At 63.0% G+C, this 112,238-nt stretch carries 106 protein-coding genes and 2 riboswitches (1 of these 108 running past the window's edge); of the genes, 52 read left to right on the forward strand and 54 right to left on the reverse strand.

Annotated features, from left to right (window positions below):
* Window positions 1–703: 703 nt before the first annotated feature.
* The 3 genes from BLT42_RS07195 to BLT42_RS07205 form a co-directional block, all read right to left on the reverse strand.
* On the reverse strand, window positions 704–1,378 hold the full coding sequence (locus tag BLT42_RS07195) for a DsbA family oxidoreductase (protein ID WP_091769072.1): 675 nt from the start codon (window positions 1,376–1,378) through the stop codon (window positions 704–706).
* 370 nt (window positions 1,379–1,748) lie between these two features.
* On the reverse strand, window positions 1,749–2,618 hold the full coding sequence (locus tag BLT42_RS07200; RefSeq protein ID WP_143024075.1) for a hypothetical protein: 870 nt from the start codon (window positions 2,616–2,618) through the stop codon (window positions 1,749–1,751).
* Window positions 2,619–2,673: 55 nt separating this feature from the next.
* Window positions 2,674–4,179 (reverse strand): UbiD family decarboxylase, encoded by a 1,506-nt coding sequence (locus BLT42_RS07205; RefSeq protein ID WP_091769374.1) that lies wholly within the window; start codon window positions 4,177–4,179, stop codon window positions 2,674–2,676.
* 262 nt (window positions 4,180–4,441) lie between these two features.
* Here BLT42_RS07205 and BLT42_RS07210 point away from each other — a divergent pair, with 262 nt between their 5' ends.
* Window positions 4,442–4,885, forward strand: coding sequence for a BLUF domain-containing protein (locus BLT42_RS07210; RefSeq protein WP_091769077.1), 444 nt, complete (start codon window positions 4,442–4,444; stop codon window positions 4,883–4,885).
* On the opposite strand, the gene BLT42_RS07215 is transcribed toward BLT42_RS07210, so the two are convergent.
* The 5 genes from BLT42_RS07215 to ubiA all read right to left on the reverse strand — a co-directional run bounded on the left by BLT42_RS07215 (window position 4,882) and on the right by ubiA (window position 9,217).
* Window positions 4,882–6,255, reverse strand: coding sequence for a serine hydrolase domain-containing protein (locus BLT42_RS07215; RefSeq protein WP_091769080.1), 1,374 nt, complete (start codon window positions 6,253–6,255; stop codon window positions 4,882–4,884). The genes BLT42_RS07210 and BLT42_RS07215 overlap by 4 nt on opposite strands.
* Before the next feature lie 34 nt (window positions 6,256–6,289).
* Entirely contained in the window at window positions 6,290–7,060 is a 771-nt protein-coding gene (locus BLT42_RS07220) for an enoyl-CoA hydratase (RefSeq protein ID WP_091769083.1), read from the reverse strand.
* Between the two features lie 96 nt (window positions 7,061–7,156).
* Window positions 7,157–7,588: a MarR family winged helix-turn-helix transcriptional regulator gene (locus BLT42_RS07225; protein ID WP_091769086.1), complete on the reverse strand. Its 432-nt coding sequence runs from the start codon at window positions 7,586–7,588 to the stop codon at window positions 7,157–7,159.
* Window positions 7,589–7,630: 42 nt separating this feature from the next.
* A complete protein-coding gene (locus BLT42_RS07230; RefSeq protein WP_091769377.1) occupies window positions 7,631–8,281 on the reverse strand; it encodes a class I SAM-dependent methyltransferase in 651 nt (216 codons plus the stop codon).
* A 9-nt stretch (window positions 8,282–8,290) separates the two neighbouring features.
* Window positions 8,291–9,217, reverse strand: coding sequence for a 4-hydroxybenzoate octaprenyltransferase (ubiA, locus tag BLT42_RS07235; protein WP_091769089.1), 927 nt, complete (start codon window positions 9,215–9,217; stop codon window positions 8,291–8,293).
* Between the two features lie 79 nt (window positions 9,218–9,296).
* Between ubiA and BLT42_RS07240 the strand changes: the two genes are divergently transcribed.
* The 3 genes from BLT42_RS07240 to BLT42_RS07250 all read left to right on the forward strand — a co-directional run bounded on the left by BLT42_RS07240 (window position 9,297) and on the right by BLT42_RS07250 (window position 13,494).
* A complete protein-coding gene (locus BLT42_RS07240) occupies window positions 9,297–10,061 on the forward strand; it encodes a 16S rRNA (uracil(1498)-N(3))-methyltransferase (RefSeq protein ID WP_091769379.1) in 765 nt (254 codons plus the stop codon).
* 111 nt (window positions 10,062–10,172) lie between these two features.
* Window positions 10,173–11,549 carry a glutamate--cysteine ligase gene (locus tag BLT42_RS07245; RefSeq protein WP_091769094.1) on the forward strand — a complete coding sequence of 459 codons (1,377 nt, stop codon included), beginning with the start codon at window positions 10,173–10,175 and terminating at the stop codon, window positions 11,547–11,549.
* Window positions 11,550–11,685: 136 nt separating this feature from the next.
* Window positions 11,686–13,494 (forward strand): peptide MFS transporter, encoded by a 1,809-nt coding sequence (locus tag BLT42_RS07250; protein ID WP_233342374.1) that lies wholly within the window; start codon window positions 11,686–11,688, stop codon window positions 13,492–13,494.
* A gap of 75 nt (window positions 13,495–13,569) precedes the next feature.
* Here the strand turns inward: BLT42_RS07250 and BLT42_RS07255 are convergent, their stop codons facing one another.
* The 3 genes from BLT42_RS07255 to tldD all read right to left on the reverse strand — a co-directional run bounded on the left by BLT42_RS07255 (window position 13,570) and on the right by tldD (window position 18,481).
* Window positions 13,570–14,559 (reverse strand): aspartyl protease family protein, encoded by a 990-nt coding sequence (locus tag BLT42_RS07255; protein WP_176780289.1) that lies wholly within the window; start codon window positions 14,557–14,559, stop codon window positions 13,570–13,572.
* 232 nt (window positions 14,560–14,791) lie between these two features.
* On the reverse strand, window positions 14,792–16,909 hold the full coding sequence (locus tag BLT42_RS07260) for a TonB-dependent receptor plug domain-containing protein (protein WP_176780290.1): 2,118 nt from the start codon (window positions 16,907–16,909) through the stop codon (window positions 14,792–14,794).
* A gap of 159 nt (window positions 16,910–17,068) precedes the next feature.
* On the reverse strand, window positions 17,069–18,481 hold the full coding sequence (gene tldD / locus BLT42_RS07265) for a metalloprotease TldD (protein ID WP_091769103.1): 1,413 nt from the start codon (window positions 18,479–18,481) through the stop codon (window positions 17,069–17,071).
* Between the two features lie 395 nt (window positions 18,482–18,876).
* Here tldD and coxB point away from each other — a divergent pair, with 395 nt between their 5' ends.
* From coxB to BLT42_RS07315, 10 genes are all read left to right on the forward strand, one after another.
* Window positions 18,877–19,713, forward strand: coding sequence for a cytochrome c oxidase subunit II (gene coxB / locus BLT42_RS07270; protein WP_091769106.1), 837 nt, complete (start codon window positions 18,877–18,879; stop codon window positions 19,711–19,713).
* A gap of 14 nt (window positions 19,714–19,727) precedes the next feature.
* Complete coding sequence (gene ctaD, locus BLT42_RS07275) at window positions 19,728–21,356, forward strand: cytochrome c oxidase subunit I (RefSeq protein WP_091769110.1); 1,629 nt, start codon at window positions 19,728–19,730, stop codon at window positions 21,354–21,356.
* Window positions 21,357–21,364: 8 nt separating this feature from the next.
* Complete coding sequence (locus BLT42_RS07280) at window positions 21,365–22,357, forward strand: heme o synthase (protein ID WP_091769113.1); 993 nt, start codon at window positions 21,365–21,367, stop codon at window positions 22,355–22,357.
* Window positions 22,354–22,611 (forward strand): hypothetical protein, encoded by a 258-nt coding sequence (locus tag BLT42_RS15220; protein WP_091769116.1) that lies wholly within the window; start codon window positions 22,354–22,356, stop codon window positions 22,609–22,611. Before BLT42_RS07280 ends, BLT42_RS15220 begins: the two co-directional genes overlap by 4 nt.
* Entirely contained in the window at window positions 22,608–23,171 is a 564-nt protein-coding gene (locus tag BLT42_RS07290; protein WP_091769119.1) for a cytochrome c oxidase assembly protein, read from the forward strand. Before BLT42_RS15220 ends, BLT42_RS07290 begins: the two co-directional genes overlap by 4 nt.
* A gap of 70 nt (window positions 23,172–23,241) precedes the next feature.
* Window positions 23,242–24,081: a cytochrome c oxidase subunit 3 gene (locus BLT42_RS07295; protein WP_091769122.1), complete on the forward strand. Its 840-nt coding sequence runs from the start codon at window positions 23,242–23,244 to the stop codon at window positions 24,079–24,081.
* 77 nt (window positions 24,082–24,158) lie between these two features.
* Complete coding sequence (locus BLT42_RS07300; protein WP_233342375.1) at window positions 24,159–24,455, forward strand: DUF983 domain-containing protein; 297 nt, start codon at window positions 24,159–24,161, stop codon at window positions 24,453–24,455.
* A gap of 48 nt (window positions 24,456–24,503) precedes the next feature.
* The gene (locus BLT42_RS07305) at window positions 24,504–25,187 is read left to right on the forward strand and encodes an SURF1 family protein (protein ID WP_091769128.1); all 684 of its coding nucleotides are present in this window, start codon (window positions 24,504–24,506) and stop codon (window positions 25,185–25,187) included.
* Window positions 25,188–25,238: 51 nt separating this feature from the next.
* A complete protein-coding gene (locus BLT42_RS07310) occupies window positions 25,239–25,817 on the forward strand; it encodes a GNAT family N-acetyltransferase (RefSeq protein WP_091769131.1) in 579 nt (192 codons plus the stop codon).
* Window positions 25,814–26,950, forward strand: coding sequence for an EAL domain-containing protein (locus BLT42_RS07315; RefSeq protein WP_091769134.1), 1,137 nt, complete (start codon window positions 25,814–25,816; stop codon window positions 26,948–26,950). The genes BLT42_RS07310 and BLT42_RS07315 overlap by 4 nt, the downstream gene beginning before the upstream one ends.
* 4 nt (window positions 26,951–26,954) lie before the next feature.
* On the opposite strand, the gene BLT42_RS07320 is transcribed toward BLT42_RS07315, so the two are convergent.
* Window positions 26,955–27,542 (reverse strand): YqgE/AlgH family protein, encoded by a 588-nt coding sequence (locus tag BLT42_RS07320; protein WP_091769137.1) that lies wholly within the window; start codon window positions 27,540–27,542, stop codon window positions 26,955–26,957.
* Window positions 27,543–27,641: 99 nt separating this feature from the next.
* Between BLT42_RS07320 and BLT42_RS07325 the strand changes: the two genes are divergently transcribed.
* The 4 genes from BLT42_RS07325 (at window position 27,642) to BLT42_RS07340 (ending at window position 33,068) form a co-directional block, all read left to right on the forward strand.
* Window positions 27,642–28,124, forward strand: a complete 483-nt coding sequence (locus tag BLT42_RS07325; RefSeq protein WP_091769141.1) for a peroxiredoxin — start codon at window positions 27,642–27,644, stop codon at window positions 28,122–28,124.
* Window positions 28,125–28,187: 63 nt separating this feature from the next.
* On the forward strand, window positions 28,188–29,120 hold the full coding sequence (locus tag BLT42_RS07330) for an SPFH domain-containing protein (RefSeq protein WP_091769143.1): 933 nt from the start codon (window positions 28,188–28,190) through the stop codon (window positions 29,118–29,120).
* Window positions 29,121–29,147: 27 nt separating this feature from the next.
* Window positions 29,148–29,612 (forward strand): NfeD family protein, encoded by a 465-nt coding sequence (locus BLT42_RS07335; RefSeq protein WP_091769146.1) that lies wholly within the window; start codon window positions 29,148–29,150, stop codon window positions 29,610–29,612.
* Between the two features lie 99 nt (window positions 29,613–29,711).
* Window positions 29,712–33,068 (forward strand): PAS domain-containing protein, encoded by a 3,357-nt coding sequence (locus BLT42_RS07340; protein ID WP_091769149.1) that lies wholly within the window; start codon window positions 29,712–29,714, stop codon window positions 33,066–33,068.
* 12 nt (window positions 33,069–33,080) lie between these two features.
* Here the strand turns inward: BLT42_RS07340 and rnhA are convergent, their stop codons facing one another.
* Genes rnhA through ispH form a run of 3 tightly spaced genes read right to left on the reverse strand, consistent with a single transcriptional unit; the run spans window position 33,081 to window position 34,904 of the window.
* Window positions 33,081–33,530, reverse strand: a complete 450-nt coding sequence (gene rnhA / locus BLT42_RS07345; RefSeq protein ID WP_091769152.1) for a ribonuclease HI — start codon at window positions 33,528–33,530, stop codon at window positions 33,081–33,083.
* Window positions 33,527–33,952, reverse strand: coding sequence for a DUF1801 domain-containing protein (locus BLT42_RS07350; protein WP_091769155.1), 426 nt, complete (start codon window positions 33,950–33,952; stop codon window positions 33,527–33,529). The genes rnhA and BLT42_RS07350 overlap by 4 nt, the downstream gene beginning before the upstream one ends.
* 4 nt (window positions 33,953–33,956) lie before the next feature.
* Window positions 33,957–34,904, reverse strand: a complete 948-nt coding sequence (ispH, locus tag BLT42_RS07355; RefSeq protein WP_091769158.1) for a 4-hydroxy-3-methylbut-2-enyl diphosphate reductase — start codon at window positions 34,902–34,904, stop codon at window positions 33,957–33,959.
* A 233-nt stretch (window positions 34,905–35,137) separates the two neighbouring features.
* Here ispH and BLT42_RS07360 point away from each other — a divergent pair, with 233 nt between their 5' ends.
* The 8 genes from BLT42_RS07360 (at window position 35,138) to BLT42_RS07395 (ending at window position 43,384) form a co-directional block, all read left to right on the forward strand.
* A complete protein-coding gene (locus tag BLT42_RS07360) occupies window positions 35,138–35,590 on the forward strand; it encodes a hypothetical protein (RefSeq protein ID WP_233342376.1) in 453 nt (150 codons plus the stop codon).
* Window positions 35,591–35,594: 4 nt separating this feature from the next.
* Window positions 35,595–37,358, forward strand: a complete 1,764-nt coding sequence (gene argS, locus BLT42_RS07365) for an arginine--tRNA ligase (protein WP_091769164.1) — start codon at window positions 35,595–35,597, stop codon at window positions 37,356–37,358.
* 67 nt (window positions 37,359–37,425) lie between these two features.
* On the forward strand, window positions 37,426–37,827 hold the full coding sequence (locus tag BLT42_RS07370) for a hypothetical protein (RefSeq protein ID WP_091769167.1): 402 nt from the start codon (window positions 37,426–37,428) through the stop codon (window positions 37,825–37,827).
* Between the two features lie 107 nt (window positions 37,828–37,934).
* Window positions 37,935–38,024: riboswitch (glycine riboswitch) on the forward strand.
* 3 nt (window positions 38,025–38,027) lie between these two features.
* Window positions 38,028–38,130, forward strand: a riboswitch (glycine riboswitch).
* A 62-nt stretch (window positions 38,131–38,192) separates the two neighbouring features.
* On the forward strand, window positions 38,193–39,290 hold the full coding sequence (gcvT, locus tag BLT42_RS07375; protein ID WP_091769170.1) for a glycine cleavage system aminomethyltransferase GcvT: 1,098 nt from the start codon (window positions 38,193–38,195) through the stop codon (window positions 39,288–39,290).
* Between the two features lie 40 nt (window positions 39,291–39,330).
* Window positions 39,331–39,696 (forward strand): glycine cleavage system protein GcvH, encoded by a 366-nt coding sequence (gene gcvH / locus BLT42_RS07380; RefSeq protein ID WP_091769173.1) that lies wholly within the window; start codon window positions 39,331–39,333, stop codon window positions 39,694–39,696.
* A gap of 10 nt (window positions 39,697–39,706) precedes the next feature.
* Window positions 39,707–41,050, forward strand: a complete 1,344-nt coding sequence (gene gcvPA, locus BLT42_RS07385; RefSeq protein WP_091769176.1) for an aminomethyl-transferring glycine dehydrogenase subunit GcvPA — start codon at window positions 39,707–39,709, stop codon at window positions 41,048–41,050.
* A complete protein-coding gene (gene gcvPB, locus BLT42_RS07390) occupies window positions 41,050–42,639 on the forward strand; it encodes an aminomethyl-transferring glycine dehydrogenase subunit GcvPB (protein WP_091769179.1) in 1,590 nt (529 codons plus the stop codon). The genes gcvPA and gcvPB overlap by 1 nt, the downstream gene beginning before the upstream one ends.
* Before the next feature lie 451 nt (window positions 42,640–43,090).
* A complete protein-coding gene (locus tag BLT42_RS07395) occupies window positions 43,091–43,384 on the forward strand; it encodes a hypothetical protein (RefSeq protein WP_091769182.1) in 294 nt (97 codons plus the stop codon).
* A gap of 87 nt (window positions 43,385–43,471) precedes the next feature.
* On the opposite strand, the gene BLT42_RS07400 is transcribed toward BLT42_RS07395, so the two are convergent.
* The 9 genes from BLT42_RS07400 to BLT42_RS07440 all read right to left on the reverse strand — a co-directional run bounded on the left by BLT42_RS07400 (window position 43,472) and on the right by BLT42_RS07440 (window position 51,768).
* Entirely contained in the window at window positions 43,472–43,975 is a 504-nt protein-coding gene (locus tag BLT42_RS07400) for a F0F1 ATP synthase subunit B family protein (RefSeq protein WP_091769185.1), read from the reverse strand.
* Between the two features lie 12 nt (window positions 43,976–43,987).
* Window positions 43,988–44,587 carry a F0F1 ATP synthase subunit B family protein gene (locus BLT42_RS07405; RefSeq protein ID WP_091769188.1) on the reverse strand — a complete coding sequence of 200 codons (600 nt, stop codon included), beginning with the start codon at window positions 44,585–44,587 and terminating at the stop codon, window positions 43,988–43,990.
* Between the two features lie 43 nt (window positions 44,588–44,630).
* Entirely contained in the window at window positions 44,631–44,855 is a 225-nt protein-coding gene (locus tag BLT42_RS07410) for a F0F1 ATP synthase subunit C (protein ID WP_091769191.1), read from the reverse strand.
* A 48-nt stretch (window positions 44,856–44,903) separates the two neighbouring features.
* Window positions 44,904–45,665 (reverse strand): F0F1 ATP synthase subunit A, encoded by a 762-nt coding sequence (locus tag BLT42_RS07415; RefSeq protein ID WP_091769193.1) that lies wholly within the window; start codon window positions 45,663–45,665, stop codon window positions 44,904–44,906.
* Window positions 45,666–46,055, reverse strand: coding sequence for an AtpZ/AtpI family protein (locus tag BLT42_RS07420; protein WP_091769196.1), 390 nt, complete (start codon window positions 46,053–46,055; stop codon window positions 45,666–45,668).
* A gap of 117 nt (window positions 46,056–46,172) precedes the next feature.
* The gene (smc, locus tag BLT42_RS07425; protein ID WP_091769199.1) at window positions 46,173–49,619 is read right to left on the reverse strand and encodes a chromosome segregation protein SMC; all 3,447 of its coding nucleotides are present in this window, start codon (window positions 49,617–49,619) and stop codon (window positions 46,173–46,175) included.
* A 69-nt stretch (window positions 49,620–49,688) separates the two neighbouring features.
* Complete coding sequence (locus BLT42_RS07430) at window positions 49,689–50,438, reverse strand: DsbA family protein (RefSeq protein WP_091769202.1); 750 nt, start codon at window positions 50,436–50,438, stop codon at window positions 49,689–49,691.
* 4 nt (window positions 50,439–50,442) lie between these two features.
* Entirely contained in the window at window positions 50,443–51,216 is a 774-nt protein-coding gene (locus BLT42_RS07435; protein ID WP_091769204.1) for a thioredoxin domain-containing protein, read from the reverse strand.
* Window positions 51,217–51,234: 18 nt separating this feature from the next.
* On the reverse strand, window positions 51,235–51,768 hold the full coding sequence (locus BLT42_RS07440; protein ID WP_091769206.1) for a DciA family protein: 534 nt from the start codon (window positions 51,766–51,768) through the stop codon (window positions 51,235–51,237).
* A 47-nt stretch (window positions 51,769–51,815) separates the two neighbouring features.
* On the opposite strand from BLT42_RS07440, the gene mutY reads away from it, so the two are divergent.
* Window positions 51,816–52,880: an A/G-specific adenine glycosylase gene (gene mutY, locus BLT42_RS07445; protein WP_091769209.1), complete on the forward strand. Its 1,065-nt coding sequence runs from the start codon at window positions 51,816–51,818 to the stop codon at window positions 52,878–52,880.
* 13 nt (window positions 52,881–52,893) lie between these two features.
* Here the strand turns inward: mutY and BLT42_RS07450 are convergent, their stop codons facing one another.
* From BLT42_RS07450 to BLT42_RS07465, 4 genes are all read right to left on the reverse strand, one after another.
* A complete protein-coding gene (locus BLT42_RS07450) occupies window positions 52,894–53,973 on the reverse strand; it encodes a site-specific DNA-methyltransferase (protein ID WP_091769211.1) in 1,080 nt (359 codons plus the stop codon).
* Window positions 53,974–54,097: 124 nt separating this feature from the next.
* Window positions 54,098–54,697 carry a ribonuclease HII gene (locus tag BLT42_RS07455; RefSeq protein ID WP_091769384.1) on the reverse strand — a complete coding sequence of 200 codons (600 nt, stop codon included), beginning with the start codon at window positions 54,695–54,697 and terminating at the stop codon, window positions 54,098–54,100.
* Between the two features lie 62 nt (window positions 54,698–54,759).
* Entirely contained in the window at window positions 54,760–55,866 is a 1,107-nt protein-coding gene (locus BLT42_RS07460) for a PA0069 family radical SAM protein (RefSeq protein ID WP_091769214.1), read from the reverse strand.
* 104 nt (window positions 55,867–55,970) lie between these two features.
* Complete coding sequence (locus BLT42_RS07465) at window positions 55,971–56,798, reverse strand: uracil-DNA glycosylase (RefSeq protein ID WP_233342377.1); 828 nt, start codon at window positions 56,796–56,798, stop codon at window positions 55,971–55,973.
* 165 nt (window positions 56,799–56,963) lie between these two features.
* Between BLT42_RS07465 and BLT42_RS07470 the strand changes: the two genes are divergently transcribed.
* The 4 genes from BLT42_RS07470 to BLT42_RS07485 are packed head-to-tail and all read left to right on the forward strand — an operon-like array spanning window position 56,964 to window position 62,254.
* Window positions 56,964–58,637, forward strand: coding sequence for an electron transfer flavoprotein-ubiquinone oxidoreductase (locus BLT42_RS07470; RefSeq protein WP_091769218.1), 1,674 nt, complete (start codon window positions 56,964–56,966; stop codon window positions 58,635–58,637).
* A gap of 53 nt (window positions 58,638–58,690) precedes the next feature.
* Window positions 58,691–60,382 carry a tetratricopeptide repeat protein gene (locus BLT42_RS07475; protein WP_091769222.1) on the forward strand — a complete coding sequence of 564 codons (1,692 nt, stop codon included), beginning with the start codon at window positions 58,691–58,693 and terminating at the stop codon, window positions 60,380–60,382.
* Window positions 60,379–61,251, forward strand: coding sequence for a 4-(cytidine 5'-diphospho)-2-C-methyl-D-erythritol kinase (locus tag BLT42_RS07480; RefSeq protein ID WP_233342378.1), 873 nt, complete (start codon window positions 60,379–60,381; stop codon window positions 61,249–61,251). The genes BLT42_RS07475 and BLT42_RS07480 overlap by 4 nt, the downstream gene beginning before the upstream one ends.
* Window positions 61,244–62,254 (forward strand): glycosyltransferase family 4 protein, encoded by a 1,011-nt coding sequence (locus BLT42_RS07485; protein WP_176780292.1) that lies wholly within the window; start codon window positions 61,244–61,246, stop codon window positions 62,252–62,254. Before BLT42_RS07480 ends, BLT42_RS07485 begins: the two co-directional genes overlap by 8 nt.
* An 8-nt stretch (window positions 62,255–62,262) precedes the next feature.
* Here BLT42_RS07485 and BLT42_RS07490 read toward each other — a convergent pair whose 3' ends face one another.
* On the reverse strand, window positions 62,263–63,258 hold the full coding sequence (locus BLT42_RS07490; RefSeq protein ID WP_091769227.1) for a polyprenyl synthetase family protein: 996 nt from the start codon (window positions 63,256–63,258) through the stop codon (window positions 62,263–62,265).
* Window positions 63,259–63,404: 146 nt separating this feature from the next.
* Between BLT42_RS07490 and BLT42_RS07495 the strand changes: the two genes are divergently transcribed.
* Together BLT42_RS07495 and BLT42_RS07500 are read left to right on the forward strand one after the other, a co-directional pair.
* Window positions 63,405–63,620 (forward strand): putative signal transducing protein, encoded by a 216-nt coding sequence (locus BLT42_RS07495; protein WP_091769230.1) that lies wholly within the window; start codon window positions 63,405–63,407, stop codon window positions 63,618–63,620.
* Window positions 63,617–64,351, forward strand: coding sequence for a tRNA1(Val) (adenine(37)-N6)-methyltransferase (locus BLT42_RS07500; RefSeq protein ID WP_091769233.1), 735 nt, complete (start codon window positions 63,617–63,619; stop codon window positions 64,349–64,351). The genes BLT42_RS07495 and BLT42_RS07500 overlap by 4 nt, the downstream gene beginning before the upstream one ends.
* On the opposite strand, the gene BLT42_RS07505 is transcribed toward BLT42_RS07500, so the two are convergent.
* Window positions 64,348–64,797 carry a VOC family protein gene (locus tag BLT42_RS07505; protein WP_091769236.1) on the reverse strand — a complete coding sequence of 150 codons (450 nt, stop codon included), beginning with the start codon at window positions 64,795–64,797 and terminating at the stop codon, window positions 64,348–64,350. The two genes, BLT42_RS07500 and BLT42_RS07505, sit on opposite strands and share 4 nt — an antisense overlap.
* A gap of 303 nt (window positions 64,798–65,100) precedes the next feature.
* Here BLT42_RS07505 and BLT42_RS07510 point away from each other — a divergent pair, with 303 nt between their 5' ends.
* From BLT42_RS07510 to BLT42_RS07555, 10 genes are all read left to right on the forward strand, one after another.
* Entirely contained in the window at window positions 65,101–66,003 is a 903-nt protein-coding gene (locus BLT42_RS07510; RefSeq protein ID WP_091769390.1) for a glycine--tRNA ligase subunit alpha, read from the forward strand.
* Entirely contained in the window at window positions 66,003–66,461 is a 459-nt protein-coding gene (locus BLT42_RS07515; protein WP_091769239.1) for a GFA family protein, read from the forward strand. Before BLT42_RS07510 ends, BLT42_RS07515 begins: the two co-directional genes overlap by 1 nt.
* Before the next feature lie 14 nt (window positions 66,462–66,475).
* Window positions 66,476–68,923, forward strand: a complete 2,448-nt coding sequence (glyS, locus tag BLT42_RS15225) for a glycine--tRNA ligase subunit beta (protein WP_091769242.1) — start codon at window positions 66,476–66,478, stop codon at window positions 68,921–68,923.
* Between the two features lie 28 nt (window positions 68,924–68,951).
* Entirely contained in the window at window positions 68,952–71,624 is a 2,673-nt protein-coding gene (gene ppdK / locus BLT42_RS07525) for a pyruvate, phosphate dikinase (RefSeq protein WP_091769244.1), read from the forward strand.
* Between the two features lie 204 nt (window positions 71,625–71,828).
* A complete protein-coding gene (locus tag BLT42_RS07530) occupies window positions 71,829–72,596 on the forward strand; it encodes a cell wall hydrolase (RefSeq protein WP_091769247.1) in 768 nt (255 codons plus the stop codon).
* A 202-nt stretch (window positions 72,597–72,798) separates the two neighbouring features.
* Complete coding sequence (locus tag BLT42_RS07535) at window positions 72,799–73,680, forward strand: hypothetical protein (protein WP_091769250.1); 882 nt, start codon at window positions 72,799–72,801, stop codon at window positions 73,678–73,680.
* Window positions 73,681–74,084: 404 nt separating this feature from the next.
* Complete coding sequence (locus BLT42_RS07540; protein ID WP_091769253.1) at window positions 74,085–74,597, forward strand: curlin-associated protein; 513 nt, start codon at window positions 74,085–74,087, stop codon at window positions 74,595–74,597.
* A 100-nt stretch (window positions 74,598–74,697) separates the two neighbouring features.
* Window positions 74,698–75,096 carry a curli-like amyloid fiber formation chaperone CsgH gene (gene csgH, locus BLT42_RS07545; RefSeq protein WP_091769256.1) on the forward strand — a complete coding sequence of 133 codons (399 nt, stop codon included), beginning with the start codon at window positions 74,698–74,700 and terminating at the stop codon, window positions 75,094–75,096.
* 148 nt (window positions 75,097–75,244) lie between these two features.
* Window positions 75,245–75,751, forward strand: a complete 507-nt coding sequence (locus BLT42_RS07550) for a DUF1993 family protein (RefSeq protein ID WP_091769259.1) — start codon at window positions 75,245–75,247, stop codon at window positions 75,749–75,751.
* Between the two features lie 154 nt (window positions 75,752–75,905).
* Entirely contained in the window at window positions 75,906–76,553 is a 648-nt protein-coding gene (locus BLT42_RS07555) for an LON peptidase substrate-binding domain-containing protein (protein ID WP_176780293.1), read from the forward strand.
* Between the two features lie 7 nt (window positions 76,554–76,560).
* On the opposite strand, the gene BLT42_RS07560 is transcribed toward BLT42_RS07555, so the two are convergent.
* The 7 genes from BLT42_RS07560 to uvrB form a co-directional block, all read right to left on the reverse strand.
* Window positions 76,561–76,941, reverse strand: a complete 381-nt coding sequence (locus BLT42_RS07560; RefSeq protein WP_091769265.1) for a hypothetical protein — start codon at window positions 76,939–76,941, stop codon at window positions 76,561–76,563.
* Window positions 76,942–77,213: 272 nt separating this feature from the next.
* Window positions 77,214–77,513: a hypothetical protein gene (locus BLT42_RS07565; protein ID WP_143024078.1), complete on the reverse strand. Its 300-nt coding sequence runs from the start codon at window positions 77,511–77,513 to the stop codon at window positions 77,214–77,216.
* Window positions 77,514–77,848: 335 nt separating this feature from the next.
* Window positions 77,849–78,703, reverse strand: coding sequence for a NaeI family type II restriction endonuclease (locus BLT42_RS07570; protein WP_091769270.1), 855 nt, complete (start codon window positions 78,701–78,703; stop codon window positions 77,849–77,851).
* A 57-nt stretch (window positions 78,704–78,760) separates the two neighbouring features.
* Complete coding sequence (locus tag BLT42_RS07575) at window positions 78,761–79,723, reverse strand: DNA cytosine methyltransferase (protein ID WP_091769393.1); 963 nt, start codon at window positions 79,721–79,723, stop codon at window positions 78,761–78,763.
* A 182-nt stretch (window positions 79,724–79,905) separates the two neighbouring features.
* The gene (locus BLT42_RS07580) at window positions 79,906–81,075 is read right to left on the reverse strand and encodes a PP_RS20740 family protein (protein ID WP_143024079.1); all 1,170 of its coding nucleotides are present in this window, start codon (window positions 81,073–81,075) and stop codon (window positions 79,906–79,908) included.
* The gene (locus tag BLT42_RS07585) at window positions 81,072–83,057 is read right to left on the reverse strand and encodes an ATP-binding protein (protein WP_091769276.1); all 1,986 of its coding nucleotides are present in this window, start codon (window positions 83,055–83,057) and stop codon (window positions 81,072–81,074) included. The genes BLT42_RS07580 and BLT42_RS07585 overlap by 4 nt, the downstream gene beginning before the upstream one ends.
* A 113-nt stretch (window positions 83,058–83,170) precedes the next feature.
* Complete coding sequence (gene uvrB / locus BLT42_RS07590) at window positions 83,171–85,336, reverse strand: excinuclease ABC subunit UvrB (RefSeq protein ID WP_091769278.1); 2,166 nt, start codon at window positions 85,334–85,336, stop codon at window positions 83,171–83,173.
* Window positions 85,337–85,490: 154 nt separating this feature from the next.
* Here uvrB and BLT42_RS07595 point away from each other — a divergent pair, with 154 nt between their 5' ends.
* Window positions 85,491–85,925, forward strand: coding sequence for a response regulator (locus BLT42_RS07595; protein WP_091769281.1), 435 nt, complete (start codon window positions 85,491–85,493; stop codon window positions 85,923–85,925).
* A gap of 55 nt (window positions 85,926–85,980) precedes the next feature.
* Window positions 85,981–86,436: a response regulator gene (locus BLT42_RS07600; protein ID WP_091769283.1), complete on the forward strand. Its 456-nt coding sequence runs from the start codon at window positions 85,981–85,983 to the stop codon at window positions 86,434–86,436.
* A 25-nt stretch (window positions 86,437–86,461) separates the two neighbouring features.
* Here BLT42_RS07600 and BLT42_RS07605 read toward each other — a convergent pair whose 3' ends face one another.
* Window positions 86,462–86,854, reverse strand: coding sequence for a DUF3775 domain-containing protein (locus tag BLT42_RS07605; RefSeq protein ID WP_091769286.1), 393 nt, complete (start codon window positions 86,852–86,854; stop codon window positions 86,462–86,464).
* A gap of 267 nt (window positions 86,855–87,121) precedes the next feature.
* Here BLT42_RS07605 and BLT42_RS07610 point away from each other — a divergent pair, with 267 nt between their 5' ends.
* Window positions 87,122–87,631: a response regulator gene (locus tag BLT42_RS07610; RefSeq protein ID WP_091769288.1), complete on the forward strand. Its 510-nt coding sequence runs from the start codon at window positions 87,122–87,124 to the stop codon at window positions 87,629–87,631.
* Between the two features lie 9 nt (window positions 87,632–87,640).
* Here the strand turns inward: BLT42_RS07610 and BLT42_RS07615 are convergent, their stop codons facing one another.
* From BLT42_RS07615 to BLT42_RS07625, 3 genes are read right to left on the reverse strand one after another with little or no spacing between them, the layout of a single operon-like run.
* Window positions 87,641–87,979, reverse strand: a complete 339-nt coding sequence (locus tag BLT42_RS07615; RefSeq protein WP_143024080.1) for a hypothetical protein — start codon at window positions 87,977–87,979, stop codon at window positions 87,641–87,643.
* Window positions 87,980–88,031: 52 nt separating this feature from the next.
* Window positions 88,032–89,063, reverse strand: a complete 1,032-nt coding sequence (locus tag BLT42_RS07620; RefSeq protein ID WP_091769294.1) for a threonine aldolase family protein — start codon at window positions 89,061–89,063, stop codon at window positions 88,032–88,034.
* A gap of 33 nt (window positions 89,064–89,096) precedes the next feature.
* Complete coding sequence (locus tag BLT42_RS07625) at window positions 89,097–89,861, reverse strand: hypothetical protein (RefSeq protein ID WP_091769298.1); 765 nt, start codon at window positions 89,859–89,861, stop codon at window positions 89,097–89,099.
* 205 nt (window positions 89,862–90,066) lie between these two features.
* Here BLT42_RS07625 and BLT42_RS07630 point away from each other — a divergent pair, with 205 nt between their 5' ends.
* Window positions 90,067–90,507: a hypothetical protein gene (locus tag BLT42_RS07630; protein WP_091769301.1), complete on the forward strand. Its 441-nt coding sequence runs from the start codon at window positions 90,067–90,069 to the stop codon at window positions 90,505–90,507.
* A gap of 300 nt (window positions 90,508–90,807) precedes the next feature.
* Here the strand turns inward: BLT42_RS07630 and BLT42_RS07635 are convergent, their stop codons facing one another.
* On the reverse strand, window positions 90,808–91,377 hold the full coding sequence (locus tag BLT42_RS07635; protein ID WP_143024081.1) for a class GN sortase: 570 nt from the start codon (window positions 91,375–91,377) through the stop codon (window positions 90,808–90,810).
* Window positions 91,374–93,626, reverse strand: a complete 2,253-nt coding sequence (locus tag BLT42_RS07640; RefSeq protein ID WP_091769306.1) for a marine proteobacterial sortase target protein — start codon at window positions 93,624–93,626, stop codon at window positions 91,374–91,376. Before BLT42_RS07640 ends, BLT42_RS07635 begins: the two co-directional genes overlap by 4 nt.
* 305 nt (window positions 93,627–93,931) lie before the next feature.
* Here BLT42_RS07640 and BLT42_RS07645 point away from each other — a divergent pair, with 305 nt between their 5' ends.
* Together BLT42_RS07645 and BLT42_RS07650 are read left to right on the forward strand one after the other, a co-directional pair.
* A complete protein-coding gene (locus BLT42_RS07645; RefSeq protein WP_091769309.1) occupies window positions 93,932–95,143 on the forward strand; it encodes a pyridoxal phosphate-dependent aminotransferase in 1,212 nt (403 codons plus the stop codon).
* Between the two features lie 111 nt (window positions 95,144–95,254).
* Entirely contained in the window at window positions 95,255–95,722 is a 468-nt protein-coding gene (locus tag BLT42_RS07650) for a Dps family protein (protein WP_143024082.1), read from the forward strand.
* A 419-nt stretch (window positions 95,723–96,141) separates the two neighbouring features.
* Here BLT42_RS07650 and BLT42_RS07655 read toward each other — a convergent pair whose 3' ends face one another.
* The 5 genes from BLT42_RS07655 to BLT42_RS07675 all read right to left on the reverse strand — a co-directional run bounded on the left by BLT42_RS07655 (window position 96,142) and on the right by BLT42_RS07675 (window position 100,950).
* Entirely contained in the window at window positions 96,142–97,035 is an 894-nt protein-coding gene (locus BLT42_RS07655) for a LysR family transcriptional regulator (protein WP_091769398.1), read from the reverse strand.
* 114 nt (window positions 97,036–97,149) lie between these two features.
* Window positions 97,150–98,334 carry a DUF547 domain-containing protein gene (locus tag BLT42_RS07660; protein WP_091769312.1) on the reverse strand — a complete coding sequence of 395 codons (1,185 nt, stop codon included), beginning with the start codon at window positions 98,332–98,334 and terminating at the stop codon, window positions 97,150–97,152.
* 106 nt (window positions 98,335–98,440) lie between these two features.
* Window positions 98,441–99,385 carry a thioredoxin-disulfide reductase gene (gene trxB / locus BLT42_RS07665; protein WP_091769315.1) on the reverse strand — a complete coding sequence of 315 codons (945 nt, stop codon included), beginning with the start codon at window positions 99,383–99,385 and terminating at the stop codon, window positions 98,441–98,443.
* A 102-nt stretch (window positions 99,386–99,487) separates the two neighbouring features.
* Window positions 99,488–99,976: a protein tyrosine phosphatase family protein gene (locus tag BLT42_RS07670; protein ID WP_091769318.1), complete on the reverse strand. Its 489-nt coding sequence runs from the start codon at window positions 99,974–99,976 to the stop codon at window positions 99,488–99,490.
* A complete protein-coding gene (locus BLT42_RS07675) occupies window positions 99,973–100,950 on the reverse strand; it encodes a mitochondrial fission ELM1 family protein (RefSeq protein WP_091769321.1) in 978 nt (325 codons plus the stop codon). The genes BLT42_RS07670 and BLT42_RS07675 overlap by 4 nt, the downstream gene beginning before the upstream one ends.
* Window positions 100,951–101,067: 117 nt before the next feature.
* On the opposite strand from BLT42_RS07675, the gene BLT42_RS07680 reads away from it, so the two are divergent.
* From BLT42_RS07680 to BLT42_RS07690, 3 genes are all read left to right on the forward strand, one after another.
* On the forward strand, window positions 101,068–101,481 hold the full coding sequence (locus BLT42_RS07680; protein ID WP_091769324.1) for a BlaI/MecI/CopY family transcriptional regulator: 414 nt from the start codon (window positions 101,068–101,070) through the stop codon (window positions 101,479–101,481).
* Window positions 101,478–103,187 carry a M23/M56 family metallopeptidase gene (locus BLT42_RS07685; RefSeq protein WP_091769326.1) on the forward strand — a complete coding sequence of 570 codons (1,710 nt, stop codon included), beginning with the start codon at window positions 101,478–101,480 and terminating at the stop codon, window positions 103,185–103,187. Before BLT42_RS07680 ends, BLT42_RS07685 begins: the two co-directional genes overlap by 4 nt.
* Before the next feature lie 122 nt (window positions 103,188–103,309).
* Entirely contained in the window at window positions 103,310–103,882 is a 573-nt protein-coding gene (locus BLT42_RS07690) for a murein hydrolase activator EnvC family protein (protein ID WP_091769328.1), read from the forward strand.
* Between the two features lie 74 nt (window positions 103,883–103,956).
* Here the strand turns inward: BLT42_RS07690 and greA are convergent, their stop codons facing one another.
* The 6 genes from greA to carA form a co-directional block, all read right to left on the reverse strand.
* Window positions 103,957–104,430, reverse strand: coding sequence for a transcription elongation factor GreA (gene greA, locus BLT42_RS07695; RefSeq protein WP_091769330.1), 474 nt, complete (start codon window positions 104,428–104,430; stop codon window positions 103,957–103,959).
* A gap of 54 nt (window positions 104,431–104,484) precedes the next feature.
* Complete coding sequence (gene carB / locus BLT42_RS07700; RefSeq protein WP_091769333.1) at window positions 104,485–107,742, reverse strand: carbamoyl-phosphate synthase large subunit; 3,258 nt, start codon at window positions 107,740–107,742, stop codon at window positions 104,485–104,487.
* A gap of 231 nt (window positions 107,743–107,973) precedes the next feature.
* Window positions 107,974–108,708: a hypothetical protein gene (locus BLT42_RS07705; protein WP_091769335.1), complete on the reverse strand. Its 735-nt coding sequence runs from the start codon at window positions 108,706–108,708 to the stop codon at window positions 107,974–107,976.
* Window positions 108,692–109,360: a glycine zipper domain-containing protein gene (locus BLT42_RS07710; RefSeq protein ID WP_091769336.1), complete on the reverse strand. Its 669-nt coding sequence runs from the start codon at window positions 109,358–109,360 to the stop codon at window positions 108,692–108,694. The genes BLT42_RS07705 and BLT42_RS07710 overlap by 17 nt, the downstream gene beginning before the upstream one ends.
* A 100-nt stretch (window positions 109,361–109,460) precedes the next feature.
* Window positions 109,461–110,975: a peptide ABC transporter substrate-binding protein gene (locus BLT42_RS07715; RefSeq protein WP_176780294.1), complete on the reverse strand. Its 1,515-nt coding sequence runs from the start codon at window positions 110,973–110,975 to the stop codon at window positions 109,461–109,463.
* A gap of 269 nt (window positions 110,976–111,244) precedes the next feature.
* On the reverse strand, window positions 111,245–112,238 hold the 3' portion of the coding sequence (gene carA, locus BLT42_RS07720; RefSeq protein WP_091769342.1) for a glutamine-hydrolyzing carbamoyl-phosphate synthase small subunit. It continues 179 nt past the right edge of the window; 994 of the gene's 1,173 nt are visible here — the last part of the coding sequence; its start codon lies off the right edge, out of view; its stop codon occupies window positions 111,245–111,247.

Raw genomic sequence — 112,238 nt, forward strand, 5'->3', positions numbered from 1 at the left:
GAGCGGCTGGAGGTTTGCGGGGTTCCTCCCGGAGTGGGAGGGTGCGGGACGCCGGCGAATGCCGGTAACCGGTAATTTTATTAGCGTGACATTCGTGACGTCCCGCACGTGCAGTTTTCCCGTGGCGTCTCCACCGCCGTTTCCAATCCAAAAAGGTATTCGGGTCGGTCGTTTAGTGCCGTCAGACCTTAATGGACGCCCTGCCAGTGCTCAGGTTGTCACCCCTTCGCCCGGACAGGCTGCACGCTCCCGTTCGCCGCGACTGACTGAGCTCGTGCCTCCCGTGCGACCGGAACGGGTTGAGCATAAGCGCAGGCTGCGGGGGTGGGGATAATTTGGGTCATAGATCGTCATCCCAGCGAAGGCTGGGACCCGGTTCGTAGAGCAAAAAGGGTCGGAAACAGGCGCCAAATCAATGAGATGTCGGCGCGCGAATCTGGGTCCCAGCCTTCGCTGGGATGAGGATGATTTGTATGCTTGGTGCTGGATAAGCCAGGTCAGCGCCGAATAATCACCCGCACCAAACGCCCCACCCCACCGTCATCCTCACCAGCTCCGACCGCTTCGCGGCTACCTCTTCCATCAAGGAAGAGGAGGGCGATAATCGAAGCCGGTCAGATCAAACTCCCTCCTCTTCCTTGATGGAAGAGGAGCGCCGGACTTCAGTCCGGGGCGGAGCTGGTGACGGCCTCGCGATTTCGTTTCAGCACCAGCTCGCCTGATCGGTTGGCGGATTGCGCAGCAATTCGAGCACATTGGCTTCGATCAGCCGGTAGCCGACATTGCCGAACAGGCGCTGGCGGCCTTCATTCATGACGAAGGTCGGGCTGCCCTTGATGCCGTGATCATTGCAGATCTGGTAATCGCGCAGCAGGGCGGTGATCGCTTCGGAGGAGCACAGCTTCTCCTCGATGCGGGCGCGCGCAACGCCGAATTCATCGGCAAATTCGCACTGGATCTCATAGCTGGATATGTCGCGCCCGTGCTGGAAGAAGGCGCAGCGCAGCGCCCAGGCGGCCCTGGTCGACGCGCGATCCGTCCAGGCCAGTGCCTCGCCATCCTCGGCTTCGATCAGTTCAATCGCCTTGATGAAGAGATGCGCGCTGGCCGAAGAGCGCGGCCGCGCATCGAGCCAGACGCGTGGGTGTAGCTCGACATGGGGAAATGGCGTCGTCACCTCGCGCAAATGCGCATTGAACCCGTCAAACCCCTTGCCGCCCTCAATCTTGCCCCAGGCATCGGCAAACACGGAACAGAAATGCGTCTCGATCTCGATTTTGGTACCGAAATCGCTCGCCAGCTGGTCCAGCCGCCGCTGCCCGATCCAGGCCCAGACGCAGAGGAGGTCGGAATAATAGGTGATCTTGATCGGGGGCATGGCGGGGCTCCTCAACGGGGATGCGGCCGTTTTGCCCTATGCCGGGAGCGATGGCGATGCGGCATTTGTGGTGTGTGCCGGGCTGATAACGGTTTTTGTGTTCGGCGAGGAGGGGGCGCGGCGGCGAGGGACAGGTACCTCGGGTACCTGTCCCCAGGGAGGACTCCCGTTTTCCCCGGGACGCGTACCAGAGGTACACGTCCCTCTACGTCCGCGGGGCTCCTCAACGGGGATGCGGCCATTTTGCCCTATGCCGGGTGCGATGGCGATGCGGCATTTGTGGTGTGTGTTGTCGACACTCCGTTTCTCCCCCCCCGGAATCCGTGAGCCGCTACAGTGCGAGCTGACGACCGCAACGGACTAGAATTGGCTACTCGATGAGCATGTCTTGGATGCTGTCGGGGGAGGTGTGCTTTATTGAAATCACTTGGATGATTTCGTGTTTCTCATCAATCGTGACTCCATTTTCTTTGAAAATCGTACTCTCGGCGACACAATCCAACATGTCCCCCGGCCGTAACACAATCTCGCCAGCGTGAAATCGGCTGAGCCACTGTCGATCCCGGACAGCCGCGAAAATTGGGCGGCGACCTAGTCTGAACTCCCATTGGGAACGACCAATTAGATCGGGTTTCTTTATCACGAGGCGCCACTGGGATCGCACCTGTTCGGTGTCGGGAGCGACGGATGGATCCGGCTCACCAGCCCGTTGGTCAAAATCTACAGAAGGAACTATCGGAAGCTGCCCCCCGTCCCGGACAGCAATTAATTTGGCTGTGCCTTCGATTTGTCTGGCCGTTGTCGCAAGCCGCCTAACCTGGGTGCCAAAATTCGGAACAAAATCATCAGGCAGACCATCGACGAGCCGAGCGGAAAGGGGGGCGGCTACTTTCTCAGCATCGGCCAGAAGGTCGCGCTTCGAATACCCTTCTTCAGAGAGAAATTTCAATGCGAGCCATTTGAATTCGACCAAAGCCTCACGCCAAATTGCAGACAACCCTTTGTCGCGGATGGCATCGTCATTGGTGCTCGATAGAGCGTTTTTGAGAAAAAGCCTTATTGAGCCTTGCTCGACGCGGTCAATCGTCAAAGTCAACGCCAACGGTCCGTTTAGCGTCCCTGATATGTATGCGTCCAAATGCTCAAATGAGGCGGTCACCGAAGTGAGCGCAGACAATACATTTGTGGCCGATGCCGATGTGGGATCGAATTCGATCCTCAATTCAAAATCAGATTCCATACAGCGATATTAGGAACGGAGTGGTGAAGTGCAAGTTTTAGTTGAACGGTATCGCCTAGGCTTCCAACCCCAACTCCCCCCACATCGCGTCCACCCGCGCCTTCGTCGTCTCATCCATATCCAGCTTCTCGCCCCACTCGCGGCTCGTCTCATGGCCCATCTTGTTGGTCGCATCGAGCCCGATCTTGCTGCCGAGCCCTGAGACCGGCGAGGCAAAATCCAGATAGTCGATCGGGGTGTTTTCGACGGTGACGATGTCGCGGGCCGGGTCCATGCGGGTGGAGACGGCCCACATCACGTCTTTCCAGTCGCGCGGATCGATATCCTCGTCCACGACGATGATCCATTTGGTGTACATGAACTGGCGCAGGAAGGACCAGGCGCCCATCATCACGCGCTTGGCATGGCCGGCATAGGCCTTCTTCATCTTGATGACGGCGATGCGGTAGGAGCAGCCCTCGGGCGGCAGCCAGAAGTCGAGGATTTCCGGATATTGCTGCTGCAGCAGCGGGATGAAGACCTCATTGAGGGCTTCGCCGAGCACGGAGGGCTCGTCCGGCGGACGGCCGGTATAGGTCGACAGATAGATCGGATCCTGGCGCATGGTGATGGCGCTGATCCGGAAGACCGGGAAATGCTCGACGGAATTATAATAGCCGGTGTGGTCGCCATAGGGGCCTTCCGGGCCATACTCGTCGAGCATGACATGGCCCTCGAGCACGATCTCGGCTTCGGCGGGGACTTTCAGCGGCACGGTCTTGCAGTCGACCAGCTCGACCTTCTGCCCGCGCAGGATTCCGGCGAACTGGTATTCCGACAGCGTGTCGGGGATCGGGGTGACGGCGGCGAGTATGGTGCCGGGATCGGCGCCGAGCACGACGGCGCAGGGCAGGGGATCAGGTTTCTTGTCTTTCCAGCGCTGGAAATGCTGCGCCCCGCCGCGATGCTTGAGCCAGCGCATCAGCGTCTTGTCCTTGCCCAGCTTCTGCATGCGGTAAATGCCGAGATTGAAGTCGTCCTGCTTGTCGTTCGACGGGCCCTTGGTGACGACCAGCGGCCAGGTGATCAGCGGGGCCGGCTCACCCGGCCAGCAGGTCTGGATCGGCAGGCGGTCGAGATCGATCTCGTCGCCGGTCAGTACGATGTCCTGGCAGGGGGCGCGCTTCACCGTCTTTGGCCGCATCGACATCACCGTCTTGGCCAGCGGCAGCATGTCCATCGCGTCCTTGAGCCCGCGCGGCGGTTCCGGCTGGCGCAGGAAGGCGAGCAGCTCGCCCACTTCGCGCAACTCGCCGGCCGTCGAGCGCGGCTGGCCGCCCAGCGTCACCGCCTGGGCGACGCGGCGCACCGTGCCGAACAGATTGACCAGAACCGGCATCCCGCTTTTGACGCCGTGCTCATTGACGACATTCTCGAACAGCAGGGCCGGTCCGCCGGCATGCAGGGTGCGCTTGTGGATTTCGGTGATTTCCAGATCGGTCGAGACCTGTGTCGTGATGCGGACCAGATCGCCGTCACGCTCGAGCTGGTCGATGAAGTCGCGCAGGGATTTATAGGCCATGTCGGGGTCTCGCTTGCACCGGGCCTCGAAACTGCAACTTCGCTGCGCAAAATGCCAGTGTGCGATGCGTCGCAACACCAGCCGCACAAAACGGAAAAAACCGAACAGGGCCGCGCATTTGCCCGCCGGCATGCCCCGCCATTGCCCGGTTTCTCTCTGTTTTTAATGGTGTTTGACTGAAATTGTCGATTTTCCGGAGACAAAGCGTTCAAGGCTTGTCGCTACTCAGCGGCGAACGGAATTCATACAGGCAAAAAACACGATGTTGCACAGGGCAGTGATGGTCTCGAAGGCCCGGGTTGATCTCGGTGTGGGCGCGCTTAACGGCGATCTGGGCTCGCTGCTGGCCTGTTGCATGAAAGCGAGTACGGATCGCCATATGACGGGCGGTCTGATCTGGGATTCTGGCTGGTTCATGGAAGTGCTGGAGGGGCGCCGTGATGCCCTGGAAGACTTCTGGCAGCACATCATCAAGGATCCGCGCCACGCCGACCCGCAACGTCTCGAATTCGTGCCCTTGTTGAAACGCAGCTATGAGACCTGGTCGGTCGCCACACCGCGCCGCGGCCCGGCCAATCATTCCCTGCTTCGAAACCTCCGCAGTAATGTCCCGACCGCCGGTGAGGTGCGGACTCACGTCCGCACCGTCATCGCCACAGGTCTGGTTGCGGAATCGCCGCCCCTGGTCTGCGCCGTCCGAGCCTAGCCGGCCGTTGTGCCGGCGGGGGGTTGCAGCGCGGCGACGACTTCGCGTGCCAGCCGGCCTGAGCGCGAACTGACACCGATCGTGGCGCCAAAGCGGACAATCACCAGCTGCTGTTCGGGCATGACATAGCCCCACTGGCCCTGGAAACCGCTCATCATGATGGTTTCCGGCGGCAGGCCGGTTGCTTCGGTCGGCAGCCAGAAGCCCATGCCATAGCCACCCCCCGAATTCGGGGTCGGTTCGGCGACGATGGAATACCAGTCTTCCGGCAGGATGCGTGTGCCATTGGCGACGCCGTTGTCGAGATAGAGCTGGCACAGGCGCGCCCAGTCCTGGGCCGTGGCATACATGTAGGACGAGCCCTGGAAGACCCCGTTCTCGCCCGGCTCCATGATCGCGGAATAGATGTCCAGCGGCTCGAAAATGCGCGCCCGCAAGGCGGCGACCTGTTCGGGCAGGCTGTCACCGAGCCGGCGCTGCAGCGCGTCGGAGGCCAGGATGGTATTGCCGCTCATATATTGCCAATGCTCGCCGGGCGCGTGGAGGCGCTGCCGCGTGGCGGCGAAATGCGGCATGTCCCACTGGGTGAAGAGCATCTGCGAATTGGGGTCGGTGCCGTTATTGAGCTCGGCAATCGCCAGCCCGCCGGTCATGCGCAGCAGGGCCTCGATCGTGATCGCGTCAAGGCGTGGATCGCCGACCGCGGCCAGGGCCGGGATTTCGCCCTCGGCCCTGATATCAAGCGCGCCGTCCTGGGCCAGGCTGCCGGCCAGTGTCGCGATCACGCTCTTGGTCATCGACCAGCCGTGAAAGCGGGTCTCGGCGCTGGCGCCGGGGGCGTAGTGTTCGGCCACGAGGCGGCCCTGATGCAGGATGGCGACACCCAGCGTATGGCTCCCGTCCGCCTGCGTCCCGTCAAAGGCGCTCGCCATCGCCGCGTCGAGCGCTGCGGTGTCGAACCAGGCATCGCGGTGGGCGGTGTCGAGCGGCATCGGCTGGAAATCGCGGGCGACCGGAACCGTCAATGCCGGGTCAAAGCCATGGCCGCCATGCACCAGCGTACAGCCGAGTCCGTCACGCCAGACGGCGCGCTGGGTCCAGAACAGGCCGAGCAGGGAGGCGCTGACCTCGCGATTCTCCTCATCCATCGAATAGCTCAGCGCGCCGGCGGCATCGCCGAGCAAGGGGTCGAGATAGAGCGATCTGGCCTGGTCGGGCTCGAGGCCGGAGACCCAGGTCAGCGAGCACATCTGCTTGGCGACAATACCGGTCGCGGAAGGCAGGTAGATCTGGCCGATGGGTGACAGGTTGAGCGCCACCACGGCCGCTGTCAGGACTGCGCCGCCGGCGCCGAGTATGATGCGTAACATGTCTGCTCTCCCCCAAATCCCCGATGCGTTCAGTCTAGCCGAATTTCGAGAAATCCGGCTTGCGGCGTTCCATGAAGGCGGTCGCCGCTTCGGAGAATTCTTCCGAGCGCAGCAATTCGGCGAACATGCCGCCTTCCAGGGTGATGCGGTCCTGGATGCCCTCGGACGGACGCCGCATCAATTCCTTGGCGGCACGCAACGATCCCGGTGCCTTGGCGGCGAGATTGGCGGCGCTGGCGCGGGCCAGGGCCTCGACATCATCGGCGACATCATTGATCAGCCCGTGGCGGGCGGCCTTGTCGGCATCCCAGGTCGAGCCGAGCAGCAGGAGGTCAGCGGCGATGACATGACCGAACATGCGCGGCATCACCTGGCTGGAACCGTATTCCGGTGCCAGGGCGAGATCGACGAAGGGGGTCTTGAAGCTGGCGCGCGGCGAGGCATAGACGAGGTCGCAATGCATCAGCATCGTCACGCCAATCCCGATGGCGAGACCATCGACGGCGGCGATCACGGGCTTTTTCGCGTGCAGCAGGGCGCGCATGAAATGCTCGACCGGCGGGGTTTCACCGCCGCCGACATGCGGCGGCGCCTGCATGAAATCGACCAGATCATTGCCGGCGGTGAAGATGCCGCCGGCACCGGCGATGATGAAAACCCGGATAGCCGGGTCGGCATCGCCGCTCTCCAGCGCTTCGGCTGCAGCCGTATACATCGGCCGTGTCAGGGCGTTTTTCTTCTCGGGGCGGTTGAAGCGTATCGTGCGGATACCCGCGGCATCCTCGACCAGAACCAGCTCGCTCATCGCAGTCTCCCATTTGATTTTGGCGCAGCCTAGAGCATTGCGCCGCCGCTTGGCCAACGCTTTTGCGCTTACCTATACGTCAAGCAGGTCAGGCAATCAGGCTTCTGTGGCGAGCCGGGTGAGGACGCGGTGCAGTGTGTCGCTATCGTCTTCGCCGAGCCGGGTTTCCAGCTCGGTATTGAGGCCACGCAGACTGATGTCGGCGGCATCGCCCAGGGCGCGGCCCTTCTCGGTCAGCGAAACCACGGCAGAGCGGCCATCGGTCTTGGAGGCCGTCTTCCTGACCAGGCCGAGCGCTTCCATACGGCTGACCAGACCCGTCACGGCAGGCGGGTTGAGTGATAAAGTGTCGCCGATCTCGCCCATGCGACGTTCGCCGCGACGCGCCAGCAGGAAGAGCACGGCGGCCTGGGCCGAGGTGACGCCGGCCTCGGCCTTGAGGCGCGCATCGGCATCCCGGTTGAGACGCCGGGCGGCGATTTCGATCAGGAGGAAGAGCCGCCGGTCAACGGCGCGGATACGAGCCATGGAATTGAAACTGAATTGATTCTGGCCGGCAGGGGAGGGCCATCACCGGAATTTCCAGACCTTGGCATAACGCACTTCCCGGTCTTCCAGATCGCGGGTCACCGGGACGGTATATTCGGCCAGCTTGTCCAGCCGGTCCTGGGGCAGGAAGGAGCGTCCGGGATCGCCGATCAAGACAGTGGCGCCGCGCCGTGCCAGGTCCTGCAACCAGCCACCGATCAGCCGCGCCGGAGCGTCCTCATAGAAGACATCGCCGGCGAGCACGACATCCCAGCCCTCATCTGTGCCGACCAGGTCGCCGAGCCGGGTTTCCAGCGTGACGGCATTGGCGGCGGCATTGGCCTCGATGGCGGCGATGGCGAATGTGTCGAGTTCGCAGGCCAGGACTGACGCAGCGCCGGCCTGCATCGCGGCAATGCCTGAGACCGCGCCGCCGGCGGCAAAGTCGAGCACGCGCTGGCCGGTCACGATTTGCGGATTGTCGAGGCAATAACGCGCCAGCGCCTGGCCACCGGCCCAGGCGAAGGCCCAGAAGGGCGGCGGCAGGCCCATCGCGCCCAGAGCCTCTTCGGTCTGTTCCCAGATCGCCACGGTCTCGACCGCCAGGTGGAGCTGGATTTCCGGGACCAGGGGCGGCGCCATCAGGGCCGTATGGGCACGAACGAAGGCGACGGGGTCGAGGCTCTCGCTCATCGGGTCCATTCAGAGCAGGGCGGCGAGGGCGAAGGTCGCGACCAGCAAAAGCCCGGCCGTCCGGTTGGACTTGAAGATCGCCAGGCATTGGTCGCCATTCTCGATATCGAGCAGACGGACCTGGTTGAACAGGTGCGCTGTATAGAGCGTGTAAGGGATCACCACCCAGGGCGTTGCCGCACTGAGCCAGATCGCGAGGCCGACGAGCACGGCATTGACACCGTAGAAGCCGGCGACCCAGAGCTGCGAATTATCGCCGAACAGGCGGGCGGTGGATTTGACCCCGACCAGGGCGTCATCTTCGACATCCTGGTGCGCATAGATGGTGTCATAGCCGAGCGTCCAGCACACCGCCGCGGCATAGAGGACCAGCACGGTGAAATCGATCTGCCCCGTCGCAGCGATATAGGCGACGGGAATACCCCAGTTGAAGGTCAGGCCCAGCCAGGCCTGCGGCCACCAGGTGATGCGCTTCATGAAAGGGTAGGCCGCCACCAGCAGCAGGGCGGCGAGCCCGACCCCGATCGCCGGTAGCGGGAATTGCACGAGCACGAGCAGACCGACGGCCGCCTGGGCGGCGACGAAGAGCCAGGCCTGTTTCAGTGTCACCGTCGCGGCCGGCAGGGGCCGGTTGGCGGTGCGGGCAATGCGGGCATCGAGATCGCGGTCGACGATATCATTATAGGTGCAGCCGGCGCCGCGCATTGCCACCGCGCCGATCGCGAACAGCACCGCATACCAGAGATCGATCCAGCCCAGCCCCTGGCCGATCCGCGCCAGCATCAGGCCGTGCCAGCAAGGCAGGCCGAGCAGCCAGAAGCCGATCGGACGGTCATAGCGCGCCAGGCGCAGATAGGGGCGCAGCGCCGCCGGCGCTGTATCTACCCAACTGCTTGGAAGGGAGTCTGCGACTCGCCGATCGAAATTCAATTGCATCCGCAAAGGTGTGACAAAGCCGGACGGCCAATTCAAGGCAGGCTTGACGGCAAGACGCAGTGCCGCCAAAGCCAAGGGCATGTCGACCGATCCACGCCTCTTCCTCGATTCGCCCTTCGCTGCCGCAGCCCGTCTCGCCCTGAGCCGGGAGGATACGCATTACATCCTCAATGTGATGCGGCGCGGCGAGGGCGATGGTGTGCGCCTGTTCAATGGCCGTGATGGCGAATGGACGGCCCGGATCGCGGACCCGCATCGCAAGGGCGCCATCCTCGAACTGGTCGCCCAGACCCGGGCGCAAACCAGCGTGCCGGATCTGTGGCTGCTCTTTGCACCGGTCAAACGGCAGAAGACCGATCTGATTGTCGAGAAGGCCACCGAGCTGGGTGTGCGCGAAATCCATCCCGTCACCACGCGCCGCACCCAGGCCGACCGCAGCAAGCCGGAACGCTTCCACATTATCGCCAAGGAAGCGGCCGAGCAGACCGAACGCCTCGACCTGCCGGAAATCGTGCCGATTGAACGGCTTGAGCGCGTGCTCGATGGCTGGGATCCGGCGCGCATTCTGTATTATTGCGATGAGGCTGGCGATGATGATGGCGAGCCCTGGGGCGGGAATGCCGGCCGCGCCGGGCCGATGCTGGATGTATTGCGGGCCGACCCGGCAGGTCCTGCAGCCCTGATGATCGGGCCCGAGGGCGGGTTTGCGCCGGAAGAACGCACCCGTTTGCGCCAGCTCGATTTCGTTCGCGCTGTTTCGCTGGGGCCGCGCATTTTGCGTGCCGAGACAGCGGTTATCGCGGCGCTCTCCCTGTGGCAGGCTGTGCGCGGCGACTGGGGCTGATCGTCACGTCCGCGTGAAACGCAGACCCTCGCCCTTGTTCTCTGCCTCTCACCTCCATATTTGAAACCTGAATTGTTTCACGCAGATTGTTTTGCGATCGGGGGCCTTGGGATGAGCGGCACGTATAATCAGGGCGGCGAAGGTGCTCCCATCGAACATAGCGACCAGCTGGCCGCCTATCTCGCCGCCGGCTGCAAGCCGCGCGAGACCTTCCGCATCGGTACCGAGCACGAAAAATTCGGCTTCGCCCTGAAGGATCACACGCCCATTCCCTATGCCGGCGACGGGCCGAGCGTGAAGAAAATGCTCGAGGGCCTGATCCGCTTCGGCTGGGAGCGCGTCGAGGAAGACGACAAGCTGGTGGCGCTCAAGCGCGATTCCGCTTCCATCACGCTGGAGCCCGGTGGCCAGTTCGAATTATCAGGCGCGCCGCTGGAAACGGTCCACCAGACCTGCGCCGAAGTGAATCTCCACCTGACCGAAGTGCGCGAAGTCGCCGATGAAATCGGTGCCGGTTTTCTTGGCCTCGGCTTTTCGCCGAAATGGTCACTGGACGAAACGCCGATGATGCCCAAGGCCCGCTACGGGCTGATGAAGGCCTATATGCCCAAGGTCGGCACGATGGGGCATCAGATGATGTTCCGCTCCTGCACCGTCCAGACCAATCTCGACTTCTCGAGCGAAGCCGACATGATCAAGAAATTCCGCGTCTCGCTGGCGCTGCAGCCGCTGGCGACGGCGCTGTTTGCCAATTCGCCGTTCAAGGATGGCGCGCTCAACGGCTATCTCTCCTATCGCGGCCATGTCTGGACCGACACCGACAATCATCGCACCGGCATGCTGCCCTTCGTGTTCGACGAAGGCATGAGCTTTCAGCGCTATGTCGACTGGGTGCTCGATGTGCCGATGTATTTCGTCAAGCGTGGTGGTCAATATCTCGACGCGACCGGCCAGAGCTTCCGTGACTTCCTCGATGGCCGCTTGCCGGCCCTGCCGGGCGAAAAGCCGGTGATCAGCGATTGGGAAGACCATATCGGCACCATGTTCCCGGAAGTGCGCCTGAAGACTTTCCTGGAAATGCGCGGGGCCGATAGCGGCCCATGGAATACGCTCTGCGCCCTGCCGGCCTTCTGGGTCGGGCTCCTGTATGATGACACGGCGCTGGATGCCGCCTGGGATCTGGTCAAGGGCTGGAGCGCCGATCAGCGCGACGGCATGCGCCTGGCCGCCGCCGTTCACGGCATGCGCGCGGGCTATGATGGCGACCGTTCGATGCAGGATCTGGCGAAGGAAGTCCTGGCGATTTCCCGCGCCGGTCTCAATGCCCGGGCGCGCCTGAATAATTACGGCGAGAACGAAGCCCACTTCCTCGATGATCTCGACGAGATCGCCGCCTCCGGCGTAACCCGCGCGGATCAGCTGATCGAGCGTTTCAAGGGGGAGTGGAAAGCTTCGATCGAACCGGTCTTCACCGAGTGCGCCTACTAGGTTTTTGCCGCCTTCACGTAGATTTGTAATCTAGATGAATGACGCAAGCGGCAACTGAGACTTGAGCCTTCCCCTTTGCCGTGGTCAATTGCGGCAATATTTTGACCCGCATCAAGCGGGAAAAGGGGAGGTTTGCGTGACTGATACCAATGCCACGCCGTCGACGGGGTCTGCGGACACGTCATTCTTTGGTCACCCGAAAGGGTTGGCGATTCTGTTTATGACCGAGATGTGGGAGCGCTTTTCCTATTACGGGATGCGTGGCCTGCTGGTTATTTACCTGACTCAGCATTTCCTGTTCTCTGACGAACGTTCGACCCTGATCTATGGTGCCTATACGGCGCTGGTCTATGTCATGACGATCATTGGCGGCACGCTCGCTGACCGATATCTCGGGCAGCGAAAGGCGGTCACATTCGGCGCCATTCTTCTGGTCTTCGGCCATGGGATGATGGCGTTTGAAGGCGAAGGCTCGCGCGAGATCTTCACCTATGACGGCGCCGCCTACGAGTTCACGCTCGATGGCCGCGGCGGCGATGCCAATCAGCTGATCGTTTCCGAGACGGGCCAGTCCCTGATCACGTTCGAGGATGAAGGCACCCGCCTTGTCATCGCTGATCCGGACGCGGTTGGCCTGCCTGCAGAGCTGCCATTCTCCAGCGATATGACCCGTGTCGAGCAGGATCCGCTCTACGTCAATATCCTCTACTTCGCCCTGGCCCTGATCATCGCCGGCGTCGGCTTCCTGAAAGCCAATATCTCCACCATTGTCGGCGCGCTCTACGGGCTCGGCGATACACGGCGCGATTCCGGCTTCACCCTGTTCTATATGGGCATCAATATGGGCGCCTTCCTATCGTCGGTCACCGTCGGCATTATCGGGATCGTCTATGGCTGGGCCTGGGGCTTCGGCCTTGCCGGTATCGGCATGTTGCTCGGCCTGTTCACCTTCCTCTTCTTCCAGAGCTGGCTGGGTGGCCGCGCAGAGCCGCCAAATCCTGAAAAGCTCAAGGAAAAAGTGTTCGGACCGATCAATGTCGAGATGGCCTGTTATCTGGCCGGCCTGGGCATTATCGGCGTTGCCATGCTCGCCGTGATGAACCCGGAATATATGGGCGGCATTCTCGGCCCGCTGGGCGTGATCATGTTCGTCGTACTGGTCGGTTACGCGCTGCTGAAAACCAAGGGTTCGGAACAAGGCAAGATGTTTGCGGCGATCTATTTCGTGCTGGCACAGATCCCGTTCTGGGCCCTGTTCGAGCAGGCCGGTTCGTCACTGACCCTGTTCACTGATCGTCTGGTGGATCGCACCATGTTCGGTGTTTCGGTCCCGTCCCCGGTCTTCCAGGGGCTCAATGCAGCTTTCATCTTCATCTTCGCACCGCTGATTGCCTGGCTGTGGATCTGGCTCGCCAAGCGCGGCCGCAATCCATCCACACCGGTCAAGTTCGCACTGGGTGTGTTCATGGCGGGCCTGGGCTTCTACGCCCTGGTGGGTGGCATGGGTGTCAGCGGCGGGACTGGCCTGACGGCCGTCTACTTCGTCTTCCTGATCTACTGGATCCACACCATGGGTGAGCTGATGCTCTCCCCGGTCGGATTGTCGGCGGTGACCAAATTGGCACCACCAGCGGTCGTCGGCATGACGATGGGCGCCTGGTTCCTGTATTCGGGCCTGTCCAACTTCCTTGCCGGTGTCATCGCCTCATCAACGGGTGCGGAAACCATTGGCGGTCAATTGACCGACGTGGCGGCTGCCAAGGCGACCTATATCGAGATCTACTCCCAGGTCGGTATGATCGCGATGGCGATCGCCGTGGTGATGCTTTTGATCTCGCCGATCATCAAGAAGATGATGGGCGATGCCGATGGCACGATGACGCCACATCCAACCGAGACTGAAGCCGGTGGTCAATCGATGGATCGCTCGTCCGGCGCCCCGTAGGGACTGGATCGGCACAAGACAAAGAAGGCCGCGGAGCGATTTGCTCCGCGGCCTTTTTTCTGCCTGGGACGGGGATTAGCGCCGGCCGCGCCGGTTGTCCGGTGCCTCGGCCTGTGCGCGGCCATTATCGCAGGCATCACGCGTTTCCGCGGCGCTGATCTCGAATACACCGGCTTCGCGGTCAACGGTGATGGTCGCGAATTGCAGGACGTCCATGCCGATCACCATGGCCGGCATCCGGCCCCAGTCGAGCGCCTCGAAAATATCGAGATCGGCCTGCAGGGCGGTGACTGAATTGAGACACAGACCGCCCAGCTGCAGATTGCGCAGCACAACAGGCAGGGCCTCGGCCACCAGCTCGTTTTGCAGCCGGCCTTCGACACCATTGATATTATAGGTGACGCCGCCGCTATGGTGCTGAATCTGGTTGCGCAGCCGCTCATTGACCAGCGTCCGCGCGCTGCCGGAATCGATCAGGACCCGCACGCCACGCATGCCGCGCCTGAGTTCGGCCTGACCGATCAGGAGGCTTTGCGGAGAGACCCATCCATCGGCATGGTCCGGCGGGGCGCTGTCGAGCGTCAGCGTCGCTTCGGAGAAATTGACCCTGTATCGGTGTGCAGGCAGGGCGTCGGCACCCAGCAGGCCCGCGACCGGGTGCGGCTGGCTGCGGTCGACCGGGATCACGACGCTGTTGAGGGACATCGGCGCCAGATCGGCGAAGCGCAGATCCTGCAAGGCGAAGCGTTCTGCCGAGAAGCGGGTCGTCAACGACTGGACGTCGCCATAATTCTCCCAGAGCGACTGGAAACCGAGCGCTTCGGCGACCGGTTGGGCGATCGCCGTGTGGCTCGCGCCGGTATCGAGCAGAAAAGTGTAGGGGCCGTTCGTGCCGATCTCGACATCGACCATCAAATGCCCGCTCGGTGCGCGTTCCAGTGTGACAGGATCAGCCAGGCCGGTGGCCGGGAGAAGGAGCGCGGCGGCGATGCCGGTCAGCAGAGCCTGGCGTGAGCGGCGGTCCAAGCGCGCGGGCGGCTGGGTCGGGCGTTCTTTCAATGGCATCGGCGTGTCCTCGGATCGTGAGACGGGCCAGGGCAGCAAAGCGGTCGAACTCCCGGACCCGCCGCGTGCCGTGGCCGGTCGAACAGACATACAAGTCAGCCTTCCTGTCCGGATGGGTTCACGCTAGCCGTGAACCGGGCCGCGCGCCACACTTTGCCGGCCTGGCTCGCGCAGACGTGAACAGGGCAGGCGGGCCGGGGTGGCGGCCCGCCTGTCAGGTCGAGGCCGGGGGCTAGAAGGTTCCGCGTACCCGCAGATACCAGGTCGAGCCCGAGCTCCCGGTGCGATACTCGGTGCCTGTCACAAGGCCGGCCGCCCTGGAGCCGTCGTAGAAAACCCGCTCCCGCTTGTCGCCGGTATTGAGAACGCCATCGACGCCCAGCCGGGTGGTTACGCCGCCCCACCGGGTGGTCTCGATGTAAAGATCGAGATCGCCATCGGTATTGTCATAGAGGCGGAATTCCTGGGCGCGGTAGACCTCGCCATCGGAAACCCAGTGATAATCCCAGCCCCAGGCGAGCTGCTGCGCCGGGAAAGTCTGGCGGTAATCGAGGCCGAGTTCCCATTCGCGCGTGCCGGAGAAGGCGCGGTCCTGGCCGGTCAGCGGATCCTCGACATTGGTATTATACCACTCGCCGAACACGTCGATCACGGCATTGGTCAGGCCGATCGCATCGAGTGGTGTGGTCAGATTGGCGGTGACGCGCAGATTGGTGCCGTCGCCAATATTGCCCGGCGCATCGAACACGCCGGTCGGTGTCGTGATCGGCACCCAGCCATCGAGATCCTCGATCCAGTCATAGCCGACCTGGAGCGAGAAGGAGCCGTCATCACCGAAGCGGCGTTCCCATTCGGCCTCCAGCGTCCAGGTGCGCTGGGGCACATAATCGGGATTGCCCAGGGTGGCGTTATTGTCGGCGATATCGACGGAGCTGGCGAATTTGCCGAAATCCAGCTGGTCGACATCGCGCTGCGCGGTCAGGCGCAGCCGGTTCTGGTCGTCCTGGCGCCAGTTCAGCGTCAGGCTTGGCTTGGGATAGGCGAAGGAGCGCGACTGCTCGGAATCGCCGGTCTGCACGATTTCCGAGAATTCATAGCGCAGGCCGCTTTCCAGGCTGAGCCGTTCGCTGACCGTCCAGGTATGATTGACGAAAATCTCGCTGCGCGTCTCCTCGACACGGGTATTGGCCACCGGCAGCACGACGGGCGTAACGGTCACGCCATCATCCTCGAACAGGGCCAGGCCGGTCGCGCGGGCATTGACCGCGATCTCGGCGCCAAATTCGAAAGCGTGACGCTCGTCCGGGGTCCAGGCGAGTGTCTGACGCAGGGCCGTTTCCTCGGTTTCGCCCTCGGCCTCGACGATGATGGCACCGAGAAAGCCCGACGCGGGATCATAGGTCTCATAGGCTTCCGGACCGTCATCCCAGGTCTCGCGGTCGGCGAGCGCCATTGTCTGGATGGAGAGGGTCGCGCTGAGCTCGCGGGCATAGCTCACCGAGCCGAGATAGGAATGGCCGTGATTGCCGGCCTCATTCTGCTCATAGCGCAGCGGCACATAGCCAGAGCCGGCCGGCGCGTCGATGAAGGAGACCTGGCTGTGCCGCCAGTCCCACGCATTGCCCTGGAGGTCGAAGCGAAGGCTGGACTCGGCATCGATCTGCCAGTTCAGCGAGAAGGAGGGCTCGACCTCGCGGTAATGGCGCTGGTCATTGTCGCGCTGGATTTCCACCAGGGCATCGCTGGCATCGTGCAGGGAGCGGCGGCGGTGGATCCGGTTGCCTTCCGTGCCGAAATCGAGGCCGAAGCTCAATTCAACCGGGCCTGCGACCGTGGCGTAGGAGATGATCCCGCGCGGCCCCAGCCGGCCCGATGGCGACAGCCGCAGGCGCGCGTCAAACGAGCCGGAATTGCCGGCGCCCTCGACCAGGATGATATTCACCAGCCGCGAATGGCCGCGCATATTGTATTCCGGCAGGGCTTCCTGGATCAGTTCCAGTTGCTCGACATCGGCAATCGGGATGCGTTGCAGCACCGTGTCCAGCGACAGGGATTTATTGGACGGGCGGGTGCCATTGATCAGCACATTGCCGAAACTGTCGCCCAGGCCGCGCCGGCTGGTATCGCCATCGGACAGCGAAAAGCCGGGAATACGTTGCACCATGTCCAGCGCCGTGACCGGTGAGAACGGTTCGAAATAGGCCTTGCTGAATACCGAAAGACCGCTCTGGCTGTCCACGCCGGCGCTTTCGCTGGAAGTCGTCTCGGTTTCAGCGTCCGACCATGCCGGTGCGCCGATGGCCGCGAAACAGGCTGTGCTCGCGATTGCCGTTGTCCAAATATCTCGCATATGTCCCCACAAGATGCGCCTGCCCCAAACCATGAAGCGGGGATACCAATTGACCGCAAACCCGGCCACGTAACGATTGGTAATAAAACTCACACAAATGCGCGCGGCGGCGCGTCGCGCCTGCCGTCACAGGGGCATCGCGCCAACATTGCTTTTCAGTCAGGCAGCGCCGCCCACGGTCAGTCCGGCGATTTTCAGGCTCGGCTGGCCGACCCCGACCGGCACGCCCTGGCCGCCCTTGCCGCACATGCCGACGCCTGGATCCATCGCGAAATCATCGCCGATCATGGTGATCTGGGTCAGCGCCGTCGGGCCGTCACCGATCAGGGTTGCGCCCTTGACGGGGGCCTCGATCTTGCCATTGCGGACCCGATAGGCCTCGGTGCACTGGAAGACGAATTTGCCCGATGTGATGTCGACCTGGCCGCCGCCGAAATTGACGGCGTAAATGCCGTCCGTGAGGCTGGCCACCATCTCCTCCGGCTTGTGCTGGCCGCCCAGCATATAGGTATTGGTCATCCGCGGCAGGGGTGGATAGGCGTAGGATTGGCGACGGCCATTGCCGGTCGGCGTCTGGCCCATCAGCCGCGCATTCATCCGGTCCTGCATATAACCGACCAGAATACCGTCCTCGATCAGCACGGTGCGCTCGGTCGGTGTGCCCTCATCATCAATGGTCAGCGAGCCGCGACGCTTTTCCATCGTGCCGTCATCGACAATGGTGACCCCGGCCGAGGCAACGCGCTCGCCCATCCGGCCGGCGAAGGCCGAGGAGCCCTTGCGGTTGAAATCGCCCTCCAGCCCGTGGCCGACGGCTTCGTGCAGGAGCACGGCAGGCCAGCCAGGGCCGAGCACGACATCCATGACGCCGGCGGGAATATCAATGGCGTCGAGATTGACGCGCGCAATCCGCATCGCCTCATTGGCCAGGCCTTTCCAGGCGTCCGGCGCGATCCATTGATCGAACTCAGCGCGCCCGCCGGCCCCGGCCGAGCCGGTTTCGCGGCGGCCGTCACGCTCGACCGTGACCGAGACATTGAGCCGGACGAGGGGGCGGATATCGGTTTTCATATCGCCATCGGCGCGCAGGATGGAGATCGAGCGTGTCGAGCCGGCGATCGAGGCGCTGACCTGGACCACGGACGGGTCCTTGGCGCGGCAATAGGCGTCGATCTCCTGCAGCAGGGCGGATTTGACCTCGAAGGCCGGATTGGCGACCGGATCAATCGCGTCATAGAGCTTGCGGTTTGTCCCGGCCGGTGGCGGCGCAAGAATGGCGGCGGGCCCGCGCTTCACGGCGGAGGCCGTCTCGGCGGCGCGCTTGACGGCGTCCAGTGTCGGGTCCGAGGAGTGGGCATAGCCGAAGGCTTCACCGGACACGCAGCGCAGGCCGAAGCCGCGGCTGGTGTCAAAATTGGAGGCTTTCATGCGGCCATCATCGAAGACCAGCGATTCGGAAGCCGCGGTCTCCAGAAACAATTCGCCATCATCGGCACCGGACATCGCCTCGGCGAGCACAGGCCGGACATCGTCAGCATCGAATTCGAACTGGGAGATCGGTTCGTCGGACATGATGGGCCTCACTTCTCGTTCTTCGGATAGGGTAGACATAGTTCAGCGCGTGCCCTGAGGGAATAAGCACGGGCCGGAGCAATAGCAGCGCCGCCTCGATTCGAAGCGCGCCACGCCCGGTCAGACTGAGACGATTGGACGCACGCGCGCAGCCATCACCGCCCGGAACCGCAAATCAGATAGCGATTTCATGTGGAAAGCCCGCCTATGACAGTCCTGAACCTGCCGGGTAAGCGGTTGAACGGCTTGAATTTTTCTGAAAATTGGACCAAGCCCTGCACAACGCGCTACAAAAAGTGTGCTTGGTGACCTGACAGCGTCGGTGACCACCTCTATATTCCGCCGCCATCGGTGAGGGTTTCCTCACCTTCACGCCTGACTTGTATGGGGAAGCCATGCGTTTCTTGACCGCAATTGTGCTCACTTGGATCACCGCATCCACTTCCGCCCTGGCGCTGAACGTGCCGGCGGACGGGGGATTGAATCTCCCGCGCGCCGTGACGCCGATCATGGAGCGGATCAGCGACTTCCACACCTTGCTGCTCTGGATCATCATTCCAATCACGCTCTTCGTCATGGCCCTGCTCGTCTGGTGCATGTGGCGCTACAATTCGAAGAATAATCCGGTCCCGAGCAAGAGCAGCCACAACACGCTGCTCGAAGTCGTCTGGACCGCATTGCCGGTCGTGATCCTGATCGCCATTTCGGTCTTCTCCTTCCCGCTTCTTTATTATCAAGAAGAAATTCCTGACGCCGATTTCACCATCAAGGCGACCGGAAACCAGTGGAACTGGACCTATGAGTATCCCGACCAGGGTGCGATGGAATATCTCTCCATCATGGTTCCCGAAGCGGATCTCCAGCCTGGCCAGCACCGCAATCTCTCGGTCGATTACCCGCTGGTGGTGCCAATCAACGCGGTGATCCGCCTGCAGGTGACCGCGACCGACGTGATCCACAACTTCGCGATGCCGGCCTTCGGGACCAAGATCGACGCCATTCCCGGCCGCATCAATGAGTCCTGGTTCCAGGTCACTGAGGAAGGCACTTTCTACGGTCAGTGCTCGGAATTGTGCGGTCTCGGCCATGCATTCATGCCGATCGAGGTTCGTGTCGTATCCCAGGACGTGTTCGACGCCTGGATCGCGGCTGAGCCGGGGACGGACGAATCGAATGCCGTAATTGCCGCATACGAAGCCGCGCGGGATACGCGCCTGGCGCAACTCGATTAGGAATGGGCTGAACCATGTCTGCTGACGCCGCAAATCACGACGCTCACACCCCAAGCATGTGGGACTGGAAGCGCTGGGTCTTCTCGACCAATCACAAGGACATCGGAACGATGTACCTGATCTTCGCGATTCTCGCGGGGATTATTGGTGGTGGAATGTCCGGACTGATCCGTTGGGAGCTGGCCGAGCCCGGCTTGCAGGTCTTCGACGGCATGGCGTTCGGCGGCTTCTTCGGCGATGCCCAGGGCTATAACGTCATCACGACGATGCACGGCCTGATCATGATCTTCTTCATGGTCATGCCGGCGATGATTGGCGGTTTCGGCAACTGGTTCGTGCCGCTGATGATCGGCGCGCCGGACATGGCCTTCCCGCGCATGAACAACATCTCCTTCTGGCTGCTGCCCTTCTCCTTCGCGCTGGCCCTGATGTCGATGTTCGTGCCGGGTGCGGGTGGTGCCAATGGTTTCGGCGGTGGCTGGGTGATGTATCCGCCGCTCTCGACGATGGGTCATCCGGGCCCTGCGATGGATCTCCTGATTCTGTCGCTGCACATTGCCGGTATCAGCTCCATCCTCGGTGCCATCAACTTCATCACCACGATTTTCAACATGCGCGCTCCGGGCATGACCATGCACAAGATGCCCTTGTTCGCCTGGTCGATCCTGGTCACCGTCTTCCTGCTTCTGCTCTCGCTGCCAGTCCTTGCCGGCGCCCTGACCATGCTGCTGACGGACCGCAATTTCGGTACGGCCTTCTTCGATCCCGCCGGTGGCGGCGATCCGGTCATGTACCAGCACCTGTTCTGGTTCTTCGGACACCCGGAAGTCTACATCCTGATCCTGCCCGGTTTCGGCATGGTCTCGCACATTGTCTCGACCTTCTCCAAGAAGCCGATCTTCGGCTATCTCGGCATGGCCTATGCCATGGTCTCGATCGGTGCGATCGGCTTCATCGTGTGGGCTCACCACATGTTCACCGTCGGTATGCCGGTTGATCTGAAAGCCTATTTCGTTGCGGCCACTATGGTGATCGCGGTGCCGACCGGCATCAAGATCTTCTCCTGGATCGCAACGATGTGGGGCGGTTCGATGGAATTGCGCACGCCAATGCTGTGGGCCATCGGTTTCATCTTCCTGTTCACCGTTGGTGGCGTCACCGGCGTCGTGCTGGCCAATGCCGGCATCGATGTCTCGCTTCACGACACCTATTACGTCGTCGCCCACTTCCACTATGTGCTGTCACTCGGCGCCGTGTTCGCGATCTTTGCCGGCTGGTACTACTGGTTCGAGAAGATCTGGGGCGTGAAATACAACTCCATCCTGGCCCGCCTGCAATTCGCCTTCTTCTTCGTGGGCGCCAATGTGATCTTCTTCCCGCAGCACTTCCTGGGTCTGCAGGGCATGCCGCGCCGCTATGTCGATTACGCTGACGGCTTCGCCTTCTGGAACGGCGTTTCGTCCTGGGGTTATGTGATCATGCTGGTGGGTATGGTGCTCTTCTTCGCCGTGCTGATCGAGGCGGCCCTGCGTCGTCGCAAGGCCGACGCCAATCCATGGGGCGAAGGTGCCACGACGCTGGAGTGGACCCTGTCCTCGCCACCACCTTTCCACCAGTTCAACGAGCTGCCACGGATCAAATAGGCAGCGTGTTGAACACCACCACAAATCCCGGCGATCATCGCGCAGAGGGCGGGGCCGTTTCGACGGCCTCGCCCCGCGACTATTTTGACCTGATGAAGCCGCGTGTGATGACGCTCGTCGTCTTCACCGCCTGCGCCGGTCTGGTAGCCGCACCGGTCGCCATGGATCCGGTGCTGGCAGCGATCGCAATCCTGAGCCTGGCCGTGGGCGCTGGCGCCGCCGGCGCGCTCAACATGGCCTATGACTCCGATATCGATGCGATCATGCAGCGCACCCGCAAGCGGCCCATCCCGCGCGGTGTCGTCAGCAAGGCCGATGCCTATGGGCTCGGCATTATCGCCTCCATCCTGTCGGTGATGATGATGGCGCTGGCGAGCAATTATCTTGCGGCCGGTCTGCTCGCCTTCTCGATTTTCTTCTATTCCGTCATCTATTCGATGTTTCTCAAGCGCTCGACGCCGCAGAATATCGTCATAGGCGGCGCGGCCGGGGCTTTCCCGCCGATGATTGGCTGGGTCGCCGCGACCGGCCATATCTCGCTCGATGCCTTCATCCTGTTCATGATCATCTTCCTGTGGACGCCGCCGCACACCTGGGCGCTGGCACTCTATAAATGCGGTGATTATGCCGCCGCCGGCATTCCGATGATGCCGGTTGCCAAGGGCCCGAAATCCACGCGGCTGCAAATCCTGCTCTATTCCATCGTGCTGGTTATTTTCGCCGGCGCGCCGGTCCTGACCGGACTTGGCGGTATCGCCTATGCCCTGACCTCGCTGGGTGGCGGCGCACTCTTCCTGCTGCTGGCCTGGCGCGTCTTCAATTCGCGCGCCGGTGAAGCGGGTTCGGCCGAGGAGGGCGCGCTCTATGCCGTCCGCGTCGGCGACAAGGCTGCGCGCGACCTGTTCGCCTATTCCATCGGTTACCTCACCGTCCTATTTGCCGCATTGATTATTGAGCACGGATTTGGTGCCTATATGGCGGTGCCAGGAGTGGGCGGATGACCGATACCAAGGATGAGACCCCGAAGACAGACGCGCCGGCGGCAACCCCGTCCGGACCGTCCGCGCATGCGGCATTCCAGGCCCGCGAAGGCCTGCCGACCGGGGAATTCGTCAAGCTGACGCCGGAACAGATTGCTGCGCGTCAGCGCCGCAATATTGCGATCGGTCTGAGCCTGGTGGTTTTCTGCGCCCTGGTTTTTGTCGTGACCGTCATCCGGATCGGCCAGAATTTCGCCGAGGCGGGCGCGGTATGAAAGCGCCGCTGGACAAGAATGCACGCGTAGCCCTGTTCGCCGGCGTCGCGGCTGTGACCATGGTCGGCGCCGCCTTTGCGTCGGTGCCGCTCTACAGCCTGTTCTGCCAGGTCACCGGTTATGGTGGCACAACCCAGATCGCCATCGGCGAGGCGGGCGCCGTGCTCGATCGCGAAATGACGGTCCTGTTCGATGCCAATACCGGCCGCGGCCTGCCCTGGGAGTTCGAGCCGGTTCAGCGTTCGCTGACCCTCAATGTCGGCGAGAGCGGTCTGGCCTATTATCGCGCGACCAATGTGTCCGACCGGCCTATCACCGGTGTCGCGACCTATAATGTCGCGCCGTTCAAGGCGGCGATCTACTTCTCCAAGATTGAGTGTTTCTGTTTTACGGAACAAACACTTGAGCCGGGAGAAAGTATTGATATGCCGGTCCTGTTCTTCGTCGATCCGCTGATCGCCGAAGAGCGTTTTCTGGATGATGTTCACGCCATCACCCTGTCCTATACGTTTTTTGAAACCGATGGGGCTGCGTCTTCGCCAAGCGATGCCGCGCCTTAGCATTGAACCTTTGTCCCGTCGCGGTTATCACGGCCCGACAGGACTGATTTGAAGTCGCAGGAGATTCGCGATGGCTGGGCATGCCGTAAAGCACGATTACCACTTGGTCGATCCGAGCCCGTGGCCGTTTGTCGGCTCGCTGGGTGCATTCCTTCTCGCCCTTGGCGCTGTCGGGAATATGAAGGGCCTTGTCGGTCCTGATCATCCGCTTGCCATTCTCTATGCTGATGGCGGCTGGGGCGGTCTGATCCTCGGTTTCGCCGTGGTCATCTACACGATGATCGGCTGGTGGGGCGATGTGATCAAGGAATCCAACCGCGGCGATCACACGCCAGTGGTGGATATCGGCCTGCGCTACGGCATGATCATGTTCATCGTGTCCGAAGTGATGTTCTTTGCCGCCTGGTTCTGGGTCTTCTTCGAATACGCGATCTTCCATGATGTCCGGATTGATCCGGGTCTGGCCTCCTGGCCGCCAGCCGGTATCGAAACCTTCGATCCCTGGCATATCCCGCTGATGAACACGCTGGTCCTGCTCCTGTCGGGCACCACCGTGACCTGGGCTCACCATGCCCTGCAGCATGATGATCGCAAGGGTGCCAAGCTCGGCCTCCTGCTGACCGTCATTCTCGGCCTTTGCTTCACCGCCCTGCAGGCGATCGAATACGCCGAAGCCGGCTTCTCGATTTCCGGCAATCTCTATGGTTCCGCCTTCTTCATGGCGACGGGCTTCCATGGCGCGCACGTCATTATCGGCACCATCTTCCTGGCCGTCTGCCTGTTCCGCCTGATGGCTGGCCAGATGTCCGCCAAGAAACATTTCGGCCTCGAGGCTGCGGCCTGGTACTGGCACTTCGTTGATGTGGTCTGGCTCTTCCTGTTCACCTTCGTCTACGTCGTCTACCAGTAACCGGAACTGACATGGATAAACCCTCCCCCTTCGCCGCCGGCCTCTCGGGTCGCTGTCCGAAGTGTGGGGAGGGGGCCATGTTCAAGGGCCTGCTGGCGCTCGCACCGCGTTGTGACGCGTGCGGTGCCGATTTCGAGAGCGCCGATGTCGGTGATGGTGCGGCGGTCTTCGCGCTGTTCATTGTCGGCTTTCTCGCCGTTGTTCTGTTCCTGCTGATGGCCGTCGCCTTCCGGGGCATGCCCTGGTGGGGTCATATGTTGGTCCAGGTCCCGTTTATCTTTGGCGCGTCCATTCTGTGCCTGCGTCCGCTGAAGGGACTGCTCTTCGCGCTGCAGTTCGAGCATGGCGCGCAGCAGGGCCGGCTCGACGATTAGGCCAGGCTCCGGCCCTGGCTTGCCCCCAGGGAGGTGAGGACGATCCTCATGCCATATTTCAGACCGCTCCCCGTACTGACTGTTTTCAGCGTGTTCGCGCTCGCTCTTCTGCTCACACTGGGCGTGTGGCAGATGCAGCGCATGGAGTGGAAGGCGCAGCGCATCGCCGCCTATGCCGAGCGCGGTGCGGTGACATCCTTTCGCGACGCGCTGTGCGGCGAGCATGCCGGTGCCTTCGGCCCGAGCATTACCGCGCCGGCACCGCTCGCCGGTGCGCAATTGCGCTATTACGCCCTGCGCGGTCAGCCCGGCTGGGTCCGGATCGGGCTGATGCCGGCGCCGGCCTGCGCTCCCGGCGAGCCGCAACGCTATCTTTTCGTGGAATCCGGTTTCGAGGATCTGGCCGGCAATATCATCGCCCGGCCGCAAGCCTGGCGGCTGGAACTGTTTCCCAGACCGGGAAGTTTCGCCAGCGGAAACGATCCGGATACCAATCAGTGGTATATCTTCGACCGGGACATGATGGCGCAGGCCCTCGACACGGATCCCGGCCAGGTGCTCGACGTCTGGGCGCGGGCCGATCTGGGTCTGCCCTCCAGCCTGAGCCAGACACCGCCGTCCAAGCATCTGGGCTATGCGGTGACCTGGTTCGGATTGGCGGCGGCACTGATCGGTGTGTATCTGGCTTTGCACATCGCTCGCGGGCGGTTGCGGCTAGCGGCCAGGCCGTAAGAGACGACGCGTAGACAGCCGGCAGAGAAACGGCAGGACAGGAGCAGGCGAGTGGCATTGTGGCGCGACGCGGAAATTGAAACCTCCCTGATGGCCCAGGGCATCCGCCTGAGTGCGCCTACGCTCGAGGATTACGAAAACTGGGCCAAGCTGCGCGGCGCGAGCCGCAGCCATACCGAGCCGTGGGAGCCTGCCTGGACAGTCGATGAGCTCAGCCGCAGCGCCTTCAAGCGTCGCCTCGAGCGCTACCAGATCGACCGGCAATCGGGTGCCGGCTATCCCTTCTTCGTCTTCCGCAGTCGCGACAATGTCCTGCTCGGTGCCTGCAATCTCAACAATGTCCGCCGCGGCGTCCAGCAGAGCGCCGATATCGGTTATTGGATCGGAACTCCCTATATTCGTCAGGGACATACACGTATGGCCGTGCGGCGGATCATGGCCTTCGCCTTCGATAATCTTGGCCTCCACCGGGTTGAGGCAGCCTGCCGTCCGGAGAACAGGGCCTCCCGCAAATTGCTCAAGAGCATCGGTTTCCAGTTCGAGGGTCGCGCCCGGGCTTTCCTCAATATCGCCGGCGAATGGCGCGATCATGACCGCTTCGCGCTGCTGAATACCGATCCGAGATTATGACATCGGTCGATTTCGAGAGCGGCGCCCGCGCCGCCGGCGCCGTCGCCTTTGCGATTGAGCTCGACCGCGGCGGCCAGATCCGTTTCACGGGCGCGCTCGAAGCCTTCGGATTGCAGCGGGCCACCTTCGACTGGAGCGGATTTTGCGACCGGCTCGGCCCGGCTGACCATGCCCGGCTGGATGCGGCGCTGGGCGGCGACCGGCTCGACCTGCGTATCAGGCTGATCGGCGAGACCGGCAGCGTGGCCTATGTCCGCCTGCTCGGACGCCGCGTGACCGAGCAGAGATTTGAGGGTCTGATGACTCCCGCCGGCCTGAGCGGTGAGGGCGCGCTGCGCATTCGTGAAGAGCACGCCCTGGCCAATGCCGTCGCCGCCGGCGAGGTGATCGCCTGGTATCAACCCATTATTGCCCTGGCGACGGGCCGTCTGGCGGGCTTTGAGGCGCTGGCCCGCTGGGAACGCCCGGGCGTCGGCGTGCTCGCACCGCAGGACTTCCTTGCGATGGCCGATGATCTCGACCTGCTCGACAGGATCAGCACTGAAGTGCGCGCCTCGGCGATCGCCGATCTCTCGCTGTGGCGAACGGTTTGCGAGGGTGGCAGCGAGCTTTTCGTCGCGGCCAATGCGACGGTGAGCGAACTGGTTTCGCCTTCATTCCCCGATGCCCTGCTGGAGGCCGTGCGGCAGGCGCAATTGCCGGCGGGCGCGTTCAAGCTCGAAATCGCCGAGACCGAAATCATGCGCGACCCCGATCTCGCGGCCGGTGTGATGGCGCGTCTGTCTGCAGGCGGTATCGCACTGGCGCTGGATGATTTCGGCACCGGCTATTCATCGCTGGCCCGGCTGGAAATGCTGCCCTTCGATGTCGTCAAGATTGACCGTTATTTCGTCCGCGCCATGGCCGCCAATGAGAGCGCCGGTACGGTGGTGCAATCGGTGATCCAGCTGGCACGGCATTTCGGCATGAAAATCGTCGCCGAAGGCATTGAGAGCGCCGAGAGCGGGGATGGCCTGCGGGCGATGGGTTGTGATTTTGGCCAGGGCTATCGCTATGCCGGGGCCCTGGCCCCCGATCAGGCCCTGCTCGCCGTGCGCCACGGGCTGGAGGGCCGCTTCCTGCCACCGGCCTGATGCGTCAGGCGGTGCCGGAAGCGCCGGACAAATGCTCGGGTGAGACACCCAGAACAGCCAGCGCGTTTTCCCATTTGCCCTCGATGTCGGGGCTGAAGACGAGTGCTTCATTGGCGTCGGCGACCAGCCAGGCATTGGCCGCGAGCTCGTCCTCCAGCTGGCCCGAACCCCAGCCGGCATAGCCCAGCGCCAGCATCGCGCAGCGCGGCGGCGTGCTCGACGCCATCGCATCAAGCGCGTCCTTGGTCGAGGACAGGCCGATATCGCCGGTGACGGCGAGGGTCGAATCGGCGGTCTCGAAATCATTGGTGTGCAGCACAAAACCCCTTTGGCGCTCGACCGGGCCGCCTTGCAGGACCGGACGGTCAATCGTGTCCTCGGTGGTTTCGACGCCGAGCTGTTCAAACACTTCCGGCAGGCGTAGCCCCTCGACGCGCTTGTTGAGCACGATCCCCATCGCGTGCTCGGCCGAATGGTCGCACATCAGGATCACGGACCGGTCGAAGCGCGGATCGCCAATGCCCGGCGAGGCGATCAGGAGTTTGCCGTTCAGGAAGCCGTCGGGCGGCGAATTTGAATCATCACTGCTCATAACCCCATGATGCGGGCAAAAAGGGGGATGCGTCCAGCGGCGTTCCCGCTATCTTGCCGTGCGCAACCGCGACTAATCTTATCAGCAGGAGAAACAGCCATGACCATTTCGGTGGGAGATCGCATTCCGGACGCCAGCTTCATGACCATGACGGCGAGCGGCCCGAACCGGGTAAGCACGGACGATGTATTTGGCGGCAAGACCGTCGCGCTGTTCTCGGTACCGGGCGCCTATACGCCGACCTGTTCGGCCAAGCACCTGCCGGGCTTTGTCGAGCACGCAGCCGAAATCAAGGGCAAGGGCGTCGACACTATTGCCTGCATGTCGGTCAATGATGTCTTCGTCATGAATGCCTGGGGCAAGGACCAGGGCGTCGGTGAAGACGTCATGATGCTGGCCGATGGCAATGGCGATTTCGCCAAGGCGCTCGGCCTGGAAATGGACGGCACCGGCTTTGGTATGGGCACACGCGCGCAGCGCTTCTCCCTGATCGCCAAGGATGGCGTCGTCACTGAATTGAACGTCGAGGCACCGGGTGAATTCAAGGTGTCCTCGGCCGATCACATCCTCGGCCAGCTCTAGTCTGGGCAGAGGCAAAACGGACCGGGCATTGGCCCGGTCCGAAACGGCCAAGGGAGGGCATTCATGGAACTTATCATCACCGGCGTATTGCTGATGCTGGCACTGGCGATTATCGCCTCGGTCATCAAGACCGTGCCGCAGGGCAAGGAATTCACCGTCGAACGCTTCGGGCGTTTCACGCGGACGCTCAAGCCGGGCCTCCATTTCATCATGCCCTTCATCGACGGCATCGGGTACAAGATGAATATGCGCGAGCGTGTTCTCGACGTGCCCAACCAGGATGTCATCACCAAGGATAATGCCACGGTTTCGGTCGATGCAGTGATCTTCATCCAGGTCCTGGACGCGCCGCGCGCGGCCTATGAAGTCGACAATCTCGACTTCGCGATTCTCAATCTGTGTCTGACAAATGTGCGGACCGTGATCGGCTCGATGGATCTCGACGAGACCTTGTCCAAGCGCGACGAGATCAATGCGCGTCTTCTGTCAGTGCTCGACTCCGCGACCAATCCCTGGGGCGTCAAGGCGACCCGGATCGAGATCCGCGATCTGTCGCCGCCACATGACATCACCGAAGCAATGGCGCGCCAGATGAAGGCCGAGCGCCTGAAACGGGCCGAAATTCTCGAGGCCGAGGGTGCCAAGCAGTCGGCCATCCTGCGCGCCGAGGGCGAGAAGGAAGCCGCGATCCGAGAGGCCGAAGGCCGGCGGGAAAGTGCCTTCCTGGACGCTGAGGCGCGCGAACGTGAAGCCGAGGCCGAGGCCAAGGCGACCGAACTGGTCTCCAACGCCATCGCCGCGGGCGATGTCTCGGCAATCAATTACTTCCTGGGCCAGAAATATATCGAGGCCTTTGGCAAGCTGGCGACCAGTGACCAGCAACGCACCGTGATCATCCCGGCCGAGTTCTCGAATATCCTCAGCACGATTACCGGTGTTGGCGAGCTCGGCAAGGCGGCACACGAAGCCATCCGCGAGACGACCCGCAAGACGTAAATGGCGAACTGAAAACGGAGGTCAGTGATGGATTTTTTATTATCCCTGCTTGAGCGTCTGAATCTGTGGATCTGGTGGGCCTTCGCCGGCCTGTTCCTGATCGGCGAGGTGTTGACCGGGACGACCTTTCTGCTGTGGCCGGCCGCGGCGGCCTTCCTGACCGGTTTTCTCGCGCTGGACATGCTGGGCGCGAGCTGGCCCATCCAGTTGAGCGTCTTCGCGATCCTGACGCTTGTCCTTGTGTGGGCAGGCGATCGCTGGGTGCGTCCAGCCATGAACCGCGGCGGGCAGAGCGGCCTCAATGACCGCGCCGCCCGCATGGTCGGCCAGCGCGTTGTCGTTGTCAGCGACTTCGCTGCGGGCCGCGGCCGGGTTCATTTCGATGATACCGAATGGGGCGCTCAGACCCTCGACGGATCCGACCCTGTCCGCGACAGCCAGGTGATTATCGACGAGGTCAGGGGCGTCACACTCATCGTGCACCCGGCCTGATCTGCGGGGGCCGGTTCATGCGCCGTAAACCCTGATCGTGCAGGATGGCCCGCTGGAGTGTCGCGGGGTTTTTCAACCTCGACGGAAAGCGGAGCGGGCATGGAGCGGATCGAAGAGGACAGGCGCGTCGCGGCGCTGCACGAGCTCAACCTCCTGGATACGGATCCGGAGGACGGGTTCGACTCGATCACCAAGCTGGCTGTCACCCTGACCGGCGCGTCCATGGCCGCCATTTCGCTGGTTGATCGCGACCGCCAATGGTTCAAGTCAAGCGTGGGCGTGGATGTCAGCGAGATGCCGCGCGACATCACCTTCTGCAATCATGCCATCCGCCAGGCGTCGACGCTCTATGTACCCGATGCGCGCCTGGACGAACGGTTCAAGCATAACCCGCTGGTCGCCGGCGAGCCTCATCTGCGCGGCTATGCGGGCGTGCCACTGCAGGTCGAAAGCGGTTACAGGATCGGCACGCTGTCGGTGTTTCATGATCAGCCGTTCGCGTTTGACGCCATGGTGCTGCAGCAGCTCGCGGTGCTGGCACGGGTTGTCGAGGAACAGATCCGGACACGCAGCCAGAGCGCCGAAGCACGGCGCGCCAATCAGTTGCTCGCCGGCATCGCCGCAATTCAGCGCGAATATATGACCGACGCCTCGTCGATCGATCAGGCCTTCGATCATTTGCTGGCGGCGGCGCTTGAGTTCACGGACAGCACGGCCGGCTTCATCGGCGAAATTGTCGAAGACGAAAGCGGGCGTTACCTCAAGACCCAGGCATTCAGCCATGTCGGTGCTGATGATGACGCCGGTGACGAGCGCCGGGCATCGCTGGAATTTCGCGATCCCGATACCCTGATCGGACACACGATCAAGACTGGCGAAATGGTGATCGCGAATGATCCGGCCCAGGATCAGCGCGGCCGCAATGCCGTTGAGGCCCTGTCGCCACTCCATGCCTATCTGGGCATTCCGCTCCTGGAAAAAGGCAAGCTGGTTGCCATGATCGGGATCGCCAACCGGCCTAGCGGCTATTGCGCGGATCTCGTCGCGGCGTGTGAACCGCTGTTTGTGACAGCTGGCAATCTGATCCGGGCCCGGCGAACGGAAGTGGCGCGTGACAGTGCGCTCGCCGAACTGGCCCTGAGCAAGGGGCGTTACGATCTCGCGATTGCCGGCAGCGCGTCGGGTATCTGGGAGATCGATTTTGCGGCGGGCACCATGTTCGCCTCCGAGCGCTCGCGCGAACTGGTTGGACGCTCGCCGGGCGACCCGATCGCTGGCGGCAAAGCCCACCTCCAGGGCATGAGTGAGTTTTTCGGCCGGGTGCACGAGAATGATCGCGAGCGCGTCCAGACCGCGCTGCGCGCCCATCTCCAACACCGCACACCCTACGCGCTCGAATATGACTTCCAGCACAGCGACGGGCATTATTTGCGCGTATTTGCGTGCGGACAGGCCGAGTGGGACGAGGCCGGACAAGCGACCCGGATGGCCGGTTCGATCGAGGATATTACCGAGCGCTCACATCTGATCGCCGAACGGGAAAGCACCGCGGCCCGACTCGCCGAAGTGACCAAGCTGGGTGGTATTGGCAGTTGGGAAGTCAATCTCGATGCCGACACGGTGTTGTGGGATTCGATGACCCGCAAGATCCATGAAGTCGATGATGATTATGTTCCCGATCTCGCAAGCGCGGTCGAATTCTATCCGCCGGAGGCCCGAGAAGCCCTGCAGGCCAATATTGATAGAGCCATCAAACTCGGTGAGGCCTGGGACCTGGAGCTCCCCTTCGTCACGGCCAGGGGCAACCATGCCTGGGTGCGTGCTGTCGGGCGCGCCATCGCGGTCGACGGTCACGTCGGCAAACTGGTTGGCTCCTTCCAGGACATCACCGGGCGGCGCGCGCGCGAGGAGGAGGCCAAATCCCTCTCGACCCGGCTCGCGGTCGCGCTTGACGCTTCCAATCTGGGCGTCTGGGAATATGACATACAGACACGGATAAACACCGGCGACGAGCGTATGATGACCCTGCTTGGGCTGTCCGGTGAGGTGTCCCTGACATTCGACGACTGGGCCGCCGCGATCCATCCCGACGACCGGGAGGCGATCATTGCCGGCACGCGCACGGCGATGGAAGTGGGGGCGGGCTTTTCCCACGCCTACCGCATCGTTCGTCCGGACGGCTCGATCCGGCATGTCCGTTCGCGCGGCCTGCTGTGCGAACGGCTCGATGGCAGTGCGACGGTGATCGGCGTGACCGATGACGTCACGGATGATGTCGGGCGGGCCGAGGAGCTCGATCACCAGCGCGCCCGGGCGGAGAGCGCCAGCCAGGCCAAATCGCAATTCCTGACCAATATGAGTCATGAAATCCGTACGCCGCTCAATGGCGTGCTGGGCATGTCGCAATTGCTCAGACTGACGCCGCTGTCCGATCAACAGGACCGTTATGTCAGGACGCTGCAGACGTCCGGCGAAGCCTTGCTGGATCTGGTCGAGGACATTCTCGACATATCCAAGATCGAATCCGGGACCATCCAGCTCGCGCGGGAACCCTTTGAAGTCTTGCCGGTGGTCGCATCGGTCATGGACATGGTCGAGACTGCGGCACGCCGGAAGGCGATTACAATTTGTTGCGAACAGGCACCCGGCTTGCCGGGGGTGGTTCTCGGTGACCAGAAGCGGCTGCGTCAGGTCCTGATCAATATCATCGGCAATGCCGTGAAGTTCACGAGCGAAGGCTCGGTCACCATCCAGGTCGAGCCGCAGGCCGATGACCGCATCCGGTTCTGCATCGCGGATACCGGCCCGGGCATCGCAGCCGACCAGCTGGAGCGGGTCTTCGACCGCTTCGCCCAGGTCGACGCCTCGCTGACCCGCCAGCACGGCGGTAGCGGACTTGGACTGGCAATCTGCCGCGACCTTGTCCGGCTTGCCGGCGGTGAGATCGGTGTGCGCAGCGAGCCGGGCGAGGGGGCCGAGTTCTGGTTCGAACTGCCGCTGCCTCCGGCTGAAGCCTCGGTCGTCGCCCCTGTCTCTCCTCCAGCCGAGCTGCCCCGACCCGGTGGCAGACGCACAGGGCCGGCGCGGATACTGGTCGTCGATGACGTGATGACGAATCGGCTTGTGGCCTCAGCACTGGTCGAGAATGCCGGCCACCAGGTCCGGCTTGCGGGCAATGGGCGCGAGGCGATTGATGCGCTCGACAGCGACCGGTTCGACGCGATTCTGATGGATATCCAGATGCCCGTGATGTCCGGGGATGAAGCGATCCAGTGCATCCGGGCGAGTGGCAAGCCCTATTCCACCATCCCGATCTATGCTGTGACGGCCGATGCCACCAAGGGCGCCCGCGAGCATTATCTCGAGATCGGCGCCACCGGCTATCTCTCAAAACCGCTGGACATCAAGGAAATTTCCGCCGCACTGGACGAGGTCCTGCGCGGCGCGATGCATTGATCCGACAGGCGCTCAGCGCCGGGCGGTCCGTGCTTCGCTCAGCCCCTGGCGCGCCAGTTCGTCGGCGCGCTCATTGCCTGGATCGCCGGTATGTCCGCGCACCCAGCGCCATTCAATCTTGTGGCTCTGCGCCAGCAGGTCGAGGCGTTGCCAGAGATCGACATTCTTGACCGGTTTGCGATCGGCCGTCTTCCAGCCGCGCTTTTTCCAGCCATGGATCCATTTCATGATCCCGTCGCGCAGATAGCTGCTGTCGGTGATCAGGATAATGTCGTGATGATTGGCCTTCATCGCCTCCAGCGCCTGGATCGCCGCCATCATCTCCATGCGGTTATTCGTGGTGTCAGCCTCGCCGCCGCAGATTTCCTTGCGGTGTCCATTCCATTCCAGAATCGCGCCCCAGCCGCCCGGGCCGGGATTGCCGGAACAGGCACCGTCGGTGTGGATCGTCACTGTGCTCATTTCGGATATTTCCGCGCCATATCGTCGAGTCCGGCCTGAATCAGTTCTTCGAGGACATCCAGGTCCACATCCGCCAGCTTGGTGATGTAGAGGCAGGACTTGCCCTCCTTGAACTTGCCCAGCCGGTCGAGAATGAGGGTGTAATTGGCATAGCCCGGCATGATGTAGATGACCTGGCCGGACTTGCGCGGCGAGAAGCCGGTCCGCATCGAATCGCCTTCGCGGCCGCTCTCGTATTTGTAGTGATACGTGCCGAACCCGATGATGGACGGCCCCCACATGCGGGGCTCTTCACCGCTCAGCCGGCGCATCATTTCCAGCAGGATCCGCGCATCGGCGCGGCGCACCTTGTGCTCGACCGCGGCGATAAAGGCCTCCGGTTCGATATCCGCGGCTGCTGTCGTGTTTTCGGAATCGCTCATCGGATCAGGCCACCACGCGGGGAAGTTTGAAAATCACGTCTTCATCAGTCACGCGGATATCCTTCTGGTCGACGTCATAACGCTCACGGAACGCCGCGATCAGGCCCTCGACCAGATCCTCCGGCGCCGAAGCGCCCGCGGTGATGCCGACCGTTCCGATCGGGCCGATCATGTCCCAGTCGACATCCTCGGCACTGGAAATCAGTTGCGCCCGCTGCGCGCCGGCGCGTTTGGCGACTTCGACCAGACGCACCGAATTGGACGAATTGGGCGCCCCGATCACGAACACAATGTCGCAATTGGGGGCCAGCGCCTTGACCGCCGACTGCCGATTGGTCGTGGCATAGCAGATATCTTCCTTGTGCGGCGCCTCGATCTGCGGGAAGCGCGCCTGCAAGGCCGCCACGATGGCGGATGTGTCATCGACTGACAGCGTTGTCTGGGTGACGAAGGCCAGGCGCGAGGCGTCCTGCGGTGCGAACTGCATGGCGTCCTCGACGGTCTCGATCAGCGCGATCGCCCCGTCCGGCAATTGTCCCATCGTGCCCACGACCTCGGGATGGCCGGCATGGCCGATCAGCACGATCTCGCGCCCATTGGCGTGCAGGCGCTGGGCTTCGACATGGACCTTCGACACCAGCGGGCAGGTGGCATCGACATAGATGAGATTGCGCCGGGCCGCTTCTTCGGGGACCTGTTTGGGGACGCCATGGGCGGAAAACACCACCGGCCGGTCATCGGGACACTGATCGAGCTCCTCGACGAAAACCGCGCCGAGCGCTTCGAGCCGTTCCACCACATGGCGGTTATGGACGATCTCGTGACGCACATAGACCGGCGCGCCAAAGCGCTCCAGCGCCCTTTCGACGATCTGAATCGCGCGGTCGACACCGGCGCAGAATCCCCGCGGGGCAGCCAGCAGGACAGTCAGGGGTGGGCGATTGCCGCTCATCGGGTTCAGTTCTCCATCAGCGATACCGTTGCGCACGTCTCGTACGCATCGTATGACCGTCCTAACAAAGGGGCTTGGCGCTATCCAGAGGCCGGGCGGGTATTCAAGTCAGGTAATGCACAATGCGTTCTTTTGCCATTCTCGCCGCGGCCGCCATCTTACTCAATGGCTGCCAGACCGTCAGTGATGTATTTGAGACGGAGCAGCCGAATATCGGCCCGTGCCCGTCTGCAATGTCATTGTATGATGCACACCGCATCGTCGAGCTTGAGGGCGGCGAAGTCCGCTATGAGAATGTCGGCTTTACCGGCGAAATTCTCGGCGTGCGCTCGCTGTGCAGCTATTATGGCGAACGGCCGATTATCGCCAATCTCGAGCTGGACATGGCCTTCGGCCGCGGCCCGGCCGCCCAGGGCGACACGCATGTCTATGAGTATTTCGTCGCCGTGACGCGCCGCGATGTCGGTGTCATCGAAAAAGAGGTCTTCCCGATCAATATCCGGTTCCGCGCCGGCGAGGACCGGGTTTATCTGACCGAGACCATTGAGGCGATTTCGATCCCGCGCGCCAATTCCGAAACATCGGGAATCAATTTCGAGATCCTGACCGGTTTCGAACTGACGCCGGAACAGCTCGCTTTCAATCGCAGTGGCCAACGCTTCCGCGTGGGTGCCGGCCAGGACTAATTTCATGCCTTCAATTGCCGATCAGCTCAGTGCGAAACTGGGCGACGCGTTCGCTTCTCTCCAGCTGCCGCGCGAGCTGGGCCGTGTCACGCCTGCGACCAAGTCGGGGACGGCGCCCTTCCAGTGCAATGGCGCCATGCCGGCGGCCAAGCAGGCGAAGTGCAATCCGCGCGAGCTGGCCCAGAAAATCGTCGATGCGATTGCCGGCGATGCGCTGATCGCCGCCGTCGAGATCGCCGGACCGGGCTTCATCAATCTGACCCCGGCCCAGAGCGCCTATGATGCGCGCGCCGCCGAGATCGCCGGCGATGACCGCGCCGGTGCTCCCCTGACAGACGCGCCGCGCAAGGTGATGATTGATTTTGGCGGTCCCAATGTCGCCAAGCCGATGCATGTCGGCCATTTGCGCTCCTCGGTGCTGGGTGACAGCCTGCAGCGCCTGCTGCGCTTTCGCGGCGATGATGTGGTGTCCGATATCCATCTCGGCGATTGGGGCCTGCAAATGGGGCATCTCATCACTGAGCTGCGCGAAGAACAGCCGGACCTGCCCTATTTCGACGCGGATTATTCCGGTCCCTATCCGGATACGCCGCCGGTCAATATCGATGATCTGGCTCGGCTCTATCCCCTTGCCTCGAAGAAGGCCAAGGATAATGCCGACCGTCTCGAGCTGTCGCGCACGGCCACAGCCGAGCTGCAGGCCGGACGCCCGGGCTATCGGGCATTGCTGAACCATTTCATCGCGGTCTCGATCACGGCACTGAAGCAGGATTTCGATGCGCTCGGCGTGCATTTCGACCTGTGGAAGGGCGAGAGCGATGTCGATCCGCTCATCCCGGCCATGGTCGAGGATTTCAAACAGCGCGGCATTGCCGAGCTCAGCGATGGTGCCTGGGTGATCCACATCGCCCGCGAGGATGACAAGAAGGAATTGCCACCGCTCATCCTCGTCACCTCTGGCGGCGCTTCGCTCTATGGCACGACCGATCTGGCGACGATCCTCGATCGCAAGGCGAATTTCGCGCCGGACCTGACGCTCTATGTCGTCGACAGCGCCCAGGGCAATCATTTCCAGCAAGTCTTCCGCGCCGCCGAAAAGGCCGGCCTGGTGAAGGAAGGCGCGCTCGAGCATGTCAATTTCGGTTCGGTGAACGGGACGGACGGCAAGCGGCTTCGTACCCGCGATGGCGGCACATTCCGGCTCGCCGATCTGATTGCCTCCGCCATTGAACGCGCCGATCAACGCCTCAAGGAGGCCGGTCTGGCCGCCGATGTCGGGGCCGAGGAGCACGCCCGCGTCGCCCGCATGGTCGGGTTGGCGGCGATCAAATTCGCCGATCTGCAAAATTACCGCACCACGAATTACGTGTTCGACCTGGATCGTTTCACCAGTTTTGAAGGCAAGACCGGTCCCTATCTTCTCTACGCCGCCGTCCGGGTGAAATCGCTGATGCGCAAGGCGGCGGACGCTGGTGTCAAGCCGGGCAGGATTTCGGTCCAGGCTGACGAGGAGCGCGATCTGGTGCTGGCCCTTGATGCGTTTGGATCGGCGATTGATCAGGCGATCGATAATCGCGCACCCAATGCCTTGTGTGACCACGCCTTCTCGCTGGCCCAGGCCTTCTCGAAATTCTACTCCGCCTGTCCGATCCTCGCGGCACCGGATGATGCGACGAAGGCCTCCCGCCTGGCGCTGGCCGAGGCGACGCTGAAACAACTTGAGCTCAGCCTGCAACTGCTCGGCATGGAAGCGCCAGACCGCATGTAGCGCTCCCCCGAACGGGGGAGGGTGCGAGCCCTGCGATCCGCTAGCTTGCCCGGGGTAACCGTGGAGAATGGGCATGCCCGCACCAGCGCTTTTAGCCAGCCTTCTATTTGTTCAGCCGGTCACCGCCGGGTTTAGTGAGGATCCGGCACAGGCCTCGATTTGGCTGCAGCAGGCCTGCCGCATTCAGCAGGTCGGCTATAGTGGCGGCGTGCCGGTAGACCACACTGAGTTCTGCACCTGTTTTGACCGCAATCTGCGCGAAGCGAGCACGGACGATGTCTACCGCGTTTTCGCGTTGGGCTCGCAAGGCGCCGTGCGCGAACAGGGTCTGATCGAGGATTGGGAATCAGCCCGCGACACCGCGGCGGCGGAGGCTGGTGCGATGGCACCGGAGGTGCAGGCAAGCTTCACGACGATTTTGCAAAGCTCGCTGATGGCTTGCATGAATTTCTCCTTTCAGGGCGAATAGGCCGCCGGACCGGGCATTTCACGTCTTCGCGCATTGACTCTGCGCCGGCATATTCTAAGAGTGCGCAGCAACTGACAGGCCCGTCGCGAGACGCGCCTGGCGGGCTATATCTCCTCGCGGGAGAGACCGGCGAATAGGCCGGCGCCGAAGGCGCAACCGCCCCGGAAACGCTCAGGCAGACGGACCGCGAGAGAGTCAAACGCTGGAAAGTGAGTGGGGCCACCAGGCTTTAACTCCACCGACGGAGCAAGCGTGTCTCGCAAGGGCGGGTTCGCGCGGAATCTCTCAGGTCACGGGACAGCGGGGGCGACGACTTGCCGGCGGATCACCGCAGGCAGGATCAGCGCTCTTGTCAGGACCCGTCAATGACCGAAATTCTCAATAAAACCCCACTCCACGCCCTCCATGTCGAACTTGGCGGCAAGATGGTCCCGTTCGCGGGCTATGACATGCCGGTGCAATACCCGTTGGGCATTATGGGTGAGCACAAGCAGACCCGCGAGAAGGCCGGTCTCTTCGACGTCTCCCATATGGGCCAGGCGCGCTATACCGGCGATGAGGCCGCGCTCGAGGCGCTGCTGACCTGCGATCTCGCCCTGCTCGGCGCGGGCGAACAGAAATACACGCTTCTGCTCAATGACCAGGGCGGTATCCGCGACGATCTGATGGTCTCGCGTCCGGATGGCGATGGCATTTTCCTCGTCGTCAACGCAGCGATGAAGGACCAGGATTTCGCCCATCTTGAGGCTGGCACCGCCGGCAAGGGCAAGCTGGTCCGGCTGGAGGACCGCGCGCTGCTGGCGCTGCAGGGCCCGGCCGCGAAAGATGTGATGGCGCGGCTCTGCCCCGATGCCAGCAAGCTGATCTTCATGCAGTGCGGCGCGTTCACGCTCGATGGCGTCGAGGTGTTGGTGTCGCGTTCGGGCTACACTGGCGAGGACGGGTTCGAGATCTCCATCCCGCAAGCCGATGCGGTCCGTATTGCACGGCTCCTGCTGGCCCAGGATGAGGTTGAGGCGATTGGCCTGGGGGCGCGCGATTCGCTGCGCCTGGAAGCCGGGCTCTGCCTGTATGGCCATGACATGGACACGACGCGCACGCCGGTTGAGGCCTCGCTGATCTGGGCCCTGGCCAAGACTCGCCGCGAGCGCGGTGATTTCCCTGGCGCCGCCATCATCCAGCAACAGATCGACGCCAAGACCTCACAAAAGCGGATCGGCCTGACCCTGTCCGGCGCCCCGGCCCGCGAAGGTGCCGAGATCGCGACCAAGGACGGCAAGATCGTCGGCGTCGTCACCTCGGGCGGTTTCGGGCCGACCTTCAATGGTCCGGTGGCGATGGGCTATGTCGAGCGTGATTTCATGGCCGAAGGCACCGAACTCGACCTGATCGTGCGCGGCAAGCCACGTGCGGCCACAGTGACCAAGCTTCCATTCGTCCCGCACAATTTCTTCCGGGGCTAATTCCAATCAATCCAGAACCAGCTGGAGCAGGAGACAAATCATGACCACGCGTTACACCGAAGACCATGAATGGATCACCGTTGACGGCGATGTCGCAACCGTCGGCATCACCGTCCACGCCGCCGAACAGCTCGGCGATGTCGTGTTTGTCGAATTGCCCGATACCGGCAAGACGCTGGCGAAGGGCGATGAGTTCGCCGTCGTCGAATCGGTCAAGGCCGCCTCGGAAGTCTACGCTCCGATCGATGGCGAGATCATCGCCATTAATTCGGTGCTCGACGATGCGCCGGCAACCGTCAATGAAGACGCTGCCGGTGCCGGCTGGTTCGTCAAGATCAAGATGTCGGATGCCTCCCAGCTCGACGGTCTGATGGACGAAGCCGCCTATAACGCCCACATCGCATAAGGCTGATTTCATGCGTTACCTCCCCCATATCGATTCCGACCGCAAGGCGATGCTCGAGGCGATTGGCGTCGCTTCGATCGACGATCTCTTCACCGATGTGCCCGAAGCGGCGCGCCTGAAAGGGCTGGTCGATCTGCCGCTTAAACAGGGTGAACTCGCGGTCGAGCGCGCCATGTCGGCCATGGCTTCGAAAAATATCTCGGCCGGCTCGGTGCCGTTCTTCGTGGGGGCGGGGGCCTATCGCCACCATATTCCGGCGACCGTGGATCATCTGATCCAGCGCTCCGAATTTCTCACTGCCTACACGCCCTACCAGCCGGAGATCAGTCAGGGGACCTTGCAGACCCTGTTTGAATTCCAGACCCAGGTCGCGCTTCTGACCGGCATGGATGTCGCCAACGCCTCGATGTATGACGGTTCCACCGCCTGCGCCGAAGCGGTGATGATGGCGGCGCGTGTGACCAAGCGCGACAAGGCTGTGATGGCCGGCACGGTGCATCCGCACTATGTCGAGGCGAGCAAGACGCTGGCGAAATACTCCGATGTCGAGATTGCCGTCACCCAGCCGTCGGTCGGCGGGCTGGACGAGCTGATTGCGGCGATCGACGAGACCACGGCCTGCGTCGTGGTGCAGACGCCGGATATTTTCGGTCAGCTGCATGATTTGCGTGCCATCTCCGAAATTGCCCACGCCAAGGGCGCGCTGGTGATCGCGGTCTTCACCGAAACCGTCTCGCTCGGCCTGGTCGAGGCACCCGGTGATATGGGGGCCGATATCGCGGTTGGCGAAGGCCAGTCGATTGGTGTCGGGCTGAATTTCGGCGGCCCCTATGTCGGTTTGTTTGCCTGCAAGAATGAGCGCAATTTCATCCGGCAAATGCCCGGACGTCTGGCTGGCGAAACCGTCGATGCCGATGGCCGCCGCGGCTATGTGCTCACCCTCTCAACGCGCGAGCAGCATATCCGCCGCGAGAAGGCGACGTCGAATATCTGCACTAATGCCGGTCTGTGTTCGCTGGCCTTCACCATCCATATGACCCTGCTCGGCGAAGCCGGCCTTCGTACACTGGCGCGTCTCAATCACGAGACCGCCTGCGAACTGGCCGACCGGCTCGGTTCGATCGAGGGCGTTGAAGTCCTCAATTCCAGCTTCTTCAATGAATTCACCTTGCGCCTGCCCAAACCGGCGGCCGAGGTGGTCGATGAGCTGGCCCGTATCGGCGTGCTCGGCGGCGTGCCCGCCAGCCGGCTCTATCCCGGCCAGTTCGAGGATCTCCTCCTCGTGACGGCGACGGAAACCAATACCGAGAGCGATATGATCGTGTTCGAAAAAGCCTTGCGGGGTGTCCTCTGATGGCAATGAATACTCAAGGGCGTCCGACCCGCATGGCCGAAAATGTCGCCACCGGCGGCTATGGCGATACCGTCTCCGGCTCACGCGGGCTGGAACAGGCCGAACCGCTGATCTTCGAGCGCGGTGGTGTTGAAAACACCGGCGTTGATTTCCCGGCTCCCAAGGGCAGCAAGACCCGTCTTGGCGGTCTCGAACGCACGGCACCGATTGGGCTGCCGGGTCTGTCCGAGCCGGAAACCATGCGCCATTATGTGCGCCTGAGCCGGAAGAATTACGCCATCGATCTGGGCCTCTACCCGCTCGGTTCGTGCACGATGAAGCATAATCCGCGGCTCAATGAGAAAGTCGCGCGCATGCCCGGCTTTGCCGATGTGCACCCGCTGCAGCCGGCCTCGACCGTGCAGGGCGCCTATGAAGTGATGGACGTATTGGCGCATTGGCTGCTGAAACTGACCGGCATGCCGGCCGTCGCCCTGTCGCCGAAAGCCGGCGCTCATGGCGAGTTTTGCGGCATGATGGCGATCCGCGCCCGTCTCGACGCCGATGGCGAAACCGGCCGCCGCCGGGTGCTTGTTCCAGAATCAGCCCATGGCACCAATCCGGCGACCGCTGTGCAGTGCGGCTTCACCGTCGACGAGATCCCGGCCGATGCCGGTGGCCGCGTTGATATGGCGGCACTGAAGGCCAAGCTCGGGGATGATGTCGCCGGCATCATGCTGACCAATCCCAATACCTGCGGTCTGTTCGAGCGTGACATCAGGGAGATCGCCGATCTGATCCATGGTTGCGGTGGCTATTTCTACTGCGACGGTGCCAATTTCAACGCCATTGTCGGACGTGTCCGTCCCGGCGATCTCGGCGTTGATGCGATGCATATCAATCTGCACAAGACTTTCTCGACGCCGCATGGCGGCGGTGGTCCCGGTGCCGGCCCGACCGTGTTGTCCGAAGCCCTGGCGCCATTTGCGCCACTGCCTTTGCTGATGATTGATCGCGATAATCCCAAGGGCATGGCGATCATGCACATGGCCGAGCATGAGAGCGAGCTCGACGGCAAGGATCTGCATCCGTTCGGCCGCATGGCGGCTTTCCATGGCCAGATGGGCATGTTCACCCGTGCGCTCACCTATATGATGAGCCATGGCTCGGATGGCCTCAAACAGGTCGCGGATGATGCCGTGCTCAACGCCAATTATATCCTGGCGGGCCTGAAGGGTGTGATGACGCAGGCCTTCGAGGGCCATTGCATGCATGAAGCCCTGTTCGATGACCGCTTCCTCAAGGGCACGGGCGTTACCACGCTCGATTTCGCCAAGGCGATGATCGATGAGGGTTATCATCCGATGACGATGTATTTCCCGCTCGTCGTCCACGGTGCCATGCTGATCGAGCCAACCGAGACCGAATCCAAGGGCGGCCTCGATCGTTTCATCGAAGTGATGGAATCGCTCGCCCTGGCGGCCAAGGCCGGCGAGACGGCTCGCTTCCAGGCGGCCCCGGTCCACGCCCCGCTCAAACGTCTCGATGAAACCCGCGCCGCCCGCCAGCCTGTGCTGCGCTGGACGCCCGCCGCCGACGCGGCGGAATAGTTGAATGACAGGCGCCTCCCACCGGCCCGGCCGGGGGAGGCGGCTCTCACTGGTCCGCGCCACCCATCCGGGGCCCGGATGGTCCGTGACAAATCTTTCATGCGAAATCCGGCGCACGCATCTTGTGTTTGCGCCGGTGAAGCCGCATCTGAAGAGGGCTGCGGGCCACTCGGTAAGCGGTAAATTATGAGTTCCTCTGTCCGGTTGCCGGCCGGCAGGGCGCGCTCGATCGCTGAGTGACGGGATGATTACCTGCCCTGACAGGCGGGCCCCATGAATCCGGTGCGCATATACAACAGCCGTGATGGGAGTCGCAGGCACTGCCTGATTTTCGGCTCTTTTGCCTCGCATTGGGGTCAAGTTTACGAATTAGATGTTATCTAATCAGTCCTGAGACCGGCCCCGATGCCGGCGGCATTCCGGGCAGATGGTTTATAAGGATGGTCACCACATGAACGAGGCGCTGAACGGATTGGCACGGTCGAACGCATTCGGTGCGGCGATTGTGTTCGTGATCCGCACCGTTGTTATCTCGGTCGGTGTGATCCTGATGATCCTCGCCGTGCCCGTTGCTTTTGTGACCCCGCTCATCCCGGTTGGGCTGCCGATGGGCCTGTTCGGTCTGGTCCTGGTCGCTGCGGCTTCCAAGACTGCCCACACTTTCATCACCGATGGCCTGCGCCGTTTCCCCTGGGTGTGGAAGCGCGTCCGCTTCGCCTTTGGTGAGAAGGACGCTGCCGAATAGGCCGCGTCTCCCGGTGATTTCCAGGCAAAGAAAAAGGCCCGCAGCGATCACTGCGGGCCTTTTTGCTGTCTGGGATTCCAGCCGGGTCTAGTTGAACTGGGCGCCAACCTGCTTGATGTCGGCATCCACCAGCTTGTTCAGATCCGCCTTCTTCAGCGAGGAGGTGAGCAATTGCTCGGCCGCCCTGGCGGCCAGATCGGCCGCGGCAGCCCGGACATCGGCCGCAGCAGAGGCTTCCGCCTGGGCGATACGTTGCTCGGCCAGAACCGTCCGACGCTCGAGGCGTTCGGCCATGTCCTCGCGAGCCTGCTTCTTCAGCATTTTCGCTTCATTCTTGGCCTGGGCGACAATCGCTGCAGCCTCTTCGACGGCATCCTGCTGGCGGCGCTGGAAGCTGGCGAGCAATTCCTGGGCCTCGTCACGCAGGCGGCGTGCTTCGGCGATCTCGTCGGCAATCCCCTGGGCGCGGGCGTCCAGTTGCTTGGCGACGAGGCCAGGTACGCGGACATAGATCAGCGCACCGATGACGATGAAGAATGACAGGGCGACCCAGAAGGCCGCTTCGTTTGGATGGATCCAGTCGAGTGTCATGATGTGCGTCCCCTAGCGGCCGTCACTGACGGCAGACTGGATCGACTTGTCGTCGAGTTCGGTCCCCGTCAATTGAACGATAATGGCCCGTGTGGCGTCGACAGCGATCGTTTCGACGTTTGCCAGTGCCTTGGTCCGCATGTCGGCAATGCGCGTCTCAGCGGCATCCTGACGCTTGGCGATTTCGAGATCGGCCTGGGCGGCCTCGGCGGCCATGGCCTTGTCGACCTCGGCCCGGTTGCCCAGGGCCAGGGCGTGAGCCTTGGCGCGGGCATCCGAGAGCAGGCGTTCGTATTCGGCCGACGAATCGTCAGCTTTCTGCTTGAGGTCGGCGGCCGCATCGAGATCGTCTGCGATACGGTCACGCCGTTCTTCAATGGCATTGCGGATGCGCGGAAGGACAACCTTCCACATCATCAGATAGAGCAGGGTGAAGGTGACCGCCAGCCAGAACAATTGTCCTGGCCAGGTCGAGACGTCCAGCTGCGGCAGACCACCGCTGGCATGTGCCTCGGCGGCATGTTCGACCACCGCATGAGCCGGATCGGATGAGGCTTCGCCATGCGGCTGCGCCTGGCCGACCAGCCATGTGGATTCGGAGAAATTGATCATCTTCAATGCTCTTTGAACGGCAATGGGAGCGGGTGGAGACGGATCAACCGAAGAGGATGATCATCGCCACGACGAAACCCAGAAGACCGGTGAACTCGGTCAGGGCGAAGCCGATCAGGAGGGTGGTGAACTGACCTGCGGCGGCAGACGGGTTGCGCAGTGCGCCCGAAAGATAGCTGGCGAAGATGGTACCGATACCGACGCCGGCGCCTGCGAGGGCGAGAGCTGCAATGCCTGCACCGATTTGCTTGGCTGCTTCGATTTCCATGGGATGGCTCCTGTTGAATAAGGTGTGTGGCTGGAAGGGTGAAAAACTCTAGTGAGACGGATGCAATGCATCATTGAGATAGATGCAGGTGAGAACCGCGAACACATAGGCTTGCAGGAAGGCAATCACCAGCTCAAGCGCGGTGACGGCCGTCGCGACCGCCATGGGCAGCACAGCGCCGGCAATGCCGATCGCGCCCAGGCTGGACAGGGAGAGCACGAAGCCGCCGAACAATTTGAGCAGGGTGTGACCGGCCATCATGTTGGCAAACAAACGAATGGCCAGGGAGAAAGGCCGGCTCAGGAAGGAGATGAATTCGATCGGAACGATCAGGATATACATCACCGGCGGCAGACCGGCCGGTGCGAAGAGCTTGAGGAAGCCGAAACCGTTCTTGATGAAGCCGGTGATCACGACCAGGGCGATCGAGGTCAGCCCGAGGGCGAGGGTCACGACCAGCTGGCTGGTCACCGTATAGCTGCCGGGCAGCATGCCAAGCAGGTTGGCGACCAGGATAAAGATGAAGAGCGTGAAGACATAGGGGAAGACCGCGCGGCCTTCCTCGCCCATGATCGAACGCACCATGTCGGCGACGAAGCCATAGAGGATCTCGGCGATCGACTGCGACCGTGTCGGCACCATGGCGCCGCGGCCGGTCAGAAGGATCAGGCCGAAACTGGTGACCAGCGTCGTCAGAATCATGAAGAGCGCCGAATTGGTGATCGTCAGGTCGATTCCGAACAGGGTCGGCAGCTCCAGGACGGGCTGCACGACGAATTGGTGCATCGGATCTGTTTCGAGCAGGGCCATCTAGTCTTCTTTCGTCGCGTCAGAACCCGGCATGGCGCCGGTTTCACATCCAGTCGTTTCGGCCGTGGCCGCATTCTCTGCATTCGCCGCTGCCGCCTCGCGCATGATATTGCGCAAGCCGGCCGCAAAACCCAGTATTACCCCGACCAGCATGCCCCACGGCGCGATGTCGAAAAACTTGTCCGCTGCCCAGCCCAGGGCCGTCCCGACCAATACACCACCGGCAAAGCCGCTACCGTATTTGACGCTGACACTCCAGGCATTGCTCGTCTCGGTCTCTGGTTGGGTCTTTTCGCGGTGCCGGGCGATCTTCTCGCTCAGGCGCCGGTCAAAATCCTTCAGATCCTCGCTACGGTCGGGTGTTTTCGCTCTATCGTCTCGTTCAGACATGGAAATCGATCCGCCAGCCGGGCCTCCCGGCAGGCGCGCGCAAACTAGACTCGGCCCCCTGGAGTGTCAAGCAATGGAGCTGGGGCAATAAATCTTTGAAAAAATTGCGGAAAATTGTCATTCCGCGGCAACCAGCTGTTCCGCGCCGACCAGGTCGACCGATACAAGCTGGGAAACCCCGCGTTCCGACATGGTCACACCATAGAGCCGGTCCATGCGCGACATGGTGAGCGGGTTGTGGGTGATGACGAGAAAGCGGGTATCCGTCATGCGCCGCATTTCATTGAGCATGCGGCAATAACGGTCAACATTGGCGTCGTCGAGCGGTGCATCGACCTCGTCCAGCACGCAGACCGGGGCGGGATTCGACAGGAAGACGGCGAAGATCAGCGCCGAGGCGGTCAGCGCCTGCTCGCCACCGGACATCAGCGACATCGTCTCCATCTTCTTGCCCGGCGGGCAGGCGAAGATTTCCAGCCCGGCTTCGAGCGGGTCATCATTCTCGGTCAGGCGCAGTTCGGCATGGCCACCCTCGAACAGGGTCGCAAACAGGGTGCGGAAATGGGCATCGACGACGTCGAAGGCTTCCAGCAGGCGGGCGCGGCCTTCACGTGACAACTGGTCGACCGCCTTGCGCAAGCGGTCAATCGCGGCGAGCAAATCATCGCGCTCGCGGCTCATCTCCTCGACGCGCTTGGCCAATTCCTCGGCCTCTTCATCGGCGCGCAGATTGACGGCGCCGAGCCGGTCGCGGGCCTGGCGGGCCTCGTCGAGGCGGCGCTCGACATCGCCGCTGCCAGGCGAATCAATATCCTCGTCGGTAACGCGCCGGGACAGGGCGGCGGGATCCTCGCCGGTCGCGTCCTGCAGGCGTTCTGTGGTCTCGCTCAGCCGGTCGCGCGCCGAGCCGAGCCGGGCTTCGGCGGCCGCCCGGCCTTCGCGGGCCGCCGATGCCGCATTCTCGGCGGAGCGGGCCGCGCTCTCGGCGGCCTTGAGCTGATCTTCGGTGCCGGCAGCGGCCTCGCGCGCTTCACTCGCCGTGCGGGCGGCGCTTTCGAGGCGGTCCGTCAGCGCATGCAGGCTTTGCTGCAACGTTTCGGGGCGGGCAATCGCCTGCTCCAGTGCCGCCTGGGTGTCGGAGATCTGACCGGCAATCTGTTCGATTCGCTCGGCGGCGGCCTGGCAGCGTTCCGCCCAGGCATCGCGGTCGCGGCGGGCAGCGAGGTGACGCTGGCGGCGCAATTCCGATTCGCGGCGCACGCTTTCCAGTGCCGCGCGCGCATCGGCGGCCGCGCGCCGGGCATTTTCCGCGCTCTCCCGTGCGCGCTCGAGCGCCGCATGGTCTTCGCCGGCGCGTGCCGCTGTTTCGACCACAGCCTGGGCCGCCGCCAATGCCGTCTTGCCGTCAGCCGCTTCAAGGGCGAGGCGTTCGAGCCGTTCGCCCAGCGCGTCGGCGCGCGCCGAGGCCCGGGCGGCGCTCTCGCGCAATCCGGTGATACGGGTCTGGGCGTCGCGAATGGCTCGCTCAGCCGGTGCAATGGCAGCGCGGGCGGACTGCTCCGCCTGCCGGGCGGCGGTCAGGCCCGACTGTGCCGTGTCGCGCCGTGTGGTCGCCGCAGCAAATTCGGCTTCGCTCGCGGCGAGGGCCTCGCCGACCGCATCGAGACGATTGCGTTGTTCCAGCCGGGCCACGGCCGCCGAGGGCGCGTCGGCGCGGGCGACCAGCCCGTCCCAGCGCCACAGATCGCCTTCGCGAGTGACCAGGCGCTGGCCGGGTTTGAGCTTTGCGGCTGCGGCGGCAGCTTTCTCCGGCTTGATGACACCCACCGCATCGAGCCGTGCGCGCAGGGCTGCGGGCGCCTCGACATGGTCGGAGAGCGGCACGCAGCCACCGGGCAGGGCCTCGGCGTGACAATCGGTCTTGTGCCAGTGACGCGCGGCGCTCTCATCGAGCGAGGCGTCGAGATCATCGCCCAGCGCGGCCGCCAGCGCGTGCTCATAGCCCGGGCGGGCGCGCACCGCATCGAGGGCCGGTGAGACATTCTCCTGCAGCGCGCTGGCCAGCAGGCGTTCAATCGTCGCGGCTTCGTGTGTCAGGCTGTCGCGCTCGGTGGAGAGTTCGCGCCAGGCTTCGATCGCCAGCTGTTGTTCGGCCTCGGCATCCTGACGCGCCAGCTCGGCGGTATTGAGCGCAGCCTTCGCGGTCTCGTGGGCGGTCTCGCTCGTGCGCAAGGCAGCTTCCGCGGCCTCCAGCTCGGACAGGGCCGAGGAGGCGAGCAGGGTTTCACGCTCCCGGGCCGCGGCTTCAATCTCGCGGTCGATCTGGCCGAGCCGGGCAGCCAGTCGTTCGGCATCGCGGCGGGCGCTTTCGAGCGCAGCCTGGCGTGCCGCGGCGTCGCCGGCCTTGGTGTCGAGCAAGGCTTCCTTGCTGCGGCGCTGGGTGTCGGCATCAAGCGCCGCGGCCTCGGCGCCGGCCAGGCTGGTTTTTTCGCGCGCCATTTCTGCCTCAAGCCGCTCGACTTCCTTGGCGGCCTGGTCCCGGCTGGCGGTGGCGTCGTCGACAATATGCTGTTCGCGCCCGGCGGCGGAGGCGAGCTCATCAAGCCGGGATTCCAGACTGGCGATCGTGCGCTGGACATCGGCGGCATCGCGCTCGATCCGGTCGCGCTCACGTTCAAGATTGCGCAGCGCTGCCGCCGCTTCGGCTTCTTTCAAGCGCGCCGGCTCGCGCATGGCGGCGAGAATTTCGGCCTGGATACGGGCTTCGGAGGCGGCCGCTGTGGCGGTCTCGGCGCTCTCGCGCTTGTCCACCAGTATGGCCTCGCTCTCCTCGACGAGGCTGGCAGCCGCGCGCCAGCGATTGAGCCAGACTGTGGCCTCCAGCGTCCGGATGCTGGCCGAGAGCTTGCGATAGCGGGCCGCTTGCCGGGCCTGTTTCTGCAGGGAAGCGTGGCGGCTGCCGATCTCGTCGATCACTTCCTGCAGGCGATCGAGATTGGTTTCCGCGCCGCGCAGGCGCAATTCCGCCTCATGGCGGCGGGCCCGCAAACCGGCGACCCCGGCGGCTTCCTCAAGAATTCGGCGGCGATTTTCCGGTTTGGCGGCGATCAGTTCGCTGATCTGGCCCTGGCGCACCAGGGCGGCGGAATTGGCACCGGTGCCGGCATCGGCAAACAGCAGCTGGACATCCTTGGCCCGCACTTCTTCGCCATTGATCTTGTAGGCCGAACCGGCCCCGCGCGTGATCCGGCGGCTGACATCCAGGCTGGCGGCGTCGTTGAACCGGGCCGGAGCGAGCTTGTCTGAATTGTCGACGGTAAGCAGGACTTCGGCGTGATTGCGCGCCGGGCGGTTGTCCGTGCCGGAGAAAATCACATCCTCCATGCCGCCACCGCGCAGGGATTTGGCCGACGTGGCTCCCATTACCCAGCGCAGGGCTTCAAGCAGGTTGGATTTGCCGCAACCATTGGGTCCGATCACGCCAGTCAGTCCGGGGTCAATCCGCAATTCGGTCGGATCAACGAATGATTTGAAACCGGTCAGCCGGAGCTGCGTGAACTTCACCCGACCTCCATCGCGTTATGGATTGCCGTCAGCCGGCAATCGGACCCTGCACTCTGTGTCAGCCCACCCTTAATGCGCGGAAACCGACCCGTGATCGATGCCCTCGGCGGCATCATCGAGGAAGTGAAGGATGATTCGGCGGAACGTGTCTCCGTCCAATTGAGCGGGGACCCTGTCTCCATTGATCAGAAGCGGCGTGCCGCCCCAGTGGAAAATCGCGCCTTCCGCGGTCATCGCGGTGTTCAATATCTTGCCGCCAATGATGAAGCTCGGCGTGCCGGCGATGCCGTCCTGATTGGCCTGGACTGCTACGGTATTGACCATTTCCGTCATCGCCGGATCGGCATAGCAGGCCGACAGGGCTTCGGGTGAAAGCCCGACAGCAGCGCCGATCCGGTCATAGACCGCACCGACATTGCCCTGGGCCTGGGCTGTTTCGAATATGGTGGATTGCTCGGCGAACAAGAGGTCGGTCGCGCTGAAAAACCTGTCATCCTCGGCGCAGGCGGCCAACACGATGCCAATCGCCGCGATCTGCGGCGGGCTCGTCAGCATGGGGCGGAAAATATAGCGGACCTGGCCGGTCTCGACGAATTCCGACCGGATGGTCGGCCAGGCTTCGGTCTGGAAATGCGCACAATGCGGGCAGGCATAGGAGGCGTATTCCACGATCACCAGCTCGGCATCCATCGAGCCGATGGCATTATCACCCGGCCGCTCGGCCTGGGCGGGATGCTGGGCCGAGGCAGCGGCCGTCAGCCCGCCCCATGTGCAGGTGGCCAGAACGAGGCTGCAAACAAGGCGGGCTATCGGTTTCAAGAGCTTAGTCCTCAGTGCTGGCAGGGTCGGCCGTCGCGGACGTGTCGCCCTCGAGCTGGCTCAGAAGATGGTCGATCAGGATGCGGAAAGTCTCGGCATCCACCATGCCGGGCAGAGGTTCGCCATCAATCATCACCTGGCGGCTGCCAAGGAAATAGGTGTATTCGGACGCACCGGGCGCGCGGCGTGCTTCAAGCAATTCACCATTGAACAGGAAGCGTGGCGTGCTGTTGATACCCTCGGCCAGGGCGCGTTCATGGGCCGCGACGATTTCGGCATTGATGTCCTGGTCATTGAGGCAGGCGTCGAACGCCGCTTCGCTCATCCCCATCGAACGGGCGATAGCGAGGTATTGGCTGCGCGCGCCGCCGGGTTGGCCTGCCGCCTGGAAGATAGCCCGCTGCTGCTGGAACAACAGGTCGAGCATGTCGAAATAACGCTCGGGCGCGACACAATGCGCCAGCGCAAAACCGGCGATTGCGAATTGCGGCGAGCCGGTGATCATTTCGCGGAAGACATAGCGCATGCGGCCGGTCTCGACGTAATTGGTGTCGATCATCGGCCAGACTTCCTCGTGGAAGGTGGCGCAATGGCCACAGGCGACCGAGGCATATTCAACCATGGTCAGCGAGGCATCGGCGCTGCCCATGCCGCGGTCGCTGCCACGCTCGTAAGCGGTCTGGTTGGCACCGGCCGGGTCGGTTTCGCCGCCACAGGCACTCAGGGCCAGGCTTGCAGTAAGGGCGATGGCGGAAAATACGCGTCGGGTCAGTTGCATTGCGGGTGTCCCCCTGGGTCACAAATCGGTGGCGTTGCGGCTTTTGACACTATGGCCGAAACGATCAAGCGCGGACAATAGCCGCGTCTCGAGGCTTTGCTCCACCCCCTCGCTCACTTGTGATGCGGATGGAGGCTTCGTCATCTTCGACGTGTCCGGCAAAGGCGCGCGCGTCGCGCCCTGCAAAACACGCAGGCGGGTCGGTGAACGCTCGCCGGCAAACAGGCGCACGCGCTCAAGTATGCGGCGGCTTTCCGCCTGCAGGACGGCGGCGGCGGGACCGCGGGCACGGATCACAAGCACCCGGTTACCGGCCGCATTCTGGATCGCTTCGGGCATGCACCATTCCGCCAGCCGCGCGCCGACAATTTCCGGCCAGTGCTCGACCAGCCGCTCGACCCCGACGCCAAAACGCCGGGCCAGTGGTTTGAGAATGCGCTCGGCCGCCCGTCCCGCCGGTGGTGCGGCGCGGATCGAACGGCGGCCGCGATGCGTTTCCAGGAAACGGCGCGCCTGACGTTCGAGAGTTGACGAAGGGGGTTTGGAGACCATGCTGGCATTCTCGCCTCGATAGGGCCTCGCTGCAAGTTACGGAACATATGGCCGCGCCGACGAAAATCACCGCTCTGCGCCAGGCCTTGCTCGACTGGTATGATCGCGAAGGCCGCACTTTGCCCTGGCGTCTGCGTCCGGAGGACCGGCGCGCGGGGCGGGTGGCTGATCCCTATGCGGTCTGGCTGTCGGAAATCATGCTGCAGCAGACCACTGTGCCGCATGCGACGCCCTATTGGTTCCGCTTCCTGGAATTATGGCCGACGGTCGGGGATCTGGCGGCTGCGCCGCGCGAGGATGTGATGCGCGAATGGGCCGGTCTGGGCTATTATGCCCGCGCCCGGAACCTGCATGCCTGCGCTATAGAAGTCAGCCAGCAATTGAACGGCAGGTTTCCCGCAGAGCTGCAGCCACTTCGCGCCCTGCCTGGGATAGGCGAATACACAGCCAACGCAATTCTCGCTGCCGCCTTCGACAAACCGGCCAGCGTCGTTGATGGCAATGTCGAACGCGTCCTGACCCGCTTCTACCGCATCGAAACCGCGATGCCGAAAGCCAAGCCGGAAATCCGCAAGCTCGCGGGCGAGCTGGCCGACCCTGACAGGCCTGGCGATTACGCCCAGGCGATCATGGATCTGGGCGCCACGATCTGCACGCCGCGCAGTCCCGATTGCGAGGCTTGTCCCTGGGCTTTCGCCTGCCAGGGCCGGGCCCGCGGCGATATGCTCAATTATCCGAAAAAGCTCAAGAAAATCGCCCGCCCCATCCGCCATGGCACGGCCTGGCTGGTGCGCCGCCAGGGCCGGGTCTGGTTGCGGCAACGCGCCGACACGGGCTTGCTTGGCGGCATGATGGAAGTGCCCTCAAGCGAGTGGGGCGAAGCCGGGGTGGCGGGCGATCCGCCCTTCGAGGCAGCATGGGAGGATCGCGGCGAAATCCGCCATGTTTTCACGCATTTCGAGTTGCGCCTGAGTGTCCGTGAAGCCGAAGCCGGCCCGGGCTGGGAACCTCGAGAAGGTATTTGGGCCGAAGACAATGCCCTGCAGGATCACGCCCTCCCGAGCGTGATGCACAAGGTCGTGTCACGGCGCAAACCCGCCAGCGAGCGCTAGTTTTCCACCCGAGTCAGTTTTCCAGGGTGGCCCGCACCTCGGCCCGCATCACATCGATCGGGGCCAGGCCCTGCTTGGTGCGGATATGCCAATAAGTCCAGCCATTACAAGATGGTGCGCTCTGGATCTGGGCGCCGACCTGGTGGATCGAGCCGGAGCGTTCGCCGGCAATGATCGAGCCGTCAGCCCGGACACGCGCCGTGTGGCGGCCCTTGGGGCAGTAAAGCGTATCGCCCGGCTTCACCATGCCGCGCTCGACCAGCGTGCCGAAGGGGATGCGTGTCTGGGCGCGCGGAGACTGGGTCACACACATCGCATCGCGGCTGGCCGGCTGGATTTCTGCGAGGCGGGCGCGGGCGACTTTGAGATATTCGGCATCGCGTTCAATGCCGATATAATGGCGCCCGAGCCGCTTGGCGGCAGCACCTGTGGTGCCGGTGCCGAAGAAGGGATCGAGCACGACATCGCCCGGATTCGTAGTCGAGAGCAGGACGCGGTGGAGCAGGGATTCCGGCTTTTGCGTCGGATGCGCCTTCTTGCCGTCATCGCCCTTGAGGCGTTCGCCGCCGGAACAGATCGGCAAAGACCAGTCGGAACGCATCTGCACGCCGTCATTGAGGGCTTTCATTGCCGCGTAATTGAAGGTCGGACGGCCGTCCTTGGTCTTGGCAGCCCAGATCAGGGTCTCGTGCGCATTGGTAAAGCGCGTGCCCTTGAAATTCGGCATCGGATTGGTCTTGCGCCAGATAATGTCATTGAGGACCCAGAAGCCGGCGTCCTGCAAGATCCCGCCGACGCGGAAGATATTGTGATAGCTGCCGATCACCCAGATGGCGCCATTCGGCTTGAGCACGCGGCGCGCCTGCTCCATCCACTGCCAGGTGAAGAGATCATAATCGTCGAAACCGCCGATCTGGTCCCAGTCATTATCGACCGCATCAACCTTGGAATTGTCGGGACGGTGAAGATCGCCGCCGAGCTGGAGATTATAGGGCGGATCGGCGAAGACGAGATCGACGCTGGCATCGGGAAGCGATTTCATCACTTCGACGCATTCGCCTTCCAGAATCTGATCAATCGAGGACTTCACCATAACGCACCACTCCACTCGTCTGCATGAGGGGCAGTTCTCAGCCCTTCAGGCCTAACGGGTCGTTAAGCACGAATCAAGTTATCCACATGGAGTCCGGATTTGCCCGTCGAGTCCGATTCTGCGTCTAGCGGTTTTCGAGGGCGGCGCGGACCGGCGCATAGCTGAAACGGTGAATCGGGCAAGGGCCGAGCGCGATCAGGGCGTTGCGGTGAGTGGCGCTGGGATAGCCCTTGTGCCCTTCAAATCCGTAGCCGGGAAAACGCAGCGCCGCGCGCAGCATCAAATCGTCGCGGACCGTCTTGGCAATGATCGAGGCGGCGCCAATTGCCGCTTCCGAAGCATCGCCCTTGATGATCGCCTCGGCGCTGCAGGGCAGGCCATGCGGCACACGATTGCCGTCGATCAGGATGTGGCCAGGCGTGAAGGGCAGATTGCGCACGGCCCGCGCCATGGCGGTCATGGTCGCCTGAAGAATGTTGAGCCGGTCAATTTCCTCCGGCTCGGCAATGCCGACCCCGACCCAGGCGAATTGCCGGATCTGCAGCGCCAGGCCGGCGCGTCGCTTTTCGGAGATCACTTTGGAATCGCCGAGGCCGGCGATCGGGCGGGCCGGGTCAAGGATCACGGCCGCGGCCACAACCGGGCCGGCAAGCGGGCCACGCCCGGCTTCATCGACGCCGGCAATAAGGATGCGCGGGGCAGGACGGGTAAAAAGGTCGGACATGGCAGCAGCCATAGCCATTGCCTGCCTGCACCGCAATCAGGGCCAGCAATCAAGAGCCGGACCTAGAACAGGCTCGGCTGCACCGCCGTGCCAAGCGGCCGTTCAAAACCGGCAAAGTCGGGCACGGGCCGTGCGCCATCGAGGCCGCTTCGCTTCACTGCAGCGCGGAAGCGCGCCGCGATCAGTTCGGCATAGGGCCCGGTGCCGCGGCCGCGTGTGCCCCAGCTGGCATCATAATCCTTGCCGCCGCGCATCTGGCGCAGCAGTGACAGGACGCGTGCCGCGCTGTCGGGACGTTTATCGGCGAGCCAGTCACGGAACAGGTCCTTGATCTCCAATGGCAGGCGCAAGAGCACATAGCCGGCCCGGCGGGCTCCAGCGGCCGCTGCTGTGTCCAGAAGTGCCTCTATCTCGTGATCATTGAGACCGGGTATGACCGGCGCCATCATCACCGTCACCGGAATGCCGGCCTCGCTCAGCCCTTTGATGGTTTCCAGCCGCCGGTGCGGCGCGGCGGCGCGTGGCTCCAGATCCCGGGCCAGCTTGCGGTCCAGCGTGGTCAGCGAAATCGCGCCGGAAACAAGCCCGGCGCGGGCCATCGGCGCAAGAATGTCGAGATCGCGCAGCACCAGGGCCGATTTGGTGATGAAGCTGACGGGATGTTTGTAGCGGGCGAAAACCTTGAGAATCTCCCGCGTTGTCTCCAGCTTGCGCTCCAGCGGCTGCCAGGCATCGGTATTGGCCCCGATCATGATCGGGCGCGGCCGATAGCCCGGCTTGTTGAAGGCCGCTTCCAGCAGGGCGGCAGCATCGGGCTTGGAAAAGATCACGCTCTCAAAATCGAGCCCCGGCGAATAGCCGAGAAAGGCGTGGCTCGGCCGGGCATAGCAGTAGACACAGCCATGCTCGCAACCGCGATAGGTATTGATCGACTGGTCGAAGGAAATATCTGGCGAATTATTGGTCGCGATGATCGAGCGCGAGGTGTCTTTCAGAACAATCGTCGCCAGCGTGGGCGGAGTCGCATCACCATCGCTCCAGCCATCATCGAAAGCCTCGCGGCTCGTCGCTTCGAACCGCCCGGAAAGGTTTGACCGAGCGCCTCGACCCCGGGGCGGCGGGGTCTGGATTGGGGCATTCAGGGCGTAGCCTCCTGGGCGCTCGGTCATGCGAAAGAGTATGTCTCAGGCTCAGAACAAATCAAGAACAAAAAGTGCAATAGGGCGAGTTTTCCGCGTTCGTGAGCGAGGGAGGGCGTCTCATTGGCGCGGTGTCAGCCTTCCAGCCGCTTGGCCAGCATCAGCATGTCCTGCCAGACGAAGCGTTTTTCCGTCGGGCGGCGCAGCAGGTAGGCCGGGTGGAATGTGGGCAGGGCCGGGATGGTTGTGCCGGTTGGCTCGCCGGCAGCGTCGCGCAGCCGGTAATCGGCCCACTGGCCACGCAGTTTGGTGATGCTCTCGCTGGCCCCGAGCAGTGATTGCGCAGCAATGCCGCCGCCGAGAACGAGGATGTCCGGCTTGATCAGCGCGATGTGTCGCTCGATGAAGGGCAGGCAGGTCGCGATCTCGTCCTGGGTCGGGCTGCGATTGCCCGGCGGGCGCCAATTGATGACATTGGTCAGATAGAGCTGGTCCGGTGCCAGGCCGATTGAGGCGAAGATCCGGTCGAGCAGATGCCCGGCGGGACCGACAAAGGGCTGGCCCTCCATATCCTCGTCCCGGCCCGGCGCTTCGCCGATCATCATGATTTTTGCCGCCGGATTGCCGCGCGCAAACACGGTATTGCGCGCCGTATTGCGCAGCGGGCAGCCGTGAAATCCTTCAATCGCCGTGCGCAGGGCGTCCAGCGTGTCCGCCTTGCCCGCCAGTTCGCGGGCGCTCGGGCCCTCATTGCCGGCATCGCCAAAGCCGGCAGCCTTGGCCGAGGCCGCGGTTGCGGCTGCGGGGCGGCGCTCGCTGGCGCCGGTTTCCCTGGCGCCGGTCTGGGCCGGCGCGGCCTTCGGTGTCAGGGGCGCGCGCGGCCGTACGATCGGCTCATCCAGCGGAATCCCGGCATCCTCCCACCAGGCGAGCAATGCCTTGAGAGCTTTTTCGTCCTGCACGGTAAGCGGAGAAGTGGAAATGGTCAGACCTTACGTGAACGTCAACGTCACAAAACTTCTGTCCCGGCGCGGCAAGCGCTGGAAGCGGGCGCAATCCTAAGCTATGACCGGATACCCGCAAGCCGGATATGTGTTGAATCCGAAGAGACAAGAGGTCGCCGCCCGATGACTGATACCGCAATCGAACGCGAATCCATGGATTATGACGTTGTCATCGTTGGGGGTGGGCCGGCTGGCCTGTCCGCTGCGATCCGTCTGAAACAGCTCGCGGCCGAAGCCGGGACCGAGGTCTCGATCGCCGTGCTGGAAAAGGGTGCCGAGATCGGTGCCCATATTCTCTCCGGCGCCGTGGTTGACCCGAAGGCGCTCAACGAGCTGCTGCCCGACTGGAAGAATATGGGCGCGCCGATCAATGACGCGGTGAAGGCCGATATATTCGAGATATTGGGCCATCACGGTTCGATCAGCCTGCCGACCATCTTCTTCCCGCCGCTGATGAGCAATCATGGCTGTCACATTGTCTCGCTGGGGAATGTTTGCCGCTGGCTCGGCGAGCAGGCTGAAGCCCTCGGGGTCGAGATCTATCCCGGCTTCCCGGCCGCCTCGCTGGTCGAGGAAGGCGGTGTGATCAAGGGCGTGGTCACCGGTGATTTCGGAGTCGCGCGGGATGGTTCCCACAAGGATGGCTATCAGCCCGGCATGGAATTGCGCGGCAAATACACGCTGATCGGCGAGGGCGTGCGTGGTTCGCTGGCCAAGCAGTTGATCGAACGCTTCGACCTCTCCGCCGGCAAGGAGCCGCAGAAATTCGGCATCGGCCTGAAAGAACTGTGGCGCGTGAAGCCGGAGAACCACAAGCCCGGCATGGTGAAACACACCATGGGCTGGCCGCTCGACGGCAAGACCGGCGGTGGCTCCTTCATGTATCACTATGGCGAGAACCTGGTCTCGATCGGTTTCGTCGTTCACCTCAATTACAAGAATCCCTATCTCTCGCCCTTCGAGGAATTCCAGCGTCTCAAGACGCACCCCGCGATCAGCGATATTCTCAAGGGCGGCGAACGCCTGTCCTATGGCGCCCGTGCCATCACCGAGGGTGGTTATCAATCGGTGCCGAAACTCGCCTTCCCGGGCGGCGCGCTGATTGGCTGTTCGGCCGGCTTCGTCAATGTGCCGCGCATCAAGGGCAGCCATAACGCCATGAAGACCGGCATGCTGGCTGCGGAAGCCGCCTTTGCCGCGATCCAGTCGGGCCGCGCCCATGATGAGCTCGTCGAATACCAGAGCGCCTACGAGAATTCCTGGGTCGCACGTGACCTCAAGCGCGTTCGCAATGTCAAACCGCTCTGGTCAAAATTCGGCACCCTGTTTGGCGTCATGTTTGGCGGTATCGATATGTGGTGCAACACGCTGTTTGGCGGCTGGTCACCCTTCGGCACGATGGGGCATGGCAAGAGTGATGCGGCCAGTCTCGAGCCGGCTGCGCAGCACAAGCCGATCGCCTACCCCAAACCCGATGGTGTGCTGACCTTCGACCGCCTGTCCTCGGTCTTCATCTCCAACACCAATCATGAGGAGGACCAGCCGGTTCACCTCAAGGTCGCCGATCTGGCGCTGCAGACGGCTTCGGAGCTGGAGGAATTCGCCGGCCCGTCGACCCGTTATTGCCCGGCGGGCGTCTATGAGTGGATCAAGGATGAGACCAGCGGCGAGGAGCGTTTCCAGATCAACGCCCAGAACTGCGTCCACTGCAAGACCTGCGACATCAAGGACCCGAACCAGAATATCAACTGGACGACGCCCGAGGGCGGTGGTGGCCCGATGTACGCCAATATGTAGGCCACAAGTGTTGGGCCCTTGCACGAGGGCCTGCGGAGAGCGAGCATGACGCCATGATCAAAACCTTGCGCGTCCTGCCGCTTTTTCTTGCCGTTTTCGCGATGGCATCCTGTGCCACAACGCCCGATGACGAGTCGACGGCCTACGGGGCCTTCCTGGCGGCACGTCATGCCGGGGTGAACCGGGATGCCCAGCGCGCTGCCGATTATTATGCCGAAGCGCTGCGCCTGATGCCCGGCGATGTGGTCCTGACGGATCGCGCCTATATCACGGCAATCCTGGCCGGTGAGATGGAGCGCGCCGTGCCCCTGGCGATGGCCAGTACGGCATCCGGCGATCCGAGCCGGCTGGCCGGCCTCTACCTGGTCGCCGACCAGATCCATGCCCGCCGTTACGCGCAAGCGCTCGACACGCTGCACAATGCACCCGACTACGGCCCGTTCAACACTTTCCTTGCCCAGATCTGGACCCAGTGGGCCCTGCTGGGCAGCGGGGCTGCCGATGAGGCGCTGAGCGGTGCCGAAAACCTGGCGGCGCCGGGTTTCCTCTCCCCTTTCATCCCGATCCATCGCGCCATGCTGTTCGAGGCCGCTGACCGGATTGAGGACGCAGACGGCGCCTATCAGGCGGCGGTTTTTGCCTCGCCTTTCCCGCGCATGGCGACGGAGCTCTATGGCAGTTTCCTCGAGCGGCAAGGCCGGCCCGACGATGCCACCGCACTCTACCAGGCATATCTTGAGGGCAATCCGCTCGATGCCACGATCCGCCTCGCAATTGACCGCGCCAGCACTCGCGGCCGCGCGCCACGGCGCCCGAGCGTGGCGCAATTTGCCGCCCGTTCGGCCTTCGGACCGGCGGCGAGCCTGGCGGCGCAGGCGGATATCGACCTGGCCGTCATCTATCTGCGTATGTTGCAGCGGCTCGATCCGGACGAGGCCTCAATCCGCGTCATGCTCGGCGAAACCCTGCAGCGCATCAACCTGCCCGAACTGGCCCTGGTGGAATATGCCGCGGTTCCGGCGGGTCCGTTCCGGACCTCCGCGGAGATTGACCGGATCTGGCTGATGGCGCGGCTCGGCAATCTGGACCCGGCGACCGCGTCGGCGCAGCAACTGGTTGAGCAGACCGGCGAAACCGAAGCGCGCCTGATCCTGGCCGATCTGTTGCGGGTGCAGAACCGGTGCGGCGAGGCTGCCGAACTCTATCGCGGCGTTATTGTTGATCGGCATGCGGCGGGCCAGCCCGACGACTGGCGCCATTATTATTTCCGCGCCGCCTGTCTGTATGGCGATGAGGACTGGGCGGTCGCGGAGGCGGCCTATCTTGAGGCCCTCGAAGTGGCTCCGAATGAGCCGCAAATTCTCAATGATCTTGGATATTTGTGGATTGATCACGGGGTCAATATCTCGCGCGCCTTTGACATGGTGTCACGCGCTGCCGAGCTGGAGCCGGAACAGGGCAATATCATCGACAGCCTCGGCTGGGCGCATTATCGGCTGGGCCAATACGAGGCCGCGGTCAGCGAGCTGGAGCGTGCCGCAGCGCTCGATCCGGGCAATGCGACAATCAATTACCATCTCGGCGATGCCTATTGGCAGGTCGGACGCCGGCTTGAAGCGGGTTTCCAGTGGCGCCGGACGCTCGATCTCGAGCCCGACGACACTGAGCGGGAAGGCCTCGCTGTGCGCCTGCAATCGGGTGTGCCTGCTGGCGACTCCGTTCCGATCGAGGTCGATAACCCGTGACTGGCAGCGATATCGTCGAACGCGCCGCGGCCAAGGTCAATCTGACCCTGCGGGTCGGGCGCGCGCGTGCGGACGGCTATCATCCGCTCGACAGCCTCGTCCTGTTTGCCGATTGGGGCGATGCGATCAGTGTACAGGCGGCTCCCGGACTGACGCTCACGATGTCCGGCGAGGCTTCGCGGGCCTTGGCGAGCGAGCCATCCAATCTGGTTCTGCGCGCTGCCCGGGCCTTGCAGGTCACGGCCGGACTGCAGACCGGGGCGGCGATCCATCTGGAAAAACTGATCCCGGTTTCGGCCGGTCTCGGCGGCGGTTCGGCCGATGCGGCGGCTACATTGCGGGCGCTGAACCGGCTTTGGCGATTGGACTGGCCGACCGAAAAGCTGGCGCAGCTGGCGCTTGAACTGGGGGCGGATGTGCCCGCCTGCCTGTATTCACGGCCCCTGAGAATGCGCGGAATTGGTGAATGGATTGAGATGCTTGGCGATGTTCCGCCGCTTTTCGCGGTGATCGTCAACGCCGGAATCCCGGTCTCGACTGCAGATGTTTTCAAGGCCTTCGATGCCGGTGATCCGCAGCCCCTGATCGAGTCTGCGCCCGATCTGGACGCCTTGCCTGACTGGCTTGCCGGCGAGCCCAATGATTTGCAATCGGCGGCGATTTCTGTGGCGCCGGATATCGCCCGGACGCTGGAATTGATCGCCGCGACGGGCCGGCCGAGCCTGGTGCGTATGTCCGGGTCCGGGGCCAGTTGTTTCGGGCTTTACAACAGCTTGTATGAAGCGATGCAGGCGGCTGGCCTGTTGCGGGCGGCGCTTCCGGACTGGACGATTGTGCCGGCGCGGCTGGGGGAGGGTGGTGATGCGTGAAATCCTGCCCCTGATTGCGGCCTTTGCGACGGCATTGCTGCTCGGCTGGGCGATGCGGCGGGCGGGGATTATTGACCGTCCCAATGCGCGTTCCAATCATGAGCGGCCGACACCGCGTGGTGGTGGATTGGGGATTTTGGCGGGGTTTTTCATAGCCTTGGCCCTGATGCCACAGACTTCACCGGCGAGCGGAGCGATGCTGGCGGGGTTGGCCCTGTGCGGGGGTGTTGCCGGTCTGATCGGGCTGCTCGACGATCTTTTCACCCTGTCGGAAACGCTCAAATTCATCATTCTGGCCGCCGTCAGCCTTGCCCTGGCAGGGATTGCCGGACCTGTCCTGCACCTTGCCGTAAGCCTGCCATGGATTATCGGTCTGGCTGGCACTGGCCTATGGGTGTTTACCTGCAGCAATGCCGTAAACTTCATGGATGGCTCGGACGGGCTGATTGCCGCCTGCCTGATCCCGGCCTGCCTCGTGCTCGCAACGGCTGGCGGCGGTGATATTGCGATGGCCAGCCTGGCGCTGGCCGCGGCCCTGGCCGGGTTTGCCGTCTGGAATGCGCCGCTGCTGCGGGCGCGCGGGACGCTGTTCGCCGGCGATGCCGGTGCGCTGGGGGCCTCGGTCCTGTTCGCCGGGCTGGCGCTGCGCTGGGCGGCGACGGGGCCGGACGGAACGGTGTGGCTGGCCGCGCTGCTGATCCTGCCCCTGCTCGGCGATGTCCTGTTGACGATGGCGGCGCGGGCCCGGGCCGGACGCCGCCTGTTCGCCCCGCACCGGGCGCATGCCTATCAACTTCTGATCCGGATGGGCTGGAGCCATCGGCGTGTGGCGGCCATGTGGGCCGCGCTGAGCCTGGCCTGCGGCGCGCTGGTTCTGGTCGGCGCCGCTGGGCCGGAGGGGTTGAAAATTGGCGTCTTCGTGATCGGTGTGGCCGGCTTCACGATTATCCATCGCATCGTGCGCAAGCGCGCCGCTGCGGCCGGTGAGGACATCACCCGATAAGCTGAAAATCAGTGGGCGCGGGTGACGACGAAGCTGGCCAGCGCTTCCAGGGCGAGGCGCCATTCATTGGCCGGGAAGATCGCGAGCGCCTGGCGCGCCTTGGCGGCCCGGTTATGGGCCGCTTCAATGGTCGCCTCGATGGCCTTGTGTTCGCGCATATAGGCCAGGGCGGTCTCGAAATCGCCGTCGTGCTGGTCGAGCTGACCGATCACCCGATCCCAGAAAGCGCGCTGTTCGTCATCGGCGGAGAGTATGCTCAGTGCGACGGGCAGGGTCACCTTGCCTTCGCGGAAATCATCGCCGACCGATTTGCCCAGCTTGGCCGCGGCGCCGTCATAATCAAGCGCATCATCGACCAGCTGGAAGGCGAGGCCGAGTTCGCGGCCATAGGTTTCCAGCGCCTTTTCCTCGACGATGGGCCGGGCCGCGACAATGCCGGCGACCTGGGCGGCGGCGGCGAACAGGGCGGCGGTCTTGGCGTCGATGATCTCGAGATAGGTTTCAACCGAAACGCCGGTATCCTTGACGGCGGCGAGCTGGCGCACTTCGCCTTCGGCAATCGTCGAGGCGGCGGCGGAGAGCACGCCGAGTGCTTTCATCGAGCCGGCTTCGACCATCAGGGAGAAGGAGCGCGCAAACAGGAAATCACCGACCAGTACGCTCGAGGCATTGCCCCAGACCAGATTGGCAGCAGCCTTGCCGCGCCGCATGCCGCTCTCATCGACGACATCATCATGCAGCAGGGTGGCGGTGTGGATGAATTCAACAGCGGCGGCGAGCTTGATCGGCGCCTCGTCGCGGCAGCCAATCATATTGGCCGCGGCAATCGTGATCATCGGGCGCACGCGTTTGCCGCCGGCCTCGATCAGATAACGCGCTAGTTCGGGGATCAGGGTCACATGGCTCTGCAGACGATCGAGAATCAGCGCATCGACCCGGCGCATATCGTCGAAAGCGAGCGTGGCGAGGCGCTCGGCGGCGTTAAGCTCTGCCGGTTCGGGCATGGGAGCCGTCGCTTTCACTTTCACAATGCTGTCCACGCCTGGAGTTTCCCTTGAAGCTCGTAGAAACCTGATGACAATAGAAATCCCCGCCATGCCCGGCAAGCGGCCTTGTCGGTGGCAATTCAGCACAGGAGTTCGTGCCCGATATGAAAGAGGTCCTGAGAACCAATGATCCGGTGCGGCTGTCCTACGCGCAAAGCCTGCTGAATGATGCGGGAATTGAGGGGGTTGTGCTCGATGAAGGCATGTCGACCCTGTATGGAGGCGGTCTGCCTTTCATCAAGCGGCGGCTGATGGTGGTCGATGAAGACGAGGCCGAGGCGCTGCGTTTGCTCGCCGAAGCCTTGCCGGAGGAAGAATGAACGAGACCACGCTTGATCGCCTGCTCGACGGCCGGGTGGAATTGCGCCAGTCGGCGCGGGGCTATCGCGCCGGGATGGATGCCGTCCTGCTGGCCGCCAGTCTCTGTGCGAAGCCGGGCGAATTGCTGGTTGAATTTGGCTGCGGGCCCGGTGCGGCCCTGCTGTGTGCGGCGCAGCGCATGCCGGGCAATAGTTTTCTCGGCCTGGAAATCGACCCGGACGCGGTCGAGCTGGCAACGCAGAATATCGCCGCCAACCGGCTGGGCGATCGGGTGAGGGTGCGCCAGGGCGATATCGCCGCGCCGATGGGCGCGCTGAGGGCCGCCCAGGTTTTCTTCAATCCACCCTATTTCGACGACCCCAGGGCGCTGCGCCTGCCCAAGGCGGAGAAACAACGCGCCTGGCTGGCCGGTGATGTGCCGCTGGCCGACTGGGTCGGGGCTGCGGCGCGCCTGCTTGAACCGAAAGGGCGGGTGACGCTGATCCACCGCGCCGATGCACTTGGCGATATCCTGGCCGCGCTGGCCCCGCGCTTCGGCTCGGTCGTGGTCCGCCCCATTCATCCCCGCGCCGACCGTCCGGCCAAGCGCGTGCTGGTCACGGCCCGGCTCGGCGGCAAGGCGCCGCTGGTCATTCTGCCCGCCCTGATGATGCATGATGAAGGTGAGGCCGCCCATACCGCCGAAGCCGACGCGATCATGCGCGGCGAGGCCGTGGTGACGATGGTCTAGGGCGTCTCGCCGGGCTCGACCGTGGGCTGATAGAGAATAATGCCGACGCCGCTGGGGTCGGTGAGATAGAGATAGGTCAGGCCCCAGGGGCGCGGTTCCGGCCCCTCGCTCGGCCAGAGATCGCCGATGCGCGCCTGTTCGGCATAGACATCGTCCACCGCGATCTGGATCGAGACGCCGGCGGGATCGGGCGCGCCTGCAACATCGCCCAGTTCGAGCTGGCCGCCGCCAGGGACATTGAATATCACGCCGCGATCCCCCTCATCGGACCAGGCCTCCTCGACGGGCAAGGCCAGCACCTCGCGATAGAAGGCGTCCATGGCGCCGAATTCATCCGTATCGATGCGGATCTTCAGGCCGGCCGGATTGTCGGCGCTGGCCGGCGCGGGCAGGAGCGCGCCAGCGAGGAGGAGGGTGGAGATGATGGCGGGGAGGATGGGGGACAAAATCTGGCCTTTCCGGCACGCATTCATGGTTTGAGCCGCTCCTGCGGTGTGGCGCAGGCCGGTGGTCACTGTCTCGAGCCGGCGGAAAATATACCCGGACGACCGGGACCATTCAAGCGTCGGGCGGGCGCCGCGGCCTGAGCCCCGCGCGACCTCATGCCGGGTGCGGAGGCGAGTCCCGGGCCCTCCGGGCGCGATGTTGCGTCGCAATAAAACAAGGACTCGCGCGCTTGATCCGGCGGGCTGACTTGCCTAGTGTCGGCGCGATTTTTTGATCTTGATTTTTCCAGCGGGAATAATGCCATGGCCGCCGACAAAGCGCCGTCCTTCCAGGACCTCATCCTGCGTCTGCAGCATTACTGGGCCAGCCATGGCTGCGCCATCCTGCAGCCCTATGATGTCGAGGTCGGTGCGGGCACGCTGCATCCGGCGACGACCCTGCGCTCGCTGGGCCCAAGGCCGTGGAATGCGGCCTATGTCCAGCCTTCGCGCCGTCCCGGCGATGGGCGCTATGGCGAAAACCCCAACCGGCTGCAGCATTACTACCAGTTCCAGGTGCTGCTCAAACCCTGTCCGGACAATCTGCAGGAACTCTATCTCGGCTCGCTCGATGCGATCGGGATTGATCGCGACCTGCATGATGTGCGCTTTGTCGAGGATGATTGGGAAAACCCGACCGTCGGCGCCTGGGGGCTGGGCTGGGAAGTCTGGTGTGACGGGATGGAAGTCAGCCAGTTTACCTATTTCCAGCAGGTCGGCGGGCAGGATGTCGATCTCGTTTCCGGCGAGCTGACCTATGGGCTGGAGCGTCTGGCGATGTATGTCCAGGGCGTCGACAATGTCTACGATCTCGACTTCAACGGCGCCAAAGGGGCTGACGCTCTGAGCTATGGCGACATCTTCCAGGAAGCCGAGCGGCAATTCTCCGCCTTCAATTTCGAACACGCCGATGTCGATATGCTGACGCGCTGGTTCGAAGACGCGGCCGGCCAGTGCAAAGCCCTGCTGGCGCTGGAAAAACCGCTGCCGCTGCCGGCCTATGATTTCTGCCTCAAGGCCTCGCACATCTTCAATCTGGTCGATGCCCGCGGCGCCATTTCGGTTGCCGAGCGCGCCAGCTGGATCGGCCGCGTGCGCGAACTGGCCAAGGGCTGTGCCGATGCCTGGGTGGCGTCGGAACGGGTATTGTTTGAAGGCGCGGCGTGATGAAACTCCCCATGCGCGGTGGCTGTCAGTGCGGCGCCATTCGCTACGAGATCACCAAACAGCCGATGACGCTGTATTGCTGCCATTGCACGGCGTGCCAGCAGCAATCCTCGAGCGCCTTCGGCATGTCGATGCTGGTTGAACGCGACGGCTTGCGCTTCCTCAAGGGCGCGCCGACCGCCTTCGCGATGGAAACCGGCAGCAAGACCGCCAAGATGGGCCTGTTCTGCGATGCCTGCGGCACGCGTATCGCCCATGATACCGAGGGCAAGCCGGCGCTCTCGCTCAAGGCCGGCACACTCGACGATCGCGCCCGGCTGCGCCCGGTCGGCCATATCTGGGTGCGCAGCGCCCAGGACTGGGTCGCCTTCCGCGATGACGACCTGATCTATGAAAACGCGCCCGATGATGGCTATTTCGCCCTCATGGAACGCTGGTCCTCCCAAGAACATGCCTGAACGGAACGCGTTTGATGTCTGAACTCCTGTTTGAAATCTTCTGCGAAGAAATCCCCGCCCGCATGCAGGCGCGTGCCGAGGCTGATCTGGCGCGCCTGCTGGGCGACCGGCTCAAGGCCGCCGGGCTGGGCTGGAAGACACTGACCACATTTGCCGGTCCGCGCCGTCTCGGCCTGGCCATTACCGGCCTGCCGCTCAAGACCGAGGATGTCCGCGAAGAGCGCAAGGGGCCGCGCACCGATGCGCCGGAGAAGGCCGTTCAGGGCTTCCTGCGCGGTGCCGGGCTGGACAGTCTGGACGGCTGCGAGACGCGCGACGACAAGAAGGGCCAGTTCTGGGTCGCCATCATTGAAAAGCCGGGCCGCGCGACAGTCGATGTTGTCGCCGAAGCCATTCCGGCGGTGATGAAGGAATTCCCCTGGCCCAAATCGATGAAGTTCGGCGAGGGCGAGAAACTGCAGCGCTGGGTGCGCCCGGTGCATCGTCTGCTCTGCCTGTTTGATGGCGCTGTCGTGCCGTTTGAGGTGTTCGGCATTGTCGCCTCAAACATCACCGAAGGCCATCGCCGCCACGGGCCGGGCCCGTTCGAGATCCGTGATTTCGCGCACTACACCCAGGTCCTGCGCGAACAGGGCCATGTCGTGCAGCAGCGCGAGGCGCGCGAGGCGATCATTCTCGAGGGTGCGCGCAAGGTCTGCCAGGACGCCGGTCTGGAACTGGTCGAGGATGCCGGCCTGCTCCACGAAGTCGCAGGTCTGGCCGAATGGCCGGTGCCGCTTCTGGGCAAGATGGATCCCGATTTTCTCGATCTGCCGCCGGAAGTCATCACCCTGACGATGAAGACGCACCAGAAATACTTCGCCGTGCGCAAGCCGGGCGAAGAGGGCCTGGCGGCGCATTTCGTGGTCGTCGCCAACCAGGCCGCCCCCGATGGCGGCAAGGCCATCGCGGCCGGCAATGCCCGCGTGCTCTCGGCAAGGCTCTCTGATGCGCGGCATTTCTGGGATAATGACCGCAAGACGCCGCTCGACGAGATGGTGAAAGAGCTCGGCAAGGTCACCTTCCACGAAAAGCTCGGCTCCGTCGCCGACAAGGTCGAACGGGTCGCCGCCCTGGCGCGCGAACTGGCGCCAATCGTCGGCGCTGATCCGGACCTGGCTGAAAAGGCCGCCCGCCTGGCCAAGGCCGATCTGGTCTCCGAAATGGTCTATGAATTCCCTGAGCTGCAAGGCGCGATGGGGCGCTATTACGCGCTCGATCAATGGCGCGCGGCCCAGGCCCCCTCCGGCCCCTCCGGGGCCACCTCCCCCATGAATGGGGGAGGACAAAATGGCGATGCGCCTCGTCTTCCCCCGCTTGCGGGGGAAGTGGGCCGGGCAGGGCCCGGCTCGAAGGGGGGGCTTGATTGGGCCACGCTCTGCGAAGCCGATGCCTACGCCGTCGCCGATGCCTGTCGGGACCACTACAAACCGCAGGGCCCGACCGACGATGTGCCGACTGCGCCGGTGACCATCGCCGTCGCACTGGCGGACAAGCTCGATACGCTGGTTGGCTTCTGGGCGATTGATGAGAAGCCGACCGGCTCGAAAGATCCGTTTGCGCTGAGGCGGGCGGCGCTGGGGGTAATTCGGATATTGCTTGGCGGTAAAGCACGAATGCCGCTGGCTCCTGAAATCAAACAGGCTGTTTGGGAGCTGGTGCGCCCGAATTTCGACGAGCCCGGCAAAAATTGGCGGTTCCACGACCGTTGTAAGCACGTCCCTGACGGAAGGGAGCTTGGCGAACCCATTGCTGCCGAAGGCCAAATGGATTCCTCCTCCCACCGGCGGATGGGCCGATTTCAAGGGGGGCTGATGGAGGGGCACCAAATTTTCAAGGAGGATTGGACGGCTGCCTGTCTTGCCGACCGCCCGTCATGTGACGAAATTATCGCCGACCTCCTCGCCTTCTTCGCAGACCGCCTCAAAGTCCATCTCCGCGATGAGGGCATCCGCCATGACGTCCTCGACGCCGTGTTCGCGCTCGGCGATGACGATCTCGTCCGCGTCACCAACAAGGCGCGCGCGCTACAGGCCTTCCTCGATACCGATGACGGCGCGGCGCTGCTGGCCGGCTTCAACCGGGCGGCGAATATTCTCAAGTCTGAGGAGAAGAAGTCCGGCGAGACCTTTGACGGTGCGCCCGATGCGGCCTATCTCGCTGGTGCACCGGAGGCGCCCGAACAGGCGCTGATCGCGGCGCTCGAGGCGGCGCGTCCCAAGGCCGATGCCGCACTCGCCGCCGAAGACTTCACCGCCGCCATGGCCGCGCTCGCGCTTCTACGTGCGCCAATCGACGCGTTTTTCGAGACTGTCACGGTCAATGCAGACGAGCCTGCATTGCGCCGCAACAGACTCCTTTTATTGTCCGATATCCGGGCGGCGATCTGTGCCGTGGCGGATTTCAATCGGATTGATGGTTGATGACGATGCTTGAACAGGGATTGAAGTCATGACTGCAGGCAATAAGTGGGTTTACGCGTTCGGTGCCGGCTATTCGGAGGGCGAGGCAGGGATGCGCGAGCTGCTCGGTGGCAAGGGCGCCAATCTGGCCGAAATGGCGACGCTCGGCCTGCCGGTCCCGCCAGGCTTCACCCTGACAACCCAGGTCTGCACGGCTTTCTACGAGAACAAGCGCCAATTCCCGGCCGACCTCAATGAACAGGTCGAAACCGCCCTGGCCAAGCTGGAAGCGACAGCCGGCAAGGTGCTCGGTGATCCGGCCAATCCGCTGCTGGTCTCGGTGCGTTCCGGTGGCCGCGCCTCGATGCCGGGCATGATGGATACCGTGCTCAATCTCGGCCTCAATGACGAAACCGCCGCGGGTCTGGCCGAATTGTCGGGCGATCGCCGCTTTGCCTATGACAGCTATCGCCGCTTCATCCAGATGTATTCCGACGTCGTGCTGGGCGTCGATCACGCGATTTTCGAAGACATTCTCGACGGCTTCAAGGACGAGAATGACTATTCCCTCGACACCGATCTGAGTGCCGATGACTGGGAGCAAATCGTCAGCCGCTACAAGACCGCCGCCGCCACCGCGCTCGGCCGGCCTTTCCCGACCGATCCGCGCGAACAGCTCTGGGGCGCGATCGGCGCTGTCTTCATGAGCTGGATGACCGAGCGCGCCAAGACCTATCGCCGCCTGCACGACATCCCCGCCAGCTGGGGCACGGCGGTCAATGTCCAGGCCATGGTGTTCGGCAATATGGGCGAGACCTCGGCGACCGGCGTGGCCTTCACGCGCGACCCGTCGACCGGTGATAGCGGCTATTACGGCGAATTCCTCGTCAATGCCCAGGGCGAGGATGTCGTGGCCGGCATCCGCACGCCGCAATGCCTGACCGAGGCGATGCGCGAGCGCATGGGTGATCACTCGCCCTCGATGGAAGCGGCGATGCCGGAAAGCTATGCCGAGCTGTCGGCAGCCTTCGACAAGCTGGAGCGCCATTATCGCGACATGCAGGATATCGAGTTCACGGTCGAACGCGGCCGGCTCTGGATGCTGCAGACGCGTACCGGCAAGCGCACGGCCAAGGCGGCCCTGCGCATCGCCACCGACATGGCCCAGGAAGGCCTGATCACCGAAGAAGAAGCGGTGATGCGGATCGATCCGTCGCATCTCGACCAATTGCTGCATCCGACGCTCGATCCGAAAGCCGAGCGCGATGTGCTGACCACCGGCCTGCCGGCCTCTCCGGGCGCGGCGACCGGGCGCGTCGTGTTCGATTCCGACGAGGCCGAAGAGCGCGCCAAGGCGGGCGAGAAAGTCATCCTCGTGCGCATCGAGACCTCGCCGGAAGATATTCACGGCATGCATGCCGCTGAAGGCATCGTCACGGCCCGTGGCGGCATGACCAGCCACGCTGCGGTCGTCGCGCGCGGCATGGGCCGGCCGTGTGTCTCCGGTGCCGGCCAGATCAAGATCGATTACGCCAAGAAGCTCTTCATGGTTGGCCGCCGCACCGTGCATGACGGTGAAATGGTGACGATTGACGGCTCCAACGGCCAGGTCCTCTATGGCGAAGCCAAGATGATCAAGCCGGAACTGACCGGCGAATTCGCCATCCTGATGGGCTGGGCTGACAAGACGCGCCGCATGAAGGTGCGCGCCAATGCGGAAACGCCGCAGGATTGCCAGACCGCCGTCGAGTTCGGCGCCGAAGGCATCGGCCTGTGCCGGACCGAGCACATGTTCTTCGATGCCGACCGCATCGCCGCCGTGCGCGAAATGATCCTGTCGAATGACCAGGATGGCCGCGTCACCGCGCTCGACAAGATCCTGCCGATGCAGCGTGATGATTTCGCGCAGATCTTCCGCATCATGGGCGAGCTGCCCTGCACCATCCGCCTGCTCGATCCGCCGCTGCACGAATTCCTGCCGCACACGGAAGAAGACGTCATGGACGTCGCCACGGCGACCGGCCTGCCGGCAGAGCAATTGATGGCGCGGGCGCGCGATCTGGCCGAGAGCAATCCCATGCTCGGCCATCGCGGCTGCCGTCTCGGCATCACCTTCCCGGAAATCTACGAGATGCAGGCGCGGGCCATTTTCGAGGCCCAGATTGCGGTCGAGAAGGAAACCGGTTTCCAGCCCCTCGCCGAGGTGATGATCCCGCTGGTCGCCACCGTCGCCGAATTGTCCATTCTCAAGGCGCGGGTCGCCGGGGTGGCCCAGGCCGTCGCCGAGGAGACCGGTGCCAAGCCGAAATACCTGATCGGCACCATGATCGAATTGCCGCGCGCCTGCCTGATGTCGGGCGAGATCGCCAAGGATGCCGAATTCTTCTCCTTCGGTACCAATGATCTGACCCAGACCACATTTGGCCTGTCACGCGATGATGCCGGCAAATTCCTCGGCGATTATCTCGAAGCGGGGATTCTGGAAAAGGATCCCTTCGTGACGATTGATCGTGACGGCGTTGGCGATCTGGTCCGTATCGCCGTGGAACGCGGCCGTGCGACCCGCCCCGAATTGAAACTCGGGATATGCGGCGAACATGGCGGTGATCCGGCATCGATCGATTTCTGTGAGGACGTCGGACTCGATTATGTGTCCTGTTCGCCCTATCGCGTGCCGATTGCGCGCCTGGCCGCGGCCCAGGCTAATTTGCGACGGAAATGATAACCTGTTGAACTTCGTGCGTGAAATGGCTCTTCTCTTGTTCGGGGAGAGTCATTTCTTATTTGTAATCGTGCCGCGTGCTTGACCAGATCGGTCTGTTCTCATAGAGGACAGCGCTAATTTTCAAGCAAAGGCGGGTTAGCTTTTGCGTGGTACGGTCATTGCAGCGCATTGATTCGACCGGGGTAGAAACCAGGAGTGCGAATGAGTTCGGACGCAGTACGTAGACAGCAAGAGCAGGTCGCGACCGCCTTTTATACGGTGGCGTTCGTCCTGTTGTGCCTGCTGACCGTACTGGCGCTGAACGCCGCTTCCCAACGGGCCCGCGAGCAGGACGAGACCGTTCTCTGGCAGTCCCTGGCCCAGCGCTACCTGCATGCCGGCGATGTCGAGACCGCCTGGGACGCGCCGCGTACCCTGCAGATCGCCGCACTTTCGCTTGAAGCCGATCGCGTCCGCGGTGCCGTCCTGACCGAGCGCCCGATCGATGATTTGCGCACGTTCGACAGCACGCATTTCTCGATGGCCGCCGATTTCACCGCCGAGCTGAATTGCCTCTCCCAGGCGATCTATTACGAATCACGCAGCGAGGCCTTTGTCGGCCAGCTCGCCGTCGCCCAGGTGATCATGAACCGGGTTCGCCATTCGGCCTATCCGGACACGATTTGCGGCGTTGTCTATCAAGGTTCCGAGCGTAGCACGGGGTGCCAGTTCTCCTTCACCTGTGACGGGTCCGCCATGCGCACCCCGCGCGGCCGTGCCTGGCGCCGGGCCGAACTGATCGCGCAACATGCCTTCATGGGCTTCGGCCGTGATGTGACCCGCCGGGCCACCCATTACCACACAGTCGCTGTTGACCCGCACTGGAGCGATACGCTGGTGCGGACCCGCCGGATCGGTACGCACATCTTCTACCGCTTCCCGACCCGCACAGAGCGTTCGGCCGGTGTTGTGGCGGGGCGTGACGCCTGACCGGCGGCATCGCCAGGACGACGCGACAGAACAAGACCCCGGAGCGATCCGGGGTTTTTCTTTGCCCGGGGCTCGGGGCCCTGGCGCGCGGGCTCAACGGGCCATGCGGGCCCGGCATGCTTAACGATATTGGTTATTAAGACATTGCTGCAAAGCTTCCGGCGTCAGGGATTGCATCAAACGTCCCGGTTTCGGATCAGGCATGAGCGCTTCAACCTCTACCACCACCCCGCAACGGCTCTGGCTGTGCATGAATGACAGCCCGCGCTTGCGGACCCTGTCGAGGGTCCTGGCGGAGGGCATGGATGTCACGGTGTATCTGGGGCCTCAATCGGTACCCGATGGTCCTGTCGCCGTGATGCTGGTCGATGATGCCAATGCCGCCCTCGTGGAAACCGCGCGGGACCACGCGGCCACAGCACAAAAAATCGTCCTGGTGACGAGTGGTTCCCGGCGGGCCGGGGCGGCCGATCTCTACCTGCCCGGTGATATTGATGCCGGCCCGCTTGCGACGGTGATTGAAGGTCTGCTCGCCTATCGCGAGTTCGAGATCTCGCCGGCGGCGGCGCTTGAGCCGGTCATGACCCTGCACAATGCCACATTCAGCGTCCGGACCATGGCCGAGGCAAGCCGGCTGGCCAATTTCCTCGCCGCCACACTGCCACGCGCCTGTGAAATGGCGGTCGGGCTCTATGTCCTGCTCGCCAATGCCATCGAATTTGGCAATCTCGGCTTTTCCGCTGCGGAGAAGGCCCAGGGTCTGGCAACCGGCAATTGGCGGCGCAAGCTCGCGCAGCGCCTGGCCGAGCCGGGCTTTGCCTCACGCTGTGCCAGTATCGAGTTTCAGCGCGGCGAGCGCCTGGTCACCATCCTCGTCCAGGATGATGGTGATGGCATCAGCGTGGAAGCTGACATGTCCGGTGATCCGGAACGGTCGAGCTATCGCAGCCGGATCGTGAAAGTTCTCAAATCGCTTGGCTTCGCCGAGCTGACCTGGCTGAGTGCGGGCGTCACTGCCGCGGCGAGTGTCGTGCTGGAGCCGACTGCAAGGCTGGTTACCGGCCGCGCCGCACCGCGGCCCTGACCCGCCAGCCTCGTCCCCGGCACTTGCTGCCAGACACTCCCCGCCTGATACCGCCCGCCTGATACCGCCCGCCTGACGTCGTCTGGCTGACGCCGTTTGCCTGGCCGTGCCGCCGCGATTCTGCGGTTTCAGCCGAACAGTCCCGAATCGGCCCCGGTTTGGCGTCGCCGATCCGCCCGGCTTGAGCGGGACCCGTATCGCCGGGATGGTCCATGCCCCCATATTGCTCGCGAGCCCGCGCAGGGCAGGACTTGTTTTTCAATAGTTTAGACGCGGACATCTGGCATTCATCGACCTGTCGGCTTTCTGAATGGCGCCCTCAGGATCGGCTCACATGGCTTCAACTAGAACAGCATCAGTCTTCGATGCATTGGGCGTCGGGCCACACCAAATGGAGTTAAGCCATGAAAATTCGTCTTTTCCTCGCCAGCGCCCTCGTCGCTGTTTCTGTCCTCGGTACGGTTGGTGCTGCTGAAGCACAATCACGCAATCGCGTCGCCATCAGCCAGCAAGGCTATAATAACGACATCGCCGGTCGCCAGAATGGCCACCGCCAGTCGATGGTGATCAATCAGCGCGGCGATCGTCAATATGTCACCGTGATCCAGGACGGCGCCCGCAACGGCACCACGGTCGGTCAGTCCGGTCGCTATAACCAGGCCCATGTCGACCAGTTCGGCCGCAGCAATGATGCGGTGATCGGTCAGCAAGGCCGGAATAATTACGGCACCAGCGTCCAGACCGGCAATCGCAATCTTTCGGGCATCGCCCAGATGGGCCGCAACAACACCGCGACGACGAACCAGTATGGTTCCAATAACGGTGTCGGCATCATCCAGGTTGGCAATGGCCAGAACGCCCACGTCAACCAATCCGGTAGTGGCAATGTCACCCTGGTCATCCAGGGCGAGCACTAACACCGGACGCAGGCTCGGGGAGGGCAGGTCAGCCCTCCCCAAACGGCCATTCCGGCCAGCCCGCCACCCATGAAACCCCGCAGTCGAGAAGGAGACTGTCATGAGCATGAATATTCTGGCTGCCAATGTCGCAGCAATCTCTGGCGCAGCCCTGCTGGCACTCCAGCCTGGAGAGCCTGATGGCTTTGCCCACTCGGCGGCCGATGCGGCCCGTTACGCGGACTCAGCCTGCCATATCGAGCTGGCCGCGACACCGGACGGTCTGTTGATCACGGCCTGGGGTGAGGGTGAGGCGGGAAGCAATTACCGCATGGTTGTCACCCAGCGCACGGGCGGCGGTGGCTTCGACATTGTCCAGGAGGGCGATGTGCCGCTCAGCGGCAGTGAAGACACGCTGTTATCCGACATCCTGCTCGACACCGATGCGGATTTCTCGGCCCGGCTGTCGACCTGGAATGCCAGTGGCGACCCGGTCTGCAACTGGAATGAACGGGTCTGATCGAGACCGGCCATTGCGGGCTTTCCGTGATGGCCGGTTCGCAGACCGCCAGGCCCGGATCCGGCCATAGCAGGTATTCACCATCCCGCCTCTGGCCCTTTGTCTCGAACGGCCCCATCTGGTGGCTTCCAATCAAGGGGAAGTCATCATGTCCATTCCATTGTCATCCATTGCCAAAACCCAGCTCGACCAGACCTATCGCGCGCTGGACGGTATTCTCGCCAAGGCCGCGGCCCACGCCGCCGAGCACAAGGTCGATGAGGCGGTTTATCTCGACTGGCGCCTGACGCCCGACATGTTTGCGCTCAAGCGCCAGGTCCAGCTGGTCAGCGATTTCTCTGTCCGCGGCCTGTCGCGCCTGGCCGGACAGGATCCGGTCTCCATCCCCGATACCGAAGCCACATTTGATGATCTGCGTGCCCGTCTGGCCGCCGCCCGCGCCGCCGTCTGGGCCCTGCCGGCCGCCGCGCTTGATGCCGAGCCCTCGGGCGAGGTCACCTTCCCGGCCGGCCCCGGCAAGGAAATGACCCTGCCGCGCCATGCCTTCGTGCAGAATTACGTCCTCGCCAATGTCCTGTTCCACGCCTCGATGGTTTATGCGGTGCTGCGCAGTATCGGCGTTCCGGTCGGCAAGCGCGACTTCCTCGCCGTCTAGGGCGAGGAGCGCTCACGCCTGTCCCGTCACCCCTGCGACCGGCATGCCTCAGCCCAGGCGGCGAGGCGTGCCGGTCCGGGGGCTGCGCCATCAGGGGCACAGAAACCCCGGCCACACCCTTGGCGGCGGCGCCCGGCCTTCCTATCTCTGGAACATGAACGAGACACAGACACTGCCCGCCTCCCTGCCGCTCTTCCCGCTCGCCGGCTGTATCCTCCTGCCCGGGGAATTACTGCCGCTGAACGTGTTCGAGCCGCGCTATCTCAACATGGTCGATGATGCCCGCCGCGAGGGTGGGCATATCGGCATTATCCAGCCGCAATCCGGCGATGCCGCCGCGCCCGCGCCCGGACAGCCGGCCCTGCATCGGGTTGGCACGGCCGGGCGTATCAAATCCTTCGTCGAGACCCGTGATGGCCGCTATCTGCTGACCCTCGCCGGGGTCAGCCGTTTTGCCCTCAATGCCGAGGCGCAGGCCGCTAGGCCCTACCGGGTCGGCCGGGTCGACTATAGCGGTTTTGCCCAGGACCTGGCACCGCGTCCGGCGCTGCAGGGTGACCGCTCGCGGCTGATCCGCCTGCTCGGCGTCTGGCTGGCCGGCGAGAATATCCAGCTCGACTGGAGCGGGCTTGAACACATGCCTTTCGAGGCCCTGGTCGACCGCATTGCCATGCTCGCACCCTTGCCGCCCCAGACCCGCCAGGACCTGCTCGAGGCGTCCGGCAGTGCGGCGCGTGCGGTGATGATTGAAGCGCTGGTGGCCGGCCTGATTGCCGCCCGGGCCGGTGGCCGGCCGCAATAGGCTTGCCTCAGGGGCGCTGGGCGCGAAGCCAGGCGAGCGCCTGCTCGCGCGAGCGGAAGGCGCGGGCGACACCATCCATCTTGTCGATCACCTGCAGGGCGGTGCGCAACTGGTCCTGCTGGTCGCCGCGGCCGATGAAGGCCAGCGGCATGCCGCGGCACTGGCGGCCAATGTAGCGGATGCGGGTTTCCAGCTCGACCTTTGAGAAATTGAAGTCGGCGGCGCGGATGTCGAAGGCGGCGAGCCGGATAGATTCGCTACGCAAAAGACTGTTGAAGGCGCGCTCACCATCGCTGCCGGATTTCGACACGCGCGGTCCCTCGCTCCGCATTTCCAGCAGACCGTTATCAATGCGTATCTCGAACTCACTGGTCGAATACGTGCGCAAACCGGATATTTTCCCCTGATCCTCAAAATCAACGACAGCGTATGGAGGTGAAGTTTGCAGAAAATGCGGCCACAACGCGACATTTTGCCCACTTTTGCCTTAATCTGGGGCGAAGAATTCCGCACGACAGCGGTGTGAGACAGAATTTTGTCCATACTTTCATGTGGTCAGCCCAAATCATGCGCACAGGACCAATGCCGGGGGCGTGCCAGGGCCAGGCGGGGCTGGAGCCGGCGAATGCCGACATAGGGCGCCTGGCGCCGGCGCGGCGTTCAGGGCTGTGACAGGTCTCGATCTCGCGGGAATAGCTTGCGGCGAAGATCATCGCGCAACTGCTCCGCTTCCGCTTCCGGCAGCCCGACCGGCTGAGGGTGCAGCGCCGCCTCGGCCGCCTCGACGGCCGTTGGCGGTTCGCCATCCTCATCGATCGGGTTGCCAGCCGGCCCGGCATCCATCTCCGGCGCGGCCGGCAAAACCTCCTGTATCAGATCCGCCTGCCGCCAATGCCCCCGCGCCGCCCATTGATACAGCGTCGAGACCGGCACCGACAACGCCCGAGAAATCTCCGCCATCCGACACCCCTCAGCGCGCATGGACCGCGCCCGGGCTTCCAGGCTTGCAACACGTTCAGGAGATCTGCGGGTTCCGGCCATGCGGGGGAGTACAGGGCTGGACGGGGAGAGGGGGATGACAAGGTATTGATTTTTTTTGTTTGGTGTTGCTTTTGGGAGCAGGGTCCCAGCCCAGACCCGCCCATAATTCCCTTGCCTGGAACTCCGCCGTATCAAAGCCGCGCCGTCAAGGCGCATGCCCGCTTCGCGGCGCCGAAGGCGGCCTTGACGGCGCGGCTTTGATACGGCCCGCTAGCTGGCATGGGGGTTGGGGGGAAATTGCGTGTGTCCCGCTTTCAATTGCTCACAAAGCCTGAGGCATGACGCTCTTTCTTGAGGATGATCTCACGGTCCCGCTGGTCGCGCGGTCGGAAGGCCATGACGTATTCCCGGCCAAGCTTGATGCCTAGGTGGCGCAGGAGAGGGCCGTCTTGGGTCCCGCTCAATACGACGATGCCTCTCGGGTGCAATTGATCGCGTGCGCCGCCGTTCCGCCTAATGCGTTTCATGGGATCGAGCTGGTGGCCTACGGTCTGGATTACCGAGCGATGCAGGGGCTTGCCCAGGAAGAGTTCGAACAAGGCTAGCACGCGTTCGGTCCCGCTTTCGTGCAAGAATATCTGCTCCGCGTCGTTTGCGTTGACTGTTTCCCAGATATTGACCGGGAATGGCTCTTGGTAGGCCAGCCAGTGAATATTGTCCTTGCTGGCTTTGCTGAAGCTTCTCTTTCCATCCCGGTTCTTGCCAGGATTGAGGCTTCCGTCCACGGCCATTGCAAGTCCAAAGCTGAACAGTGATTTGGCGACATCGGCTTGGCAGAGGATGCAGGCATGGCCCACGGCTTCGGGCGGAATCATCCAGTTCTCGCGGGAGGTGAATTTGACATCGACATCATGGGCGCCGATCCGGAAGTCGAGCTTGCCGCGGGGGAAGTTCAGCAATTGGCGCAACGCCGCCTCGACTTTAATGCCCAGAACAGCTTTCTCGTTTGGGTCTAGCTCCGCAAACCGAAGGCGGCGTGTGCGGGGCGCATCGATGAGCTCGTCGATCGCCTGTCTGAACAAAAACGGCAGTTCAGACAGTAGGGCCTGCTCACCACCGGCAGCTGCCACTATCCGTCGCCGAATTTCAAAAATTGGAGTGTCTGGCATCTCTCCGCCCCCCGGGGTTGCACGGGAAACAGATATCAGGCCGACTTAACCAAACCTTTAAGCGACCGTCCTGACGGGATAAACCAGTTTTGCGGATTGGAGCGCGGTGGCCAGCTTGGTTGCAACGGCCTGCGCCACCGGCGGCGGGAATGCATTCCCAACCTGCCGGTAGGCCGCCGTCTTCTTGCCGGTAAACTCCCACTCGTCCGGGAAGCCCTGGATGCGGGCGACCATTGGGACGGTGAGGCGCGGCATGCCCACGAAGTCCGGGTCGGGCGCTTCGTTGGCGATGGTCTTGCCATTGACGCCGAGCGCGGCCCAGGCGGCCTTGGCGCGGGTCGGGCCGAGGTCGGGGCCACCATGCTTCTTGGAGCCGCCGACAATGGTCGGGGCGATGGTATTGGCGCGCTCGCGCCAGAGATCGGCACCAAGCCAGCCGCGCGCGGCCATTTGGTCATGCAAGGTCTCGCCAACCGTGGCGGCTTTGCCCGGGCTTGCGCCGGGCCAGGCGAAATCATCTTTGAAGGCGTCTTTGATGGCGACGATAATGACGCGCGGGCGCAATTGCGGGACGCCATAGTCGGACGCGTTCAGCAATTTCCATTGAGTGTGGTAGCCCAGCTTGCGGAGCTCAGCCTTCAGATGAGCGCGATAGTCTTCGAATGCGGGGCTAAGAAAGCCGCGCACATTTTCGATCATCACGGCGCCAGGGCGGATCTCGTCGATAATGTCGAGGGCGGCGGGGAAGAGATTGCGTTCATCGAGCTCACCAAGCTGTTTGCCGGCGACGGAGAAGGGCGGGCAGGGCAGGCCGCCGGCCACGAGGTCAACGCCTTTATAGGCGCTGACGTCAAACTGGCGGATATCGCCTTCCCAGACATTCCATTCCGGCCGGTTGTGCCGCAGCGTGCGGCAGGCATCGGCATCAATCTCGGCGACACACTCATGGGAAAAGCCCGCACCCTCCAGGCCAAGCGCCTGGCCGCCGGCGCCGGCGCAGAGCTCGACTGAGCTGAGCATGTTGGAGAGATTGAATTGGCTTTGACGCGACATATTGTGTCCCCAAGTGTTGCCCCACACTAAATACTGTGGCTGAAGTGAACAATAGAACAAATAGGGAACATACTGTGTTATACACAAGATGTCTAGCGTTTCGGCGCAGCGCCCCTGCCCGTGCGCGATCAAAATAAACTAAGCTTGGTCTATCGGGCGCGCAGGCCCTGCCTGGCATGCCTGTCTACCCACGTCTGCCAAGCGTCTACGTCATAGTTGCTCGCTAGCAGCAGTTTACGCGTTCCGGAGATTGCCGCCTCCCTGGTCTTCTCGTCACTATCCATCGCTTGATCGATATCCCAGAAGCGCACTTCGACCTTCTTCGCGACTGCCGCGGCCGCAGCGGCCTCGACCAGAGGCGCTGAGGCCGGCTCGGCCAGGAGTGTTTGAGGTCCCGTGTTCAATCGGAAGGCAACGGCAAGCATATCTGGCTCCGTGTGGGCGACGCGATAGGCATAGCAACTGATCATCTCAACGGATCCCGGAAAATTGGGTTGCCGGGACAAGACGGCCAACAAGAACTTTCCAACACCGACTGCAAAAAGGCGTACAAGACGTTCGTCTGGCGCGGACAGAATGTTGCGCACACACTCCTCAAAGTCGCCAAAATCAGCCCCGACAGCGGCCGAGATTTCTACATCAAAGTTGCTCTCGGGACGTGCTAAATTGTCCTTAATTGCGTTCCAGATTTCTTGTATGTCTCCAACCAATCCGTCCGTAGTGACACGGGTGGTAAGGTACAGCAACCAGGGTTGGGCGGCGCCCAGTTGATGCGTGATCAATGCTTTGAGCGAAGCCATATTTGTTGGGCGCTCGACGGTTCCATTGCCGGTCAAGTGATCACAGAAATCCAAATTCACAACATCGAATTTTCGAGACCCTTTCAGTAGCTGAGCGGCTTGTGACGACGGGACGGCAATTTGTTCTAGGCGGTCCGGTGTTATTTGGCTGGCATCGGATACTCTATCGGCCTGCTTTAACGCTGCCTCAGCGGGGAACCAAAACTCATTCCCCCTCGGTTCGGCCTCGCCAGTGCCGATAAAGCCAAGATATTCCAGCTCGATGGTGAATTTTGCACATATGTCGCTCAATACTCGCACGTCCCACATATCTGGGCCCGGAAGCGTGAGGTAATTCAATCGGCGGTTGGCGCAGGGGTACTTTTTTAGGTGACTCGTGAGTGCGGAGCCCCACTGGTAGTCTCGGACTATTTGCTTCACAGGCAGGTGCCATGGTGCAAAATCCCGAGAGCCAGCGGGAACGTCTTCAGGACGTTGACCATAGATTTCATCCAGGTCGATATCAGGAACGTCGCTCAACGGACGACCTTCAATATTTGCGCTACAATTTCTGCATGTTGGTCAAACGACTTTTCAGTCAATAAATCGAAAGCAAGTAAGATTTCATATATGGCCGTTGCTTGACGCTTCACTTCAGGGTCAAGCGTCGAAGCCCCAATTGACTTGGAAATTTCCGATTCATCCAGTGTCAGATTGCCATCGTCTCGGGAGCGATTTATCTCTGCAAATTCAGAAAAAACTTCAATACTTGGTCGTGGCTCGTCTCCACGCTCTCGTTGCCAGAGCTCTTCTAGGCTTGATTCAATAAAATCTTCATTGTTTTCTATAAAATGCAGCTTGCGCGTATCCCGCAGTCGCCTGGAAATTTCTTTATGCTTGTTGGTTAGTTTTCTAAGTGATCTGTGAAGCCAACTCTGTACGAACTGTATATGGGGGTGGGCATAATTGAAGGACTCTCGGTCGATATTCAACGCAGCATCGACACCATCATGAACAAAAATCTCCGACACAATTTGCCGTAATCTTGTGGTCTCAGAGATCTTGTAGTTCAAAAAGCTTTCATCAAAATACGCGGAGCTTGCGCCACGAATTCTGATTAAAACGCCATTATTGTCTCGTGGAATTACGCGCCCATTCCAAAACAAATATCCGTCAAAGGATAGATCGCCACCCCGAATAGTCGGGTCAACCTTTGATAGGTCGGGTTTGAATTTGCCAACAAACAACAGTGAGTTGGGCAGCCCGCGTTCGCCTGTGGAAATGTGGCGGTACCGAATCGGGCGTCGGAGGAGAATTCCATCGACATCCACATCGAAGCTACCGACTGGCGTTTGCTCGTTCTCCATCAGCAGCGGGGCGCCAGCTACTTGATCCCGGGCGGCCTCCCTGACGGTACAGCCTGAGGTCAAGTCCAACTCCTGGGCTGGAGTGCTGGAATCTGGTGGCAACCAAAAGGCTTTGATCGAGTCTTTCGCTGAGAGCTCGAATGGGGACGGTCCCACGTAGCGAACTGGCGACGACAGCGCTAGGTTCCAAACCATGTGGAGGTAGGCGTCCAGCGAGGATGAAAGATCTGGCCGTTGAACTCTGGTTGTTTGGCTTTCGACAGCATCCATCAAAAGCGACATCCGCTCATCGGCGGGCGTGTCGCTGCTCCATGGAAGCGACGGCCCACGCTTTATCTCTCCCTCGCGAGTGGCGCCAACGAATTGCCCAATATGGTGAGCAGGGACAGATTCTTTTATGCTGGCGAAGGTGTCCCAATCATTTGAAAGGGCAGCTTTGTCTTTTTCGTCGATGAGGCGCCAGCGGTCGGTCGAGGAGAGAATTTTTCGTACGTTTGGTTTGACATAGCTAATAATTATGTCGGTCCCGTGCGCATATGTGTCCTCCGTGGGTTCGGTTTTTATGAAGACCTTCCCCGATCGAAACGAGTCTTCGCCATCTCTTGAGTCGCCCTGCGCGCTATTGTCCTCTTCGTAGGTTCGAAGGTGAATCTCGGCTATCGTACGGTAAGATTCACCCTCAACCTTTGTTGCGATTGTGAACTGCCTTGCGAGTTGGCTAACGGCGAACATGCCAACGCCGATTTTGCCTATAATTGGTCGTCCGTTTGGCGTGAGGCCGACATCGGCTTTTGAGGTGATGCCGAGTTCCTTGCCCTCATGTGTCCGTTTGGCACTTCCACCAATGGACTTGATCAACCGAGTGAGGGTCTGAAGGGACATTCCCCTTCCGTCGTCACTCACCGTAACCCTGGAAAATCTAGGGGCGTCCGTGTGGATAGTAACGCGCGACGCGTCTGCATCCCAAGCGTTCGAAATTAGTTCCCGAAATGCTGCTGCTGGTTCGCGGTAAATTCCGTCGGTGACGCGGGCGATCACCCGATCGCTTGCTTCCAAGTCCGTCACGACAAAGCCACCGTCGTAGCTTTCACTGCGGAGGTAGTCTTGAACTTCTTGGCCGTCCTTGCGGAATGGGATGGGCTCTGCGTCCTGCATTTTTTAAAGTTGCATAGACATTGGTACGATAGTCAACCAATTCTGCACTCAATTCTGTCGATTCCTGCGTGCGCTGGATAATGCTCCAGGGATGAAAACTTGATGGCTTTCACCTAACCCTCCAGCTTCTTAATCTCATCCCTTAACCTCGCCGCCTCCTCAAACTCCAGATCCGCCGCCGCTTCGCGCATCCGCTTCTCCAGATCCGCAATGACCGCGATGACATTGCCGCCATAGCCGGCCTGGTCCTGGTCGCGCATGCCCTTGGGCTTGCCGGAGCCCTTGCCGCCGCGCCAGGCGCCGGGGCTGCGGGCTTTGGCCTGTTTTTCCATGACTTGTTCGAGAATGTCGGAGACGCCGCGTTTGATGGTGAGCGGGGTGATGTTGTGTTCTTCGTTATAGGCGACCTGTTTGGCGCGGCGGCGGTCGGTTTCGCCGATGGCGCGGTCCATCGAGCCGGTGCGGCGGTCGGCATAGAGGATGACTTTGGATTCGCTGTTTCTCGCGGCGCGGCCGATGGTCTGGATCAGGCTGGTTTCCGAGCGCAGGAAGCCTTCCTTGTCGGCGTCGAGAATGGCGACGAGGCCGCATTCGGGGATGTCGAGGCCTTCGCGGAGCAGGTTGATGCCGACCAGCACGTCATAAGTGCCCAGGCGCAGATCGCGGATCAGTTCGATCCGCTCCACCGTGTCGACGTCGGAATGCATATAGCGGACCTTGAGGCCCTGCTCATGCATGTATTCGGTCAGATCCTCGGCCATGCGTTTGGTGAGGACGGTGACGAGGGTGCGCATGCCGGCTTCGGCGGTCTTTCGGGCCTCGTCGATGACATCATCGACCTGGCTGGCACCATCAAGCGAGACCGGGCGGATCTCGACCGGCGGGTCGATCAGGCCGGTCGGGCGGATGACCTGTTCGACGAAGACGCCGCCGGTCTGGTTGAGTTCCCAATTGCCCGGCGTCGCCGAGACGCTGATGGTCTGGGGGCGCATGGCATCCCATTCCTCGAATTTGAGCGGGCGGTTATCGAGGCAGGAGGGCAGGCGGAAGCCGTGATCGGCCAGCGTCTTCTTGCGCGAGAAATCGCCTTTGAACATCGCCCCGAGCTGGGGGATGGAGACATGGCTTTCATCGGCGAAGACGATGGCGTTTTCCGGGATGTATTCGAACATGGTCGGCGGCGGCTCGCCCGGTTTGCGGCCGGTGAGATAGCGGGAGTAATTCTCGATGCCGGCGCAGGAACCGGTCGCCTGCAGCATTTCCAGATCGAATTCTGTGCGCTGGGACAGGCGCTGGGCCTCGAGCAGCTGGCCTTCGCTCTCCATCCAGGCGAGGCGGGTCTTGAGCTCGTCCTTGATCGACTGGATCGCCTGGTTGAGGGTCGGTTTCGGGGTCACATAGTGGGAATTGGCGTAGAATTTGACGCTCTTCAGATCGGTGATGGCGCGGCCGGTCAGCGGGTCGAACTCGGTCACCGTCTCCAGCTCGTCGCCGAAGAAGGAGAGGCGCCAGGCGCGGTCATCATAGTGGGCCGGGAAAACCTCGAGACTATCCCCGCGCACGCGGAAAGTGCCGCGGCCGAAAGCGGCGTCGTTTCGGATATATTGCAGATCGACCAGTTGGCGCATCACCGCACGCGGATCGGCGGTGTCACCGGGCTTCAGCTCGAAGGTCATCGCGGTATAGGTTTCGACCGAGCCGATGCCGTAAATGCAGGAGACCGAGGCGATAATGATCACATCATCGCGTTCGAGGATGGAGCGCGTCGCGGCATGGCGCATCCGGTCGATGGCCTCATTGATCGAGCTCTCCTTCTCGATATAGGTATCGGTCCGCGCGACATAGGCTTCGGGCATGTAGTAGTCGTAGTATGAGACAAAATACTCGACCGCATTATCAGGAAAAAATGATTTGAACTCGCCATACAACTGGGCTGCCAGGGTCTTGTTGGGGGCGAGGATCAGGGCCGGGCGCTGCACCGCCTCGATCACCTTGGCCATGGTGAAGGTCTTGCCGGTGCCGGTGGCGCCGAGCAGGACCTGGTCGCGTTCGCCGCCATTGATCGCCTCGACGAGTTCGGCGATGGCCTGGGGTTGATCGCCGGTGGGTTCGAACTCGGCGACACAGCGAAAGCGTTGACCGCCTTCCGATTTTGCCGGCCGGTCGGGCCGGTGCGGTTCCCAATTCTCGATCGGATGCGCCGGCGCGATCGCCGGCACGGTGTCGAGCACGAAGTCTTCCGGTGCGGCGAGGCTGTCGTCGAGGGTAAGTTTGACCATGGCCGAGATATACGCACGCCAGGCCGCCGCGACCAGAGGGGCCGGGTGCGATGCTGACGTCAGGCTGTCAGGAGGCGCTCATATCGAATTAACCACGGGTAGGCGGATATTAAGCCGCAGGCGCTAGTCTGCGGGTTCTGTTCTGGAGATCCCGATGTCTGCGTTTGACCTGTCCGGCCTTAATATTCTGCTGCTCGATGACAGCCGCTCGATCCGGCAGGTGCTCACAACCCTGTTGCGGGGGCTGGGCGTGACACGGATTTATGAAAGCCGCGACGCCGATGAGGCCCTCGTCACCGCGCGCCTGTGCCGGCCTGATCTGGCGCTGGTCGATTATGATCTCGGCCTGACCAGCGGGCTGGAGGCGGTCCGGCGCTTCCGGGATGCGCGTTGCAGTCCGCGGCCGGACCTGCCGATCATCCTGCTGGCGCCGCCGAACTTGCCGCACGTCTCGCGCGGTGCCGAGGCCGCCGGGATCGACGCCATCCTGCCCAAGCCGGTCAATGCAACGACATTGGCGGCGCACATTCACCAGATCGCGCAGGCCGGTGCCTTGCGCGCGCTCTCGCCGCTATCCCGTACCGCTTAATCAGTAATTCAGTTCTTTCAGGCTACTGAAAGGCACCAGCACGCCGAGGTTCGCAATGCCAAATCAAATTCTGCTAGGAGTTCGCATCCTGATTGTCGAGGACGTTGCCGCGACCCGACGCCTGATCGCACGCTTGCTTGGCAGTCTCGGTTGCCATGACCTGATTGAGGCAGATGGTGTCGAAGGCGCCTGGCAGCACCTTAACCGGCAACAGATTGATTTGATGCTGCTCGATTATGAACTCCTCGATGGAACCGGCATCAAGCTGATGCAGGAATTGCGTGCCAATTCCGCCTCGCCCAACCAGTCCGTTCCGACCATCATGTTGACCGGTCATTCCGAGGCGGCGGTTGTCGAGCAATCCATCCGCGCCGGCGCCGATGGCTTTCTGGTGAAGCCGGTCATGCCGGACAAGCTGGGGCGGCGCATCCTGGAAGTCCTGTCCAGTCGAAAAAGCGATATCGTCCGGGCGGCCGGACAAGGTCCAAAGACTGAAGTGCAGTGGATCTAGACTCGCCTGTCCCGGCGCGCCGGTATCATGCGTCGTCGAACACCCCGGCCTCGATCACGGCGTCCAGACCCGTTTCCAGATAATCGCCCAGCATGGGCGCTCCGAGCAGGTATTCGGCGGTTGGTGAGCTGCGGCGCGCCAGGGCTTCCCTGACCGCAGCGATGAATTCGCTGCCATCGAAATCGCCCCGGCCGATCCAGTACAGGGCCACCAGTTCGACCTGGCTCTCCTCATCAAGGCAATCGATCCAGTTCTTGATCTCGTCGCGGATGGGGTCACGATCTCCGGTCAGCATCGATTCGACAAAATCAACTTCGGAACTGTCCGGGTCCGATTGAAAATCGTCGATTTGTTCCTTGCTGTCATAGGCTCGGGCCCGAAAGATCAGGCTGCGGACTGACTTTTCTGCCATATTCATGGCCACGTCCTTTTCCTCATTTGCCGTGTCGGCGGCTGGCCGGGCGATGTTAGCATAATGGGCGCGCGAAAGTGAGCCGGTGGCCTGGCGCGCGCGAAGCGTGAAGGGCAGCGGCAGGGTGCGGCTCCGCTAACCCACTGGAAACTGGTGCCGCACTGCACAAACTGGCGCTCAAGCCAAACTGGCGCATGCCGGGGCAAGACTTGGTTAAGGTCAAACGGGCAGACTCGAACCGTCCAGAGATTCACCACTGCTCAGTGAGACCCCATGTCCGGCAGTTTCGACCGCATCCGTGTCCTGATCGTTGAGGACAATGCGCACATGTCGACGATCCTGCGCACCATCCTGCAAGGGTTTGGTGTCCGCACGATTATCGAGGTGCGCGACGCCGCCGATGCGTTTGAAACCATGCGCGACGTCAATCCGGATTTTGCGCTGGTCGATTACATGCTGGGCGATCTGAACGGCCTGGAATTCACGCGCCTGGTCCGCACCGCATCCGATAGTGCCAACAAGTATCTGCCGATTATCATGGTCACCGGTCACACCGACCGTTCCAAGGTCATCGAGGCGATCAATGCCGGCGTCAATGAATACCTCGCCAAGCCGGTTCGTCCGGTTGACCTGTTCCGCCGCATCTCGGCACTGATCGAACGGCCGCGCCGCTTCGTGAAGGCGTCGACCTATTTCGGCCCCGACCGCCGCCGCCGGCAGGATCCGCGCTTTGCCGGTCCCTGGCGCCGTTCCACCGATGATGAAGAGGCCGAGGCCTCCTGAGCCCGGTCCCTAAGGTGAGGCCCGCTCGCTGCTGGCCATCTCCCTGTAAATATTGAAGACGATCACAACTTCTTCGGCACCGACGGCCTTGCGCTTGCGGATGATCGAGGCGAAGTCTGCGTTATTGACCAGTAGTTCCGGTCCGACCCTGACCAATTCCTCCCGGGTGATCAGGGCGGTGTCGCAGCTTAGCGGCGCACCGCAGCCGGACCGGCAGCTGATCGCGTCCGCCTGACTCAGCATTTCCCCAAGTGCGATGGACGCGTCGCGGTCAGCAATGAAGACGCGGCCGAAAGGATCAAAGCCCACCGAACTGAGATGAAACAATACTCCACGACCTTGTGCCATGGCTCCCTCCTGTCGATTGAGACACAAGGTGTACACCTTTTGTTCCGCAATCTCAAGGCGAGAATCGATTCGCGGCGGCGATCAGGCCCCGGATCTCATCGGCCAGGGTGCACCAGCTGGTGACGAAGCGGGCAGAGCCGTCGGGCCATTGGTAGAAGCGGGCACCAGCGGCGCGCATACGGTCTGCGAGGGGTTCCGGAATGCGGGCGAAAACCTCATTGCCATCAACCGAATGCAGAATCTCGACGCGCGGGAGGGCGGCCAGTCCGGCGGCGAGCTCGCCGGCACGGGCATTGGCAGCCCGCGCCAGGTCCAGCCAGAGATCATCGTCCAGCCAGGCTTCGAACTGTGCGGCCATGAAGCGCATTTTTGGCGCCATATGACCCCCACGTTTCTGCCGCCCCTGCAGGGCTTCGAACCGGTCGAGCACGGACGGGAAGAGCACGACCGCCTCGGCCCCGAGCGCCCCGTTCTTGGTCGCGCCGAAGCACAAGGCATCGACGCCGGCCTTCCAGGTCAGTTCCGCCGGTGTGCAGCCCAGCGAAACCAGCGCGTTGGCAAAGCGGGCTCCGTCCATGTGGACCAGGGCCGGGCGTTGCCTGAGCCGCCCTGTGCGTTCGGTGACTTCAGAGACCGAGTAGGCGGTGCCGCTTTCAGTCAGATTGGACAGTGAGAGCACGCGCACCGGGCTGGTGTGGACAAAGCCTTCGGGGATTTCTGCCAGGGCCCGGTCGAGCGCGGACAGGTCGATCTTGGCATGCGCCCCGGTCAGCGGGATGAGCTTGGCACCGCCGGTGAAGAATTCCGGTGCACCGCGCTCGTCGCGATGGATATGGGCCTCGTCATGACACAGGATGGCACCATCGGGCGGGCACAGGACGGACAGCGCCAGAGCGTTCGAGGCGGTTCCGGAAACCGCGAACAAGACCTTGAGATCGCACTCGAATATCTCGCGCAGCCGGGTCTCGACCCGGGCGGAAATCGCGTCATGGCCATAGCTGGACTCGAAGCCGGTATTGGCGGCGGCGATGGCTTCGATCAGTCGGGGATGGGCGGGGGCGGTGGTGTCGGACAGGAAGTTCATGGGCGGCAGAAGAAACCGGCTTGCCGCGGATCGTCAATCTCGAAACGCCGGATCGGGGTGGCGCGGCGGCAGGCTGTCGCGCATCTGATCGGCGGATGAGGTCGGGCTCTGGCGGGTATCTGCGAGGGTTGGCTGACCGGACAGATCAGCAAGCGGCAGGCCATCCCCTTCAAATAAAGCACGAATTTGCTCCGGACTCATATCGCGACCGATCGCGGCGCGCTGTCCGGCCTCCAGATTGGCATCGCTGGCATAGCGCAGCATGGACAGCCCGTCGGGATGGGGATCATCCGGGCAATGACCGGCTTCGCGGGTGGCCTCTGATGAGGTGAGGCAGAAGATTTCGCGGATGACGAAGGGCGTTCCGGTCAGGGCCGCACTCTCGGGGAGCGCCCCGATTGCGTAGTCGGCAAGCGCGGTCGGCTCGTCGGCTATAACGCTGCTATTGACCAGGCTTTCATCATCGGTTGGCCTCGCATTGGCCTGCTGTTGGTCCGCTATTGCCTCGCGGCTTTGCGGATCGTTGGCGTCCTCGGGGTCTGATGGCGGTACGGGGACAAGGTCGGGCGAAACCTCCTGCGGTTCGATTTCCGGTTCCGGCTCCGGTTCAGGCTCCGGTTCAGGCGCGATCTCGGCGACCAGCTGCAGATCGATGACGTTGAGGGGCGGGGTCGCAATCGGTGCCTGTGGCAGCAACAGGATGATTGCGAGCAAAACCCCATTGGCCAGCACGGCCAGCGCCCAGGCGAGGACACGGCGCGTGCGCACAAATGCGGGTCGGACGGCGGCCTGGCCCAAACAAAACTCCCAACAGCCCCCGCCGTGGCTCTATCGCTAGCCGACGGAGCGCGCAGACGCCAGCCTGACAACATGACAATCCGGTAAACCTGCACGCGCACTTTGTGCGCGCAGAGGGGCGTTATACTCTGTGCGCCGACCGTGCGGCCCCTGGCACAGCAGGTTGCATGCGCCCATGATACCGGAACCCAGTCTCGGACCCGCCATGACGGAACGTTATTACAATAAGGGCATTGCCCCGAAACTGGTCCTGGCCTGTCCGAAATGCGGCGCCGGGGCCCGGTTCGAGAGCCTGTATGGCGATCAGCCGCTGCCGGTCCTGCTCGCCGACGGCAAGGCCGGAACGAAACAGTCCTGGGCCGGTCGGCTCAGCTGTCTGGGTTGCGGCCTCAACCGGACGCATGAGGTCGACTGGCCGCGCGAGGCCTTCTACCAGCTGGAGTATCGCGGCGAGACGCTTTGGGCCTTCGACCGGGCGATGATGGCGGACATTGCGGCCTATCTCGGTGCCGGCCCGGACCGCGATACGGTGCGCCGCCAGAGCCCGCATGCGACGCGCCTGATGCGTCTGCCCAAGACGTTTCTGTCGGCCAGGGCGCGCGAGACGCTGATCACGAAGATCGAGGCCTTGCTGGGGCGCGGCTGAAGGTCAGGTCGATGACCGCCAACAATTCCAGAACCGGCATGAATTCCATCGTCAAACGGTATGCGGGATGCGACAGGACCATGCCGGGAAGCGGTTATTGCCATCATCGCCGGGATTGAGCCGCAATGAGATCGGACGGTCGGCGATAAAGGGGAGGTCGAAGATCAGCCGGCAATCGCCGGTGCGTGCCCTGCGCGGGATGGGCCTTGCGCCATGTCGATCATTCCCGTCAGCGCATCCCCGATGGGGTCCGTGCCCACGGCGCGTCAATCATGGCCCATCGCTCTGGCGGCGCCTGGATCAGGCCTGCCCCTGTTTCTCCGCCCAGACCACATAGCGTTCCGGCCCGGGGACCAGCGCCCCGAACGGCCAGCATGTCACCAGCGCCAGCCTGGATGGGCCTGTCTGCGGCTCAATGCCGGACCGGGTCGCGTCGACGATCTGGGTATGGGTGACGCGGTACTCGATCCGGTGGCCCGACGCGGTTTCCAGCATCACGGTATCGCCGGCGGTCAGGTCCTTGAGAAATTCGAAATGCGTGTCGCGATGGGCGGCGATGATGGCGGTGCCCGGTTCGCCGGGGGCGGCGGAGACATTCAGCAGGGCGGGACCGAAGGCGAGGGCTTCGCCGCCGGCTTCGGCGAGGACGATGGCGTGTTGCCCGAGGGCAGGGACGGAGAGCCGGGCCACGGGCCAGGTATCGGCCCAGGGCCATGGTGTCGCCGCGACCTCTCCGTCGATCGCACGCGTCCAGGCCCTTGCGAGCAGGACTTGTGCGAGCTCCGCTTTCGCGGTCAGGACGAGGCCCTGACCGAAGATCGCGGCACCGGTGATGAGCATCAGTGCCGCGATGAGGGTGGAGCGGTTCACCACAGACGCCGCTCGCGATTGGTGATGAGCCAGACCAGGGCGATCAGCATCATCAGGCCGCCGAGCCCCATCAGAAGCTCACGTGGCGTTGCGGTGGCGGGCAGCGGGACACCATCGGCGTCGAGCGGCACGGCATCGGGGGCCTGGCCCGGCCGCAGCCGGGACAGCATCGACGGATCAAGTCCGGCGTGCTGCACCGGCCCGATGCGATCATCCATGACGGCCTCGAAATCCCAGCCATGCGGCACCATCAGTGGCACATCGCGCTGGACGAGTTGATCGCCAACCGGGCGTGCCGGGGTCGCATCGACGGCGACGAGGCTGGTCAGCCGGGTGACGAGGTGGAAGTCGAGAGCGGTCTCCAGCACTGAGGCGTCGATGGCGGTCGGCGTGGCGCCCTGGAAGCGCATTTCCTCCAGCGCCCGGATGCGGTTGCGGGCCCAGAGCGTGGCGACACCTCTGGCGGGCCGGGCTTCAGCCAGGGCGATGTCCTGCTGCCAGGTCGATCCGGCGAGCGCGCCTTCGAGCCGCATCACGCCGTCGGGGCCGGCGAGGCGTGCGGTCAGCAGGACCGGTTCGCCATAATAGAGATCGGGCAGGGGAGCCGGCCAGATCTCGCTCAGGGCCCCGGCCGGGAAAAGCGCGTCGAGATCGGTCATCACCGGGCGTTCCAGAGCCGTGAACAGGGCATCCATGGCGCCAGCGACTTCATTGACATCACCGATATGGGTGAAGGTGCCGCGGCCCAGCCGCGCCGCGCGGCTCATGAAATAGGTATTCGGTGCGGCGCCAATCCCGACAGGGAAGAGGCGCGACCGGCCCAGCCCTTGATCGATGGCGGTGAAGAGTTCGGCCTCATTGCCAATGGCACCGTCGGTGAGGAAGACCACCTGGCGGACGCGGGCTGTGTCTTGCGGCGTGTTGTCGACGAGAGCAGCCCTCAGCGCCGGCAGCATCACGGTGCCGCCTTCGGCTTCCAGCCTTGAGGCAAAGCGCCGGGCCCGGGCGATATTGGCTGGCGTGGCATCGACGGCGGCGGGAAAGACGCGCTCCATCGTGTTGTCAAAGCGGATCAGGTTGAAGCGATCGCCGGGCTCGAGCCGGCTGAGGGCGGCGACGAGGGCCTCGCGGGCCTGGCGCATGGAGGCGCCGGCCATCGAGCCGGAATTATCGATCACGAAAATCGTTTCCCGCGGCCGGCGCGGCGTGTCGGCGCCGAGCGTCGCGGGCGGCAGGATCTGGGCGAGGAGATAGGTTTGCCCGTCGACCGCTTCGGTGAAGAGTGCCGCGCTGGGGGCGGTTTCGTCGGCGGGGCGCCAGGTGAGCACGAAATCGCGATTGGCGGGGATGGGGCCATCGGCCAGCGAGATGATGGCGTGGCCAGGCTGCGACCGGTCGACCAGGGTGGCGTGATACTGGCTGGCGACCTGTCCGAGCGCGAAGCCCGGCTGGAGGTCGGCGCGGATGCTGACGGGCAGGCGCAAATAGGCGCCAGGTTCGGCAGATGGGTGCATCAAGGGCGGTGTGATCCGCATGGCGTCGGCAAGCGCCGCCAGATCCTCACCACCATCCGCGGCGAAGACGAAGCCTTCCGGCTGCGGGATATAACGCGGCGTGATTGCCAGCGGCACGCGAAGTTCGAATGTGCCGTCATTCAGACGCGCGACATCCTGGTATTCAATCTGGACGATAATGGTGTCGCCGGGGCCGATATTCGCCACCGAAGTGGTGAACATATTGGGCCTTTCCTGTTCAACCAGGCTGGCCCGCTGGCCATTGGCGCGCGCGGCCTCATAAATCTGGCGCGCCTGTTCGCGTTCATGGATTTCTCCTTCGATGAAGCGGTCACCAATCTGCATCCGCAACCGGTCGACACCGCTATCGGCGGGCATCGGGAAGACATAGGTCGCTTCAACCCAGGCGTCGGACGGGTTCTCGAAGCGCTGGGTGATGATGGCGCGCACGATGGGGCCGGCGATGTCGAGGCGGATATCGGTCGCCACCAGCGGTGCCGGGACGTAGAGCCCGCCGTCCACGGTCTTGAGCAGGAGCGCGCCCTCATTGATCTCGCTGAGGCGGACCATGCCGGCCTGGGCGAATTCTGCAGATGTGAGTTGCGATTCAGCTGGCGCCGCATCGGCGTGCGCCTCCGACCAGAAGAAGAGGCTGGCGCCAAAAACGGCGATTGCGGTGATCAGCCCCAGCCAGGCCTGTCCGCCAGCGGGTCTGTGTGAGTGTCCGGATGCCATGTGTCTTCCCCTGTCCCTGTTTTTGACCGGCCACCCGATGAGCGTGCTCGAACGGGCGACCGGTCTCCCTGTCCACAGTCAGGCTGGGCCGCGATTGGGCGCGTCGCGGGGCGGGTTTGCGGCCATTGCGGGGAAAATTGGGGCGATGTCTGGGCGTGCCACCGGATGTTGCATCGCAATATTTTCCTGCACGTCTTTGCGGCAAATACGGGGTTTGCGCATTTGTCGCTGATGCGGGGATTGGCGCGTGCACAGAGCGGGATTAGGCTTGCGCAACGTCAATCATTCGATTCAGGACATCCCCGATGACATTCGAGCCCTCCGACGCGCTGAAGCGCGTGAAACCGTCTGCGACCCTGGCCGTGACCCAGAAGGCGCGCGATCTGAAGGCGAAGGGGATTGACGTCATTTCGCTCGGCGCCGGCGAGCCGGATTTCGATACCCCCGATCATATCAAGGAAGCGGCCATCGACGCGATCCGCCGCGGCGAAACCAAATACACCGCCGTGGACGGGATCGCAGAACTGAAGACGGCGATCATCAAGAAATTCCGCCGCGACAATTCGCTCGAATACACCGCAGCCCAGGTGCATGTCGCGCCGGGCGGCAAGCCGGTGATCTTCAACGCCTTCGCCGCCAGCCTCAATCCCGGCGATGAAGTCATCATCCCGGCGCCCTATTGGGTGACCTATCCGGAAGTCGTACGGCTGCTCGGTGGCGAGGCGGTGTGCGTCAAGACGGATATTGGCAATGGCTTCAAGATCACCGCCGATGAACTGGCCGCCGCGATCACGCCGAAGACGCGCTGGCTGATCCTCAACTCGCCGTCCAATCCGACCGGGATGGGCTATAGCGCCGAGGATTTGCGCGCGCTGGCCGATGTCCTGCTCAAGCATCCCCAGGTCTGGATCATGACCGACGACATGTATGAGCACATCGTCTATGGCGACTATAAATTCGCCACCATCGCCGAGGTCGAGCCGCGGCTCTATGATCGCACCCTGACGATGAATGGCGTCTCCAAGGCCTATTCGATGACCGGCTGGCGGATTGGCTATGCCGCCGGCCCCGTCGAGCTGATCAATGGCATGCGCAAGGTGATCTCGCAGACCACCTCCAATCCATGCTCGATCAGCCAGTGGGCGGCGGTAGCCGCGCTCAATGGCGATCACAGTTTCCTGGACGCGCGCAATGCCGCTTTCCTACGGCGCCGTGATCTCGTGCTCGACTGGGTCAATCAGTGCGAGGGACTGGTCGCGCCGACACCGGAAGGGGCGTTCTATGTGTTCGCCGATTGTGCCGGTGTGATCGGCAAGACGGCACCGAACGGAACCGTGATCGAGAATGACAATGATTTCTGTTCGGCCCTGCTCGATGCCGAGGCCGTTGCGGTGGTGCCGGGCATCGCCTTCGGGCTCGAGCCCGGTTTCCGGATTTCCTACGCGACCTCCGATGACCTGCTCAAGGAGGCCGGGGTGCGGATCAAGCGTTTCTGTGCTGCCCTGACGGCGAAATAGAAAAAATCTATCGCTCCGCCAATGTTTCCTGATTGGAATTATGTGGTGGGGTCGGGCATGTTGTTTTTAACCACAGCGGCCCCCGCCGCAGGTGACAAAAGGAGATAGAACATGAGCATCAATATGGGCCTTACAGACGATCAGCGCACGGCCATGGCCAACGCCGTCACGGCAGTCCTGGCAGATACTTATGCGCTGTATTTCAAGACGCATGTCTACCACTGGAACGTCACCGGCCCGCGTTTCCACGACCTGCATCTCCTGTTCGAACAGCAGTATAACGAGCTGTGGCTGGCGACCGACGATATTGCCGAGCGTGTCCGCGCGCTCGATTTCAAGGCACCGGCCTCCTACGCCGCCATGGCTGCCGCCGCGACGGTGAATTCCGAGGGCAAGGCCCAGAAGGCCGATGTGATGATTGCCGATCTTCTGCGCGGTCACGAGGCGGTTGTCGCCACGATCCGCAAGGCCCTGGAACTGGCCGCCGAGCATGGCGATGACGCCACGGCCGACGTGCTCAGCCCGCGCCTGACGACGCACGAAAAATACGCCTGGATGCTGCGCTCCACCCTGGGCTGATCTGACCCGGCAATCGCGCCTGAATACAAAGATGCCCCGGCCAACAGGCCGGGGCAGTTTCGTGTCTGGGCTCGGGTAAGCCAAAATGAGGGCGCCGGACCCGGGGGGAGGGGAGGGTCCGGCGCAATTTGCATACCTCACGGGGAGGAGGGGTATGCGAATCCCATTGGAGGGAAGGAGGCGGTGTCGCCACCGCGTCTGTGAGAGCTATATGAGCCATGTTGCACCGCAGCACCAGACGCGATCCGGCATATTGGTCATGCAGAAATGAAGCGTCACTCTGGATGATCCATGCAGAAGCTTGATGGCTGGGCGAGCCATCAAACCGTGCCGGCAAATCCACCCTCAACCCGGCCCTTCCGGAAACACGCAAAGAAGTGGTCCGCCCGACGTGCTGTGGGTCTGAGGCCGGCGCCGACTCAGCTTTCCCAGCGGCGCGCCTGTTCGATCAGGAAGTCGCGGAAGGCGACGATGCGCCGCGATCCGCGCAATTCGCTGGGATAGACGAAATAGACCTCGAAATTCGGACCGCGCAGATCCGGCAGAACCTGGTGCAGCCCGCTATTCTCCCGCGCGACATAGTCCGGCAGGGCACCGATACCCATGCCGGCCTCGATCGACTTCATCACACCATGAATCGTATTGACCTCGACCACGGCAGGGCGCGGCGGCTGCCCTTCGGCCCGGCCGACCCGGGCGGCCCAGTCCAGCCCCGGGATGGGCGCCAGCTGCGGCGGTCCGTAATGGATGATCGAGTGCCCATCCAGATCGGCGGCGGTGACGGGTGCCGGATGCTTCTCGAGGTAGGCCGCGCTGGCATAGAGATGCTGGTCCACGCTGAGCAGTTTGCGCTGGACCAGATCATTCTGGGTCGAGGGCCAGGGGCGGATGCCGACCTCGGCCTCGAGACCGGCCAGATCCAGTTCATGATCGTCGAGCATCAGGCGAATGCGGATTTGCGGGTATTGATCATGAAAACCGGCCAGGCGCGGGGCCAGCCAGATCGCTCCGAGCGCCATCGGCGCTGTCACTTTCAGCTCGCCGCAGGGTTCGTCGCGCGCATCCTGCACACGCGCTTCGGCGATCGCGGCCTTGGCGGCGATTTCCTTGGCGGCCTCGAACAGGAGATTGCCCGGCTCGGTCCGGATCAGACCACGCGCATGGCGGTGGAACAGGGCGGCACCCAGATCATCCTCAAGCGCCGCAATCTGCCGGCTGACCGCTGACTGCGACAGGCCGAGCATCTCCGCCGCCTTGGTCAGCGAGCCGGCCTGCGCGGCCGCATGAAAGGTCTTCAACTTGTCCCAGTCCATGCGCGGCATCCTCCCGGCGGTCCATCATTGCCGCACTCTACAGGCAGGACCGCGCCGGGTGAAAGCTCAACCTGCTCCCCGGGCAAATCGGGGGCGCGTCAACGCCCCCGGTGCTCAGCCTTCCGGCGTCTCTTCGCGAGCGCCACCGAAGCTGGGTGTCATGTTGATGACCGGCTGTTCGCTGGGCGTCTCGATATCGATCGTGTCGACCGTGCCAAGTGCATTTTCCCGGATCAGACGCAGGCGCTGCTCGAACACGTATTGCAACAGCACCAGACCGGTCTGCGGCAGGATGTTGCAATTCATCGATGCGAGATTGACGACATTGGGATTGGAGGTGCCGCTGACTTCGACCGGGCTGCCGCTGCCGGTACAGCCGGTGACGCCATTGGTCATGTCCGCAATATGCCACTCAACGACATCGGTCGCGACCGGGCGATTGCCCTCCAGCTGACGGGCGGTGTTGTCATTGGCGAACCGGGTCAGGTGGGCGCGGAGATCGGTCTCGAAATCGGGGAAGAGCGGACGCGCTTCGCCGTAGATCTGGGAGACGCGCAATTCAGTGTCGCTCAGTTCAACGCCGCGCAGTGAATTGACGAAATCCGTCGCATTGCTGTCGAGCTGACGCCAGACCTGGGTGCCGCGGAAAGCTTCCCGGCGAATATTCGGTCCACCGATCGAACCATTGTGAAAGCCGTAGATCACGCGCGGATCGTCCCATTGCGGGTAGACGATGCGCAGGCGGATATCGTCAAGGCTCAGCGGGACGCCGGCGACGTTGAGGATTTTCGCTTCGAACAGAGACTGGTTGGTGCCGATGGCGCGGGTGCGGTTGATGCGGCTTTCCGGGTATCGCCCGATCACCTGTTCGATGACGGCGGCATTGTAGAGATTGAACCAGTAGGCCAGCTGCTGGTCACTGTTCAGGCTGCCGAAATCGACCCGGTTGGGCAGGTCTTCCATGGCAATGCGGAACTCGCGTATCGCCTCTTCATAACCGTCATCCATCAGGTGATAGATGACCCGGTTGCCCTCATAGCGGTAGCGTGAGGTATTGCCCCGATAGATCGCGGTGCCGGTCTGTTGCGGGCGGCCGCGGGCCACCTGACGCCGCGAGGCGGGGACACGCAGGACAATATCATTGAGAATTTCGGACCAGGCCTCGAAGTTGAGAACCTGTGTGGATTCGGGGTCATAGGCCTGGAATTGCTCGAGGCTGGCCGGGGTCGCAGCGGTCTGGGCCGAGGCAGCGCCGAGCAGAAGCACCGGGATGAAAACACAGGATAGAATGCGCAGCATGATGGAATAACCCCAACCGGTCGTGAAAAGCAGTCAGTCTCCTAACAGCAAGCCCGCCAGATTTCTAATTTCTATTTGGACATATTTGGACGGCCAGCGGCCCGGCTTATTCCTGGCTGGCCAGATAGCGTTCCGCCTCGAGCGCCGCCATACAGCCCATCCCCGCCGCCGTGACGGCCTGGCGATAGATGTCGTCGGTCACATCGCCGGCCGCAAACACGCCCGGGATCGAGGTTTTCGGCGTACCCGGCTCGGTGACCAGATAGCCGCCCTGCTTGGTTTCCAGCTGGTCCAGGAAGAGCTCGGTCGCGGGCGCATGGCCAATGGCGACGAAAAAGCCATGCGCCGGGATATCGCTGACCACATCGGTCTTGAGATTGCGGATCCGCACGCCGGTAACGCCGGGCGGGTCCATCTCGCCGAGGACTTCGACGACTTCGCTGTCCCAGACGATTTCGATCTTGGGGTGTTTGAACAGGCGGTCCTGCATGATTTTTTCCGCACGCAGGCTGTCGCGGCGATGGACCAGTGTCACCTTGGAGGCAAAATTGGTCAGGAAGAGCGCTTCCTCAACAGCGGTATTGCCGCCGCCAACCACGACGATTTCCTTGCCGCGATAGAAGAAGCCATCGCAAGTGGCGCAGGCGGAAACGCCGAAGCCCTGGAATTTCTGTTCGCTTTCCAGCCCGAGCCATTTGGCCTGGGCACCGGTGGCGATGATCACGGCGTCGGCAGTGTAGATCGTGCCGCCATCGCCCTCGAGCACGAAGGGGCGGGTCTTCAGATCGACATCGGTGATGATGTCGGAGATGATTTCAGTGCCCATTTTCTCGGCCTGGTCGCGCATCTGCTCCATCAGCCAGGGGCCCTGGATGACATCGGCGAAGCCGGGATAATTCTCGACATCCGTGGTGATAGTCAGCTGACCGCCGGGCTGCAGGCCGGAAATCAGCACGGGCTCAAGCATGGCGCGGGCGGCATAGATGGCGGCGGTATAGCCGGCAGCACCGGAGCCGATGATGATCAGGCGCGAATGGCGCGTCTCGGACATGGGAATTCCTCAATCTGGCAGGCGCGGCCATGGCCGCCGCATTTCGTGTTGCGCTCTATATAGTGGCTCGCGCCGGTCTTGCTGCGTGGTTTCGCAGCACGATTACTCGACCGGGGGCGGTGTAAGGGCGCGCACCATGCCCATATCGCGCCCGCCGGGCCAGTTCATGGTGTCGAATGGTGTCGAAAGCGCCCGGTCCCCGGTGATCAGATAGGCCGCATAGAGATGGGCCGAGCGCGTGCCGGAGCGGCAATGCATGACCACCGGTCCGTCGGATGCGGCGAGCAGGCGGGCCAGCTCGCCGGTGAGGGCCGGGCTCGCGCCGGAGGCACCGCCAATCGGCAGTTCGGCATAGCGCATTCCGCGGCTTTCGACGGCGGCACGCATGTCGAAGGGCAGGGATGCGGTCTCTTCCGGAGTGCGTGAATTGACCACCAGTACGGCGCCGGCCGCGGCCCAGGCGTCAAGATCGGCTTCGCTGGGCTGACTGGCCAGCCAGACTTCGCCGTGGCGGCTGACGATTGAATCTGAATTGGGTTCCGACATGGCGACTCCGAACAGGGACAGGAGGGATACAAGGAAATGGGTCATGCGGCGTCTCCGCTAGCGGCGTGGGATTGCAATGGCGGCTCCCAGCGATTGATCAGCAGGCCGGCAGCGCGGTCGGTTTCCGCCAGCGGTGTATAGGACCATTTTTCGAGTCTGCCGAGCCAGGGCCGCATGGCGCCGTGCGCTTCCAGCGCGGCGTGCAGCCGGGTGAATTTGCCCGCCGAGCCGTCCATGGGCAGGGCATAGACGGGTTTCCCGGTGGCGCTCGCCTCGACCAGCATATTGGTCGATTCCTCGGTGACGAAAATCCAGTCGGCCGCCGCGAGAAAGGCGAAATACGGATTCTCGCCCTCGCCATCAAACAGCCAGACGCGGGGATGGCCGGCGAAGGCCTGGCTCAGCCGGTCGCTCAACGCCTTCGGCGTGCGCCGCGATGCCGTGATCATCAGGCTGACATTATCTGCGAGCAATCCCTCGAGCCGCTCGACCAGATAGTCGGCAATGCGCGGTGTCAGGCGGAAGCGCTTCGAATCGCCGCCGATCAGCACCGCCGCGCGCGGCGGCGCCAGGGCCTCGATCTGCGCCGCAAATCCGGCGCGCCCGTCTTCGAGCAAAGTCGCGGAAATCCGGTTGGGCGAACCGATCATGGCCAGCGCATTGGGCCGGGTCAGCCGGTCATGGGCGGGCGCAAGGATCAGGTCGAAGTCCCGGTAGCGGGTGCGTGGATCCTGGACATAGGTGAAGAAGCAGCGCGTGAAGGTGCGGCGATGCCGGCCGGCCAGCTTGATCGCAGCCCGCCCGCAGCCGATCCAAAGATCCGGAGGGCCGCAGTCGGGCAGGGCAACCGAACCATCCTTGTGGGCGACGGCACGCCCGATCCGCATCCCGGTTCCGGCCGCAGCCAATTGCGCCTGCACGGCCTCGGCCAGGCCCAAGGCCTGGTTCTCGATCCCGCGGCGGCCGTCTGAGACGACCCAGCAGATCAGCGAAGGGGGCGGGGACTGGGTTTGCGACATGGTGCGAGTTAAACGGCGCGGCCCTGTTCCGGTCAAGCGCGGCAAACCCCTTGACAGAGGTGCGCTACAGATGTCACATGAGTTACAAGTGTAGCGTAACTGTGACGGGAGCCACGCATGACGCAATCCGCCCCATCCCCCGCCGAACTGGCAATCCTGAAGCATTTATGGAGCGCCGGGCCGCAGAGTGCGCGCGAAGTCCAGACCGGGATCGAGCGCGAGACCGGCTGGTCTTACTCCACCACGCGGACCCTGATTTCACGCATGACCGAGAAAGGCCTGGTTGAGCGCGCCGATGTCCACGGCCTGTCTGTCTTCAAGGCCCGGGTCGGCAAGGTGGCGCTGATGGGGCAGATGATCCGCGACTTCGCCGCCAATGTGCTCGACCTGGATGGCCCGCTTCCAGCCACTGCATTTGCCGGCAGCCGCCTGTTTTCCGATGAGGAGGCTGCGGCCCTGACGCGTTTGCTTGAAACTGAAACGTCGCCGGATGTGGCAGAGGAAGCTGACGCCGGGGAGGATGAGGCATGAGTGGCTTGCTCACAGCTCTTCTCCTCGGAGGCGCACTCACCCTGCTGGCAGCCGGGCTCACCTGGCTGGCCGGACTGGTCCTGCAGGCCCGCGCCGGGCAATCATCCCCGGCCTTGTGGCGCAGCGCCCGCCTGGTGGCGATATTGCCGCTCCTGTTGGCACCGGTGCTGTTTGCCATCCCGCAAACCCTGCCGCCCCTGCCGGCGCTCGAATTCATGGATGAGCTCGCCCTGGATCGGCCCGAGACGGCACCGGTGCGCGATGTCCCGGCGGTAACGCCTGCCGCGGTAACGCTGCCAGCGCTGCAAACCCTGCTGGCGGCTGTCTATGCGATCGGCCTGATGGCCTCGCTCCTGTTTGCCCTGCGGCGTCACTATCATCGCCGCCATTTGCTGGCGCACAGCCGGGTCGCCGATGCGTCAGAGCGCAGCCTGCTGGATCGCGAGGCCGGCAAGCTGGGCCTGTCGGCGCCGGAAATGCGCCTGTGCCCCAATGCGGTGTCCCCCTTTCTGACCGGGTGGCGTGGTGTGATTGTCGCCCCGGAGCGCTTGATGCAGTCACCGGAACGGGCCCGGCATGCCCTGGTGCACGAGCTTTGCCATTTGCGCCGCGGCGATGAGCGCGACCGCCTGCTCGGCTCGGCCCTGACCATTTTGCTCTGGTTCAACTGGCCACTGCGCCAGATCGAATGCGAACTCGACGCCGCCCGCGAGATCGCCTGCGACAGCGATGCCGTCGAAGCACTCGGACGCACCCAGTGCAAGGCCTATGCGGCAACACTGATCGAATCCATGCGGAGCTCGGCGCAGCCGGTTTCTGCCTTCGGTCCTCACAACAGGAGACAACGGGAAATGCGTATCAGATCAATCCTGTCCGGCGGTCAGACCGTCAAACATTCACTTCTAACGGCCGGTGCCCTGCTGCTCCTTGCCGTCCCTGTGGCCTATGCCCAGACAACACTCACGCCGCGTCGTGTGGTCAGCGCACCGGTTGAACAGATTGCGCCGTTGGTCGAAGCCCGCGTGCTCGCTCAAGCCTATGGCCAGGCGGAGCGCTTCGAAGCGGCGCTCCCCAACGCCGCCGCCGTGGACCGGACTGCGCCGGATGACGGGCAGAACCAGTCTCTGATGCTGGCTCACCGGCTGCAATCGGGAATGAATGTTGAGGCCTCCACCTCTGCGGCTCTGATCGCGGAGCCTGTCGCACCGGAAGTCGCACCCCGGCAAAAGGCGTCATCGCCGTCTCCGGCTCCCGTCGCGGCGGCGGCTCCGGCTGCCACACCGCAACCGGTCGCCGCGCCGGATCTGTCCGGTTCGATCGTGACCGGCCGCATTACCAGCGCCTACGGTCCCCGTCCGGCCCGGCCTGCTGGCTCGCCGGTCTTTCATGGCGGCACCGATATCGCGGCGTCGACCGGAACCGCCATTTCCGCGCCCGGCGCCGGCACGGTGGTCCATGCGGAGATGGGCTATAATGGCTCGGAGCGCTGGGGCAATACGGTCGAGATCGATCATGGCGATGGCTGGTCGACGGTCTATGCCCATCTCGACGCAATCGGGGTCGCGTCCGGACAGTCGGTGGCGCCGGGCCAGCAGATCGGTACGGTCGGCACGACCGGGGCTTCGACGGGACCGCACGTCCATGTCGAACTCCACTTCAATGGCGAGCGGGTCGATCCGGCCGGCTATCTGACCGGCCTCGATTGACGAGGCGTGCAGCCTGAAGCGTTCGGGAATGAGGCCGGGGCCATGCTCCGGCCGTTTTCGTTTGACCGGTAGGGCGGCCGGCGGGCACCTTCTGGTCACAAAAACCTGTCATACCCGGATCGATGACTTTTCCGCGACAAATCATACTGGCCTATTCGGAAGTTGTGCCAGGCGCCGATGATGCGCTCATCCGGGTGCGGGCCTGGCGGGTGGTGGCGAGCGCCTTGCTGCTCGCAGCCCTGCTGGCGCTTGTTCTGGTGGCTTGTGCTTCGGTGCCGTCAAACCGCGCGCGCTTCAATGCGCCGGTCGCCGACGCCGTCGTCTACAGCGCCTTCGGCGATACCCGGCAACGCAGTGGCGGCCGGGTGGGGCATCATGGCGGGATTGATCTGGCCGCGCCCTATGGCACGCCGGTCCATGCCGCCGGTGATGGCGAAGTGGTCTTTGCCGGCTGGGGCTATCATGGTTCGCCGCACTGGGGCCTGCTGATCGCGATCGATCACGGCGAGGGCTGGACGACCCTCTATGCGCATCTGTCCGAGGCCGGCGTCGAGGTTGGTGACCGGGTTCGTGGCGGCGAGCCGATCGGGCATATCGGCACCAGCGGCAATGCCACCGGACCGCATGTCCATCTGGAAGTGCGCCATGAGGGCGAACCCGTCGATCCGGTGGGCCATATACCCGGCCTCAACTAGGCGATCCCTGGCACCACGGAAAACGGCCGGAGCATCGCCCCGGCCGTTCTGAAATTATCTGGTTTGCGAAGGGCTCAGCCCCACTCGACTTTCATGATCTCATAGGATTTCAGCCCGCCGGGCGCATTGACCTCGGCGACATCGCCGACTTCCTTGTTGATCATCGAGCGCGCGATAGGCGAGGAGATCGAAATCTTGCCCGCATGCACATCGGCCTCGTCTTCACCAACGATCTGATAGGTCGCCTGCTCTTCAGTGTCTTCGTCGAGCACGGTGACAGTGGCGCCAAACTTGACGGTGGAACCGCCCATCTTGGTGACATCGATCACCTGCGCGCGGGCCAGCTTGTCTTCAAGCTCCTGCACGCGGCCTTCGATATAGCCCTGGCGCTCCTTGGCGGCATGATATTCGGCGTTCTCGGAGAGATCGCCGTGCTCACGTGCCTCGGAGATCGCCGCGATCACCGCCGGGCGTTCTTCACTTTTGAGACGTCTCAGTTCTTCGTCGAGGGCTTTTTGCCCTCCGACGGTCATAGGGATCTTGTTCATGCGACCACTTAACTACGGGAAATCAGAACAGGCTAGCGCCAGAGCTGCATACCATCAAGAGTAGGTCTGCAGAGCACGCGGTTCCAGCGCGCCTTCCTCAATGCGCCGCATCGACATGATCGCCGCCCGTGCTGCCGAAGCTGTTGTATAGCAAGGGATTTTCATCTCCAGCGCGGTCCGTCGAATGGAATAGCTGTCGAGATGTGATTGGCGGCCCTCAGTGGTGTTGAAAATCAGCTGGACCTCGCCATTCTTCATCAGATCGACGATATGGGGACGCCCCTCGAACACCTTGTTGACCCGGGTGACCGGCACGCCGGCATCGGAAAAGGTCTTGGCTGTCCCGCCGGTTGCGAGAATCGTGAAGCCGAGCATCGCGAGCACGCGCGCCGGTTCGATCATCGCCGCCTTGTCTCCTTCGCGCAGCGAGATGAAGACGCCCCCCTTGCGCGGCAGGTGAATCCCGGCACCGAGCTCCGCCTTGGCGAAGGCCGCCTCGAATGTGGTGTCGATGCCCATCACTTCACCGGTCGAGCGCATTTCCGGCCCGAGCACCGGATCGACGCCCGGGAAGCGCGCGAATGGCATCACGGCTTCCTTGACCGAGACATGTTTCGGTGCCGGATCCTTCAGCTTGAAATCGGCGAGGCGGGCGCCGGCCATGACCTTGGCGGCGAGCTTGGCGACCGGCTGGCCGATCGCCTTGGCGACGAAGGGCACGGTACGCGAGGCGCGCGGATTGACTTCGAGCACGAAGATATCGCCATCCTTGACCGCAAACTGGACATTCATCAGCCCCTTGACGCCAATCGCCATCGCCATGGCGACGGTCTGGCGCTTGAGCTCGGTGATCATCTCTGCCGACAGCGAATAGGGCGGCAGCGAGCAGGCGCTGTCGCCGGAATGCACACCGGCCTCTTCGATATGCTGCATCACGCCGGCGACCCAGACTGTCTCGCCATCACAGATCGCGTCGACATCCACCTCATCGGCATCGGTCAGATAGCGGTCGAGCAGGAGCGGGGACTTGCCCGAGACATTGACGGCATCGCGCAAATAACGCTCGAGGCTGTCGGTCTCGCGGATGATTTCCATGGCCCGGCCACCGAGCACATAGGAGGGGCGCAGCACCAGCGGGAAGCCGAGCTTTTCGGCCGCAGCGCGCGCCTCGTCCTCGGAATGGACGATCACATTGGGCGGTTGGCGCAGGTCGAGCTGGTTGAGCAATTCCTTGAAGCGCTCGCGGTCTTCGGCCAGATCGATCGCGTCCGGCGCGGTGCCGAGGATCGGCACGCCTTCCGCTTCCAGTTCGCTGGCCAGCTTGAGCGGGGTCTGGCCGCCATACTGGACGACGACGCCGAGCAGGGTGCCGTTCGAACGCTCTGTCTCGATCAGTTCGAGCGTGTCCTCGATCGTCAGCGGCTCGAAATACAGCCGGTCGGCGGTGTCATAATCGGTCGAGACGGTTTCCGGATTGCAATTCACCATGATGGATTCGATGTCCATGTCGGCGAAGGCAAAGGCGGCATGGCAGCAGCAATAATCGAACTCGATGCCCTGACCGATCCGGTTGGGTCCGCCGCCGAGGATGATCGCTTTCTTGCGACCGGTCGGTTCGGACTCGCACTCGACGCTGCCATCAAAGGCCGGCGTCTCGTAGCTGGAATACATGTAGGGCGTTGGTGATGCGAACTCGGCGGCGCAGGTGTCGACGCGCTTGAAGACGGGGCGGACGCCCAGGGCGCGGCGGGCGCGGCGCACGGCGGTTTCGTCCTGGCCGGTCAATTGCGCCAGGCGTGCATCGGAAAAACCCATCGCCTTGAGGGCGCGGAAGGCACTGGCCTCGGCCGGCAGGCCGAGCGTCGAGATGTCACCCTCGACCAGGACGATCTCCTCGATCTGGCGCAGGAACCAGGGCTCGTAGAGCGAGGCCGCACGGATTTCCTCAAGCGTCAGTCCTTCGCGGAAGGCCTGGGCAATGACCAGGAGGCGGTCCGGGCTGGCAATTGCCAGCGCGGCGCGGACCGCCTGTTTGCGCGCCGTCTCGTCAACGGCCTCTTCAACGCCGGGCAGGACCATATCGTCAAAGCCCGACAGGCCGGTTTCCAGCGAGCGCAGGGCTTTTTGCATGCTTTCCTGGAAGGTGCGACCGATCGCCATCGCTTCGCCGACGGATTTCATCGAGGTCGAGAGTGTCGCCTCGGCACCGGGATATTTCTCGAAGGCAAAGCGCGGGATCTTGGTGACGACATAATCGATCGTCGGCTCGAAACTGGCCGGGGTCGCGCCGCGGGTGATGTCATTGTCGATTTCGTCGAGCGTATAGCCGACAGCCAGCTTGGCGGCGACCTTTGCGATCGGGAAACCGGTCGCCTTCGAGGCCAGCGCCGAGGAGCGTGAAACGCGTGGGTTCATCTCGATGACGACCATGCGTCCGTCCGCCGGATTGACCGCGAACTGGACATTGGAACCACCAGTCTCGACACCGATTTCGCGCAACACGGCGATCGAGGCCGAGCGCATGATCTGGTATTCCTTGTCGGTCAGCGTCATGGCCGGGGCGACGGTGATGGAATCGCCGGTATGAACGCCCATCGGGTCGATATTCTCGATCGAGCAGATGATGATGCAATTATCCGCTTTGTCGCGGACGACTTCCATCTCGAACTCTTTCCAGCCGACAATGCTTTCCTCGACAAGGATTTCATCGACCGGCGAGGCGTCGAGCCCGCTCTGGCAGATCAGGCGGAATTCCTCGACATTATAGGCAATGCCGCCGCCGGTGCCGCCGAGCGTGAAGGAGGGGCGGATGATGGTCGGCAGACCGATCTCGATCATCGCGGCCTCGGCTTCTTCCATCGTGTGGACGACGGCCGAACGCGGGCTTTCCAGGCCGATTTTTTCCATCGCAGTGCGGAAGCGCTGGCGGTTTTCCGCCTTGTCGATGACATCCGCCTTGGCACCGATCATCTCGACCTTGAACAATTCCAGCACGCCGCGCCGGTCGAGCTCAAGGGCGCAATTGAGCGCCGTCTGACCGCCCATGGTCGGCAGCAGCGCGTCAGGGCGCTCGATTTCGATCACCTTGGTGACCATTTCCGGCGTGATCGGCTCGATATAGGTCGCGTCGGCCAGTTCCGGATCGGTCATGATTGTCGCCGGATTGGAATTGACCAGGATCACCCGGTAGCCCTCGGCCTTCAGCGCCTTCACCGCCTGCACCCCGGAATAATCGAATTCGCAAGCCTGGCCGATGACGATCGGGCCGGCGCCAATGATCAGGATGGATTTGATGTCGGTGCGTTTGGGCATGGGGTTCCAGTCTCACGTGCGCGCGCGTCCGGCCTGCCGCTGCGGGTGGCAGCGCCGGGTGGACGGAATGATTTAGTGCTGAAGCGGGTTCCTAACCGGGAATCGCTCCCATGGCGAGACAGAAATGCCGGGAATGACAGACAATCTGCTTGGGGACACGCTCAATAGTCCTGGGGCTGGACGGTGTCGTTGGCGTGGCAGAGCTTGGGGCGCTGCTTGTCGGCAGTGTGACTACGGGCTCCGGAAAATGGTCGCCGCTGCCCCGAAGATGGAAACCCCCAAAGATATTACTCGCGTAACCGGGTGCACAAAACGGGCGAATCGCGCCGCGCCCACGACCCGTCGAAGGAAAGCGTTGATTCTCCGTTCCACCGCGCGACCGGCCAGCTCTCCTGCGGCCAATTCGACGATCACATCACGAACCTCCCGGGTCTCGGTGCGGGCAGCGCGAAGCTCACGTCTGGCTTCGACGAATTCACGCCGTTCCGGGGCATCAGCCGGTAAAAGGTCAAGAGGCGGGTCGATGGAGAGGCCTTCATCCTGCAGGGCAAGGATATCGTCCAAATACTGCCTGACCGCGTGGAGATACGCATTTTGTGCATTCGACAGTGCGGGAAGGCTGGCCGCTCTGCGCAGCAGGGCCGAGCGGCGGCTGTCGAGCGCATCAATCTCCCGATTGAGTGAAGCCAGGCGTCGCCGCAATCGTCGGTTTTCCGCCTGCAACTGATCAATGCGGGCATGGGATTGCGCGTTCCTGCCTTCTGCCTGACGCGCCTGGCTCGCTAGGTTTTGCTGGCGGTCAACATACTGCTGCCTGCATCGTAAGTAGCGACCGATTCCCGCATTGGCGGGGTTGCAGTCATCGGTGCCAGGCGTCGCACAGCTGGCCAGGGCCGCACCGCCTGATAACAAGGCGGCCCGTCTTGAAAGCTTGCCGAGGCCCGCAATTTCAGACTCGTGGCGCATTTGCCAATTCCGCGAGGATGTTTCGGGCATTGCTCAGAGCGCGTTCGTGACGGCGCAGAAGGGCAAGTTCAGCCCTTGGTGCATTCGCCCGCGAGCGCTCACGAATCTGATTGCGAACTGACTGCAGGTTGCCGTCAACAATTCTCATGCGATCTCGCGCCTCGGATCGACGAGCATCAATCGCGCGGACCGCTTCAAAATATCTGGAGGAGCGGCTGGCCCGCTCCCGTTCGGCAACTTCAATTTCGTAATTCAGGCGGCGCTGGTCTTGCTCAAGTTCAGCGGTTTCGAGCTCGAGTTGGTTTGCTTCGATTTCCAGTTGTCCGATGTATGAATTGTATTGCGTTTCTGAACTTTCGAACTCTGCTTGTCGTTCGCCGGTCTCGCAGCCAATAGCGCCGCCCATCGTCGCCCCGACGATGGCGCCAAGAGTCGTCCGGTTGTCATTATTCGAGTCGACCTGATCGCCCAGCAAGGCACCGAATAACCCTCCTACCAGGGCGCCCTGCGCGGCGTTGCGTCGTCCTTGTTCGGTTTCAAGGCAATTCCCCGGATCCTGATTTTCATTGGCCGGCTGCTTTTGAAGGCCTTCAGCCGGACCTGAAACTGCGACGGCGACTACGCAACAACACAATAAGAATGACCGTTTCATCAATCCCCCCTTAAGCGGCAACTTGGCCCAACTCTACTGGTGATTGTTTCAAGGGTCCAGACTCGTGCGTCCCCACCGCATGCACGCCGGTCCCGATCGTCTAGAGATGTGCAATTTCCAGATCGCGCCACAACATGGGCTGGATGTCGGGCCGTGTCCCCGTAATGCCGTCGCTGACCAGCCAGTGCGCGCGCTCATGCAACAGCGGAATGACGGCCTGGTCGGCGAGCAGAATGCGCTCGGCTTCGCGATAGGCGATGGCGCGGACCACCGGATCGCTCTCGCGCCGGGCCATTTCCATGGCGGCCGCGAAATCAGGGCTGTCCCAGTTGAAATTGGCCGCAAATCCGCCCGGTCCGAACGGGTCGAGCATGAAGAAGGGATCGGCTTTCAGTCCGCGATTGAAACTGGCGACCGCGATGTCGAAATCGCCGCTATCGACGGCCTGGTAGAGATCGGTCGGGTAGCTGACCAGGAGCACGGCCTCGACGCCGATGCGGCGCCAGTCATCGGCAATGGCGATCGCGATCTGTTCGCTGACACCGGGCACGGTGCGGATCTCGACACGGCCGGGCAGTGCCGGATCGGTGGTCGGGCGCTGATCGACCGGGGCCATCATCCCGTCGGTCGGCGGAATGATGCGGTGTGTGATGCTGGCCGTATTGTCGAAGAAATTCGCGGCGATGAAATCGCGATCAATGGCGGCGGACAGCGCCTGGCGTGTCGCAGGCGGCGCCAGTCCGGGACGGGCATGATTGACCTTGAGATAGCGCAGGATCGGTGCGTCGAAGCTTCGGAACCGCTCCCCCAGGCGCTCGCGCCAATAGCCGATCTGATTGCCTGGAGGCTTTTCGGCGAGATCATATTCGCCGGCCCGGAACATGCGCGTCCGGGTGCCGGCATCGCGCACGGCATCGATGCGGATGCGCTCGATCGCTACGCCAGCCGCGCCGGCATAATGCGGGTTCTTTGCCAGATCGAGGCTCATCTGACTGGCCGCCGTGACGGTATAGGCGCCGGCGGTGACGATGTTTTCCGGACGGATCCAGTCGCGGCCATGCGCGTCGATGGCATGGCGCGGGAAGGGGTAAAATTCGCGCATCAGCGTCGGCAGCAGGCCGAGCGGCGTGTCGAGCCGGACTTCGATGGTGTGATCGTCCAGGGCGGTAAAGCCCATCGCCTCTGGCGGCATCTCCCCGGCCAGTACGGCGCGGGCATTCGCGACGGCGAAGAAATCGCCCAGATTGGCAAAGCTCTGCTGCGGGTCGACCAGGCGCCGGGCCGACCAGACAACATCATCAGCCGTCAGCGGGTGGCTGTCTGACCAGCGTGCGTCCTCGCGCAGGGCGAAGACCCAGCTCAGCCCGTCAGGCGCGACCCGCCAGCGGGTCGCGATGCCGGGCGCAACCGAGCCATCGGGGGCGTAGTCGGTCAGTCCGGCATGGATTTGTTTGTAGACCAGCGCCGCGGAGGCAAATTCGCCCAGTGCCGGGTCGAGACTGTCGGGCAGGGTCTCGATCGCGACGCGCAGCATGTCCGCAGGCGTGTCGGTGCGGGCGCAGGCGGCCAGACCCGTGGCGGCAGAGGCGGCAATGAGGGCGCGACGTGAAAACATGGACGCACTATGGGGTGATTTGACCGGGCGAGGGAAGCGGCAGCTCTGGGTCCGAACGCCGGTCGGCGCATACTCCTGATGGCCGCACTTTCCTTCCCGGTTTACCGGGGAGGGGGACCATCCGTAGCTTTGGCGAAGGATGGTGGAGGGGCGGCGCGCGCAGCGAGCCGAGACGCCGCCTGCGGCCCCCATCGACCCTGCTTCGCCTTCGGCTGTGCAGGGCCACTTCCCCGGCAAGCCGGGGAAGAAAGTGTGGTGTCTGATCGAATCTAGGCCGGTTCGCTGACCTTCAGGGATCCGACAAAGCGGGTGAAGACGCCGAAACTGTCTTGCGGGCCCGGCGAGGCTTCCGGGTGGTGCTGCACGGCCTCGACGGGTTTGCCGGTCAGGCGGAAGCCGCAATTACTGCCGTCGAACAGCGAGACATGGGTCTCGACGGCGTCCTCGGGCAGGCTGGCACCATCGACGGCGAAGCCGTGATTCATCGACACGATCTCGACCTGGCCGGTCTCGTGATTCTTGACCGGGTGATTGGCGCCGTGATGGCCTTGCGGCATTTTCACGGTGCGGCCACCCAGGGCGAGGGCGAGCATTTGATGGCCCAGGCAAATGCCGAGGATCGGGATATTGCTGTCGATCAGCGTGCGCAGGGTCGGCAGGGCATAGGCCCCGGTCGCCGCCGGATCACCCGGACCGTTGGAGACGACAATGCCGTCCGGCGAGAGTTTGAGAATATCGGCGGCAGGCGTATTGCCCGGCACGACTGCGACGCGGGCACCGGCGGACACCAGCAGGCGAAGGATATTCGCTTTCACACCATAATCGAGCACGACAACGCGTGGGCCCGTCGTGGCACCTCGTCCATGACCGCTATCCCAGTTCCAGGCGCTCTCATCCCACTCGCCCGCCGCTTCGCGGGTGACGGCGGCCGCGAGCTCGCGGCCCTCCATTGTTGCGGCGGCGCGGGCGCTGGCTTTCAGGTCTTCGATATCGATATTGCCCGCCGGGTCATGGGCGACGGCACACATCGGCATGCCGTGCTCGCGAATGCGGCGGGTCAGGGCGCGCGTATCGACGCCGGTCAGCGAGATGATGCCCCGTGTACGCAGCCACTCGCCAAAGCTCTCCGTGGCGCGGTAATTGGCCGGCGGCGTGAGCGGGGCGCGGCTGATCATGCCGACAGCAGCGTGGCGAGCCGGGGCGCTGGCCGATTCCTCGTCTTCGCTATTGGCGCCGACATTGCCGACATGCGGGAAGGTGAAG

Source organism: Maricaulis salignorans (assembly GCF_900103475.1).
Lineage (GTDB): Bacteria > Pseudomonadota > Alphaproteobacteria > Caulobacterales > Maricaulaceae > Maricaulis > Maricaulis salignorans.

What these genes read in the sequence shown, in the direction of transcription:
- BLT42_RS07195 (WP_091769072.1), bottom strand. Translation starts at nt 1,378, where the DNA reads ATGCCCCCGATCAAGATCACCTATTATTCCGACCTCCTCTGCGTCTGG.
- BLT42_RS07200 (WP_143024075.1), bottom strand. Translation starts at nt 2,618, where the DNA reads ATGGAATCTGATTTTGAATTGAGGATCGAATTCGATCCCACATCGGCA.
- BLT42_RS07205 (WP_091769374.1), bottom strand. Translation starts at nt 4,179, where the DNA reads ATGGCCTATAAATCCCTGCGCGACTTCATCGACCAGCTCGAGCGTGAC.
- BLT42_RS07210 (WP_091769077.1), top strand. Translation starts at nt 4,442, where the DNA reads ATGTTGCACAGGGCAGTGATGGTCTCGAAGGCCCGGGTTGATCTCGGT.
- BLT42_RS07215 (WP_091769080.1), bottom strand. Translation starts at nt 6,255, where the DNA reads ATGTTACGCATCATACTCGGCGCCGGCGGCGCAGTCCTGACAGCGGCC.
- BLT42_RS07220 (WP_091769083.1), bottom strand. Translation starts at nt 7,060, where the DNA reads ATGAGCGAGCTGGTTCTGGTCGAGGATGCCGCGGGTATCCGCACGATA.
- BLT42_RS07225 (WP_091769086.1), bottom strand. Translation starts at nt 7,588, where the DNA reads ATGGCTCGTATCCGCGCCGTTGACCGGCGGCTCTTCCTCCTGATCGAA.
- BLT42_RS07230 (WP_091769377.1), bottom strand. Translation starts at nt 8,281, where the DNA reads ATGAGCGAGAGCCTCGACCCCGTCGCCTTCGTTCGTGCCCATACGGCC.
- ubiA (WP_091769089.1), bottom strand. Translation starts at nt 9,217, where the DNA reads ATGCAATTGAATTTCGATCGGCGAGTCGCAGACTCCCTTCCAAGCAGT.
- BLT42_RS07240 (WP_091769379.1), top strand. Translation starts at nt 9,297, where the DNA reads ATGTCGACCGATCCACGCCTCTTCCTCGATTCGCCCTTCGCTGCCGCA.
- BLT42_RS07245 (WP_091769094.1), top strand. Translation starts at nt 10,173, where the DNA reads ATGAGCGGCACGTATAATCAGGGCGGCGAAGGTGCTCCCATCGAACAT.
- BLT42_RS07255 (WP_176780289.1), bottom strand. Translation starts at nt 14,559, where the DNA reads ATGCCATTGAAAGAACGCCCGACCCAGCCGCCCGCGCGCTTGGACCGC.
- BLT42_RS07260 (WP_176780290.1), bottom strand. Translation starts at nt 16,909, where the DNA reads ATGCGAGATATTTGGACAACGGCAATCGCGAGCACAGCCTGTTTCGCG.
- tldD (WP_091769103.1), bottom strand. Translation starts at nt 18,481, where the DNA reads ATGTCCGACGAACCGATCTCCCAGTTCGAATTCGATGCTGACGATGTC.
- coxB (WP_091769106.1), top strand. Translation starts at nt 18,877, where the DNA reads ATGCGTTTCTTGACCGCAATTGTGCTCACTTGGATCACCGCATCCACT.
- ctaD (WP_091769110.1), top strand. Translation starts at nt 19,728, where the DNA reads ATGTCTGCTGACGCCGCAAATCACGACGCTCACACCCCAAGCATGTGG.
- BLT42_RS15220 (WP_091769116.1), top strand. Translation starts at nt 22,354, where the DNA reads ATGACCGATACCAAGGATGAGACCCCGAAGACAGACGCGCCGGCGGCA.
- BLT42_RS07290 (WP_091769119.1), top strand. Translation starts at nt 22,608, where the DNA reads ATGAAAGCGCCGCTGGACAAGAATGCACGCGTAGCCCTGTTCGCCGGC.
- BLT42_RS07295 (WP_091769122.1), top strand. Translation starts at nt 23,242, where the DNA reads ATGGCTGGGCATGCCGTAAAGCACGATTACCACTTGGTCGATCCGAGC.
- BLT42_RS07300 (WP_233342375.1), top strand. Translation starts at nt 24,159, where the DNA reads ATGTTCAAGGGCCTGCTGGCGCTCGCACCGCGTTGTGACGCGTGCGGT.
- BLT42_RS07305 (WP_091769128.1), top strand. Translation starts at nt 24,504, where the DNA reads ATGCCATATTTCAGACCGCTCCCCGTACTGACTGTTTTCAGCGTGTTC.
- BLT42_RS07315 (WP_091769134.1), top strand. Translation starts at nt 25,814, where the DNA reads ATGACATCGGTCGATTTCGAGAGCGGCGCCCGCGCCGCCGGCGCCGTC.
- BLT42_RS07320 (WP_091769137.1), bottom strand. Translation starts at nt 27,542, where the DNA reads ATGAGCAGTGATGATTCAAATTCGCCGCCCGACGGCTTCCTGAACGGC.
- BLT42_RS07325 (WP_091769141.1), top strand. Translation starts at nt 27,642, where the DNA reads ATGACCATTTCGGTGGGAGATCGCATTCCGGACGCCAGCTTCATGACC.
- BLT42_RS07330 (WP_091769143.1), top strand. Translation starts at nt 28,188, where the DNA reads ATGGAACTTATCATCACCGGCGTATTGCTGATGCTGGCACTGGCGATT.
- BLT42_RS07335 (WP_091769146.1), top strand. Translation starts at nt 29,148, where the DNA reads ATGGATTTTTTATTATCCCTGCTTGAGCGTCTGAATCTGTGGATCTGG.
- BLT42_RS07340 (WP_091769149.1), top strand. Translation starts at nt 29,712, where the DNA reads ATGGAGCGGATCGAAGAGGACAGGCGCGTCGCGGCGCTGCACGAGCTC.
- rnhA (WP_091769152.1), bottom strand. Translation starts at nt 33,530, where the DNA reads ATGAGCACAGTGACGATCCACACCGACGGTGCCTGTTCCGGCAATCCC.
- BLT42_RS07350 (WP_091769155.1), bottom strand. Translation starts at nt 33,952, where the DNA reads ATGAGCGATTCCGAAAACACGACAGCAGCCGCGGATATCGAACCGGAG.
- ispH (WP_091769158.1), bottom strand. Translation starts at nt 34,904, where the DNA reads ATGAGCGGCAATCGCCCACCCCTGACTGTCCTGCTGGCTGCCCCGCGG.
- BLT42_RS07360 (WP_233342376.1), top strand. Translation starts at nt 35,138, where the DNA reads ATGTCATTGTATGATGCACACCGCATCGTCGAGCTTGAGGGCGGCGAA.
- argS (WP_091769164.1), top strand. Translation starts at nt 35,595, where the DNA reads ATGCCTTCAATTGCCGATCAGCTCAGTGCGAAACTGGGCGACGCGTTC.
- BLT42_RS07370 (WP_091769167.1), top strand. Translation starts at nt 37,426, where the DNA reads ATGGGCATGCCCGCACCAGCGCTTTTAGCCAGCCTTCTATTTGTTCAG.
- gcvT (WP_091769170.1), top strand. Translation starts at nt 38,193, where the DNA reads ATGACCGAAATTCTCAATAAAACCCCACTCCACGCCCTCCATGTCGAA.
- gcvH (WP_091769173.1), top strand. Translation starts at nt 39,331, where the DNA reads ATGACCACGCGTTACACCGAAGACCATGAATGGATCACCGTTGACGGC.
- gcvPA (WP_091769176.1), top strand. Translation starts at nt 39,707, where the DNA reads ATGCGTTACCTCCCCCATATCGATTCCGACCGCAAGGCGATGCTCGAG.
- gcvPB (WP_091769179.1), top strand. Translation starts at nt 41,050, where the DNA reads ATGGCAATGAATACTCAAGGGCGTCCGACCCGCATGGCCGAAAATGTC.
- BLT42_RS07395 (WP_091769182.1), top strand. Translation starts at nt 43,091, where the DNA reads ATGAACGAGGCGCTGAACGGATTGGCACGGTCGAACGCATTCGGTGCG.
- BLT42_RS07400 (WP_091769185.1), bottom strand. Translation starts at nt 43,975, where the DNA reads ATGACACTCGACTGGATCCATCCAAACGAAGCGGCCTTCTGGGTCGCC.
- BLT42_RS07405 (WP_091769188.1), bottom strand. Translation starts at nt 44,587, where the DNA reads ATGATCAATTTCTCCGAATCCACATGGCTGGTCGGCCAGGCGCAGCCG.
- BLT42_RS07410 (WP_091769191.1), bottom strand. Translation starts at nt 44,855, where the DNA reads ATGGAAATCGAAGCAGCCAAGCAAATCGGTGCAGGCATTGCAGCTCTC.
- BLT42_RS07415 (WP_091769193.1), bottom strand. Translation starts at nt 45,665, where the DNA reads ATGGCCCTGCTCGAAACAGATCCGATGCACCAATTCGTCGTGCAGCCC.
- BLT42_RS07420 (WP_091769196.1), bottom strand. Translation starts at nt 46,055, where the DNA reads ATGTCTGAACGAGACGATAGAGCGAAAACACCCGACCGTAGCGAGGAT.
- BLT42_RS07435 (WP_091769204.1), bottom strand. Translation starts at nt 51,216, where the DNA reads ATGCAACTGACCCGACGCGTATTTTCCGCCATCGCCCTTACTGCAAGC.
- BLT42_RS07440 (WP_091769206.1), bottom strand. Translation starts at nt 51,768, where the DNA reads ATGGTCTCCAAACCCCCTTCGTCAACTCTCGAACGTCAGGCGCGCCGT.
- mutY (WP_091769209.1), top strand. Translation starts at nt 51,816, where the DNA reads ATGGCCGCGCCGACGAAAATCACCGCTCTGCGCCAGGCCTTGCTCGAC.
- BLT42_RS07450 (WP_091769211.1), bottom strand. Translation starts at nt 53,973, where the DNA reads ATGGTGAAGTCCTCGATTGATCAGATTCTGGAAGGCGAATGCGTCGAA.
- BLT42_RS07455 (WP_091769384.1), bottom strand. Translation starts at nt 54,697, where the DNA reads ATGTCCGACCTTTTTACCCGTCCTGCCCCGCGCATCCTTATTGCCGGC.
- BLT42_RS07460 (WP_091769214.1), bottom strand. Translation starts at nt 55,866, where the DNA reads ATGACCGAGCGCCCAGGAGGCTACGCCCTGAATGCCCCAATCCAGACC.
- BLT42_RS07470 (WP_091769218.1), top strand. Translation starts at nt 56,964, where the DNA reads ATGACTGATACCGCAATCGAACGCGAATCCATGGATTATGACGTTGTC.
- BLT42_RS07475 (WP_091769222.1), top strand. Translation starts at nt 58,691, where the DNA reads ATGATCAAAACCTTGCGCGTCCTGCCGCTTTTTCTTGCCGTTTTCGCG.
- BLT42_RS07485 (WP_176780292.1), top strand. Translation starts at nt 61,244, where the DNA reads ATGCGTGAAATCCTGCCCCTGATTGCGGCCTTTGCGACGGCATTGCTG.
- BLT42_RS07490 (WP_091769227.1), bottom strand. Translation starts at nt 63,258, where the DNA reads ATGCCCGAACCGGCAGAGCTTAACGCCGCCGAGCGCCTCGCCACGCTC.
- BLT42_RS07495 (WP_091769230.1), top strand. Translation starts at nt 63,405, where the DNA reads ATGAAAGAGGTCCTGAGAACCAATGATCCGGTGCGGCTGTCCTACGCG.
- BLT42_RS07500 (WP_091769233.1), top strand. Translation starts at nt 63,617, where the DNA reads ATGAACGAGACCACGCTTGATCGCCTGCTCGACGGCCGGGTGGAATTG.
- BLT42_RS07510 (WP_091769390.1), top strand. Translation starts at nt 65,101, where the DNA reads ATGGCCGCCGACAAAGCGCCGTCCTTCCAGGACCTCATCCTGCGTCTG.
- BLT42_RS07515 (WP_091769239.1), top strand. Translation starts at nt 66,003, where the DNA reads ATGAAACTCCCCATGCGCGGTGGCTGTCAGTGCGGCGCCATTCGCTAC.
- glyS (WP_091769242.1), top strand. Translation starts at nt 66,476, where the DNA reads ATGTCTGAACTCCTGTTTGAAATCTTCTGCGAAGAAATCCCCGCCCGC.
- ppdK (WP_091769244.1), top strand. Translation starts at nt 68,952, where the DNA reads ATGACTGCAGGCAATAAGTGGGTTTACGCGTTCGGTGCCGGCTATTCG.
- BLT42_RS07530 (WP_091769247.1), top strand. Translation starts at nt 71,829, where the DNA reads ATGAGTTCGGACGCAGTACGTAGACAGCAAGAGCAGGTCGCGACCGCC.
- BLT42_RS07535 (WP_091769250.1), top strand. Translation starts at nt 72,799, where the DNA reads ATGAGCGCTTCAACCTCTACCACCACCCCGCAACGGCTCTGGCTGTGC.
- BLT42_RS07540 (WP_091769253.1), top strand. Translation starts at nt 74,085, where the DNA reads ATGAAAATTCGTCTTTTCCTCGCCAGCGCCCTCGTCGCTGTTTCTGTC.
- csgH (WP_091769256.1), top strand. Translation starts at nt 74,698, where the DNA reads ATGAGCATGAATATTCTGGCTGCCAATGTCGCAGCAATCTCTGGCGCA.
- BLT42_RS07550 (WP_091769259.1), top strand. Translation starts at nt 75,245, where the DNA reads ATGTCCATTCCATTGTCATCCATTGCCAAAACCCAGCTCGACCAGACC.
- BLT42_RS07555 (WP_176780293.1), top strand. Translation starts at nt 75,906, where the DNA reads ATGAACGAGACACAGACACTGCCCGCCTCCCTGCCGCTCTTCCCGCTC.
- BLT42_RS07565 (WP_143024078.1), bottom strand. Translation starts at nt 77,513, where the DNA reads ATGGCGGAGATTTCTCGGGCGTTGTCGGTGCCGGTCTCGACGCTGTAT.
- BLT42_RS07570 (WP_091769270.1), bottom strand. Translation starts at nt 78,703, where the DNA reads ATGCCAGACACTCCAATTTTTGAAATTCGGCGACGGATAGTGGCAGCT.
- BLT42_RS07575 (WP_091769393.1), bottom strand. Translation starts at nt 79,723, where the DNA reads ATGCTCAGCTCAGTCGAGCTCTGCGCCGGCGCCGGCGGCCAGGCGCTT.
- BLT42_RS07585 (WP_091769276.1), bottom strand. Translation starts at nt 83,057, where the DNA reads ATGCAGGACGCAGAGCCCATCCCATTCCGCAAGGACGGCCAAGAAGTT.
- uvrB (WP_091769278.1), bottom strand. Translation starts at nt 85,336, where the DNA reads ATGGTCAAACTTACCCTCGACGACAGCCTCGCCGCACCGGAAGACTTC.
- BLT42_RS07595 (WP_091769281.1), top strand. Translation starts at nt 85,491, where the DNA reads ATGTCTGCGTTTGACCTGTCCGGCCTTAATATTCTGCTGCTCGATGAC.
- BLT42_RS07600 (WP_091769283.1), top strand. Translation starts at nt 85,981, where the DNA reads ATGCCAAATCAAATTCTGCTAGGAGTTCGCATCCTGATTGTCGAGGAC.
- BLT42_RS07605 (WP_091769286.1), bottom strand. Translation starts at nt 86,854, where the DNA reads ATGAATATGGCAGAAAAGTCAGTCCGCAGCCTGATCTTTCGGGCCCGA.
- BLT42_RS07610 (WP_091769288.1), top strand. Translation starts at nt 87,122, where the DNA reads ATGTCCGGCAGTTTCGACCGCATCCGTGTCCTGATCGTTGAGGACAAT.
- BLT42_RS07615 (WP_143024080.1), bottom strand. Translation starts at nt 87,979, where the DNA reads ATGGCACAAGGTCGTGGAGTATTGTTTCATCTCAGTTCGGTGGGCTTT.
- BLT42_RS07620 (WP_091769294.1), bottom strand. Translation starts at nt 89,063, where the DNA reads ATGAACTTCCTGTCCGACACCACCGCCCCCGCCCATCCCCGACTGATC.
- BLT42_RS07630 (WP_091769301.1), top strand. Translation starts at nt 90,067, where the DNA reads ATGACGGAACGTTATTACAATAAGGGCATTGCCCCGAAACTGGTCCTG.
- BLT42_RS07640 (WP_091769306.1), bottom strand. Translation starts at nt 93,626, where the DNA reads ATGGCATCCGGACACTCACACAGACCCGCTGGCGGACAGGCCTGGCTG.
- BLT42_RS07645 (WP_091769309.1), top strand. Translation starts at nt 93,932, where the DNA reads ATGACATTCGAGCCCTCCGACGCGCTGAAGCGCGTGAAACCGTCTGCG.
- BLT42_RS07650 (WP_143024082.1), top strand. Translation starts at nt 95,255, where the DNA reads ATGAGCATCAATATGGGCCTTACAGACGATCAGCGCACGGCCATGGCC.
- BLT42_RS07655 (WP_091769398.1), bottom strand. Translation starts at nt 97,035, where the DNA reads ATGGACTGGGACAAGTTGAAGACCTTTCATGCGGCCGCGCAGGCCGGC.
- BLT42_RS07660 (WP_091769312.1), bottom strand. Translation starts at nt 98,334, where the DNA reads ATGCTGCGCATTCTATCCTGTGTTTTCATCCCGGTGCTTCTGCTCGGC.
- trxB (WP_091769315.1), bottom strand. Translation starts at nt 99,385, where the DNA reads ATGTCCGAGACGCGCCATTCGCGCCTGATCATCATCGGCTCCGGTGCT.
- BLT42_RS07670 (WP_091769318.1), bottom strand. Translation starts at nt 99,976, where the DNA reads ATGACCCATTTCCTTGTATCCCTCCTGTCCCTGTTCGGAGTCGCCATG.
- BLT42_RS07675 (WP_091769321.1), bottom strand. Translation starts at nt 100,950, where the DNA reads ATGTCGCAAACCCAGTCCCCGCCCCCTTCGCTGATCTGCTGGGTCGTC.
- BLT42_RS07680 (WP_091769324.1), top strand. Translation starts at nt 101,068, where the DNA reads ATGACGCAATCCGCCCCATCCCCCGCCGAACTGGCAATCCTGAAGCAT.
- BLT42_RS07685 (WP_091769326.1), top strand. Translation starts at nt 101,478, where the DNA reads ATGAGTGGCTTGCTCACAGCTCTTCTCCTCGGAGGCGCACTCACCCTG.
- BLT42_RS07690 (WP_091769328.1), top strand. Translation starts at nt 103,310, where the DNA reads ATGACTTTTCCGCGACAAATCATACTGGCCTATTCGGAAGTTGTGCCA.
- greA (WP_091769330.1), bottom strand. Translation starts at nt 104,430, where the DNA reads ATGAACAAGATCCCTATGACCGTCGGAGGGCAAAAAGCCCTCGACGAA.
- carB (WP_091769333.1), bottom strand. Translation starts at nt 107,742, where the DNA reads ATGCCCAAACGCACCGACATCAAATCCATCCTGATCATTGGCGCCGGC.
- BLT42_RS07705 (WP_091769335.1), bottom strand. Translation starts at nt 108,708, where the DNA reads ATGCGCCACGAGTCTGAAATTGCGGGCCTCGGCAAGCTTTCAAGACGG.
- BLT42_RS07710 (WP_091769336.1), bottom strand. Translation starts at nt 109,360, where the DNA reads ATGAAACGGTCATTCTTATTGTGTTGTTGCGTAGTCGCCGTCGCAGTT.
- BLT42_RS07715 (WP_176780294.1), bottom strand. Translation starts at nt 110,975, where the DNA reads ATGTTTTCACGTCGCGCCCTCATTGCCGCCTCTGCCGCCACGGGTCTG.